We start from the raw sequence: 113744 nt of genomic DNA on the forward strand, positions 1-113744 counted from the left end.
CAACGCGAGCAGACCGGGCAGATCCTGCTCCTGAGCCGGGCGAATGGTCAGCGGCATGAGTCAAGACTACGAAGGACTTGGGCCGAGAAAAACTCGGCGACGCCTGATCGTGTCACTGCTACGTTCGTTGAATGCTGCGGCCCGTCTATCCTCTCCAGACTTCTCGTCTCAACCTTCGGCCCTTCACCCCCAGCGATGTCGCCGACACGCACGCCATTCACTCCCGGCCGGATGTCGTGCGCTATCTGTACTGGGACGTCCGGTCGGAGGACGAGGTCCGCGAGATGGTCGAGCGGCGCATGGACAATGTGCGGATCGAGCAGGAGAACGACGCCCTTGTTCTCGCCGTTGAACGAAAGGACACCGGTCAGCTGATCGGTGACGTGCTCCTGCAGTTGAACAGCCAAGCCAATCAGCAGGGCGAGGTCGGATACGTGTTCCACCCCGACCACCACGGGCAGGGCTTCGCCCGCGAAGCCGCCGTGGAAATGCTGCGCCTGGGCTTCGAGGAGTTGCAGCTGCACCGGATCATCGGCCGTTGCGATGCTCGCAACACGGCATCCTCCGGGCTGCTGAAGCGACTGGGAATGCGCCACGAAGCCACGTTGGTGGAGAACGAGATCGTCAAGGGCGAGTGGTGCAGCGAGGCCGTCTACGCGATGCTGCGTACCGAGTGGGCCAACTCGCGTACCTGAACGTCGAACTCGTGTGCGTGAACTGCAAAGTCGAGCGCCGGAAGTGCAAAGTCAGGTGGGGCGGGGTGGGACGGGGAGGGGGAGGGCTGGGAGGCCGTCGATGCTGGTGCCGTTGTACGGCTTGGTTTCGCAGTAGGCCCTGAACTCCTCGTCGGTCTTGCGGCCGAAGTTGTCGGCGTGCAGCGTGCGCTCCTCGCGGTAGTCCATGAACGGCACCGCGAAACCGCAGGTGTCGCTGATCAGTCCCGCTCGCACCAACACGATCGCGCGCAGGCCAGGACCGTCGGCATCGGCGAAATGGACGATCAGCTCGTTCCAGCGCGGATCGTCGCGGAACACCGCCTCGCCCTGTCCGTGCACTCGGACGATCTTCGGCGGGCCGGTGAAGGCACACCACATCAGCGTGATTCGGCCGTTCTCCCGCAGGTGCGCCAGCGTCTCTGCATGGCTGCCGCCGAAGTCCAGGTATGCCACCGTCTGCTCGTCGAGCACGGCGAGCGTGCCTGCCCTGCCCTTCGGCGAGAGATTGACGTGCCCGTCCGCGCTCAGCGGAGCGCTGGCGACGAAGAAGACCGGCTGTGCCTCGATGAAGCTCCGCAGCCGCCCCTCGATCCGCTCGTAAACTTTCCCCATGCGCGCATTATGCGCGTACGACCAGCAGTCGTACGGGGATGACTGCCCCATCCCTCGGTCAGTCCACTGGGGAGTCGAAGGCTTTACGCAGTTTGACCGGCGCCTTGATTCGCCACGCCTCCTCGAGCAGCTCGCGCAACTGCGCCTCGTCCACCTTCTCCAGGTCCACGAGGATCGCACCGTAGCCGTCGTAGTGAGTGGTTGTGTAGAACGCCGGATCACCCGATTCGAGCAACGCGGCCTTCTCGTCCAGCCCGCACATCAGCACCAGACCTCCTTCGGCCTCGGTGCGCAGCCGGGCGAAACTCCGGCCCGCCACCTTCAGTGACGGCGTGCGGTACGACGTCGACTCCTCGACTTCCGGCAGCTCAGCGGCGATCGCGACCACGTGTTCCCAGGTTGGCATGCTCGGATTCTCCGTCTCCGGAGCACGCCTGTCTTGGCGAAATGGGAAGCCCGGTTCGAGGCGGAAGCCCAGTGGCTGGTCTTCGCGAAATGCCGCAGAAACAACCTCGGCAACAGCAACGCCAGCTCACGGGCCGCCTCGGGGGTGATCGCCTTCCGAGGCGGCCCTGAGCTTGATCATGCGACGACGGTGATCCGCCCCGGGGGTGGGGGCGCAATGCCCGGGTTCGCGCCGAAGTAGGCGATCAGCGCGTCCAGGTCCACCGGACCGCCGGACAGGTTCGTGCCGTTGGTGAGCTCGGTGAACCCGTCTCCACCAGCGGCGAGGAAGTTGTTCACCGAAACCCGGTACTCCGCGGCCGGGTCGACCGGCGTGCCCTCGATGGTCATGTTCGAGACCTTCGACCCGATCGGCGCGGACGCCGAGTAGGTGTAGTTCAGCGTCGAGGAGATCTGCAGGATTCGCGTGGCGTCCGCCTGCCACTGCTGCTCCAGCACCCGCTTCAGCTGCTCGCCGGTGAGGGTGATGGTCTGCATGATGTTCGAGAACGGCTGCACGGCGAACGCCTCGCCGTACGTGACGACGCCGTCGCCCTCCCCATTGGCCGAGGACTCGTAGACGAAGTCGGTGCGGATCCCTCCTGGGTTGGTCATCGCGATCTGTGCGCCGTTGGTGCGTGTCGCTTCCAGCTGCGCGTCGGCGATCACCGAGCCGAGCGGGGACTCGCCGGACTCGCCGCCGGCACGGACGAGGTCGGCGGTGATGGTGCCGATCGGCTCGTTGGCGATCGGCGCGGCCTTCTCGTTGGCCCGGTCGATCAGTTCGAGAACGTCGGCGTCCGCCTCGACATCCCTGGTGACGATCTCGTTGTGCGCCTTGGTCTTGTCCCGGACCACGTCGCGGGTCTTCCGGTCGATGGTGAGGTCGACGACGGACAGCAGCCTACCGAAGGACGCACCCTGGAGCACCGGGCGCGGGTTGCCTGCGGGGTCGTCGATCATGCAGCTGTACTGCTGGTGGGAGTGCCCGGTGAAGAAGGCGTCCACCTGGGGCGCGGCCTTCTCGGCGATCTGCGCCGCGGGACCCGGTGTGACCGTGCAGTCGTTCGGACCGCCACCCTCGGTGTTGTCACCCTCGTGCAGCAGCACGACCTGGGACTTCACGCCGAGCCGATCGAGGAACCGGGAGGACCGGTTGATGGCCTCCACCTCGTCACCGAACTCGAGGCCCTCGATGGCCTCGGGTGTCACCACGGTGGGCAGATCCCGCAGTGTGGCGCCGATGATGCCGATGGGCACTCCGCCGGACATCTCGATGCTGAACGGCAGGACAGCGGGAGCACCGTTGTCGAAGTAGATGTTGGCGCCGAGGAACGGGAAGTCCGCACCCTTGTACTTGCGGTCGAACTGGCACCCGTCCTCCGGGTGGCAGCCGCCGAACTGCATCCTGCGCAGCTCGTCGTAGCCCTCGTCGAGTTCGTGGTTACCGACCACCGACGCCTCGACATCGAGGTCGTTGAGGAACTCCATCGTCGGCTCGTCGTGGAACAGCGCCGAGATGACCGGTGAGGCTCCGAGGCTGTCTCCCGCGGAGAGCACCATCGAATTGCGCACCTCGTCGCGCAGGCGTTGCACGTGTGTGGCGATGTACGCGGCACCCCCCGCGTCCACCGTCGAGCCGTCCGGCAGGCGGACGCGCCCGGAGGACCCGGCGGGCGGCTCCAGGTTGCCGTGCAGGTCGTTGAACGCGATGATCCGCACATCGGTGGTCCGCTCTGGCGCCGCACTCGCGGGGGTACCCGCATACGCGACGGTGGCCAGCGCGGTGGTCGCGATCGCGACAACGGCACGCAGCAGCCGGGGTGATCTGGTCATTGTTCCTCCGCATCAGCGTCCTATCCCCTTGGGGACGCACATGGCGGAGGAGTTTGCCTGGTGAAGTGGCGCAGGAGAAGAGATCCCGCCATTTCGATGGGAAAGTGCCGCACTCGCCCATATCCGGCAACCGGGAGGACACCGTTCGGCCATCGTCCATTCGGCCGACCCGATGGGTCGCGTCCGGCTCTTCGACCGAGGTCGGTGACCCGCTTCGACTCATAACTTCGAGGCATGACGACGGCACAGGCAACGGCTCTGCAGTACGGCTTCCTCGGGTTTCTCGCGGTGTGGGCGACTCTGCTGGTCCCGCAACTCCTGCTGCACCAGGCCCACTACGGCCGAGTCCAGCCTGCCCGCGTAACGCGAACCGCGGTCGTCACGCTCTACGCGTGCCTCGCACTGGCTGTCGTGCTGCTGCCACTGCCGTCCGCCGGAGATCCACACCTGAGCCAGAACGTCCAGCTGGTGCCGCTGCAGTGGATCGCCGACGTCGTCCGCGAGTCCCAGAGTTCGGCAAGTCCGATCACGACACTGGCGTTCGAGCAGCTCGCGATGAACGTGCTCCTGTTCGTCCCACTCGGGGTCTTCGCCAAACTGCTCTGGCGGCGCCGGTTCGCCGGAGCCGTGGGGATCGGCCTCGGGGCGTCCGCATTGATCGAGATCACCCAGCTCACCGCCAACTTCGGCACCGCGCCGTTCGCCTATCGGATCTTCGACGTGGACGATCTGCTGTCGAACACGACGGGAGCGGCGCTCGGCTGGATCCTGGCCGCGCTGTTCGCGCTACTGCGCTCGCTGAGTGCGGTCAGTGCCAGTACTGCGGTGACCGATGTTCTGCCCGCACCGGCAACAGCACCGGGTCCGGCTCGCCCAGTCTCGCCAGCCGTGCCCGTCTACGCAGGACGTCTCGCCGCTGCGCACGCCGGTCCTGGTGCGCGACAGTGGCAGCAGCAGCGATGAGGACGATCAGGACGAGCGCAAGAACCAGGGCGATGTCAGGCATTGTCCGCGCCAGCCCCCTTGCCGCCGTCTTGTGTGACAGGTCACACAGCGTACGCAATCGAGCGCGACTTGGCCACCCCGGCGCGGCACGGCTCAATGTGGCGGCAGGACGCAGAACTCGTTGCCCTCCGGGTCGGCGAGCAACACCCACGGATGACGGGACTCGTCGGAGACCACGGTCGCGCCGAGCCCGACCAGCCGTTCGACCTCGTCGTACTGGCCACCGTCGTCCGGGACGATGTCGAGGTGCAGCCGGTTCTTGACGCGCTTCTCCTCCGGCACCGGCTGCAGTAGCAGCATGGGCCTGCCCGGCGCGCCGAGCTCCACATACGTCCGCCCGTCGGCATCCTGCCAGCGGCGCAGCACCTCGTACCCGAGTGCCGCACACCAGAAGGTGGCCAGTTCCCGACATCGGCGGCAGTCGATGACAACCGCGAGAATTCTGCTCGGCATTCAGCGTTGTTACCCCGGCAAGGGCAGACTCAAAGCCGTGCGACAGGAGAAGCGGCCGACCAAGGACGAACTCGCCGCGGCGTACAACCGGGCGATCCCCGATGTCATCGCCCACGGGCTGCGGGTCCTGTTCTGCGGCATCAACCCCGGCCTGTACTCCGGTGCCACCGGGCTGCACTTCGCCCGGCCGGGCAACCGCTTCTGGCCCGCCCTGTACGCCGGCGGATTCACACCACGTCTCCTGCATCCCAGTGAGGAGATGGAGCTGCCTGCCCTCGGCCTCGGCATCACCAATCTCGTCGCACGGACCACCGCTCGCGCCGACGAGCTGACACCGGAGGAACTCCGCGAGGGCGGCCGGCTGCTGCGGAAGAAGGTCGCCGAGTACCGGCCCGCGTGGCTCGCCGTGGTGGGTATCACGGCATACCGTGCCGCATTCGGCAGGCCGAAGGCCGCCGTGGGCAGGCAGGACGAGCGGATGGGCGAAACGAACATCTGGGTCCTGCCGAATCCGAGCGGCCTCAACGCGCACTGGACTCCCACGACGCTGGCAGCGGAGTTCCGCCGACTTCGACTGGCAACCGACATCTCCGGCATTCGTGACAGCTCAGACAACATCGGTACCGAAAGGTAACGCCGAGTACCCGGCCGATCGCGGTTTCGGCCGTGTGACCCCCCTCTCGGGGGAACCTGCGTCACGGAATCGATGAATGACCATCAAAAGCGTCACGGGCTGCTTCGTCCCGAGTCACACCGGGGAGCAAGGGACGGCTACTCAGGGGAGCACCGCCAGGAGGTGGTGGGCGAACGCACCCTGACCAGGGTGAAGTGGAGATGGAGAGTCAATGGCGCACATCATGGGCACGAACCGAGGCCAGCCGCAGGTGCCCACCCGCGCCACGCGGGGCCTGAGCGTGGCCGCGATCGACCCGATCCCGATCTTCCGGGAGGGCCTCGCCGTATTGATGCAGCGAGCCCAGGGCCTGCAGTGGGCCGGCTACGCCGCGTCCCACCACTCGGCCCTCCAGCTGTGCGAGCAGGTCCGGCCGGACGTACTGCTGCTCGACTCCGGCATGGACCCGCAGTGCCACCTGTTGCGGCTGCTCGTCGCGGGCGACACGTCGATGTCGGTCGTCGTCCTCGTTCGGGAATCGACGCGCACCGCGGAGTACCTGACGTGTGCGATCGCCACCGGAGCCCATGGCGTGGTCCTCCGGTCCGGCGAGCCGAGGCGGGTCGCGGAGGCCATCCACCGAGCACACACCGACCGCCGTTTCGTCGACCCCGCCCTCACGGCGCTCATCGCCCGGCCCAAGCGCCAGCCCGTGCCGGACAACGGGGACGGGTCCGGTCCCGCACGCGGGCAGATGCCGCTGTCCCGCCGGGAGTACCAGGTACTGCAGCTGGTGGCCGAGGGCATGGAGAACTCCGCCATCGCGAAGGTGCTGTACCTGTCGGTGGAGACCGTACGCACACATGTCAAGAGCATCCTGCGCAAGCTGTCCGCCCGGGACCGCACACACGCCGTGACGACAGCCTTCCGGTCCGGCCTGCTGGTGATACATCCGGACGACTCGCTGAAGCAGCCCGTGAACTCCCGGCCCGAGCGCACCTCGAACACGGTCGCCTGACACCTGTCGGTCAGCAGGATTCGTCACAAACAGGCGAATCGGCTTGCCGACGGTTACTCACAGGTAATATGCTGATGTTACCGGCCAGTAGGGCAGCGATGTCCGCGGGAATGACGTGCACTGCCGGCATGCGACCACAACACGGCAACCGGCACCGCAGGGAACACGGAGAGACGAATGGGCCACTACAAGAGCAACGTGCGAGACCTGGAGTTCAACCTCTTCGAGGTACTGGGCGTCCAGGACCGCCTCGGTAAGGGCGTGCTGGAGGAGTCCGACGAGGAGACGGCCCGCGGGGTGCTCTCCGAGTTGAACAACCTGGCGGTCGGCCCCCTGGCCGAGTCGTTCGCCGACGCGGACCGCAACCCGCCGGTCTACGACCCGAAGACGTTCTCGGCCACGCTGCCCGAGTCGTTCAAGAAGAGCTACCAGCAGCTTTGGGACGGCGAGTGGTGGCGGCTCGGCCTGCCCAACCACCTGGGCGGCTTCGGCCTGCCCCCCACGGTGCAGTGGGCCGCGTCCGAGCTGATCCTCGGCGCCAACCCGGCACTGTTCATGTACATGGCCGGCCCGAACTTCGCGATGATCGTCGACAAGAACGGCACCGACGAGCAGAAGCGCTGGGCGCAGCTCATGATCGACCGCGCCTGGGGCGCGACGATGGTCCTCACCGAGCCCGACGCCGGATCCGACGTGGGCGCGGGCCGCACCAAGGCCGTCCAGCAGGAGGACGGCTCCTGGCACATCGACGGCGTGAAGCGGTTCATCACCTCCGCCGACCAGGACATGACCGAGAACATCATGCACCTGGTGCTGGCCCGTCCCGAGGGGCCGGGCATCGAGACCAAGCCGGGCACCAAGGGCCTCTCGCTGTTCCTGGTGCCGAAGTTCCACTTCGACCCGGAGACCGGTGAGCCCGGTGCCCGAAATGGCGCCTTCGTGACCAACGTCGAGCACAAGATGGGGATCAAGGTCTCCACCACGTGTGAGCTGACCTTCGGCCAGCACGGCACCCCGGCCAAGGGCTGGCTGCTCGGCGAGGTGCACGACGGCATCGCGCAGATGTTCCAGGTCATCGAGTACGCCCGGATGATGGTCGGCACCAAGGCCATCGCCACGCTCTCCACCGGCTACCTGAACGCACTGGAGTACGCCAAGGAGCGCGTGCAGGGCGCCGACCTGCCGAACATGCTGAACAAGGCCGCGCCGAGGGTGACGATCACGCACCACCCGGACGTCCGCCGCTCGCTGATGCTGCAGAAGGCCTACGCCGAGGGCCTGCGCGCGGTGTACCTCTACACCGCGTCCTTCCAGGACCAGGTCTGGATTGGCGAAGGCGGCGATGTCTCTGCCGAGTCGCTGAAGCTGGCCGAGCGGGTCAACGACCTGCTGCTGCCGATCGTCAAGGGCGTCGGCTCCGAGCGGGCCACCGAGCAGCTCGTGCAGTCGCTGCAGACGCTGGGCGGCTCCGGCTTCCTGCAGGACTACCCGATCGAGCAGTACCTGCGGGACGCCAAGATCGACTCGCTGTACGAGGGCACAACGGCCATCCAGTCGCTGGACTTCTTCTTCCGCAAGATCGTCCGCGACAAGGGTCAGGCGCTGGCCCACGTCGCGGGGGAGATCACCAAGACCATCGACGCGGAAGCGGGCGGTGCTGCTGCTGGCCGGCTCAAGCAGGAGCGCGGGCTGCTCAAGCAGGCGCTGGACGACACGCAGGGCATGCTCGGCTCGCTGGTCGGCTACCTGACCTCCTCGCAGGAGGACCCGCAGAACGTCAACAAGGTCGGCCAGCACTCGGTGCGGCTGCTGATGTCCGCGGGCGACCTGCTGGTCGGCTGGAAGCTGCTGCAGCAGGCCGAGATCGCACTGGCGAAGCTGGACGCGGGTGCGTCCGGCAAGGACGTACCGTTCTACAACGGCAAGGTCGCCGTGGCGTCGTTCTTCGCCAGGACCGTGCTGCCGGAGCTCACCTCCCGCCGCGCGATCGTCGAGGCCGCCGACAACGACCTGATGGACGTCGACGAGGCCGCGTTCTGATCCACACCTGACCCGCCTCCCGCGGGATACTGGTCATGATGGCCGCTTCGGGCGAGTGTCCGAAGCGGCCATCGTGCTGTCAGGCGTAGGCGGGGGCGACCTCTTCGTAGCGGGTGGACCACAGGGGAATGGGCTCCTCTCCCAGGTGGGCCTCGAGCCGGTCCAGGTAGGCGTGCGTGCCCGGGATGAAGCCCTTCGCGTTGCGCGGCGACAGTCCGGAGTGCGTCAACGTCAGGATCGTCGCCTCGCCGTCAGCGGCCAGCTCGTAACGGACCACGCTGGCCTCGACGATCTGCTGGTTCCACTCGTGCTCGAGCACGGCCGTGCGACTGTCCGACGGAGGCTCCCAGACGAGAATCCGACCGGTCATTCGCTTGACCTCCGGCGGAACGGGCGGCTCGCTCGCCAACATGTCGATCACACCGCCCCTGCGCGGCTCGATCGTGGTCTCACCGAACCAGCTTCCGCGCTGGGCCGGGTCGGTCAGCGCCGCCCACACCGCCTCGACGGGGTACGGAATGCGACGCCGGAACGTCATCGTGGCGCGGTCGCCGTCGATCTCCAGGATTCCGTGCCGGGAGTATTCACTCATGGTTTCTGCACACCTTTCTCCGTTCCGTGCGTATCGGCGAGGTGTCGCTCGATCGCGTCGAGATGCGTGGGCCAGTAGCGCCGGTAGCGGCTGATCCATTCGTCGATCTCGACCAGCCCGTCCGCGCGCAGCGCGTACATGCGCCGTTGCCCGTCGGGCCGCATCTCGACCAGGCCCACCTCACGCAGGATCCGCAGATGCCGCGACACGGCGGGCTGGCTCAGGTCCGGGAGGCAGGCCACCAGCTCACCCGCGGCCCGCTCCCGCTCGACGAGCAGATCGAGCAACGCCCGCCGATGCGGTTCCGCCACTGCTTCGAAAACATCCACGGCAGAAGTATTACACAAGGCTTATATACGCGGAAGTGGATTCTTTGGGGAACCAGTGCTCCGCGTCAAGTTCGCCCCTCGAAGCGTTTGATCTACGAGAAGCGAGGTACCCCTTCGGCACAGACGGGCGGTCACCGGCAGGACCGCTCGAAGATGTCGGCAGAGGAGAAACGATGACCGTCACCGGAATCATCACCGCGATCGTGGTCGGCCTGATCCTGGGCGTACTGGGCAGGGCCATCGCTCCAGGCAAGCAGGGCATTCCGATCTGGCTCACCATCGTCGTGGGCATCGTGGCCGCGTTGATCGGCACCGCGATCGCCCGTGGCATCGGCTACGCCGACACCGATGGCTTCGACTGGCTCGAACTCATCACGCAGATCGTCCTGGCCGCGGTCGGTGTCACCCTCGTCGCGGGCATATACGGGCGAAAGTCGATTTCTCGATAACGCCTGCCGGGTCTGTCACCCGACCCGCGATCGGGTATCACCCGGTCGCGGGTATCCGGAGGCGGTCGGCAGCACTTGGTGCCACGCTTCTACCCCTGACCTGTGCCAACAGGACCTGCAGAAGGAGAAGGCATGCTTGGCGGAATCTGGGGCATCATCACGACAATCCTGGTCGGCCTGATCCTCGGTGTGATCGGGCGAATGCTCGCGAAGGGTGATCAGCGGATCCCGATGTGGCTGACCATCGTGGTCGGCATCATCGCTGCTTTCATCGGCAACTGGCTGGCCGGTGTGTTCGGTGTCGAGAACACACCCGGCATCGACTGGATCCGCCACGCGTTCCAGGTCGGCGCCGCCGTGATCGGCGTGATCGCGGCTGCCGCCGCTTATCCGAAGATCGCGGGCGGCCGGACGGCGCACAGGTCCTAGTAGCCCCGGTACGTTGCCTCGGTGCACAACGGATGGCTGGATCTCACCGGGACCGAACTGACCGAACCACCCGAGGTCGAGCCGGATGAACTCATCCGGCTCGACCTCGACCGCAATCGCCTGACGCGACTTCCCGAACGGCTTTCCGCCGCCTCGGGGCTCGAGCACCTGAGCATCTACGACAACGAGTTCGACACCCTGCCCGGCTGGCTGTGGGAACTTCACGGGCTGCGTGTGCTCAACCTCGCGGACAACCGGTTCACCACCGTCCCGCCGGACATCGGCGGGCTGATCCGCCTGCACACCCTCGATCTCGGCCACAACGCGCTGACCAGCCTGCCCGACGAACTCGGCGAGCTACCCGAACTGACCGAGTACCTCTACCTCGCCGACAACCGCCTGACCGAGCTGCCGGACAGCCTGTGTGCCCTGACCCGGCTGCGCTACCTCGGCGCCACCGACAACGCGTTCACGGAACTTCCGGCAGGCCTCGGCCGGATGCAGGCCCTGCGGGAGCTGCGCCTGCAACACAACAGCCTCGCCACGCTGCCGGAGTCGATCGGCGAACTCGGCGCGCTGCGTGAGCTGCACCTGCGCGGTAATCGGATCAGCCGATTGCCGGCCGCCGTCGCGGGCCTGACGGACCTGCGACTGCTGGACCTGCGGGACAACGGGCTGACCGAGCTGCCGAAGGCGTTGCTGGAACTTCCCTCACTGGACAAGCTCGACCTGCGCTGGAACAAGCACCTGCGTCTGCCGCCCTGGCTGGACGACCTCGAGGAGCGGGGTTGCGTCGTCCTGCGCTGAGCGCGGGCGGGCCCTATCCGCGGAAGGCGGCACAGGCCACCGCCACATAGGACGGCTTGGGAGTACGCCAGGCGACCTCGGCCCAGCGGTTGTCGACGACCTGCTTGCCATCGGCTCCCACGCAGGAGTACTCGCCTCCGGTCAGGAGCGGACCACACGGTGACGCACCCTCGGCGTCGGCCGCGCTGTGCACGCAGGTGGTGTAGTTGTGGCAGGTCAGCGTGGTCAGAATGGAGTGGGTCAGCCCAGGCCCGGAACGGACGTTGAGCTTGCAGGCATTCTGCTCGGTCGCGTGCACGAGCGCGGGCTCGGACTCGGCGGCAGTCGCGGGTGTGCCGACCAACGCACCGGCCAGCACCGCACCACACAGGACACCCCGAACCGACCAGGAACTCAACGAGCGGGACACCGAACCTCCGGATTACGTCAGGTGAGCAACAGCATCACCCAACGTATCGGCGTAGGCGTCCACGGGGCAGCACCCGACCGGATGATCCCGGCGTCGATCCCTATCTGCAGAAGATGGCGGGTTTGGCGGCATAGCGCACGCTGCGAGTCTCCCGACGTACCTCGTTGCCGGTGTCGAGGTCGTAGAAGACACGGGTGTCCGAGATGCTGAATCCCGCTTTGCCCGGTTCCGGTGCGCAGTCGGAGCCGGGCACGATCCGCACTCCCGGTGGCGTGACGTCCGAACGCGGCCCGGTGCTGCTCTCCACGCGGAACCGCTTGGTGCCCCAGATGCGCACGGTGACCGACCCGCCGGAGACCTCGGCCTGGAGCGCGATTCCGGTTTTCCCGTCGTTCGTGAAGGCCAGGTCGACAACCGACCCGTCCTCGGCCAACGACCGTGCGTCCCGCCCGACGGGGTAGCGGTCGAAGTAGTGCACGTGCCCGGTGTGCCCCGCGTCCTTCAGCCCGGCGAAGTACACCGCGTTGTACAGCGTCGTGGTGAACTGGGAGACCCCTCCGCCGATCACTCTCGGCCCGCTGCCGTCCTCGAAAACCGGCGCGGTGACATACCCCTGGGAGGCCGTGCGCGGACCGGTGCGGGCCTCGAGGCTGAAGGTGGCACCCGGTCCGATGATCGCGCCGTCGACCTCCCGGGCGATCGCGGCGACGTTGCGTGCGACGTCGCCGCTGAAGCCGGTAGTGCTGAACTCGCCGATGACCTCCTTGATCCCGAACTTCTCGGCGTCCTCGGTGGTGACCTCCGGCTGCTCCGCGTTGTAGACGACACGCAAACCAGGACGCTCCGGGTTCCTGGCGACGTCGACGAACGGCGCCAGTGTCCTCTCCCAGTTGATCGATCGGCCCGGCTCGGCGGGGCGCACGGTCGGCCTGTTCTCGGCGAACACGATCTCCGCGTTCTTTCCTGGGACCTCGGTGGACGCGAGCTGTGGCTCCAGCGCATCGCGCAGCTCGGACTGGTCGAGCTGGACCTGCAGGCTGCCGTCGTCCTGTGCGGCGAACCGCAGTGCCGCGCTGACCACGTCGGGCTTGAGCACGCCCTTCACACCCTCGCCGAGAACGGGGACAGGGCCGGCGATCATCGGGTTGACCACACTGTCCAGCGCGGTGCGCACCCCGGCTACCGTGGCCTTGGGCGGGGTGACCGTGACGGGTATTTCCACGCCCGCGCCCAGCCAGCCGTCCCGCACCAGCTGGGCGGCGCCGGCGATATCGCGGACCTGCTGCCCCTGCCTCGGCTCGACGGCCACCGCCCGCACGCGGCCGTCAGTGCCGGGCACCTTTTCGAAGCGGATCGTCCCCTCGGTGAGTTCGTGGTCGAGCTGGGAGTCGGCGAGCTCGGCGACGGCCTCGTGAAGGGTGTCCGGATCGGCCGTCGTCACCACGCCCACCTCACGTTCGGCGAAGAAGGACAGCACGCGGGTGACCGGGTTGAGCGGCTGGTTCCCGGCCTGTTCGAGGGTGCCCGGCCAGTCCAGTCCGAGACCGGCCTCGACGGGGTCGAGCTCGGTCTCGACGTCGCCTGCCAGCACCTGCACCGGCTCGACGAGCCGGGGTTCGAGCTGGGTGCGCAGTCTCGACTCGGCCTCGATCCGCTCCATCCCGCCCACGTCCACGCCCACGACGGTCACTCCGCGCGGCACGTCACCGACAGACAGCAGCAGGTCGGCCGTGTAGAGCAACACGAGCAGGGCGATCGTGCCCCCGGTGACCATGAGCACCTTGCCGAGACCGCGGCGGAACCGGCTCGCTGGTGAGGGCGGCGGGATCACAACCGGACCGGAGTCCAGCAACTCCTCGGCGAGATCGTCGTCAGGAAGTTCGACAGCGGTGGTGTCCAGCCGGTCGATGCCGGGAGAGTCCGCCCAGGGATCCACCGGCGGCGCGGTGCTGGCCGGCACCTCGCCCGTCTGGATCACAGGGTCGGGGTCGGGGTCCCAGTCCGGCCAGTAATGCTCGTCCCGCACGCGCCCCTCCGACCTGTGTGGCTACAAATACAGCCCCGTGCCGTGCTCCGTGCGCTCACTCGCCATCGCGTGGATGTCGCGCTCGCGCATCACCAGGTAAGGCTCACCCTGGATCTCGACCTCGTGCTGCTCCTCGGGGTTGAACAGCACGCGGTCACCGACCTTCACGTTCCGTACATTATTGCCTACACCCAGCACATCGCCCCAGTTGAGACGGCGCGCCACCTGCGCTGTTGCGGGAATGACTATGCCGCCGCTACTGCGACGCTCGCCTTCATCACCCGACATCCGGACCAGGACCCGGTCGTGCAGCAGCTGAATCTCGAGCTTCACGTCGGCTCTGGCCGTCCTCTCGTGGTTTGACACAGCGCTAATAGTAACGGTCACGCTTCCGCCGGACCGGCCATGACGAGCTGCAACCTGTGCTCGCCCTGCGCCTCCAGCCGTACCGGAACGCCCCAGTCCTGCCTGGTCACGCGGCATACCGGGTGCTCGGCATCGCTGTCACAGCTGGCAGCCTGCGCGACGACCTGCAGCACGCCCTCGCCGTGGCCTTCGGCGAGGCGGAGGGTGCGGGTGAGATCGGTGCCGACGCCTGCCCCCTCGGCCAGCAGTTCCGGTGGGGACGCGGTCACCTCGAGGCGGGTGGAGGGGCCGTACCTGTCGTCCAGCTTCTCTCCGGGCGGAGGTACGAAGACGACCGTGAACTCCAGCTCGCCAGGCGCGAGAACGGTTGGCGGACGGCGCACGACGTGCGCCTCCCCGCTGACGGTGTTCACGCTTCCGGCGGGCAGGGGCCGCAGGCGGTGCGCGGCCGACTCGACCACGAGCAGGTCCGTGCCGCGGACCAGCAGCCCGGACGGCTCGGCGAAGTCGGCTGCGAGTGTGCTGACCTCGTCGTTCACCGGATCATAGCGGCGGATGGCACCGTTGTAGGTGTCGGCGACGGCGACCGAACCGTCTGGCAGCGCGGCGACGCCGAGCGGATGCTGCAGCAGCGCCTCGGCGGCGGGTCCGTCGGCGTGCCCGAACGAGAAGAGGTCGGTCCCGACCGCCGTGCCGACGACGAAGGAGTCGCCCTCGCGCTCGATCCACCGCAGGGCCGAGGTCTCGGCGTCCGCCAGCCACAACCGCTCCTGCGTGGCGGCGAGCCCCGAGGTCTGCGCGAAGAAGGCTTCGTCCACCGCGCCGTCCCGCAGGCCCTCGACCGTGGTTCCCGCGAACCGCGACATCCGTCCGGTCAGTGGATCGAAAAGACCTAGAGTGTGGTTGCCTGCCATCGCGACGACCACGCCGCCCGCGGGCTCCCACCAGATGAGGTCCCACGGACTGGTCAGATCGACCTCGGGGCCTGCGCCGTCGACCGGCCCGTTCCGCCACTGCTCGCCGGTGCCGGCGACGGTCCGGACGGTGCCGGAATCGAGCTGGAGACCGCGCACCCGGTGCCCTGCGGTGTCGGCGACGAGGACGTCGTAGCCCGCGCGCTCGGCGACCTCCTGCGGTAGGACGGCCAGCCCGGACGGCTCGGCGAAGCTCGCGTCCTGCGCGGTTCCGTCAGCCCCGCCCCGGCTGCCGCTGCCGAAGCGCCGCAGGACCGTCGTGGCGTCCTCGGCCAGTTCGACGATGGCGTGGTTTCCGGTGTCGGCGACGAGCACGGTGCCCGCCGGAGTGAGTACCGCCTTACTGGGAAAGCGCAGGTCACCGGCCTGCTCCTCGGCCGGAACGTAAGGACTGCCACCGCGGCGAAGAGTGCCCTTCACCTCGTGGGTCTCGACCAGGTCCGCGAGCACCCGGCGCAGGGCCTCCGCGTGTCCCTCGCCCGCCGCGACGTGCACGACGTAGCCCTCCGGATCGACGACCACCAGCGTCGGCCATGCCTTGATCGCGTACTGCTGCCAGGTGACCAGGTCCGGGTCGTTGAGCACCGGATGGTGCACTTCGTAGCGGCGCACCGCGGCCTCGATCGCGGCGGCGGTGCCCTCGTGCAGGAACTTCGGGGAGTGCACGCCGATGGTCACCAGCACGTCGGCGAACTCCTCCTCCAGCGGCCGGAGTTCGTCGAGGACGTGCAGGCAGTTGATACACCCCGAGGTCCAGAAATCAAGCAACACGATCCGGCCGCGGAGCTCGGCCAGCCGGATCCGCTCACCACCAGTGTTCAGCCAGATGTCGCCGGTGAGTTCGGGGGCGCGGACGCGCGCCTGTGGTCGTACGGAAGTCACATCCGGAGTCAACAGCACCGGCCGGAAGACTGTTCCTGAGAGGGCGCCCGTGTGGTCCCGCCCTCAGGCCGTCGCTCGTACGCAGGCAAAAGCCGAGGTGGGAGGGCAGCAAAACGGCGCGCAGCCACTCAGGACCGTCGCTATCGTGCTCGCATGCGCGACACATCGGCACGCTACTTCTACGACCAGCTCGCCGCTGATTACCACCGAATTTATCCCGACTGGGAAGCCAGTATGACTCGGCAGGCCCAGGCACTCGACGGTCTGATCCAACAGGAACTCGGCCCCGGACCGCGAACCGTCCTCGACTGCGCCTGCGGCATCGGCACCCAAGCCATTGGCCTCGTGGCACTTGGGCATCGAGTCGTCGGAACCGATCTCAGCCCAGTCGCCGTCACTCGGGCGGTCAGCGAAGCACGCGCTCGTCAGCGGCTATTGCCAGCCGCAGCAGCGGACATGCGCACCTTACCGTTCCGCCCCGCCGCATTCGACGTCATCGTCTGTGCCGACAACTCGCTTCCACACCTGCTCACACCCGAAGCCCTGCGCGCTGCGCTCGGCAATATGCGACGCGTTCTCAAACCCGGTGGCCTGCTGCTGATCACCACGCGCGCCTACGACGAGGTGCGCAAAACACGACAGCGTTCCACACCGCCGCAGGTCCTCGACGCTCCCGCCGGTCGGACGATTACCTTCCAGCTCTGGGACTGGCACGACGACGGGGAGCACTACGATATCGAGCATTTCCAGCTCCTCCCACACGGAAAATCGTGGTCCGTCAGCCTCCGGCGTACGACGTATTGGGCGCTCACGTCGGACGAGCTCACCAGCTTCGCCGTTGCCGCAGGCTTCCGGGAAACCGTGTGGCACGCGCCAGAAAACACCGGCTTCTTCCAGTTGGTCTTAACCGCTCGAGCCCCGAGTACCGGGGAATGCGACGAACGAGCTGGCTCTCTGGACTAGGAAACGCCCGAAGGCCGGTTTTCGAGGAACACCGACCCTGCTCGGCAGGCCCAAGTCCGGGCTCGACTTGCCGGTGATCCGACTGGTGCCTCACGGCGTGTGGCGCACCGCGCCGGTGGCTTCCGGGGTCTTGGTGACCGTATCCGTCGACTGCGTGCTGGTGGCAGGCACTGTCCTGGCCTGCAAGACCTGCTGCTGGCCACAGCCTGTGCCAAGGCCTACCAGGGCGGCGACGAACGCGAGCGCGACGACATGGCGCGTGAAATGCATGAAGAGGCCAAATCCCTACGTGGTTCGAGTCACCGAGCGGTGACAGTACGTAGATCGCGAGCTTCCGGTAAACCGTTACCGACTCGCACTTTCCCGGGAGAGTGCGATACCTCGCGCGTGCAACTACCGCACTTTTGTGGGAAAGTGCGAGCCGCTCAGGCGCCCTCGGCCTTGTCCTTCAGCCTGCGCAGTGTCGTGTCGATGTTGCGCCGGTTCTGCTCGTCCCGGTCGAAGACACCGGTCGCGGTCGAGGTCGGCAACTTCAGCCAGCCCGGCCGCCTGTCCCAGGTGCTCTCGGTGACGACACAGGTGTCGCCCGCCGCTTCGATCTCGTACTGCCAGCGGGAGATCGGCAGCCTGGCCGCGGTGACCTCGAAGGCGAACCGTTCACCCGCGCTCGCGTCGGTGATGGTGGAGAGCGTGCTCCAGCGCCGGAGGCCACGGCGGTTGCCGCCACGGAAGCGGGCGCCGACCGCAGCGGTGGTGGCGCCGTGTAGCCAGCGAAAGGAGGAATACTCCTCAGCCAGTTCCGCGAGCACCCCCGGATCACTGACCAGGGCGTAGACGTCGTCGGCGGAAGCGTTGATCTCGATCCGGCCGGTCGCGTTGGGTTGGTTCACATACCAACAGTATGGAACCCGTCAAGCCCTCAGCCTGTTCAGTTGCGCCGCAACATGCGGGTCATACCGGCGGCGACCGTGGTGGCGAGGATCCAACCCGAGGCCGTGAATCCCGTGGCCACCCACTTGTCCAGGCCGCTCATGTACCACCGGCCCTTGTTGCCGAAGTCGACGATCGGCACCAGCAGGTCGACGGTGTAGAGCACCGGATTCCAGTCGAGGCCGGTGTCATCGGCGTTCACCGCGCAGCGCGTCTCCGTGATCCGCTGCAGATCGGGCACTCCCGCACAGTTGTCGGGGCGCAGCCAGAACCACAGACTGCCCGCGACCAGGAGCAGGAGCAGCCAGCCGAGCGCCCGGACCGAGCGGTAGCCGTAACCGACCATCCACCGCTGCAACAGGCTCCACAGACGCACGGCGGGACCGAGGGTGCGATATCCGCGGGCGAGTGAGTTGTAGCGGAACTGCTGCTTCTTGAACAGCACGGTGGCGGCGTGTTCTTCGTTGCCACTGGTCCGCAGCATCGCGGCCAGTTGGTCGTAGGGGCCGGGCCGGTAGCCGTCCATCGCGTTGCTGAGCAACTCGATCCGCCGCTCGACGACGTCGTCGTCGCCCAGATCGATGGGCTCGGTCAGTGCGTCGTAGCGGAACTCCTCCAGTTCGATGCCGTCACGTGCGTGCCAGAAATGCTCGTTGTCCGCCAGCGAGGCACAGTGCGCGCGGCGCAACATCACCCGGCCTTCGGGGCGGCTCGCGGGATTCATCAGGAACTCGTCGGCACTGACGTCGCTGGCGTCGAGCGCGATCTGATGCTCGGGGGTGGAGTGCAGGGTGGCGCCGGTGATCGCCACTCGCCGCTTGACGGTGGCGCCGTCCATGTTGACTCCGCCCTCGGCCCAGAAACCGCGGTCGGCGTTCGCGGTGAGCATGATGTCCCTGCCCACCTGGACGGTACGAAGATCCACCGAGAAGCTGCTCGACCGCGCTACCGCGGGATTGCTGAACTGCGTGCCGAACAGTTCGATGCTGCCGCCGACGTCGACGCCCTGCAGGCGCAGCGTTCCGGCGACCGTGGAGTCGGTGAGCAGCAGGTTGCCCGCGATTCTGGATCGGCGCGCGGAGACCACGTCCCGTTCGACATGCAGCAGCTTCACGTTCCAGGCGAGGAGGTTGCCGCCGATCTCGACGTCGGCCATGCGCACCTGCCCCTCCGCGCGCAGGCCGGTCGCCTGGATATCGCCGTTGATCTCGCTGCCGTCCAGATGCAACACCCTGTCGTAGTAGGGCTCGGCCTCGCCGCGCTGGATTCGCAGATGGGCGCCAGCCAGCCGCAGGGAGCCACCGATGTGCGCGTTGATCATGCGCAGGGTGCCGGTGCTCTGGAGGCTGTCGCTGAGTTCGACGTTGCCGCTGACCTTGACGCGATCGGCGATGAGCGCGGGACGGGGATCCACGTAGGGATCGGCGGTACGCCAGGCGTCCACCACGATGGGACCGTCCTGGTTGACATCGAGCCTCGCCCCGCGCAGCACGATGTCGCTGTCGATGGTGGCGCTGGGGAGATACACGACTCCCTTGGCGGAGAAGCGTTTGCCCTCTCCCGCGCGGCCGTAGGTGTCGACCTCGCAGAGCAGGCTGCCGCCGATGTGCAGACCGTTTCCGTTGAGCGCGAAGCCGTCGGGGTTACGGAGCGTGGCACCGGAGAAGTTGACGTTACCGCCGGCCCGCATGCCGGGAACGCGAACCTCGCCGTGGGTGTCGAGCCGGTAGGCGAGGAACGCACCGGTGACGACGAGGCGGTCGGCCTGGATCGCCTTGCCGCGCGGATGGTCGATCCGGGTGCGGGTGAGGACGACCGAGCCCTCGATGACGGCGTCGGTGAGGTTGATGGCGGCGTCGGGCACACCGCGATCCCTGTCGTTGGCGCGCCGGACGGTGGTCTCGTTGTCGGCACGGCCGCCGACCTCCACCTCGACCACGCTGCGGATGAGCCGGACATCGTTGCGGCTGCGCAGGTTGCGCGCTTTGAGCCCTGGCAACCAGCACTTGCGGAAAACCAGCCCGAGAATCGTTGCCTCGCGCACGTCGGGCGGATACTCGAAGCGGCAGCGCTCGAAGCGGAAGAGGTACTGGAGTTCGGCGGCCCGAAGTTCGAGGCGGCCGGTGATGTAGGCGTCCTCGACCTGCACGATGGGAGCGTTGCTGGCCTGCCTACGCCAGCGGAGCAGCCCACCGGAGCCTGGTTCGAGGAACGGGCGAAGCAGGTCGTCGGCCCGCACCTCGTACCGCTTGTCCGGGTGTGGATCGAACGGATCGAGCGGCGGCCTCGGCGACTCGGCAGGAGGCGCGACGTAGTCGTCGGGCTCGCCCGACTCCCTCGCTCCTGGGCGGAGAAACGCCATGACAGTCCCCTCAGTTCGGCACAAGTCCCCAGAGAAGCCGATCATGAGCGAGGTTCGCAATCGGCCTAACGGAGTACAGCGGTCGTGTCAGGTGCCGAACTGGGACGCTTAGCGGGTGAGTTCAGTTCCCTGAGTCGGGCCAACCCGACCGCGGGGAGTTGGAGTGACGTGGCCTGATCCGGGCGAACGCTGTGGCACAATCAGGACCCGCGACAGTCGGTGAGGAGCCAGCCACAGACCGTACGGGGGTACGGCCAGCCTCGCCGACTGACCATGCAGGGGAGGGCATGATCGTGGGACAGGAACCCGGCACGGCCGGACCGCAGGGCGTAATCGACACCATCAACAGCCCCGGACCGGCGGCACCGCTACCAGGCGCAGCGCCGATGCCGCTGCCGCCGACCGGCCAGGTGCAGTACAGCCAGGGCGAGACACCGGCTCCGCCACCGGACTACGCCGCCCTCGGCGGCCAGCAGGCCAAGGCCGACTTCGCCGCCGCGTCAGCAGGCGGCGGCTGGGAGTACGACCCGGAGGCGATGCTCGGAGTGATCCAGAGCCTGGATGACGTTGTCAAGGACGACCTTGGCCGGATGGAGAGCGAAGCTGACAAGATCGTCGGGATCGATCCGCCAGGCCACGAGGAGGTCAGCGAAAGCTACGTCAATGCCGCCAACCGGGCAGGGGCGTCGTGGAATGCGCAGTTCAGCAACAACAAAAACTTTCTCATCGCCTATATCGACACGCTGAAAGAGATACACGACGCCTACCAGCGTCAAGACGAGGCCGCGCTGGACGCACTGCGCGGAAAGGACACCTGAATGGGAACCCGCAGTACTTTCACCGCTGCCCTGGCCTGCACCGCCCTCGCCCTCACCAGCGCATGCGACGACGGCAACACCACCGGATCACCCACAACAGCACCACCCACAACGACGGCACAAAGCCCGGCCAACTTCGGAACACCAACCGTCGAAAATCCACTCGACACCAGCAGCATCGATGCCAAACCTTGCGACGTCGCCACGCCGGAACAAATGAATCAGCTCCCCGGAACCGTCAGTGAGTCAAAAACCGAAGACACCGCACTCAAAAGCCAGTCATGTGCCTGGTTCTTTGACGACGAAGACCAGTTTTCTCTCGGAACAGTGCGTGCGGGTACCAACTTGGAAGGCGGAGCCAACGGTCTGCGGACGTACTACAAGGCTCAGGCACAGGGCACGTTGACCGTTTTCAAAGAACTGCCACCGGTCCAGGGGTATCCCGCCGTGGCGTATGAACAGGGCGGAGAGCGCGAAGGAAAGTGCGCCATGGCGGTCGGCGTCCGCGATGACCGCGCCTACACCCTCACCGTCAGCCTGCGAAAAGACCATCCAAACTACTCCGACCCGTGCACCATCGGCACCAAGATTTCGGAGTTCGCGATCGAGTACTTGCAGGGGAAGCAATAATGGCTTACACCGCTGCTGAGATCTTCATGAAGATGAACTCCAACTGCAACACGACTCAGCGGCTGGATGAGGCGCAGCAAGCCTCGCATCGCCTTGAGGTCGTTCACCGCGAAATGGCCAAGGCGCTGTCGAACGGCCAGAAAGACCTGAACGAGTTCTGGAAGGGCAACGCTGCCGAGAGCGCCACCGCCGGCCTGAATCCGCTGATCCAAACGTCGGGAGCTACCGCCGAAAGGTTGCAGGGCGTTCGGGAGTCGATGTACGAGCAGAACTCGGTGTTTCACGAGACTCGGGGTTCGCTTCGGCCGGTCAGCACCGAACGTCCCGACGACTCCGGGTTGTTCGACTACATGTCCATCGGCGCCAGTGATGCCGAGAAGGCCGCTGCTCAGTGGGACAACGACAGTCGACACAACATCGCCCAGTACGACGGCTACGCAAGGATCACCGAAGCGAACCGGTCGAGGGTGGCCGTCGAGCACGCTCCAGTCGACGCGAGTCCGGGCGCGGGTGGCATCACCACACCTCAGTCGACCGGCTCAGTAACCCAGGCGACAGGTAGTGGACCGAGTGTGGGTACCGGTAGTGGTTACAACGGGCCGACAAGTTCCAGTGGTTACAGCGGTGGGACCGGGTCTCCGGTGGCGCCTTCGCCGCAGGTCCAGAATCCGGCTCCGGCGCCTCCGCCGCAGCATCAGGTGCCGCCTGCGGCCAAGTGGCAGCCGCCGGGTGATGGGACGACGCCGTCGCGTGTCGCACCGGCTCCGCCCGGTGGTGGTCAGCGTCCTGGATATATGCCGCCGCGCGGTGGGTATGACGCGAACCGGAATCCGGGGTTCGGTCCTCCCGGCGGTGGTAGCGGTTTCGGGCCGGTAGGTACTGGTGGCGGATCGGGTTCTGCCGGTGGTTTCGGGCCGCGCGGTAGCGGTGGTTCCGGTTATGGCGGTGGGGCTCGTGGGTTCGGGCCGACCGGCGGCGCTCCTGGATCTGGCGCGCAGCCCGGCATGGGCCGAGGCACCGGGGCGGTCATGCCCGGCGAGAACCCCGCCGCCCGTGGGGGCGCGGCCGGATCTGCGGGTGCGACCGGTGGCCGTGGCTCGGGCATGATGGGCGGCCCCATGGGCGCAGGTGGGCGCGGTGGCAAGGGCAGCGAGGACGAGGAACACCAGCGCAAGATCACCCTGCCCGGCGACGACCCCGACTCCCTGTTCGGCGGCCACTACGAACGCACCACACCACCCGTCATCGGCGAACAGAAGAACTAGAGCCCGAGGGGGGCCATGCTGCACGACCACGTCGAGATCAGCCTGCTGTCGTACAAAACGATGCTGGAAGAACACAATCTCGGCGAACCGCACATCACCCTCGTCGGCGGCGAGAAGTGGTACCCCGAGGAGGAGCGCAGGCAGCTGCGGGACATCAGCAACACCGAGCTGGAACGGCTCGGGGTGTCCCGCGGCGGCCGACTCACCCCGGACTTCCTCGACACGGTTCAGGTTTTGCAGCGCCCTGGCACCGAGTTCTACACCTGGGCCAGCATCAACGCCGCACACGTCACCGTCCGCACCGCCGTCAGCGGACGAGAAGCCGTGATCGCGATCTCCAACGCCGACACCCTCTTCCTCTGGCCCGGCCGACCGGAGACGGCGGCACAGGACCTGGTCGCGCAACTGCCCGACACCCCGCCCGCGAACGTCCACTCGATGTCCTGCGCTGAGGCCGATTACGAGGCTGTCGTGCGCGGCAATCCGACGCACGACGGGGGCAGCGCGCGGGACGCCAAGCAGATCGCGCGCTGGCTCAAGGCGCCGCGCATCCACGTCGGCCAGTTCTACGCCGCCATCCGCGACAGCAGCGGAACCCGCAGACGGACCAGCAAACCGCCATTCTGGATCGACACCGACGCGGGCCGGATCACCGCAGGCGTCGACTCCATCGGCTGGCTGAGCCTGTCCGGTGCCGGGCCGCAGGAACTCACGGCCAAGCTGCACCGCCTCGAAGCCGAACTGCGCGGACGGTAGCTCAGCCATACCTGGCCACCAGGCCCGCCGCCAGCTCCTTGGCCTGCGCGGTCAGCTTCTCCTGGCTGACCCGCCCATTCCGGTACCAGACGTCGGCCAGTCCGTTCCGCGTGCGCGTGGTGATCCGGATGTGGTTGATCGCGACCCCATCATCGAGGTCCTCGAACTCGCGAGCCATTGCCGCGTCGTCCGCTCCGGGTATGTCGATCTCGGTGAACTTCTCCCGATCGATCATTCCGTTCTCGAAGAATTTCTTGGCGAGCCCGATCGAAGATCCGTTGAAGGACGTCACGATCTCGGCAGTCACCAGCAGGGTCGGTCCCAGGGGTACTCCACTTTCGAAACTCCAGGTCAGGGTCCGAGCGCTCGTCTTTGGTTCGGTGGCATACCGCGCCTGATCGCCGAGTAGTTCCCGCACCAGCTCCACGGTCACCACCGGCTGGAAGTCCGGCAGCACGTCGAGTTGTCCGGGGTCGCGTGGCGGTCCCGTCGGCGTGGGCCGGGGCTCCGGTGGCGGTGCTCCGCCGGAGCAGCCCGCCAGCGCCAACGCGAGCAACACGCTCACCACGACCACACCTCGCACATCAGTTCCTTCCTCGAATGGCATTCGGAAGCCAGAGTTCGCTCCGAGCGCGTAGCTCCAACGTCGGCGCACCGGGCGCGCCGTGTGGCGGCAGCGCGAGCAGATCGGCGATGACGTCGGCCACCGCACCGCAGCGCTGCCACAGCGGGCCGCGCTCGGTCAGCCCGTAGTCCTCGGCGCGGTAGCGCGCCGCGATCGCCTCGTCCGGCGCACGCACCAAATACGTGTCGACCGCCCCTGCCTGCCACCGCTGACCGTGGATCGCGATCACCTCGCCGCCCTGCCGCAGATGCACGAAGTTGAACCCACGAGCGCGGGTCCGGGTGATCGCGGCCAGGTGTTCGGCCTCTCCGGTCATGCCACGAGAAGTTACACTAGAAATGCAAGTTGCAAGACCAATCGATCGGATGAAGCTACTCCGTCTATAAATGCGACAAGATAGGCGCATGACTGCCAGCGATCCCGGCCCAGTGGTGCAGCGCATCCTGCTCGGCGCAGAACTTCGAGAGGCGCGCGAGGACGCTGGCCTATCCACGGCCGAGGCGACCAAGGCGCTCGGCTGGTACGTCGGCAAGCTCTCGAAGATCGAGCAGGGTGATGCCAAGATCACCGACAAGGACCTGGCGAAAGCCATCAAGGTCTACGGACTCGACACAGACCGCACCGACTCCCTGAGGCGGCTGGCGACCGAAGCCCGCCGCAAGCTGCAACCGGCGAGGGTTGCGGCATGGGCGGTGAAGTACGTGAACCTGCTTGCAGCGGCACGCGAGGTGAAGATCTTCAACTGCGACTCGTTCCCAGGCACGGTCCAGACCCGGGAGTACGCCTACCACCAGATGTCCGAAGCGGTCACAGTCTCGATGGCGGAAGTCCAGCGAATGGCCGAGGAACGCGAGCACCGAGCGCAGCGCTACTTGACTGACCTCGACCCACCGCGTCTCTGGCTCGTGGTCGACGAGGCTGCACTGTACCGGCAGATCGGCGGACCGAAGGTGCTGCGCGGACAGTTGGAGAAGGTACGGAAGTTGGCGGAACGACCGAACGTGACGGTGCAGGTAATCCCGTTCGACGCCGGAGCACATGCCTGCCATGGCACATCGTTCACGATCGTCAACCTGATGGAAGGCCGACCAGGCATCGTGTACGTCGGCGGCCTCACCGCGTCCGACTATCTCGGCCAGGAACACGAGCGCGCGTACAACCTGACCTATGACAAACTACGAGTGACCGCGCTGAGCGAGCGCGGCACGATCGAGTTGATCGATCGGAGGATCGCCGAGTTGTAGGAGGTCGCCACCGATGCCCGTTTCCCAGAGCATCAGGTGGCAAAAGTCCTCCTACAGCGACACCGGCGAAAACTGCGTTGAGATCGGCTTCGCACCCCGGGCCCGCGCGATCCGGGACACGAAGCTCGGCGAAGCGAGCCCGATCCTGCATGTGTCCGACCGCGCGTTCACTGAGTTCGTGCGTCACCTGGTCGGCTGAGGCGCCGCCGCTGTCGAGCCTCGGACCAGCAACTCCGGCGCGAACAGGTACTCGCCGGTCGGCACGGCCGTGCCCGCCGCCTCGTCGAGCAGGGTGCGCACTGCCTCCGTCGCCATGGCCGGGACCGGCTGGCGGATCGTGGTCAACGGCGGGTCGGTGAAGGCGATCAGCGGGGAGTCGTCGAAACCGACCACCGAGAAGTCCTTCGGCACCGCCAGTCCCCGCCTGCGCGCCACCCGGATCGCGCCCAGCGCCATCAGGTCGCTCCCGCACACCACGGCAGTGCAGCCTTCCTCCAGCAACGACCACGCCGCCGAGTGCCCGCCCTCCACCGAGAACAGCGAGTGCACTATCAACTTGTCGACATCGTCCGCGCTGACCACGGGCTCCATCAGCCGGCGGAACTCCGCCGCCTTGCGTTGCGCGGGCACGAAGCGGCTCGGTCCCACAGCGAGCCCGATCCGCTCGTGTCCCAGTTCCCGCAGGTGGCTGATCGCGAGTCCGACCGCGGCGCCGTCGTCAGTGGAGAAAAACGGTGCACGCAGCCCGGGTGCGTAGCCGTTGAGGAATACCACCGGAAGGCCGCGATCGATAAGCCGCGTGTACCGCTCGTGGTTGGCCGTCGTGTCGGCGTGCAGCCCCGACACGAACACGATTCCGGAGACCCCGCGCTCGGACAGCGCCTCGATGAACTCGTCCTCCGTCGCCCCGCCCGGCGTCTGCGTGCACAGCACCGAGGTGTAGCCGTGCATCGCCAGCGTCCGCTCGATGACCTGCGCGAACGCCGGGAAGATCGGGTTGTCCAGTTCCGGAATGATCAGCCCGATGAGCCCGGCACTGCGCTGCCGCGACCGCTGTGGCCGCTCGTAACCCAGCAGATCCACCGCCGTCAGCACCGCCTGCCGGGTGGCGGCCGCGACCCCGGCCTTGCCGTTGAGCACCCGGCTGGCCGTGGCCTCGCTGACCCCGGCCTTCTCGGCGATGTCCGCGAGGCGCACGGTGACCTCGGGAGCCTGGAAGGTCCCCGTGCCTGCGGGCTGGTCGTTCATCGTGAGGTCTCCAGAGTCACGTTCGTCCACCAGGCCGCACTGGCCGGCGGCAACGTCACCGTGTCGGCTGGACCGCTGTGCGCACCGGTGGTTCCGGCGCTGGTCAACACTAGCTGCCCCAGCCCCGGCACCGTGACCGCCGAGGAGCCGAAGTTGACCACGCAGGCGAATCCCGGCGCACGCTCGAACGCCAGCACGTCGGGGCCGAGGTCCAGCTCCAGCCAGCGCAGGGAATCCGTGTGCAGTGCAGGCAGTTCCTTGCGCAACCGCAACGCCTCCCGGTACAGCGACAGCGTCGAGTCCATTGCGGACTCCTGCGCGGTCACGCTGAGGCCGGCCCAGGTCACCGGCTGCGGCAACCAGGGCTGCCCACCCTCGGTGAAGCCGAACGGGGGCGCTTCGCCGGACCACGGGATCGGCACCCGGCACCCGTCCCTGCCCCGGTCGGTGTGCCCGGACCGCTCCCACTTCGGGTCGACCAGCACCTCCTCCGGCAGGTCGGTGACCTCGGGCAAGCCGAGCTCCTCGCCCTGGTAGACGTACGCCGAACCGGGCAACGCCAGGGTGAGCAACGCGGCCGCCCTGGCCCGGCTCAGACCGACCTCGCCGCCGCCGAACCGGGTCACGTGCCGCTCGATGTCGTGGTTGGACAGCACCCAGGTGCTGGGCGCGCCGACCTGTTCCACCGCCTCCAGTGAATCGTCGATCACCTCGCGGAACCCGGCCGCCGACCACTCCGCCTGCGCGTAGTGGAAGTTGAACGCCTGGTGCAGCTCGTCCGAACGCAGGTACAGCGCCAGCCGCTGCGCGTTCGGCGCCCACGCCTCGGCCACCCCGATGCGCTCGCCGGGGTAGGAGTCGAAGATCTTGCGCCACTGCCGGTAGATCTCGTGCACACCGTCCTGGTCGAAGTACGGCAGTTCCGCCGTGCCCAGCAACCCGATCTGCTCGGTCATGCCCGTGTCGGGCAGGCCCGCTGCCTTGATCATCCCGTGTGCCACGTCGATACGGACACCATCGACCCCGAGGTCCAGCCAGAACCGCAGGATGTCCTCGAACTCCCCGCGCACCTCGGAGTTCTCCCAGTTCAGGTCCGGCTGCGCCGCATCGAACAGGTGCAGATACCACTGACCCGGCTTGCCGTCCGGCTCGGTGACGCGCGTCCACGCCGGGCCGCCGAACACCGACTCCCAGTCGTTCGGCGGCTGCTCGCCGTTCTCTCCCTTGCCGTCCCGGAACAGGTACCGGTCTCTGGCCGCGCTGCCGGGTGCGGCGGCGAGCGCCTCGGTGAACCAGGCGTGCCGGTCGCTGGTGTGGTTCGGCACCAGGTCCACGATCACCCGCAGCCCGCGCTCGTGCGCGTCCGCGATCAGCGCCCGCGCGTCCGCGAGGTCACCGAACATCGGGTCCACGGACCGGTAGTCCGCCACGTCGTAGCCGCCGTCGGCCATGGGCGAGGTGTAGAACGGCGTCAGCCACACCGCGTCCACCCCGAGTTCCCGCAGGTAGTCCAGCCGCCGCCGGACGCCCGGCAGATCACCGATCCCGTCGCCGTTTGAATCCGCGAAGCTGCGGACGTAGACCTGGTAGATCACTGCCGTGCGCCACCACTCGGTCGCACCGTTGTTCGTCATGAAGTCCCCTTGTGTCGATATGTGGCCGAATCTGCCTGTGGCTCAGCCCTTGACGCCGCCCGCGGTGAGTCCGGCGACGAGATGCCGCTGGACCAGGAAGAACACGACCGCCGCAGGCACCATGACCAGTACCGAGCTCGCCGTGAGCAGGCCCCACTCCGAGGTGAAGTCGCTGACGAACGTGCTCATCCCGACCGGCAGCGGATAGCGATCCTCGCTCTGCATGAACACGCTGGCGAACGCCACCTCGCCCCATGCGGTGATGAACGAGTAGAACACCGTCACCGCGATTCCCGGCTTGGCCAACGGAACGATCAATCGCCAGAACGTGCCGAACGGACTCAGCCCGTCGATCCGGCCCGCCTCGTCGATGGAGATCGGGATCGTGTCGAAGTAGCCCTTGAGCATCCAGGCGCAGTACGGCACCGCGACGGTGCACTGGGCGAGGATGAGTCCGGCGTAGGAGTTGAGCAGCCCGAGGTCCGACATCACGTTGTACAGCGGCACGATCAGCACGGCGGCCGGGAACATCTGCACCACCAGGAACATCCACATCAGCGGCCGGTGCCCGGGAAAGCGCATACGCGACGCCGCGTACCCGGCCGTCGCCGCGATGAGCACCGCGAGCACGGTCGTCCCGGCCGCCACGATCAGCGAGTTGGCGAACCACGTGGTGAACTGAGTGTCCGCGAGCACCTGCTGGTAGTTGCCGAGCCCGAGAATGCCGAGTTCGTCCGGCCGCGCCCAGGTGTCCCGCTCGGTCTTCAGCGAGGTCAGAAGGACCCACGCCACAGGGAAAACGGCGATGACACTCGCCCCGACCAGCAGTGTGTGCAGGCCGGCCGAACTCCACCGGCTCCGGCTGCCGCGAGTCCGCCTCGCAGACATGACCGTGTTCATCCCTGCACCTCGTTCGTCGTCTTGGCGAGCCAGCGGCGGTAGAAGGAGGCGAACACCACCAGCATCGACGCGATGATGGCGCCGTAGGTGGCCGCCCCCGCGTAGTCCCGGATGCCCTGGAACGCCCGGTCGTATGCCTCGGTGACCAGGATGTCCGTGGCACCGCCCGGCCCGCCCGCGGTGAGCAGCGCGATGACCGGGAACTGGTTGAACGTCCAGATCGTGCCGAGCAGGATCACCGTGCCCGACACCGGCCGCAGGCCCGGCAGCGTCACCGCACGGAACCGCTGCCACGGGGTCGCGCCGTCCATCTCGGCGGCTTCGTAGAGCTCCCTCGGCACGGTCTGCAGGCCGCCGAGCAGTGCCACCATCATGAACGGCACGCCGAGCCAGACGTTGACCATGATGACCGAGACTTTCGCCGCAAGCGGTTCGCCGAGCCAGTCGATACCGTTGATCCCGACCAGTCCGAGCAGCGCGTTGAGCACGCCGCCCTGGTCGTTGAGGATGAGCCGCCAGCCGAAGGCGGCGACGAACGGCGGCACCGCCCACGGCAGGATCAGCAGCATCCGGTACATCGACCGGAACCGCATCGCGCGGTTGAGCAGGACCGCGAGACCGAGACCGAGGCCGTAGTGCAGCGTCACGCAGATGACTGTCCACTGCAGTGTCCACACCAGACGCGAGTAGAACGCGCCGTCGGCACCGGAGAGGATGTCCAGGTAGTTCTGCAGCCCGACGAACTCGTAGGTCGCCGGGATCTCGTTGGCGCCGATGGTGCGGCCGCTGTTCATCTCGTTGGCGTTGGTCAGCGACAGGTAGATGCCCTGGACCAGCGGAAGCAAGACCAGCACGGCGAGCACGATCACGACAGGGGCGACCATTGCCCATGCGTAGGAGTGCCTGCCGAGGAAACTGCCCACCGCGCGGCGCGGCCCGCGCCGGGGCGGCACCGGTGAAGGTGCCGCCCCGGCGTGGGGAGGTGCGGTGGCTGTCGTCATGACTCGAAGCCGGGAACGGCTCCCGAGGCCTTCTGCTGCGCGTCGCCCAGGGCGTCCTCAATGGATGCCTGGCCGCCGAGGATCTTCTGGTAGAACGGCGTCAGCAGGTCGTAGAGGTCACCGGCACCAGGAGCTGCCGGGCGCGGGTTGGCGCTCTCCATCGGCGTCTGGAACGAGGAGATCACCTGGTTCTCCGCGATCGACGGCACCTCGTACACCGACTGTCGCGTTGGCAGCGTGTTGTTCTGCTCCGCGATGTACTGCTGGCTCTCCACGGAGTTCATGAACTCGACGAACAGGTACGAAGCCGCGAGGTCGGGCGAACCGGCGTAGATCACCAGGTTGTGCCCGCCTGCCGGTCCGCCCTGCCCGGCCGGTCCCGCGGGCATCGGGGCGACACCGAGGTTCTCCGCGTCGGCGAAGGCCTTGCCGCTCAGGTAGTCCGACACCGACCACGGTCCGTTGAGGACCATGCTGACGTCGCCGTTCTTGAAGCCGTTCTGCATGTTGGTGTAGCCGTTGGCGCTGGTGTCGGTCGCGCCGACACCCTCGGCGGTGAGTTCCTGTGCCGTGCGGACCGCGCCCGCGACCTTGTCGCTGTTCAGCGTGATTCGCTTGCCTTCCAGGTCGACGTAGTCACCACCCTGGCCGTAGACGAACGGCAGCAGGTAGTAGGAGTCGGCGTGCAGGAAGATCCCGGTGGTGCCGTTCGCCTGCTCCAGCTTCTGCGCGGTGGTCCTCAGCTCGTCCCAGTTCCCCGGCGGCTCGGTGATCCCGGCCTTGGCGAAGTGCGCCTTGTTGTAGAGCAGCGCGAGTGTGTCGGTCACCTCGGGGACGCCGTAGGTCTTGCCGTCGAGTTTGTTGCTCTCGTAGGCGACCGGCAGGTAGTCGTCGTCGTTCGCGAGCGCGGGCGTGCCGTCCAGCGGCTGCAGGTAACCGAGTTTGGCGAAGGTCGGCGTCCAGCCGACATCGGCCCGCATCACGTCCGGCGCGCCGTCCCCGGCCTGCGCCGCGGTCTTGAACTTGTCGTCGGCCCCGTCGAAGGGCACGTTGGCGTAGTCCACCTTGATCTTGGGATACTTCGCCTCGAACCGCTTGACCAGCTCCCGGAAGGCCGGCGCCTCGTTCGTCGCGTCGGACGTGTCCCACCAGGTGACGGTGCCGGAGACCGAGTTCGGGTCCTGCGCCGCCGCCACTGACTGGTCGTTCGCGTCGTCACTGCCACAACCAGCGGTGATGGCACCGACCAGTCCCACCGCGGCGAAGACGGCCGCAGCCCTAGTAGCTCGCTTCATGCGCTCTCCTCATCGAGGGCCATGCCCGGGCCTGTCCCGGAGTCCCACATCCGTGCGGACGCCGGAACAGTAAACCGACTCGAACATCTCTTACAAGTACTTGCAGAAACTTTCAGGCAACTATTCGGTCGCGACATGGATGGCGACCGCGTCCTTGGGCTGCACCGTGATGGTCGCCCGGCCTGAACCGCTCACCTGAACACACTGGCCGTCCGACGCCGCGAGTACGTCGCAGTAGGTGCCCTGCGGAAGCCCTGTGGTGAACTCTCTGGTCAGCGGCGCGCTCGTGTTGTTGATCGCCACGAAACCCGCATCGCCCCTGCTGAACGCAATGGCGTTGTCGCCGTTGGTCCACCAGTTCCGCACCGGTGCGCCGGCGACCGCCGAACGCCAGCCGACCATGCCGCGCACTGCCGGGTCGCGGTGCGTGCAGGTCCACTCACCACTGCCGCAGTCGACCGGGCGCACCGTCCCGTCCGCGTTGGCTGGCGGGGACTCGTCCCGGCCGGAGAACCTGAAGCCGGTGTAGACCTGCGGTGACCCGTAGTCCCAGGCCAGCGTGAACACGGTCGCAAGGCGGTAGGTCGGGCCGTCGCGGTAGGACAGGGTGCTGCCGTCGCGTTCGGTGTCGTGGTTGTCGACGAAGGTGACCGCGTACTCGTCGGGCTGCATCCCCCAGGACTCGCCGATGGTCTCGAGGTGGGCAATGTTGCCGTGGAACTGCTCCTTGAGCTTGCGGGCGAAGGTGAACTCCAGCAGGTCGCCACTGGCCCGATAGGGGTCGAGCCGCACCGCGCCGCCCGGGATGACCTCCTGGTAGACGTCGGCGTCGACCCGGTCCGCGATCGCCCGCAGGTCGTCAGCCGGGATGTGTTTCGCGGCGTCGACCCGGAACCCGTCGACACCGAGGCCGACCAGGTCGTTCAGGTAGGCGACCAGGGTGTCCCGTACATAGTAGAAGTCGGTGCGCAGGTCCGCGAGGCCGAGCAGTTCGCAGTTCTGCACCTCGGCCAGGTTGTCGTAGTCGGCGATCTCGCCGGAGGGGTTCGGGCAGTGCTGCGGGTGGTAGTGGAAGTCGTTGCCGGAGTACAGGCCGGGGTAGACGTGCTTGTCGGTGAAGGTGGACCCGCCGTAGCCCGTGCCGCCGTTGTTCTGGCCGGTCATGTGGTTGAGCACGGCGTCCACGTAGACGTCCACACCCGCCGCGTCGCAGGACCGCACCATGGCGGCGAAGTCCGCGCGGTCGCCGAGACGACTGGTGAGCTGGTAGCTGACCGGTTGGTAGACCTCCCACCAGGGATGATCGGCGCCGGGCAGGCTGATCGACTCCTGTGGCGGGGACACCTGCACCCCGCCGAAGCCCTGCGGGCCGAGCACCTCGGCGCACTCCGCGGCGACGGAGTCCCAGTTCCACTGGAACATGTTGACGATGACGCCACGGTCGTCGGCCTGCGGCTTGGCCGCGGCAGGTGCGGCGGTGACCGAGGTGAGCAGGGCGGTGGCGGGCAGCACGGCCACGATCGCGGCCAGGGCTCGGTTTCTGGTGGACAGGCGGGATCGCACGGGGAACCTCCTACGGCGGCGGTCCGCGAAGGCGGACCGGGGACCGGATTACGGGGAGGAGCCCGGGATCTCCTCGCTGAGAGTGGCCACAAGGAGAGTCGCCGACCTACAGCAATCCTGTCAACATTTGCATGAAACTTTCATGCAATAACCGACGAACGTCTTGCTCCTTCGGGCGAATTCGCTCCGCCGACATGCCGTGGTGGCACTACCGTTTCCTGGTGAACCTCGATCGGACGGACCGACACGGCCCAGCGGAAGTACTCGTGGCGTATCTCAGGACCGCCGGGTTCACCGTCGATGCGGGTGACTCGCCCGGCGAGTACGTGGTCACCGCGTGCCAGAACGACCCGATGCCGCTACGGCCGCGCGTGAGCCTGCCCGATGACCTGATCATGGAGTACCTGGACGAGTTGGAGCGCACCCCTGGCGCCACGGGAGGGCTGACCGCGTTGTCGATCACCGAGGTGCATCTCGAAGAGGCGCTGAGCGCCGGTGTCGAATACCGCCCGACGACCGCCGTCGGCGTGCGCCGTCGGCGTGGGGGCGTGGAGTTTTTCTGGGAACGTCTAGCTGCACCTCCCGCCCCGGAGTACGACGCCCCGCCGGAGGACCTGGAGTGGCGCGCCGATCGGCCGTAGCGCCACCAGGGTTGCCGAGGCCGGAAATTCGTCGACGAGTTTCCTGGCGGGACGTGCTCAGGGGTGCCGGAGCAGGTTGTTCGCCTCGTACCAGTCGGCCACCTGGTCGGCGAGTTCGGTCGTGGTGCGGCCCGCGATCGGGAGTTCGAGCACCGGCAGTGTGCTGCGCGCCGCAGCGCCACGCAGTTGTGCCTGCTCGCGGACGAACACGTCGAGGTCGTCGTACTGCGACGGATTGCCGGAGACCAGCAACCGCTCCGCACGCGCATCGGGGAACGTGGACTCCTCCCGGACACAGACGACGATCGCGAAACCCAGCGGTTTCAGCCGATCCTCCAGCCAACCGAAGTCCTGCCGTCGCCCCGAACGAGCCTGCCAGACCGCTGTGGACAGATGGAAGCGGTCGACGATCCAGGAGTAGTAGCGCTGGAGTTCGAACAGCCGCACCCACGTGCGATAGACCTCCAGAGCCGTGGCCTCCTGCTCCGGCCCGAAGTTGATCAGGCTCGGCCCCCACGCCTCGTTGGTGATCCCGCTCCACTCCGCCGAGACCAGCGGGGAGTGGTAGCGGTACTTGCGCCGGCCGACCATTCGAGGGTGCTCGTTCAGCGCGAACGCCAGATCCGTCTTACCGGTCAGCCGCGTGCCCTCGAGAATTACCTTGGGGCACAGCGGCCGGCCGGTGACGGGCTTCACCCGGTGCTACTCCCCGCTGTGGATCGGGTTGAGCACCCTGGACAGAAACTCCTGTGTGCGGGGCTCCTGCGGGTCGGCGATCACCTGGCTGGGCGGGCCCTGCTCGACCACCACGCCGGCATCCATGAACAGGACCTTGTCGGCGACCTCGCGAGCGAACTGCATCTCGTGGGTCACCACGAGCATGGTCATGCCCTCGTCGGCGAGCCTGCGCATCACGCTGAGCACGTCGCCGACCAGCTCGGGGTCCAGCGCGGAGGTCGGCTCGTCGAAGAGCATGACTTCCGGATCCATCGCCAGCGCCCTGGCGATGGCCGCCCGCTGCTGCTGTCCGCCGGAAAGCTGGGAGGGCATCGCGTGCGCCTTCTCCGAGAGCCCGACCCGTTCCAGGTTGGCCAGGGCGATCTTCTTCGCCTCGTCCTTGTCCCGCTTCAGCACCTTGCGCTGGGCGATGGTCAGGTTGTCCAGCACGCTCAGGTGGGCGAACAGGTTGAAGGACTGGAACACCATGCCGATGCCCCGCCTGGCGAAGTCCAGGTCTACGTCGGGGTCGGTCAGCTCGTGCTCCCCGACGACGACCGTGCCGCCGTTCGGCTCCTCCAGCAGGTTCACACATCGCAGCAGCGTCGACTTGCCCGAACCGGACGGCCCGATGATGCAGACCACCTGTCCGCGCTCGACCTTGAGGTCGATTCCCTTGAGGACCTCCAGCTGCCCGAAGGCCTTGCGCAGGCCCGTCACGTTGACGATCACGTCGCTCATACTTCTTGCCTCACTCGCCGGCGGGCTGCACATCGCTCAGTGCCGTACCCAACTCGCTCACGGTGCCAGTCGCTCATACTTCTTGCCTCACTCGCCGGCGGGCTGCACATCGCTCAGTGCCGTACCCAACTCGCTCACGGTGCCGGCGCTCAAGCCTCGACCTCCAGGCCCTGTTGTTTCTTGCGTCCGGTCCGGCGTTCCAGGTACCGCGACAGGTAACCCAACGGCAGCGTGATGATCAGATAACACAACCCGGCCACCAGGATGGGGGTCAGCGAGCCGGTCGCGTTCAGCCCCTCACGACCGAACTTCGCCAGCTCGTACTCGGTCCGAGCGAGGCCGAGCAGGTAGATCAACGAGGAGTCCTTGGTGAGTAGGATCAGCTCGTTGGTCAGCGGCGGCAGGATGATCCGGAACGCCTGCGGGATGACGATCGTGATCATCGCCCGGCTCGCCGACATACCCAAGGACCTGGCGGCTTCCACCTGGCCTGGCGGAACCGCCTGGATACCTGCCCGCAGCGTCTCCGCGATGTAGGCCGACCCGACCAGACCGAGCGCGATGGCCGCGGTCGAGTAGATGTCGAACCGGAGGTTGAACGCCAGCGGCACTCCGTAGCCGAGCGCGATGAACACCAGCAGCGCCGGGATGCCACGGAAGAACTCGATGTAGACCGTGGCGATCCAGCGGTACGGCCCCACCGAGGACAACTTCATCAGCGCGAAGATCAGCCCGAGCGCCAGCCCGAGCGCGAATCCCAGCACCGTGTAGATCACCGTGTTCACCAGCGCGGTCTGGATGATCGCTGGGAACTGCTGTGCCGCCGCGTCCAGATTGAAGAACGCGTGGGTGATCGTCGCCCAGTCCGCGAAGACAGCCAGCAGCAGGACGACGATCACCAGTACGGCGTACTGCGCACCACGAAAAACCTTGGCGCGTTTGCGCCGTGACATTCCCACTTCGTGAACTCCTCGAGAAGTGACCGACTAGCCGTTTACTTGGACTCCGGCTTCGTCCCGAACCACTTCTCGTAGATCTGGTCGTAGGTGCCGTCGCTCTTGGCCTTGGCCAGTACCTCGTTGATCTTCGCCACAAGCGCGCCGTTACCGGAGCGGACCGCGATGCCGTACTGCTCGCCGGTCTCGAACTCCTCGGCGACCTCCGTGTCCGGATTGTCCTTGGCGAACTCGTACATCACGAAGTTGTCATTGATCCCGCCTTGGACCTGGCCGGTCTTCACCGCGGTCTGCAGCAGGGCGAGGTCCTCGAACTGGCGAGTCGTGTAACCGAACTTCTCCTTGTTCTCCTCGCCGTACTTCTCACCGGTGGTGCCGAGCTGAACACCGAGAGTCTTGCCCTTGAGGTCATCCATGCCGGCGATCCCAGAGTCCTTCTTCACCAGCAGGACCTGGTTGGCGTCGAAGTAGCCGTCGGAGAAGTCCATCACCTTGTCGCGGACGTCGGTGATCGTGATCGCGGCCGCGGCCAGGTCACACTGGCCGGTCTCGAAGGACTGGCCGGACTCGATGCCTTCGAACGAGGTGTCCTCGATCTGCTGCTCGACGCCGAGGTCCTCGGCCACCAGGTCGACGAGGTCGACGTCGAAGCCGACCGTCTCACCGTCCTTGCTGAACTGGAACGGCGGGTACGGCAGGTGCGTGCACGTGGTGAGCGCGCCCTCCTTGATCAGCGCGATCTCGCCACCGGCCTCGGAGTCGCCGCCGGTGTTGACTTGCTCGGCACAGCCCGCCGTGGTGACGGCCAGGGCCAGCGCGGACAGCAGGGCGAATGCCCTGCGGGGGGATCGACGCGCCACGATGTCACTCCTAGTAGTTCTTACTGGTTGAGTTCACGCATCCTGCCATCCATCGGCACGAGAACACAGCATCGGCAAGTTACAGCACCGTTGCGACGCAAGTCCGCGGAAGGAAACCCCAGGTCCGCTGGCTAACCTCCACGCGTGCGCAGGACCTGGGGAGCCCGGGCGCTCTACCTGCTCGCGCTGCTCCCGTTCGCCGGCGCGCTGCTGCCGGCCGCGCGGGCACCGCGGATGCGCCTGCTGCGTCGTCGACGCGACCGGGGTCGTGGTGGGCGGAGCCGTCACCGGCATCGCCCGTCCAGACGCGACAGTCGCGGCAGGAGGCGAGAGTCGCTCGGGCTGGCTCGCGGTTGCCGCACCGGGAGTAACCGAGCCGGCAGTCCTGGTGACCGCCGGGCCGAAGCTCCACCGGATGCACGTGGCAGGGTGAGGCCCATGAACGCCAACTCCGCGCCGAAGCTGCCGCCCTCCGGCCGCAGGGCCCGCCCCACCCGGGCGAGGTCCGCAAGCAGGCCCGGTGCGCAGTTCGACGGTTACCTCGCCCCAGGACGCCCGTATCCCGGTGCCTTCGACGAGATGTTCGGCCCGGACGGCGTCGTCCGGGCGCCCTACCGCTCGCTCTACGAGTCGATCTCCACCCTCGCCGCGACCGACCTCAGTGCCAGGGCGGACGCCCTGGACCGGGCCATGGTGGACCAGGGCATCACCTTCTCCCTCTCCGGCCAGGAACGGCCGTTCCCGCTGGACCTGGTGCCAAGGGTGGTCGCGGCCGCGGAGTGGACCCGACTGGAACGCGGAGTGGCGCAGCGGGTCAGGGCGCTGGAGGCATTCCTCGCCGACGTCTACGGTGACGCGCAGATCCTGGCGGACAATGTGCTGCCCCGCAGGCTGATCACCTCCTGCGCGCATTTCCAACGCGAGGCGTTCGGGGTCAACCCGCCCAACGGCGTCCGGATCCACGTGGCCGGAATCGACCTGGTGCGCGACGAGGAGGGGACGTTCCGGGTGCTGGAGGACAACCTCCGCAACCCCTCCGGTGTGTCCTATGTGATGGAGAACCGGCGGACGATGACACGGGTCTTCCCCGACCTGTTCGCCAAACACCGCGTACGTCCCGTCGGCGACTACGCCGCTCACCTGCTACGCGCGCTGCGAGCCGCTGCCGCACCCAACGTCGCCGATCCGGTCGTGGTCGTGCTGACCCCCGGTGTGCACAACTCGGCCTACTTCGAGCACTCCCTGCTGGCCCGGCTGATGGGCGTCGAACTGGTCGAGGGCAGGGACATGTTCTGCCGAGACAACATCGTCTATCTGCGGACCACCGAGGGCGAGCGCGCCGTGGACGTCATCTACCGCAGGATCGACGACGAGTTCCTCGATCCCGTGCACTACCGGCCGGACTCGGTGCTGGGTGTGGCGGGCGTGCTCAACGCCGCGCGAGCGGGCAACGTCGTGATCGCGAACGCCGTTGGCAACGGCGTCGGAGACGACAAGCTCGTCTACACCTACGTGCCGGAGATGATCAAGTACTACCTGGACGAGAAGCCCATACTGCCCAATGTGGACACTTACCGGTGCTGGCTCTCGGACGAGCACGACTACGTGCTCTCGCATCTGGACGAGCTGGTGATCAAGCCGGTCGAGGGCTCCGGCGGCTACGGGATCGTCTTCGGGCCCGACGCCTCGCCGAAGGAACTCGCGGCGATCCGGCGCAAGATCAAGGCCAACCGGCGTGGCTGGATCGCCCAGCCGGTGGTGCAGCTGTCCACGGTCCCGTCGAAGGTGGACCACCGGCTCGCTCCTCGGCACGTGGACCTGCGGCCGTTCGCCGTCAACGACGGCAAGGAGATCTTCGTGCTGCCCGGCGGGCTCACCAGGGTCGCACTGCCGGAGGGCAGCCTGGTGGTGAACTCCTCGCAGGGCGGGGGCTCGAAGGACACCTGGGTACTGGCCGCCCGTTCCTCGACGGCCGAGCGGGAGCTGGATTCCCCCTCCCTCGCGGAGGCATCTACTGTGGACGGTCTTGTCGCCGAGCAGGGACCCGAACTGACGACGTCACAGCAGCAGCAACAACAGCAGGCATGAGGAGGCGCCGATGCTCGCACGCAATGCCGAATCCCTGTACTGGATAGGCAGATATGTCGAGCGTGCCGACGACACGGCGCGCATCCTCAACGTGTCCGTCCACCAGTTGCTGGAGGACGCCAGCGTCGACTCCGACTTCGCCAGCCGTCAGCTGCTCGCCGTCCTCGGGATTCCGCCGGACGACCAGGGCGAACTGGACGTGTGGAAGCTGACCGAGCTGGTGGCGTACTCGAAGGAGAACGCCAGCTCGATCGTCGGTTCGATCAACTCGGCACGGGAGAACACCAGGGGCGCCCGCGAGGTGGTCTCCACCGAGCTGTGGGAGTGCCTGAACGCCACGTGGAACGCCGTGCCCGAGCGGCAGCGATATGCCCGCAGGGTGGGACCGCACTCGTTCCTGTCCTTTGTGGAGGAACGCGCGGCGATGTTCGCCGGCCTCGCCGACTCCACCATGAGCCGCGACGACGGCTGGCTCTTCCTGGTGCTCGGCCGGTCCGTGGAACGCGCGGACATGGTCGTGCGGCTGCTGCTGTCGCGTGTGCAGGACAAGGCCTCCTCGCCGGGCTGGGTCACGGTGCTGCGCTCCGCGGGCGCCCAGGACACCTACCTGCGGACCTACCGTGGCGCGCTGGACGCCGGCCGAGTGGTGCAGTTCCTGCTGCGCGACACGCTGTTTCCCCGCTCGGTGTTCCACGCGCTGCGCCAGGCCGAGGAGTGCCTCGACCAGCTCGACCCCGAACTGCACTCGCGGACGAACGAGAAGGCCGAGGCGCTGCGCCTGCTCGGGCGTGCTCGCAGCGAGCTGGAGTTCCTCCGGCCCACCGACCTGCTGGAAGAGCTGCCGCGCAGGCTGAACGCGTTGCAAAGCACCATCCGCGACGTCGGCGAGGCGGTCTCCGTGCAGTACTTCCACTCCGCGCCGTGGGTAGCCTGGCGAGGTACGGAGGTGTCGGTGTGACGGTGTCGGAGAACAGCTGGCAGCTGCGGGTGGTGCACAGCACCGGCTACCACTACGCGTCCCCTGCCACCCAGTCCTACAACGAGGCCAGGCTGACGCCGCGGTCCGACCGGACGCAGAACGTGCTGGCGACCAGGATCGAGACCACGCCCGCCACCAGGGCCTACCGCTACACCGACTACTGGGGCACCGAGGTCACCTCGTTCGACCTGCACGCCCCGCACACCGAGTTCACCGTGCTGGCGACCTCCGTGGTCGAGACGGCGGCGGCCGCCGAGCCGATCCGCGAGGCCACCTGGAAGGACCTCCGGTCGGAGGCGGTGATCGACGAGCACACCGAGTACCTGCAGCCCACCAAGTACACGCCGCGCGACCGCGAACTTGCCTCCGTCGCGCAGGCGCTGCGCAAGGGCAGAGGTCCCGCGGACACGGTGCTGGCGATCGCGAAGTGGGTGCACGACCAGCTGACCTACCGGCCGGGAAGCACCGGCGTGCACAGCACCGCGACCGACGCGTGGCGGGCCCGCGAGGGGGTGTGCCAGGACTACGCACACGTCACGCTGGTGATGTTGCGCTCGATCGGCATTCCGGCGAGATACGTGTCCGGATACCTGCACACGCGGCCCTCGGCCGCCCTCGGGGAGACCGTCGCGGGCGAGAGCCATGCGTGGGTGGACGTCTGGACCGGCGGCTGGTGGGCGTACGACCCGACCAACGCGATGCCGGTCGGCCCCAGGCACGTGTGGGTGGCGACCGGCCGCGACTACGCCGACGTCGCCCCGCTCAAGGGCATTTTCACCGGTGGCGCGGGCTCCACCCCAGAGGTGGCGGTGCAGCTCACCCGCCTCGCCTGAACGAGTCGCGCGTCACGACCTGGCCGGCAAACCTGGCCCAACTTCTTAGCGAAGGCTAGCCTTCCTTCGAAGTCCAGCCAAGTTTGCTACTCAGGGAGTTCGAGTGTTCCACGGCATCAGACGACGGGCGCTGGGCGTGATCGCGGTCGCGGCCTTCGCGCTCACCGCATGCGGATCGACCGGCGACAGCGGTAACGCGGACGGCGCTGAGCCGGCCCCCGGCGACGCGAGCGCCTACCCGGTCACGATCAACACGATGTTCGGCGACGTCACGGTGCCCGAGAAGCCGAAGCGGGTGGTGGCGCTCGGCTGGTCGGACGCGGAGACCGCCCTCGCACTCGGGGTGCAACCGGTGGGCGCGAGCGACTGGCTCGGCTTCGGCGGCAACGGCGTCGGCCCGTGGGCGGAGGGCCGGTACGACGAGCCACCCACCATGCTCGGCACGACGGAGATCAACTACGAGCAGGTGGCGGCGCTACAGCCGGATCTCATCCTGAACACCCGCTCGGACGGGAAGAAGGACATCCACGACAAGCTCGCCCAGATCGCCCCGACGGTCGGCCCACCGCAGGACGTCGTGCCCTACGGCACCACCTGGCAGCAGCAGATGACGATGGTCTCCACGGCACTTGGCCTCGTCGACGAGGGCGAACAGCGGATAAAGGAGGTCGAGACCGCGTTCGACGAGGCGGCCGCGGCGCATCCGGAGTTCGACGGCAAGCAGGTCGGTCTCGGCGCCTACTTCGGCAGTCAGTACGGCGCGTACGTGCAGGGAGACTCGCGGGTCGCCTTCATGAGCGAGTTCGGGTTCCGGAACAAGCCGGAGATCGACGCGCTGGCCGAAGGCAACTTCTACGTCGAGGTCTCCGCGGAGCGGCTCGACCTGCTCAGCGCCGACCTGACCGTCGTCTTCCCGATCGGCGACGAGGCCGCGAAGTTGCGTGCCGACCCGTTGCTGAACGGGATCTCCGCTGCGCAGCAGGGGCGGCTGCTGGTGCTGGACGACCAGACCCTCATCTCGGCGTTCTCCGGTGGCTCGACCCTGGCCACCAAGTACGCGATCGACAACGCCGTCCCGCTGTTCGCGCAGACCCTGGCGGGCTGAGCGGCCCGAGCCGCCCAGCCCGTCCGGTCCGGCTCGGCCCCCGAACCGCTCAGCCCCTGGCGTGGGCGTCGAGGATGTGGGCCACGGCCTCGGTGACGCGCTGGGCGTGCTCCACGTGCAGCCACTCGTCGGGCACGTGGGCGTTGGAGTCCGGGCCAAGTACGCCGGTGACCAGGAACTGCGCCTCCGGGTACTTCTCTCCGAGCAACCCCATGAACGGGATCGACCCGCCGAGTCCCACACTGCGCCATGGTTCGCCGAAGACGCCTGCGCTCACCTGCTCCAGCGCACCGGCGAGCCACGGCGCCGACTCGGGAGCGTTCCAGCCGTCGGCGTGCTCGGTGCCACTGAGCTCGACGGTGGCCGAGTACGGCACGTCCGTCGTCAACACGTTCTCGACGGCCTTCAGCGCTGCCGCCGCGTCGGCCGTCGGCGGTAGCCGGAAGCTCAGGGCCAGCGTCGTCTCGGCCCGCAGGACGTTGCCCGCCTCGTCGGGCGCGGGGAGCCCGGCTCCGCCGATGACCGAGAGCGTGGGCCGCCAACTGTTGTTCAGCAGCAGCTCCAGCTCTTCGTCCGCGACCGGCTTCGTGCCACCGTGCAGCGGGAACGCCGACCTGACGGCGCCGGGAGCGACCTCCGCCGTGGCGGCGGCCTCCGCCCGCCGGTTCGCCGGGATCTCCACGTTCAGCTCGTCCAGCAGGATCGCTCCGGTCTCGGAGTTCTCGATCCGTTCCAGCAGCCCGCGCAGCACCCGGAACGAACTCGGCACGACACCGCTGGCCAGCCCCGAGTGTTGCGCCGAGTCGAGCACGCGCACGGTGACGCGCACCTGCGCCATCCCGCGCAGGCTGGTGGTCAGCCACAGCCGCTCGTAGTCGTTGCCGCCGGAATCGAGGCAGACGACGAAGGTGACCCGGCCGAGCCGGTCGCCGAGGTGCTCCAGGTAGGCGGGCAGATCCGGGCTACCGGACTCCTCGCCGGTCTCCAGCAGCACGATGGTGCGGGCATGTGCGCCGCCGCCCGCGCGCACCGCCTCCAGCGCGGCGGTGGCGGCATAGCCCGCGTAGCCGTCATCGGCCGAGCCCCGGCCGTAGAGCCGACCCTCACGCAGGACCGGGGTCCACGGTCCGAGCCCGGAGGACCAGCCCCCGACGGGGGGTTGCTTGTCGAGGTGCCCGTACATCAGCACGGTGCCCCGATCCTCGGCGCCGGGCGTGGCCGGGACGTCGAGCAGCAGCAACGGACTGCGGTCGGCGAGCCGCACCACATCGATGCTCGCCCCGGGGATCTCCCGGGCGGCGAGCCAGGCGCGCACGTGCTCGACGGCGGCATCGAGGTGGCCGGAGCGCTGCCAGTCGGAGTCGAAGCCCGGCGACAGGGCGGGAATCTCCACCAGGCCGGACAGGCTGGGCAGGATGTCGTTCTTCCACAGCCCACGGACGGTTTCGCGTACGGAATTCTGTTCCACGCCGTCATCCTGCCATCCGCGTTCCTGGAGTCATTGGAAAGGGAAAGACGGATTCCGGCCGAAACACGAAAGAAACCGCCTTGATTCGATCGTTGCGCCGGGACCGGTCACAGTTCGGCCCGGCTATTGCCCAGACGCAACCCCGGGGCTACGTTCACAATCTGCGTGATCCACATCACTCCGCTTTGTCCGGTTGTTCGACCAGGAACGGGGACATCGGTATGGGTAATCGCTCTGCGCCTGCTGCTCACGCGGCGACAACTGAGCGGCCGGTACCGACTCCTGCGGCCTTGTCCGTGAACAACGTCGAGGTCGTCTACGAAGACGTGGTGCTCGTGCTGCGCGGGTTGAGCCTGCAGGTCGACGCCGGGTCGATCGTCGCACTGCTCGGCGCCAACGGCGCGGGAAAGACCACCCTGCTCCGCGCCGTCACCGGGCTGCTGTCCCCGCACCGGGGCAAGATCACCAAGGGTTCGGTGCGCCTTGACGAGGAGGACATCACCGGCGCCGATCCCGCCGATGTCGTCCGCAGGGGCATCGCACAGGTGATGGAAGGCAGGCGCATCTTCGCCGAGATCACCGTCGACGAGAACCTGCGCACCGGCGCCTACACCCGCCGGTCACGCGCGGAGGTGCGGGAGTCCTACGCCAGGGTCATGGACCTGTTCCCGGCGCTGGCCGGCAGGCGAAAGTCCGTCGCGGGCTACCTGTCCGGCGGCGAGCAGCAGATGGTCGCGATCGGCCGCGCGCTGATGGCCGCACCACGGCTGCTGCTGCTCGACGAACCGTCGCTGGGCCTCGCCCCGAAGATGGTCGAGCAGGTGCGCGACATCGTCGTGCAGATCAACGCACAGGGCACGAGCGTGCTGCTGGTGGAGCAGAACGCGACCATGGCGTTGTCCATCGCGCACTCGGGCTACGTGCTGGAGACCGGGAAGGTCGTCAAGGACGGCCCCGCGAGCGAACTGCTCGCCGACTCCGACATTCGCGAGTTCTATCTCGGCACCGCCACCGGTGCAGGGGACTCCGTAGGCGAACGCCGGTCCCTGGCCGACGTCAAGAGCTACCGGAGGAAGAAGCGATGGAGCGCGTGACGAATCCGGAGCAACCGCTGCTGGAGGTGCGGGACCTGACGATGCGCTTCGGCGGGGTGACCGCGTTGGACGGTGTCGGCTTCGAAGTGCGGAAGGGTGAACTGTTCGCGGTGATCGGCCCGAACGGCGCGGGCAAGACGTCCATCTTCAACTGCCTCAACGGTGTCTACCGGCCGCAACAGGGCAGTGTTTCGCTGGAAGGACAGCAGATAGTCGGCCGCACTCCTGCGGCGATCGCCTCGCTCGGCGTGGCCAGGACGTTTCAGAATCTCGGTCTCTTCCAGCATCTCTCGTTGATCGACAATCTGCTGCTCGGCCGCCACCATTTGATGCGCACCGGCTTCCTCACCGGAATGTTGTGGTGGGGCAGGGCGAAGCGCGAGGAGATCAGCCATCGGGCCGCGGTCGAGGAGATCGTGGAACTGCTCGAACTCGAGCCCTACCGCTGGACCCCCGCGGGAATGTTGCCCTACGGCGTGGCGAAGCGGGCCGAACTCGGGCGCGCACTGGCGATGCGGCCACGGCTGTTGCTGCTCGACGAGCCGGTGGCGGGCATGAACCTCGAGGAGACCGAGGACATGGCCAGGTACCTGATCGAGGTCCGCGCGGAGCTGGACCTGGCGATGATCCTCGTCGAGCACGACATGCGGCTGGTGATGGACCTCGCGGACCGGGTGCTGGCGCTGGACTTCGGCGTGGTCATCGCCGAGGGCACGCCGGCGCAGGTGCAGAACGACCCACAGGTGATCGAGGCCTACCTTGGGGGAGCGGCATGAGCAAACCCGAGCAACCTGCGTCTGAGGCAGCAGACCGTGAGAAGCGAATGCCTTGCACGCCGAGCGAGGAACGAGCGAGGCCGATAAGACACGGCATGAGCAAACCCGGCATGACCACCACCGTCGATGCACCAACCACTGTGGACACTCTGCCCGCGCGGCTGCTGGAGCTGGCCCGGGAACAGGGCGACGACGTCGCGATCCGGGAGAAGCACCGTGGCTGCTGGCGCGAGTGGACCTGGGCGGGTTACGCCGAGCGGGTCGCGAAGGTCGCGGCCGGTCTGCGCGAACTGGGCGTCGGCCCCGGCACCCGTGTCGCGATCCACTCGGAGAACCGGCCGGAGTGGGTGATCGCCGACCTCGCCGTGCAGGGCCTCGGCGCGCAGAGCATCGGGATCTATCCGACCTCGCCCGCGATGGAGGTGCAGTACCTGCTCGGGCACTCCCGCTGCAGCGTGTTGATCGCCGAGGACGAGGAGCAGCTGGACAAGACACTGGCCGTCCGGGATCAACTGCCCGACCTGCGCCATCTGGTGGTGATGGATCCGCGCGGTGTCCGGATGGACGCCGCGGGGCCGCTGCTCACGTTCGCCGAACTCGAACAGCGCGGTGATACCGGAGACGCGCTGAACTCTTACACGGACTCGGTGTCCCGCCTCGACCCTGCTGACACGGCGATCCTCGTGTACACCTCGGGCACGACCGGGCCGCCCAAGGGCGCGATGATCTCGCACGCGAATCTGGTGGCCTCGGCACGCGTTTTCGTCGAGGCGCTCGGCAGCGGCCAACGCGACGAGGTGCTCAGCTACCTGCCGTTGTGCCATATCGCGGAACGGCTGATCTCCGTGGTGGACGCGGTGTGGGCCGGGTCGGTGGTGAACTTCGGCGAGGGTGGGCCGTCCTTCCAGCACGACCTGCGCGACGTGCAGCCGACGGTGTTCCTCGGCGTGCCCCGGGTTTGGGAGAAGATGCTGGCGGGAGTGGAGATCCGCATGGCGGACGCCTCCCGGCTCAAACGCTGGTCGTACCGCGCGAGCATGCGCCATGGACGACGGATCGCCCCTCGGCGGATGGCCGGGACCGTCACTCTCGCCGACCGGCTGACCTTCGCGGTGTGCGACACGCTCGTCTTCCGGCCGCTGCGCGAAAAGCTGGGCATGGTCCGGGTGCGGACCGCGATCAGCGGCGCGGCACCGATCGCCCCGCAGGTGCTGGAGTACCTGTGGGCCATCGGAATTCCGGTGCGGGAGGGTTACGGGCAGACGGAGAACACGGCCATCTGCACACTCACCCCGGCAGGCGATGTGCGCCTCGGTTCGGTCGGTGTGGCGATGACCGGCGTCGAGGTGAAGATCGCCGAGGACGGCGAGATCCTGACCCGCTCGGCCGGGGTGTTCCAGGGCTATCTGGACAACCCGGAGGCGACGGCGGCCACCGTCGACGCGGACGGCTGGTTGCACACCGGCGACGTGGGCGAGCTCGACGCCGACGGATTTCTGCGGATCACCGACCGGAAGAAGGACGTCATCATCACCGCGGGCGGCAAGAACGTCTCGCCCTCGGAGATCGAGAACCGGCTGAAGGTCTCGCCGTACATTCGCGAGGCCGTCGTGATCGGGGACCGGCGCAGGTACCTGACCGCGCTGATCGGTGTCGAGCGGGACACGGCCGGCGACTGGGCGACCCGGCGCGGGCTGGCCTACACCACCTATGCCGACCTCTCCTCGAAGCCGGAGATCCGCAACCTCGTGCAGAGCGTGATCACCGAGGCCAACCACGACCTCGCCGCTGTCGAGCAGATCAAGAAGTTCACGCTGATCGACAAGGAACTCGACCACGAGGACGGCGAGCTGACCGCGACCCAGAAGGTCAAACGCAGGGCGATCGCCGACCGGTTCGCGGACGAGATCGAGGCGATGTACCGATGACCGCCCAGCACCGCACTTTCCCGGGAAAGTGCCCTCGTTGCGCACGCAAGTACCGCACTTTCCCGGGAAAGTGCGGGTACCCGTCGCTCGCCCGCATCGCACTTTCCCGGAAGAGTGCGACTACCGCGGAGGCGGCGAGATGACCGCATTCCTGCAGAACTGCTTTGCCGGGCTCGCGCTCGGTTCGACCTACGCACTCGTGGCGCTGGGTTTCGTGGTCATCTACAAGTCGACCGGCGTGATCAACTTCGCCCAGGGCGGCCTGCTCGCGCTGGGCGCGTACCTCGGCTACACCTTCTCCAACAATCTCGCGATCGCGTTCACCGTCGCGGTCGTGCTCGGCTGCCTTTCCGCCGCCTTGGTGGGCGCGGGGTTCGAGCGCCTCGTGCTGCGCAGGATGGTCGGGCAGCCACCGTTCTCGGTCATCATGATCACCATCGGACTGTTGTTCGTCCTGGAACCACTGATCACGGCGATCTGGGGGTTCGAGAACAAGCAACTGCGGAACCCGTGGAACATCCGCACGGTCGAGGTCGGCGGGCTGGTGTTCGGCGTCCGTGATCTGTGGACGATCGGCCTCACCGCCGCGGTGGTGGTCGCGTTCTTCGTCTTCTTCCGGTTCAGCTCGCTCGGACTCGCGATGCGGGCGACGGCCTTCGATCCCGAGGCCGCGCTCGCCCAGGGCATCAGCGCGCGCCGGGTGTACGCGGTGTCGTGGGCCATCGCGGCGGCACTCGCCGCGCTGGCCGGAATCACCATGGCAGCCGGCCCCGGCGGGCTCTCGCCTTCGATCGGGTTCATCGCACTGGCCGCATTCCCCGCGATGATCCTCGGCGGCCTCGACTCGCCGGCGGGCGCCGTGCTCGGCGGTCTGATCATCGGCCTGGCGGAGGCACTGACCCGCGGCTACCAGGACCAGCTCTTCTCCTGGGCAGGCGACAACGTCTCGATCATCGTCCCGTACCTGCTGATGATCGTGATCCTGCTGATCCGGCCCTACGGACTGATGGGCACCAAGGAAGTGAGGCGGATCTGATGGCGATCACTTCCCCGCGCCGACGCCAGGCGTCCAGTGCGCACCGCAATCTCACGCGCTCCTACCGCGAGGACGTCCGGCTGTTCGGCACGCCGTGGGGACGGTTCGGTCTCGTCGCCATGGTCGTGGTCTTCCTGGTGCTGCCCGCCGTCGTGCAGGACGACTTCTGGCTGTCGGTGCTGATCTACGTCGGCATCACCGCGGTCGGCGCGATCGGACTGAACCTGCTCACCGGCTACTGCGGCCAGATCTCCCTCGGCCACGCCTTCTTCATCGGCGCGGGCGCGTACGTGACCGCGCGCGTCGGCGGCGACCTCGGGCTGCCCTTGCCGCTCTGGTTGCTCGCGGCCGCACTGGCCGGCGCGGCGCTCGGCGGCCTGATCGGCCCGTTCACCCTGCGACTGCGCGGGCACTACCTCGCGATCGTCACGCTGGGCCTGATCTTCGTCGGCGAGCACCTGTGGCGAAACCTCACAGGCCTGACCGGCGGCAACTCCGGAACCTCGGTGAATGCCGGGGCGAGTTTCGGCCCGGTGGACTTCAGCGCGCTGACCATCGCCGGCGAGACGTACTCCCGCAACCAGGGCTACTTCTGGCTGGTGTGGGGACTGGTCGCCATCGTCGCGCTGCTGGCCAAGAATCTCGTCCGCACGCGGCCCGGCAGGGCACTGCAGGCGGTCCGCGACCGCGACCAGGCGGCCGAGGTGATCGGGGTCAGGGCAGGCAGGTACAAGATCGGTGCCTTCATGATCTCCAGTGCCATCGCGTCGATGGCCGGGGCGTTGTTCGGCTCGTATCAGCAGTTCGTCAGCCCGGACGAGTGGAACCTGCTGCTGTCGATCCAGTACATCGCGATCGTGATCGTCGGCGGACTCGGCACGATCTTCGGCTCGGTCCTCGGCGCGATCTTCGTCGGCGCGCTGCCCGCCCTGATCGACCGCTACAGCGCGGTCATCCCCGGCGTGCGCACGTCGGTCGGGGGCGACGGGTTCATCAGCGTCTTCGCGCTCAACCAGGCCATCTTCGGCGTGCTCATCGTGTTGTTCCTCGTGCTGGAACCACGCGGGCTCGCCGGGATCTGGCTCCGGACGAAAAACTACTTCAAAGCCTGGCCGTTCTCGTACTGATGACAGGAGGCGTCACCATGCAGGTGCATCGAAGGAAACTCACGGCGGTCCTCGCCGGGGCAGCGCTGGCCGTCACGGCCTGTGGTGGCGCGGGCGACGACGGCGGCTCGGGCGAGGGCCAGGCAGGCGAACCAGGTACCACGGCCGGTTTCGACGGCACGACGATCAAGCTCGGCGTGCTCAGCCCGCTATCCGGTCCGATCGCGGTGATCGGACAGCCACTCACCTCCGGGAACAAGGTGTGGTTCGACCACATCAACTCCGAGGGCGGGATCGCGGGCAAGTACAAGGTCGAACTCGTCCAGGAGGACACCCAGTACAAGCCGGACGTCACCGTCCAGCAGTACAACAAGGTCAAGGGCGAGGTCGCGGCGTTCACCCAGGTGCTCGGCACCGCGCCGACACTCGCCGTGCTGCCGCAGCTCAAGTCCGACAAGATCCTGGCCGCACCCGCGTCGCTCGACGCGCTGTGGGTGCGGGAGGACAACCTCCTGCCGGTCGGGGCGCCGTACCAGATCCAGTCGATCAACGCGATGGATCACTACCTGTCGGAGGGCGGCGGGACACCGGATTCGAAGATCTGCACGATGGTGCAGGACGACGTCTACGGCGAGGCCGGCCAGGAGGGAATCGACTTCGCCGCGGAGAAGTACGGCTTCACGGTGACGAACAGTCAGCAGTTCAAGGTCAGCACCGAGAACTACGCGGGGCAGATCGGCGCCCTCGCCGGAGCCGGCTGCGAGATGGTGTTCCTGACCGCGACCCCGACCGACGCGGGCAAGATCTGGGGCACCGCTGCCCAGGCCAAGTTCGCCCCGAAGTGGTACGCCCAGTCACCGAGTTACGTCGGCGCGCTGGCGAAGTCGCCGGTGGCGCCGTACATGCAGCAGTACGTCACGATCGCCGCCGAAGGGACCGAGTGGGGCGACGCGTCCGTGCCTGGCATGAAGGACATGGTGGAGCGCGTCACCAAGTACGCACCGGACCAGGAGCCCGACTTCTACTTCGCCTTCGGCTACAACCAGGGCCGCGCGATGACCGCCGTGCTGGAGAAGGCGGTGGAACTCGGTGACCTGTCCAGGGACGGGATCCTGGAGGCGTCCAAGCAGCTCGGCACGGTGAGCTTCGACGGGCTCACCGGCGACTACGCGTACGGGCCCGCGGAGAGCCGCAACCCACCGCGGTCCACCACACTGTTCAGTGTCGACCCGGCAAAGCCCTTCGGCCTCGCGACCCTGAAGTACAACTTCACCTCGGATGCCGCGAACGAGTTCGAGTTCAAGAAGGCCGACATCTGAGGCGGTGCCTGTCCGGAGTTCGCCGACGAACTACCGCCTGGTGGCGTGGGCGTGCAGGATGTGGGCGACCGCCTCGGTGACTCGGGCGGTGTGTTCCAGGTGCAGCCACTCGTCCGGCACGTGGGCGTTGTTGCCGGGCCCGCGCGGCCCGGTGACGACGAACTGCGCGTCGGGGTAGGCGCGGGCGAACAGGCCGAGGAACGGGATCGTGCCGCCGAGGCCGATCGCCTGCCATTGCCTGCCGAACACGTCCGAACTCACCCGGTCGAGCGCGGCTTCGAGCCAGGGCGCCAGGGCGGGCGAGTTCCAGCCGTCCGCGCCCTCGCCACGCTCGACGACGACCTGTGCGCCGAACGGGACGTCGGTGGTGAGCGCGCGCCTGATGGCGCTCAGTGCGGCGCCCGAGTCGGCGGTGGGTGGCAGCCGGAAGCTGAGCTTCACACCGGTCTGCGGCCGCAGCACGTTGCCCGCGTCCGCGATCGGCGGAAGCCCCTCCGCTCCGGTCACCGAAAGGGTCGTGCGCCACGTGTTGTTCAGGATGAGCTCGGCCGGATCGTCGCTGAGCGGGCGCACCCCCTCGGCCAGCGGCAGCTCCGGCGTCCGATACCCCCGCCCGACGGCGGACTTCACCTCGGCCAACCGTTCCGACGGCACCTCCACCACGAGTTCGGGCAACCCGAACTCGCCGGTTCGGGAGTCCTCGATGCGGTCCAGCAACTCCCGCAACACCCGGAAGGAGCTCACGACGACGCCACTGCCGTGCCCGGAGTGCACACCCGACTCCAGCACCCGCACGGTCAGATCGAGGAACGCGATACCGCGCAGCGAGGTCGCCAGCCACAGGCCCTCGTAGTCCCCACCGGCGGTGTCGAGGCACACCACCAGCCCGACCCGCCCGATCCGTTCCGAGAGGTGTTCGAGATACGCCGCGAGGTCGGGGCTGCCGGACTCCTCGCAGGTCTCCAGCAACACGACCGTGCGCGCGTGGCTGCCGCCCGCCGCGTCCAGCGCCCGCAGCGCGGCCCCCGCCGCATATGCGGCATAGCCGTCGTCGCCCGCCCCACGGCCGTAGAGCCTGCCGTCCTTGAGTACCGGAGTCCACGGCCCGAGCCCCGGCGACCACTCGCCGGCAGGCGGCTGCTTGTCCAGGTGGCCGTAGACGACGACGGTCTCGTCGGTGTCCGCGTGCCTGCCGGGAACATCGAGCAGCAACACCGGCGTGCGGCCGGGCAGCTCCACCACCTCGGTCCGCGCACCGGGGATCTCCCGCGCGTCCAGCCACGCACGCACGAGGTCCACCGCGGCGTGCAGCTGGCCACTTGCCAGCCACCCGCTGTCGAAGGCAGGCGAAAGCGCCGGGATGGTCACGAACTCCGCGAGGCCGTCCAGCGCCTCGCGCTCCCAGATGGTCCGAACCGTGTCCCGTACGAGTCGCTGATCCATGCCTCGATCCTGACACGCACCCCCCGTGGTGCACGTCACACGAAGCTCGGCTTTGCTGAACCGTTGGGTGCGAAGAGTCGCCGCCAGCGTCGCGAACACGCTGCCCGCCCTGGTCCCGGTGTCGAACGCAGTCCCTACCTTCGGCGGCCCCATCATCGGGAGTCCAAGCGTTTGCGCAGCTCACATACCTTTTCCCGGCAACGAATCGGCTTCGGGGACTCACCATCCCTGGCCGGTTCATGTCAGGATGGCCGCGTGAACCGTCACCGCCGACGGTGACCCGAGCGCTCGGACCCGATGCGCAGGTGGCCGCCGGCGAAGTCGTGGTGGCCGCCACAAGCGGCTGCGCGGCACCGAACCGAGGAGACAAGCGCATGTCGTCCCCCGAACAGTGGACGCGCCCGGAGCCTGGCGCCGGACCAGCCGCAACAGCGGCGGAACCGACTCCGGAACAGGTGATAGCGGGTTTGCGAGCAACAAACGAAGGTGGCACTGAGCTGACTCAGCTGCTCACCCCCGAAGGCGAGCGGGTCCCGTCGTCACAGTTCGACCCCTACCTCGCCGACATCGACGCCGAAGCGCTGCGCGGGCTCTACCGCGACATGGTGCTCGTCCGTCGTGGAGATCGCGAAGCCAATCACATGCAGCGCCAGGGCCAGCTCGGCATCTGGGTTCCGCTGCTCGGCCAGGAAGCCGCACAGATCGGCTCCGGCCGCGCGCTCAAGTCGCGCGACATGGCGTTCCCCAGCTACCGCGAGCACGGTGTGGCCTTCACACGGGGCGTGGACTTCAAGGAGTTGCTCGGCATCTTCCGCTGCTCGGACCAGGGCGGCTGGGACTTCAAGAAGCACGGCTTCCACCCGTACACGATCGTCATCGGCAACCAGGTCCTCAACGCCACCGGCTACGCGATGGGGCAGAAGTTCGAAGGCAAGGTCGGGGACGACGACGGCGAAGCCACCATCACCTACTTCGGTGACGGCGCCACGAGCCAGGGCGACGTGGCCGAGGGCTTCGTCTGGGCCGCGGTCTACGACGCGCCGGTGGTGTTCTTCTGTCAGAACAACCAGTGGGCCATCTCGGAGCCGACCGAGCGCCAGTCGCGGTTGCCGCTGTACCAGCGGGCCAGGGGTTACGGCTTCCCCGGCATCCGGGTGGACGGCAACGACGTGCTCGCCTGCCTCGCGGTGACCCGCTGGGCGCTGGAGGAGTGCAGGCACGGCAACGGACCGGTGCTGATCGAGGCCTTCACCTACCGGATGGACGCCCACACCACCACCGACGACCCCACCCGCTACCGGCTCTCCGACGAGCTGGAGGAGTGGAAGCTGAAGGACCCGATCGAGCGCGTCCGCGCCTACCTGGCCCGCGGCGGCGGCGCCGACCAGGACTTCTTCGACCAGGTGCAGACCGAGTCGGACGAGTTCGCCGCCGAGCTGCGCGACTTCTGCTTCAACATGCCGGATCCACCGCCGGAGCGGATCTTCCAGAACGTCTACGCGGAGCCCTCGCCGGTGCTCGACGCCCAGCGCGAGGAGTATCTCGCCTACCTGGACGGCTTCGCGACCGCCGGGGGTGAGCGCTGATGGCTGCCCCGGTGAAGGACAACGTGAGCGCGGCGAGCTCGTCCGTGCAGAACCTGACCATCGGCAAGGCGCTCAACCAGGGCCTGCGGGCGGCGATGGAGGCCGACGACAAGGTCCTGATGATGGGCGAGGACGTCGGCAAGCTCGGCGGCGTCTTCCGGATCACCGACGGCCTGCAGAAGGACTTCGGCGAGCAGCGCGTGCTGGACACCCCGCTGGCCGAGTCCGGGATCATCGGCACCGCGGTCGGGCTGGCCGTGCGCGGCTTCCGCCCGGTGTGCGAGATCCAGTTCGAGGGGTTCATCTTCCCCGGCTTCGACCAGATCGTCAGCCAGCTGGCGAAGCTGCACTACCGCTCGGAGGGCCGGATCAAGGTACCGGTGGTGATCCGGGTGCCGTTCGGCGGCGGGATCGGCGCCGTCGAGCACCACTCGGAGTCCCCGGAGTCGCTGTTCGCGCACGTCGCGGGCCTCAAGGTCGTCTCCTGCTCGAACCCGGTCGATGCCTACTGGATGATCCAGCAGGCCATCGCCTGCGACGACCCGGTGCTGTTCTTCGAGCCGAAGCGGCTGTACCACTCGGGCAACCTGAAGGCCCCCGTGGACACTTCGGCGACACCGGATCCGCTGTTCGCCTCCAGGGTGGCCCGCACCGGCGACGCCGCGACGCTGGTGGGCTACGGCCCCTCGGTGAAGGTCTGCCTCGACGCCGCGACCGCGGCGGCCGAGGAGGGCCGCTCGCTCGAGGTGATCGACCTGCGCACGCTTTCCCCGCTCGACCTCGGTCCGGTGTTCGAGTCGGTGCGCCGCACCGGCAGGCTCATCGCGGTGAGCGAGGCCCCTTCGGAGTCGTCGCTGACCTCGGAGATCGCCACCCGCGTGCAGCAGGAGTGCTTCTACTCGCTGGAAGCGCCGGTGCTGCGGGTGACCGGTTTCGACACCCCGTACCCGCCGACCAAGCTCGAGGAGCACTATCTGCCCGATCTGGACCGGGTGCTACACGCCGTCGACCGTTCGCTGGCCTGGTAAGGGGGTTCGACAGATGCCTGACTACAAGCACTTCCCCCTGTCCGACACCGCGGAGGGGCTGACCGAGGCGGAGATCCTCGACTGGCGCGTCAAGCCGGGCGAAGAGGTGACCGTCAACCAGATCGTCGTCGAGGTGGAGACCGCCAAGGCCGCCGTCGAGCTACCGATCCCGTGGGCCGGTGTGGTCACCGAGCTGCTCGTGGAGCCGGGACAGACCGTGGAGGTCGGCACACCGATCCTCACGGTCGACGTGGACCCGAACGGCGCACCTGCCGAATCCCCGGCCGGTTCCAACGGCTCGGCACCGGCGCCTGCCGAGGAGACCCCCGCCGAGACCGCCCCCGCCGAGGAGGAGATGAAGCCGCTGGTCGGCTACGGCTCCAAAGCGGTGTCGGCCAAACGTCGTCCGCGGAAGTCGGCGGGCGCTCCGGCCACTCCGGCCGCGGCCGGACCAGCGACACCGGCGGCGCCGGCAGCGCCGGTCGGTGCTCCGAAGGGCGGGCACGTGCCGCTGGCCAAGCCGCCGGTGCGCAAGCTCGCCAAGGAACTCGGGGTGGACCTGCACGACCTCAGCGGATCCGCCGACGGTGGCGTGATCACTCGCGAGGACGTCCACCGTGCCGCCAACGGCAGCACCAGGATCAGCGGAGAGCTCCCGGGAGCGGAGGCTCCGGCCGCGCCCGCGATCGACCCGGCCGCGCGCGAGCGCAGGGTGAAGATCAAGGGTGTCCGCAAGGCGACAGCGGCGGCGATGGTGCAGAGCGCGTTCACCGCACCGCACGTGACGGAGTTCCTCACCGTCGACGTGACGCCGATGATGGAGCTGCGGGCGAGGCTGAAGGACAGCCCCGCCTTCGCCGGGGTGAAGCTGACCCCGCTGGCGTTCGCGGCCAAGGCCATGTGCCTCGCCGCGAAGCGGACGCCGGACGTCAACGCGACGTGGGACTCCGAAGCCGGCGAGATCGTCTACAAGGACTACGTGCACCTCGGGGTCGCCGCGGCCACCCCGCGCGGGCTCGTGGTGCCGAAGATCCGCGACGCCGATTCGATGTCACTGCCCGAGCTGGCCGGCGCGCTCGGTGAGCTCACCGCCACCGCGCGGGAGGGCAAGACGACGCCCGCCGACATGGTCAACGGCACGATCACGATCAGCAACGTCGGGGTCTTCGGCGTCGACACCGGCACGCCGATCGTCAATCCCGGCGAGTCCGCGATCCTGGCGTTCGGCGCGATCCGCGACACCCCGTGGGTGGTCGACGGTGAAATCAAGATCCGCAAGGTGCTGCAACTCGCGCTGAGCTTCGACCACCGCGTGGTCGACGGCCAGCAGGGCTCGGAGTTCCTCGCGGACGTGGGTGCGCTGCTGGCGGACCCGTCGATGGCGATCACCTTCTGACAGACGCGAACACCGCTGCCCGCCGCACGGCATCGTCGTGCGGCGGGCAGCGGCGTGTCAGTCCCGGTAACGGACGTGGCGCTCCGGAAGTTCGGTGTCGTGTAGCGTCAGGTCGCGCACGTTCAGCCACTTGACGTCATCTTCCTGCAGCTCGATTTCCTCCTCGAAGCGCACGGCGTGCAGTTCGGTGTCGACCAGCCACAGCAGGTGCTCTCCCTGCACCGCATCCCGTAGGTCGATCGTGCAGTCCGCGAGGACGGACTGCCGGATCGTGCAGTTGACATGCGGCGCGTCGAGGTCACGTGGACCCTTTCCGAGCTCCCGGAACTCGAAGGTGCAGCCGGAGAACTCACAGTCACGGAAGTTGACGGGGCAGTGCCACCGTTGCGTGCCCCTGAACGAGATCGTGACGTCCTGGAACTGGCATCCGATGAGATCGACGGTGTGGTGCTGCACCCGCTCGGCATCGAGGACGACCGTTCCGCCTCGGAACACGGCCCCCAGAAGTTCTGCCTTCCCGAACTCGGTGCGCTCGGCCAGGAACTCGGCCGCACTGAAGGTGGTATTCGACAGCCACCGCAGGTCGAGGATTGTTCGGCCACCCTCGAACCGGGCGCCGTCGAACCGAGCCCAGCCCGAGGTCGCGACCGAGGTGAAGTCCATGTCCGCAAGCACCGCACCACTGAGATCCAGGTCCACATGCGGGCGTGCCCAACCACCGGACAGCCGTTCCCTGAGTACGCCCACCACCGTCTCGCGTACCTTGACGTCGCTGCCGTCGCCCTCCACGGCGGGCAGCCGCAGGTAGCCGCACAGCACGTCCACACAGATCTGCTGGTTCCCGCTCCAGTCGTCCGCCAGACCCGCCATCGCGTACACGCCGGCCAGGCGGACCGCCGGATGCTCGTGAGCAAGCTGTTCCGCGGCGGTGCCGTACCGCTCGTTGAAGCTCTGCTCCTGCTCGCGCTGGTCTCGTGACTGCGCCAGCCTGTGCTCGGCCTCGGTCACCCGCTGTTTACGCAGGTTGACCGCGAGCAGCACCACACCGCCGAGTCCGGCCACGACAGCGAGCGCGATTTTGAGCAGTTCGAGCAGCTGCACCGGGTCGAACGCGGCAGGCGGGGGCATCTCGGGCCAGTTGAACAAGGCGAGCAGGCCGGTGAGCACACCGGCCGCGACCAGCACGGCAAGCAGAAGCCAGCCCAGCACGGACCCCCGGATCCCGACCGGCTCAGGTTCCGTCTGCTGACTCCGGTCAACCGTGAAGGATGTCCGCCGGGCGGCCACACTCCGTACCCGCCTGCCGACGATGACCAGCACCAACAACGCCACTGTCGTCGCCCCCGCGACGAATCTCGGATCACCATGTCCGTACCAGCTCCACACAACGGGTGACGTTATCGGCCGGGTGGGTTACCTCGGGAGCAAATCGGGCACGTCGGGCGTTGAACCGGGTATGGCTGTCGCGTTACTGCTCTACGTGGTTGCCGAGGTGGCCGCCGTCTGGGCGGTGGGCTCGGCGATCGGATTCTTCCCGACGATCGGACTGCTCCTGGCCGGAGCGTTCCTGGGGTCCGCGCTCGCCCGGCGTCAGGGCGCGAAGGCCGCCAAGGCATTCATGGAGACCGCCCGTTCGGGCAAGTCCGCGCATGCCGAGGTCACCGACGGGATGCTGATCGCACTCGGCGGACTGCTGATCCTGCTGCCCGGTTTCGTCAGCGACGTCGCGGGCCTGTTGTTCCTGCTGCCGCCGTCGCGAAGCCTGATTCGCCGGTCATGGCTGCGCAGGCTGGAGCGCCGCGCTCCGATGATGAACCCGCAGTACCCGCAGTACCCGCATCCGGCCCGGCCGCAGGTGATCGTGGTGGACAGCGAGGTCGTCGAGGACGACCGGCCGTCTCGACCCACACAGCAGCCGCGCCCGATCATCGACCCGCAGTAGGTTCGCGGGCTCAGGGCTGCGGCAGATCGAAGTAGCTGCTGAACCGGACGGCGGGGGCGTACTCGCCCTTCACCTTGACCTTCCCGGTGACGAACATGGCCGCGACCGCGACGCTGCCCGTCGCCATCCGGATGAAGTCCTCGACGGACAGGGTGATCGTGGTGTCCGGCGCACGGTCGAGGTCTTCGCCGGATACGCAGATGCCGTCCTCGATCACGGTCTGGAACCGATCAAATCCGTCCGCGCCGTCACCAGGGGTAAATCTCCATGAAACGACGACGTCAATGTTCCTCGCGCGTTCCGGAACGAAATGGTCCGACATTCTGCGGAAAATCTCGTCGATGAAAACATGGCGTAGCTCGTCGTGTTCGCTGATGGCTTTGATCTGTTCCTTCGACGCGCTCCGCACGATGTCGACCAGCACCTCGGTGGACAGCGAACTCAACTCGATGCCCGCGCCGGTTCTGCCCAGCATGTGCAGCGTTTCCAGCAATTGAACGAACTGATCCCGCGTGAGCGCGGTCACATCGACGTGTCGCGCGAAGGCGTCGATCGGATGCTCGGCTTCCCGCCCGCGGGCCGGAGTTTCAGTGGCACGGGAGAAACGGAAACGCTCGCGCCAGGATTTCGGCTCAGCAGGTTTGGGCACGTCGGCGAATTCTACCGGTTCAGTCCGCCCGCGGAAGATCGAAGAATCCGATCAATCCCGCCGCGAATGCCAGGTCACCCTTCACTTTGATCCTGCCCGTGACGAACAGCACGGCCGGGGTCGTCTGGCGGGTGACCAGCTTGACGAAGTCGGCCGGAGCGATGGTGATGGTCACTCTCGGCTGCTCCCGCAACTCCCTGCGCGCCACGCACGCACTGTCCCGGATGACGGTCTCGACGCGGTCGTAGCCGCCGTCGCCGGTCCCACCGGAGAACCGCCAGTGCACCACCGCGACGAGGTCCCGCGCCCGGTCGGGCTTCAGCTGCGCGCTCATCCGGGCGAAGATCTCGTCGAGCACCCTGGCACACAGGGCCGGCTCTGCCAGCACTCGATCCAGCTGCGCCCTGGACGCGCGACCGACAAGCGTGGCGAACCTGCGCGGACCCACGCGGCCCAGCGACAGCGCGGGAGCCGCCGGTTCGAGCCTGGTCAGCACGAGGAGTAACCGGCGAAAACCGTCCTTGCCCAGTGTCGCGAGGTCGACGCTGCCGAGCACGGTGTCCGCGTCGAGCGCAGGGTCGAGTCCAGCGGGGTCGGCGCGCTCGAGCAGATCAAGCTGGGCGACCCCGCGAACCGCGGTCAGGTCCGCCACCGAAACGCCGGTTCTCTCGGCCATCGCCACTCCTCGCTCTACCTACTGACGCGTAGGCTACCCGTGAGTAGGTAGAGCGGCAAGCGTGCCGAATTTCGGTCCTGACCTCGCCAACCTGTAGCGTTCAAGAGAACAGGAGGTACGGGTGTCAGAGCATGTACAGCGTTCGCCTGAACGGGCTAAGCGCTTACCCCGCGCGGTCCGCGAGAGGCAGATCCTCGACGCGGCCGTGCAGGTTTTCTCGCGTTACGGCTACCACTCCGCGTCGATGGACGAGATCTCGGACGTCGCCGGAGTGTCCAAGCCGATGATCTACACGTATCTGGGCTCGAAGGAAGACCTCTTCGCCCAGTGCATCCGCCGGGAGGCCTCCCGGCTACTGGAAGCCGTGGAGTCCGGCATCCAGCCGGACCTGCCGCCCGACATGCAACTCTGGCACGGCCTGCGCTCGTTCTACCGCTTTGTCGCCGACTACCGGGAGTCGTGGACGGTTCTGCACCGCCAGGCACTCGCCGTTGGCGGCTCCTTCGCCGAGGAGATCACCTCGATGCGGAGCAGGGCCATCGAACTCGTCGCCGCACTGGTCGTCTCGGCCGGTAGTCAGAAGGGCCTCGCCGACCAGGTCGAGAAGTCCGGCGAAGGCCTCGCCGCCGCACTGGTCGGAGCTGCCGAGTCGCTGGCGGACTGGTGGCTGGACCACAGCGAGGTCACCGACGGCGTGCTCGCGTCCTGGCTGATGAACCTGGTCTGGCTCGGGTTCAACGACCTGGTCGAGGGACGGGTCTGGACACCCAGCAGCAGCCCTGCTCACAACGAGTGACCGCACTTTCCCGGGAAAGTGCGATACCTCGCGCGCGCAACTACCGCACTCTTCCGGGAAAGTGCGGTTACAGGGCGGTGATGGTGCCTTCCAGGTGCGGCTTCGGTTTGCGCGCGTTCCACAACTCGAATGCCCACCCGTCGCCCGACCGCCACCCCCCACGGAGACGCTCCGCGCCACCCGCTGAACCGTCGCCCGACCCGTCGCCCGACCCTTCGCCCGAACCGTCGGGCGGACCGTCGTGGTTCTTCCACGTCGTGAAGGCGGCTTTCGCGGGGAGCAGGACCGGGAGCTTGAACCGGACGTCGACGGTGTAGGCGTCGGGCAGCCTGCCCTCGAACGCGGCCAGGCTGTGCGCCTTGGTCCACATCCCGTGCGCGATCGCCGAGGGAAAGCCGAACATCCTCGCGGTCAACGGGTGCAGGTGGATCGGGTTCCGGTCGCCGGACACCTCCGCGTAACGGCGGCCGATGTCGCCCGGCACCCGCCAGATGGCGTTCGGTGACGGCGGTGCGAGCTGCTCCCGCTTTCCGCTCTGTTCGCCGCTGCCGCCACCGCGGCGCAGGTAGGTGCTGACGTCCGTCCACACCGGACCGTCCTCCGGCGCCCGGCTCGGGATCACCTCGCTGACGACGTCGAACTGCTGCCCCTTCTCGTGCGGGCGCAGATTCTCCGCCCGTACCCGCAGCGTGAACGACTCGCCGAGGCGGACCGGCCTGCGCTGGGTGATGCGGTTGGCGACGTGCACCATGCCCAGCAGCGGAAACGGGAACGCCTGCTCCGTCATCAGCGCGATCTGCAACGGAAACGCCAGGATGTGCGGATAGGTCGCGGGCAGGTCGTCGGACAACCGGAACCCGCAGACCTCGTTGTAGGCCGCCAGGTGCGCGGGATCGACCACGACGTCGGGGCGCACGTACTCGGTGTCCGGGAGGGCGCCGCCGCCCTTGCCGCCCGGCAGCAGTCCGCCGAGCGCAGCCTTGGGGTACAGCGTCGAAAGACTGGGCGCGGAGTGCAGTTCCTTCACGACCATGGCGTCACGCACCGATCAGCGCTTGGCCGCACACACGCACGACGTTGCCGTTGACAGCGGAGGAAGCAGGGTTGGCGTACCAGGCGATGGTCTCGGCTACGTCCACCGGCAGCCCGCCCTGGGCGAGACTGGCGAGCCTGCGACCCGCCTCGCGGATTACCACGGGCACAGCGGCGGTCATCTTGGTCTCGATGAACCCCGGCGCGACGGCGTTGATCGTGCCACCGTGCTCGGCGAGCCGCGCGGCGCCGTCGTCGACCATGCCGATGACGCCGGCCTTGGTCGTGGCGTAGTTGGTCTGGCCGACGTTGCCCGCGATCCCGGCGATCGAGGAGACGCCGATGATGCGCCCTCCATCGGTCAGCACGTTGTCGCCGAGCAGCTTGTCGTTGACGGCGAGCTGGGCGTTGAGGTTGACCGCGAGCACGGCGTCCCAGCCGCCTTCGGTCATGTTGCCCAGCGTCTTGTCCCTGGTGATTCCGGCGTTGTGCACGACGATGTCCACACCGCCGTGGCGTTCGCTGAGGTACGTCGCGAGCTTCTCCGGCGCGTCGGCAGCGGTGATGTCGAGCTGCAGCGCCGAGCCGCCGACCCGGTTGGCGACCTGCGAAAGGTCACCGCCCTGGGCGGGAATGTCCAGCGCGACCACGTGCGCGCCGTCCCGGGCGAGCACGTCGGCGATGGCGGCGCCGATCCCCCTGGAGGCGCCGGTCACCAACGCGATCTTGCCGTCGAGGGGCTTCTCCCAGTTGGCCGGAGCAGCAGCCTGCGGCTTGCCCTTCGTGCCGGAGGTGACCGTGCCGACCCGGATGACCTGACCGTCGACGAACGCGGACTTGGCCGAGAGCAGGAAGCGCAGCGTGGACTCGGTCGCCTCTTCGGCACCCTCGGCCACGTAGACGAGCTGCGCGGTCGCCCCGCGCTTGAGCTCCTTGCCGACGGAGCGGGTGAAGCCCTCAAGCGCGCGCTGGGCGATTCGTTCCCCGCCCTCGGTGAGTTCCGGGGGCGTACCGAGCACGACGACCCGCCCGCAGGCGCCCACCTTGCGGATCACCGGGTGGAAGAACCTGTAGACCTCGCGCAGGTCCTTGGGGTCCTTGATGCCGGTGGCGTCGAAGACCAGCGCTCCGTATTTCGTGCCCTCCGCGGCCTCGGTACGCACCTCGATCCCGGCGTCGGCGAGCTGACTGGTCAGCGTCTTCTCCAGCCGTCCGTTCGGCGCGGCGCCCACAAGCGCGGGACCATCGAGTGCGGGCTGTCCCGGCGTGTAGCGGCGCAGCGGGGTCGGGTTGGGCAGGCCCAGCTTGGGCACCACGAACCTGCCGATCGGGGACTTGGTGAACTGCTGGTACCTGTCAGCCATCGACTGCCTCCGTTGTTGCCGCCTGCGTCACGGCCCAGCTTAACCTACTCGCGGGTAGGTTACACGGTCAGTCATTCTGACCGGAGCGGATCCGCGGCACTGGCGCCCCTCGAGCGCCCGGCCGGGTCGAACGCCAACTCCACCGCCGCACCCACCGGCCATCGGACGACGTTTTCGCAGGTGACGCCGACCGGCCGCAGATGGCCTCCGCCACGACCTGGGAATCTCCGGAACCGGCCGCGAACCTCATGGGTACCTCCCGCACAACGAGTCGAAACTGTGAGGATTGGTCCAGATGGTGATCCAGCATGCAAACTCTTCCGAGTATCTCGCAGCCGTTCGAACGGCAATGGACGAGTTCGAGGAAGCCCTCAGGAACCGCTATACAGATAGCTTCAAAAATTGGAAAACCGGGGGAAACGGCGCTCAATGGACGCTAGGCGGCGCCTTACAACCCCAACTCGATCCGGCGATGTCTGACGACGAAGCGGACCGCATATTCCAGGAAGCCACGAGCCACGTTCCAAAATGGGCCGCCGAAATTCGCGCCGATGCGGAATCAGCAATTCCGGTGTACGACAGTCAGGAGCTGAATGAACTGAACTCAGCGGTCGAGCAAATGAACCACATAGCTCAACTGCTCGAGTTCAACGGACCCGCATTGAGGGACAAAGGCGAGATTTCAGATATCACGAATGAGATCAGCAGCGCGGGCGGCGAATGGCAGGGCGTTTCCGCCGACAAGTTCGGCGAAGACTTCGGCAAATCAGCAGAACCAACCAAGGAAAATCAGCGGGATATTGCCGTGAGTCTCGCCAAACTGTATTCCGCACGCGCGGCCGTCATTTCGTCTATTCGCGGACACACGCTTACCTCGATACGACAGGCAACAGAGCAGTTAGGCGCTACCGTCGATTCCGGCGCAGAAAGCGTGCGATGGACGATGGCTAGCGTATTCGCCATCATTGTCGGATTTGCCGGCCCGGTGGCGGCTGTCGCAACATCGGTGGCAGCCATAGTGGGTAGTATCGTCGACCCCGCGGACCCCGACCAGAAATTCGAGAATGACATCGGCAGCGTAGTTGCCGAACTCAAGACGGCGCTCGAGGACGGAAAGAACAAAGCCGTAGAAAACGAGACGGAATATTCCGCCAAGGTGACAGAACTCCAAGATGCGATCACGGAAAAACAAAACGCGGAGCCAAGGAATCTGGAACTGTACGATTTCACCAGCAGTGGCGAAAGCGTGGGGCAAGCCGAGGCCGGGGGATACACCTATGTACGAGCTACCATCGAGCGGCTCGCGAAGGCCTGCTACCTCGCCTCCGAGAAGTACGAGCCATTGATCAACCATGCCATCGCGACAGACGACGCGGACCCACAGTTGAAGGGGATCAACAATACGGAACAGTCGGGTGATGTATACCTGAAGGACACTCGTGACACTTTCGTCTCCTTCTTGCAAACCACGTGCGCACGATATCGCGAAGCAGGTGATCGACTCATGGACGCCGCCCGCGAGTACGACAACGCCGAAACAAACGACGAGGATATCCTCACCGCAATAGGGAAAGAGTTGGACTTCAACGGCGACGAGTCGGGCACCGAGACGGTGACACAGCACGTCGGAGCAACCCCTGGCATCGAGAAGCACTGGAATCAGTGAGGATCCGCGTTGGCCGCCGGGCGAGGATGGCCAGCCAGGCCTGATTCTGGACGAAGCCGGTTAGGTGACAGCCGTTCGCGGTGTTCCTGGTCAACCACAAACCTACTCACGGGTAGGTTACACTGTGGCCGGGTTGGAATCACCGACACATTCGGGCGCTGGAGGAATCATGAGCTCAGCTGAGAAGCCGGCGAGCGGGCGGGCTCGCACGACGCGCAGCACTGCCAAGGGGGCCGCCGCGAAGAGCGGCGGGGCCAAGGGCGGCACCGCGAAGAGTGCGGCACCCAAGGGCGGCACGGACTCCGGCGTGCGCAGGGTGGCCGTCATCGGAGCGAACCGGATTCCGTTCGCGCGCTCGAACGGCCCCTACGCCAACGCGTCCAATCAGGACATGCTCACCGCGGCCCTGGACGGACTCATCAGTCGGTTCTCGCTGCAGGGCGAGCGAATCGGCGAGGTGGCCGCTGGCGCGGTACTCAAGCACTCGCGTGACTTCAACCTCGCCAGGGAGTGTGTGCTGGGCAGCGCGCTCTCGCCCGAGACTCCGGCGGCCGACGTGCAGATGGCCTGCGGCACCGGGCTGCAGGCGATCGTCAACGTCGCCAACAAGATCGCCCTCGGCCAGATCGACTCGGCGATCGCGGGCGGCGTGGACACCACCAGCGACGCCCCGCTGGCCGTGAACGACAAGCTGCGCAAGCTGCTCGTCCAGCTCAACGCCGCGAAGAGCGCGGGGGACCGGCTCAAACTGCTGGCGAAGATCCGCCCCGGCCACATCGTGCCGGAGATCCCCCGCAACTCCGAGCCACGCACCGGCCTGTCGATGGGCGAGCACGCCTCGGTCACGGCGAAGGAATGGGACATCTCGCGCGCCGCTCAGGACGAGCTGGCCGCGACCAGTCACCAGCGTCTCGCCGCCGCGTACGAGCGCGGTTTCTTCGATGACCTGCTGACGCCGTTCCTGAAGCTGTCGAAGGACCAGAACCTGCGGGCGGACTCGACGGCCGAGAAGCTGGGCAAGCTCAAGCCGGCGTTCGGCGGTCCCGAAGGCACCATGACGGCGGGCAACTCCACGCCGCTGTCCGACGGCGCGTCGACGGTGCTGCTGGCCACCGAGGAGTGGGCGAAGGAGCGCAACCTGCCGGTGCTGGCGTACCTGACGTTCTCGCAGACCGCTGCGGTCGACTACGTACACGGGGACGAGGGCCTGCTGATGGCACCCGCGTACGCCGTGCCGCGCATGCTCGCCCGCGCCGGACTGTCCCTCCAGGACTTCGACTACTACGAGATCCACGAGGCATTCGCCTCACAGGTGCTGGCCACGCTGAAGGCTTGGGAGGACCCGGCCTTCGCGAAGGAGAAGCTCGGACAGGACGCGCCGCTCGGCTCGATCGATCGCGCCAAGCTGAACGTCAACGGCTCCTCGCTCGCGGCAGGTCACCCGTTCGCCGCGACCGGCGGACGCATCGTGGCGACGCTGGCGAAGCTGCTCGACGAGAAGGGCTCGGGTCGTGGCCTGATTTCCATCTGTGCCGCCGGCGGCCAGGGAATCACCGCCATCCTGGAGAAATAGCGTTACCTGCGCCATGGCCACTTCGAGGCACCGCACGCCGTCGGAGTGGCCATGGTGACTTCTTTCGCCGTCGGCGGAATTGGCGCGACTTTTGTCGGTGGTCACTCCTAGCATCGGAGTCCTAATCCGAACAGGGGAGTGTCATGTCTCAACCCGACCACCGTGTCGCTGTGCGCGCACAGGCACTGGTGAAGACGTATGGGTCAACGCGCGCACTCGACGGAGTCGATCTGGAGATTCGATCCGGCAAGGTACTGGGGCTACTGGGGCCGAACGGAGCGGGCAAGACCACGACGGTCCGCATCCTGACGACGTTGCTGCAGCCGGACTCCGGACAGGCCTGGGTCGCCGGGCACGATGTGCTCGCCGACCCGGATGCGGTCCGCCGCTCGATCGGCCTCTCCGGGCAGTACGCGGCCGTGGACGAGAACCTCACCGGCTTCGAGAACCTGTACATGGTCGGCAGGCTCTACGGCAAGAACAAGACCGCGGCGAAGGCGCGGGCCAGGGAGCTGCTCGCCCGGTTCCGCCTGGAGGAAGCGGCCGACCGCCCCTCGAAGGGGTACTCCGGGGGTATGCGCCGCAGGCTCGACCTGGCGGGTGCGCTCGTCGCCGAGCCCACCGTGGTCGTCCTCGACGAGCCGACCACCGGTCTCGACCCGCGGGGGCGGCTCGAGACCTGGGCCGTCATCAAGGAACTGGTCGCCGACGGCACCACGGTGCTGCTCACGACGCAGTACCTGGAGGAGGCGGACCAGCTCGCCGACGACATCATGGTGATCGACAAGGGGAAGGTGATCGCCCAGGGGACCGCCGACGAGCTGAAGGGGCAGATCGGCGGCGAACGTCTGGAGCTCGTGGTCGCCGCACCCGAGGACCTCGACGCGACAGCTTCGGTGCTGGCCGACATCGGCATCGGGGAGCCCGCCGTCGACCGGCACACACGCAAGGCCGACGTGCTGGTGGACACCGGCCCGAAGGCACTGATCGAGGCGCTGCGCAGGCTCGACGCGGACAACATCGTGGTGCAGGACGTCGCACTGCACCGGCCGACGCTGGACGACGTGTTCCTGTCGCTCACCGGCCATGCCAGCACCGAGGAAGGACAGGAGGCACCGGCGTGAACACCTTCATGAAGGGCCTGTCCGACAGTGGGGTCATCACGTGGCGGAACCTGATGAACGTGCGGCGCAACCCGGAGTGGCTGCTCGGGGCGACGGCGTTCCCGATCATGTTCGTGCTGATGTTCGCCTACGTGTTCGGCGGCGCGATCGGTGGTCCGGGCAGCGACAGCAGTGAGTACCGCGAGTTCCTGATCGCCGGCATCTTCGCGCAGACCGTGGCGTTCAACTCCTCCTACACGGTCATCGGGTTCGCGAGTGACCTGCAGAAGGGCATCATCGACCGGTTCCGTTCGCTGCCGATGTCGCGGTTCGCGGTCATCGTCGGCCGGACCACCGCGGACCAGGTGCTGAGCCTGGTCGTGCTGGTCGTGATGTCGGTGTGCGGTCTGCTGATCGGCTGGCGGATCCGGGGCAGCGTGCTCGACGCCGTGCTCGGCTACCTGGTGATCCTGATGTTCGCGTTCGCCATGTCCTGGATCGGCGCCTACATCGGCCTGCTGGCCAAGAGCGTGGAGGTCGCCAACAGCGCCGGGCTGATCTGGATGTTCCCGCTGACGTTCGTCTCATCGGCGTTCGTCCCGCAGGAGAGTCTGCCCGGCGTACTCGGCACGATCGCCGACTGGAACCCGTTCACCGCAGCGGTAAACGCGACCAGGGATCTGTTCGGCAATCCGCCGCCGAGCGGCTATCCCGAACCGAGCGGCTGGGCCGCGGACAACGCCGCGTTGTACGCCGTCGTCAGCTGCGTGGTGATCATCGCGATCTTCGCGCCGCTGGCCACGGCCCGCTACCGCAAGGTCGCCAGCAAGTAACCGCGCAGTCGTGGCCGCCGCGGGACTTCACGCGGTGGCCACGACTGAATGTGCACAGGTCAGCGGGGGATGGCGGACTCCACCGCCTTGGAGGCCTTGCCTGCCAGCTTGTGCGTCCTCGTCTGGACGCTCCGGACGCCGTCCAGCGCGTCCTCACCAACGTCGTGCACCTGCTTGCCGGCCACCTTCGCCGTGGTTCCCGCCACCTTCGCGGCCTTGCGGGCCCGCCAGCCGACCGAGGGCCTGCCCTCGGTGTCGGCCGCGGCGAGCAGCAGCCCGCCCGCCAGGCCACAGTTCTTGAGGAATTGGATCTGCTGCTGCTGTTTCTCGCCGGGGTCCTCGATCTCCCAGAACCGATGGGCTGCGGCGGTGGACGGCACAAGGGTGCCGAGCAGGAGCAGCGACGCCACTCGCGGGAGCTTGCCCAGTGCCAGCGCTACTCCCGCGCCGACCTTCACCGCGCCGTCAATCTTCACCAGGGTGACCGGATCCGTTGGCACCTGCTCCGGCAGTGAGCCGGCCTGTGCCTCCACGGTGTCCAGGACGGGCTTGGCCGCCTGCGCGTGCCCCTCGGGCTGGCGCAGCGCGTTCACCCCTCCGGCAATGAAAATCGATGCGAGTAGCGGCCTCGCGACTCGACGGAGAATCACCTTGTCTCGCCCTCCTAGCTAGAAGTCCCTCTCCGCCTAGCTACCCGTTCCCCCCGCACTTCACTCATCGGGCTGTATTCCAATATCTAGCCCTGCAACTAGATTGTCTTAGACAGTACTAGCCTGCCGGGTACTGCCGAGGGAGGCGGAACCCGCGTTCGGCCGCCACCGCACGCAATCGGTCCGGGTAGTCGGTGATAATCCCGTCGACCCCGTCGTCGATCAGCTTGTGCATCGTGGCCGGATCGTTGACGGTCCACGGCACCACCTTGATGCCCGCCCGATGCGCTTCCCGGACCAGCGCCTTCGTCGTGAACGGCTGGTACCCGGGGTCGGTGACCTTGCCACCCTGCGGATTGCCGTGCACGGGAGAGAGCGCGTCGGCGCCGAACGTCTTGACCGCCCGTACCGGACTGCCACCGAAGTCGTCGATGTCCAGACCGCCCAGCCACGGCGACTTCCCCGGCTGCCCCACCTGCAGGAACTCGGGCTGAGTCAGCGCCACCGTCTTCAGCCACGGCGCGGTCCGACGCATCAGCATCAGCGAGCCCCAGTCGAAACTCTGGATGGTGGTGTTGTGCGCGAACCCGGAACGGGTCACCTCCAGCGCCGCCCGCCGGACGAACTGCTCGCGCGGCGCGGTTTCCTCGGGCGCGGCGGCCTCCACCTTGGTCTCGATGTTGAAGCGGATCTTCCACGCGCGCTGCTGCCTCGCCAGCCGGAACACCTCGGCAAGGGTGGGCATCTTCGCGCCGGGCGCGAGCTCCTGGTCCGGGTGGTTCGGCTGCCGCTGCGAACCGCAGTCGAGCGTTCGCACCTGGGCGAACGTCAGGTTCCTGATGTACTTGCCCGCATAGGGGAAGTCCGGATCGCCCTCGGTCACCGGCGCGGTGTCGGCGCACTTGGCGGGATTGATCCGGCGATCGTGAGTCACCACCTCCCGCCCGTCCCGGGTGATCTGGATGTCGAGTTCCAGTGTGGTGACCCCGAGAGCCATCGCCTTGGCGAACGCGGGCAGGGTGCCTTCGACGGTCAGCCCGAGGCCGCCGCGGTGCGCCTGGATGTCGAAGTGGTTGCGCGAGGTTCCCGGTGCCGCGTGTGCAGCGGCCACACCGCTGCCCAGCAAAGCGGTGACGACGGCAGCCGTCGTCACGGATCGGCCCCAGGTCCTTGGTCTGCGAAAGGTCACGTCTTCCTTCTTCCGTTGTCGGGAATCCGAAGACTTTCACTCGATATCCACCAACGGGTGAAGTCGAGACGACAAACGCTTGACCTTGACGCAGCGTCAACTTCTACCGTGGTCATCACCGAACGAGATCAGGGGAGGCCGCGGATGGAGTGGTCCATCCAGGAACTCGCTCGCTCGGCGGGCACCACGAGCCGCACGTTGCGCCACTACGGCGACATCGGGCTGCTCACGCCGAGCCGGGTGGGACGCAACGGGTACCGCTACTACGACCAGGAGTCACTGGTCCGGCTGCAGCGGATCCTGCTGCTGCGGGAGCTCGGGCTCGGCCTTCCGGCCATCGCCGAGGTGCTCGAAGGGCAGCGGGACACGACGTCCGCGCTGCGCACCCACCTCGAACTGCTGGAGCAGGAGCAACGGCGGATCGGGCGGCAGATCGAGTCGGTACGCACGACACTGCGCAAGACGGAGGGAGGTGAACAACTGATGGCAGAAGAAGTTTTCGACGGTTTCGACCACACGCAGTACGAGCAGGAGGTCACCGAGCGATGGGGCCGGGAGGCCTACGAGCGGGGTGACCGCTGGTGGCGCTCGCTCGGCGACGCTGAGAAGAAGGAGTTCCAGCAGCGCCAGCTCGACATCGCGGCGGACTACGGCAGGGCGAAGGCCGAGGGCCGCGGCGCGGACAGCGTGGAGGTCCAGGCGATCACCCAGCGCCTGTGCGACTGGCTGGCGATCACCACGACGCCGACCAAGGAGTACTTCATCGGACTCGGTCAGCTCTATGTCGACGATCCCCGCTTCACGGTCAACTACGACCGGCACGGCGAGGGGACCGCTGAGCTGGTCCGCGACGCGATGACGGTGTACGCCGAGCGGAACCTCTAACTCGCTCCGGTCATCGGTGGGCAGGGCTGCAGACCTGTTCACCGAGCGGCGCGAGTCCCCGCTAGGAACTTCAGCGGGGTTGTTCCGGTTTTCTGTCAGCGCCGTTGCTGGTTTCCCGGCATGGAGGCGGGACGCTGTTCGCGGTCGTAATCGGCCCGACTCCCTACGACATCGACGGGAAAGGCGACACGGAGCGCGGACGGGTCCAGACCCTCGCGAAGCAGCACATCGGCGAGCTCGGTACCGCTGTTGGTCAGAATCGCGTAGTACTTTCCATCCCGAGTCACGACCTCGACGGCGGGCCCGGGCTTACCGTTCGTCAAGTTGCCGAACTTGCTGAACCGCAGTGCGTTGCGCCTGGTGAGACGGACCTGCCCGAAGTATCCGATCGATGAGATCGGGAGTTTCACCGTCCTATAACCGGCGGAGACGTAGAGGGCGCCCGGCTGTACCACGACGGTAACCTGGGTGAGGACCATGCCGACGCCGAACAACACCGCTGCAATGATCACGCCGACGATGGCCACCCACCAGGGTGCGTTTTCGTCGACGATCGCGACGATGATCCCGAAGACGCCGAAGGCAACCGCGAGCAACGACATCACGACTTTGCTGATGTAGGACGTGTGGACTCGCGACCGGTGGATCGGCGTGCCCTTGTCCATCTCCGAACTGATACTCATCGACATCCCATTCTCTGTGTTGACGGCTTCCTCACTGGCTTCAGACCGACAGTCTGTCGACAGCCTCGGCGGTACCGTTTGCAGCGTCCGTGCGCTTCGTGCCGGCCGTTCGGCTTCAGGTGCGCAGGTCAAGCGCGGTTCGCCACTGGCCGGGCTGGAAGGTAAGGATTCGCTACGGAAACCGAGACGGGCGCACCTGCTCTTGATGTCCGAGGTCATGTCCCGCTAGGAATTTCTCTGGACGTATCGCGTGCACACTAGAAAACCCAATACATTGACATGATGGATCCGGTCCGTAACCCGTTCGCCCCTGGCGCCGGGCAGCGCCCGCCCGAACTCGCAGGTCGCGAACGTGAACTCAAGGCGTTCGAGGTCGTCCTGGAACGGGTGGCCCGCGGACGACCGGAACGCAGCCTGGTCCTGACCGGGCTGCGCGGAGTCGGCAAGACGGTGCTTCTCGGCGAACTGCGCTCGATGGCGGGCCGCAGGGGCTGGGGAGCGGGCAAGATCGAGGCGCGGCCGGACGCCGAGCTCCGCAGGCCCCTCTCGGCGGCACTGCACCGGGCCATTCGCGATCTCGCGGTGCGCCATCGCGCCCCGGACCGCGTTGACGACGTGCTCGCCGTGCTGAAGGCATTCGCACTCAGGGCCAACAAGGCCGACGCCAAGCTGCGAGACCGCTGGCAACCGGGCATCGACGTGCCTGCCGCCACCGGAAGGGCCGACTCGGGGGACATCGAGATTGACCTGGTGGAACTGTTCACCGACGTCGCCGAACTTGCCGCCGACGTCGGCACGGGGGTGGCGCTGCTGATCGACGAGATCCAGGACCTCGGCCCGGACGACGTCTCCGCACTGTGCGCGGCGTGCCACGAGCTGTCCCAGTCCGGCTCGCCACTCGTCGTGGTCGGCGCGGGTCTGCCGCATGTGCCCGCGGTGCTGTCCGCGTCGAAGTCCTACTCCGAACGCCTTTTCCGCTACACCCGGATCGATCGGCTCGACCGTGACGACGCGGACCACGCGGTGCTCGCCCCGATCGAACGGGAGGAAGCCGGCATCACCCCGGACGCCATGGATGCCCTGTTCGAGTCCTCCGGCGGCTATCCGTACTTCATCCAGGCCTACGGCAAGGCGGCCTGGGATGCCGCGCCCGCGGATCCGATCACCGTGGAGGACGTGCGCGTCGCCGCGCCCGAAGCCGAGGCCGAGCTGGCCGTCGGCTTCTTCGGCTCACGGTACGAGCGGGCGACACCAGCCGAACGCGAGTACCTGCTGGCGATGGCGGAGCTCACCCAGGGGAAGGACGAGAGCGCGGGCACCTCAGACGTCGCGGTCTACCTGGGCCGCAAGCCGTCGTCGCTGTCGCCCGCCAGGGACAGTCTGATGAAGAAGGGCCTCGTCTACTCCGCGGAACGAGGGCACATCGCCTTCACCGTGCCGCACTTCGGCAACTACCTGCTGACCCGCGGCCTGGACTGACCTACCGCTCTCTAACGCCATCTGGCTGTTGCCGAAGAATCGACCGAACAACGTTCGGCGTTACCTCTTCGTGACCGACGTCACGGACTTTACCCGGAATCTTGCGCCTCTGGCCGATGATTCGTCGGCCCGTGTGCCATATCACCGGATATTCGGTGGAGAGTTTGTGAAAAAAGGTGCATACTTGGGTTATCCGGTCGACAGCCCACGAAGACCGTCAAGACTGCCAAGGGGATGCAGACACTATGAGCAACATCGCCGCCAAACTCCGTGCCCGCCGCGCCGAGGCCCGCACCCGCAGGGCCCTCAGCCGCGCGATCGACACCGCCTCCTCCGCCACCGTGCGTCAGGAGCTGCTCGCCATCGCCCAGGCTCGCCACACCCACATGCGCTGAGCTGCAACGGAACGTACGAATAAACCGTCCACGCTCACCCAAAAGAGTGACGTAGGACACAATTGAGTCAGGGTGTAACGCCACAGCAGGTGGCGTCGATACCCCCTATGACCCCGTGATGCTGGCGGACCCCCGACCTGGCAGCATCACGGGGTTTCCATATGTCCACGGCCCGGATCAGGGCACCCGGCGCGGGCGGGACGACGACCCAGGGTCGTTCGACCGACTCACCTTGCGGCCGATGTAGGAAAATTACTGACGCTACTACTCCCTTTCCCGGCAATATGGAACGATCCTGGCAATTCGTCCATCGATGGATTGGGAGATGCCAGCAGATGATGGTGCCACCGCTCGACAACGGACAGTACCGGCTGCATGCGACTTGCCTGCGCTTCGAGGATCCCAAAAACCCCGTTCCGCGGATCCACCACAATTCCTCCCATATCACGGCTGGGATCGACAAAATCGAGGTTCGCGATGACGGCGACCTTCGGATCTACCTGACGAACTATCCTGACGGCACCACGGGAGCGATCCTGTCAGGTGTTATCAACCCCGACGAGACGTTTTCCATGTCGGGATGGTCCGTCGGATTCAGTGGGGGAGTCGGGCACGCCGATCTGCGTTTCTCGAAGAACGGGAAGCGGTACAAATGCACTCATCCGAACTTCTATTCGAAGTACTGCAACCTCTGGGTATCGTTCTACACGACCCATCGCGACCATGCTGCGAGTCTCGACTACTGCTGCTGAGACCTCAACAGGACACAGATCCCCGAAGATCCCGACCCATGCCGTAGAACTCCGGGTTCGGTGCCAGCGCCGTCAAGTGAGCCAGCCGGTTCGACATCGCGAACAGTGCGGTGATGGCCCCGACGTCCCAGATCTCGTCCTCGCTCAGCCCGGCTTCGCGGGCGGCGGCCAGGTTGTCCTCGCCGAACCCCGCGGAGTCGTGCGCGAGGGCGAGTGCCAAATCGACGATCGCGCGACCACGCTCGTCCAGCTCCACCTGCCACGGATTGCTGGACACCCGATCGGCCAGTTCGGGGTCCTTGGCCCTGATCCGCAGGATGGCGCCATGGGCGACCACGCAATACGTGCAGTGGTTGGCGCCCGATGTGGCGACGCCGACGAGTTCGCGCTCGGCCTTGCTCAGTCCTTCGGAGCTGTCCATCAGCGCGTCGTGGTAGTCAAGGAACGCCCGGAGTTCGGCGGGCCGATGGCCCAGTGCACGAAAGATGTTCGGCACGAAGCCGGACTTCTCCGCGATCGCGCCGACCCGCTCACGCAGGTCCTCGGGCAGTTCCTCAAGTTCGACCGTGGCGAATCTGCTCACTTTGTCAGCCATGGGTGTCACGCTAGTTCGTGTCCATTCCGTCCGTGCTCGTTCGTCTAGGTCATGTCCGAAACGAGGAGGAGACATGCCCAGCTACGTAGGATTTCTTCGCGGCACCGAACAGGACGACCGCAACCTGAGCCCGGACGAGGCGCAACGCCTGCTCGAGCGCTACCTGGCCTGGAACGCCGAGCTCACGGCGGCCGGTAACCCGGTCGGCGGCGGCGGCCTCTCCCGCGGTGGGCGGGTGCTGCGGGGCAGCGGCGAGGAACTCGTCGCAACCGACGGTCCGCACACCGAGGCCACCGAGGTGGTCGGTGGATTCCTGGTGATCGAGGCCGCCGACCTCGACGAGGCGGAGAAGCTGTTCGGCACCCACCCACACCTGGAGTTCGGCCCGATCGAGGTGCGCAAGATCGGCGAGAACGGTTGCGAACCGTAAAGATGAACACCCACGCCGGCGTGGTGGAGCATCTGTTCCGACACAGCGCGGGGCAGATCACCGCCACGCTGGCGCGCACCCTCGGCACCGCAGGACTCGACCTCGCGGAAGAAGCGGTGTCCGACGCGCTGGAACAGGCCCTGCGCACCTGGCCGCACACCGGGGTGCCGGACAACGCTCGCGGCTGGCTGTTCCGCGCGGCTCGGAACCGCGCCGTGGACCTGCTGCGCAGGGAGGCCGTGCTCCAGGCCAAGCTCCCCGCGCTCGTCGAACTCGAAGCCTGTCCGGAGTCCGGTGCCCAGGACGCCGAGCTCGCACTCATGCTGCTGTGCTGCCACCCGGACCTGCCGATGACCTCACAGGTGGCGTTGACCCTGAAGACGGTGGGCGGGCTCGGGGTTCCGGAGATCGCCTCCGCGCTGCTGACCTCGCCCGCAACCGTCGCGAAGCGGATCACCAGGGCCAAGAGCAGCCTGCGGACCGCTGCCGACGCCGTCGAGCTGCCGTCGCCCGAGGCCGTGCCCGACAGGGTGGACAGCGTGCTGGCGGTGCTGTACCTGCTCTTCAACGAGGGGTACGGCGCGAGCTCCGGCGACGCCGCGGTGCGCGGCGAACTGTGTGCGGAGGCGATACGGCTGGCACGGCTGCTGCTCTCGGACCCGAGCACGGACCTGCCGAAGGCGCGTGCCCTGCTCGCGCTGATGCAGCTGCAGGCCAGCAGGCTTCCCGCCAGAGTGGACGAGTCCGGAGACCTGCTGCTGCTCGACGAACAGGACCGGGACCGCTGGGACCACACCCTCATCGCCGAGGGCACCGCCATGTTCGCGGTGGCGTGCACCGGGCCGGAATTGTCGGCCTATCACGTGGAGGCGGCGATCGCCCTCTGTCATGCGGCTGCCGGCGAACCCGGGCAGACCGACTGGCAGCGGGTGCTCGAGCTCTACGAGCAGCTGCTGCGGTTACGGCCGTCGCCGGTCATCCGACTGAACCGGGCCATCGCGGTGGCGATGGTGCACGGCCCGGATGCGGGGATCGCCGAGTTGCGGCTGCTGGAGGGTGACGTCCGGTTGCGCGACTACCCGCCACTGCCCGCCGCTCTTGGCGCATTGTCACTGCGTGCGGGCAGACCGGACGAGGCCGCGAGGTACTACGACCGGGCGCTGGGGCTGCCGGGCTCGGAGCCCCAGCGCCGGTTCCTGCGCAAACGCCTCGCCGAGTGCGCAGCACGCAGTGAATAGGCACCACCTCACTGCGCGCCGATCGGCCGCAGGTTCTCGTCGTGCTCGTCCACCCTGCCAACGCGCCTCCCTCGTTCCTCGCTCGGCGGGCATCCCGTGAACGAGCACCACCTCACTGCGCGCCGATCGGCCGCAGGTTCTCGTCGTGCTCGTCCACGTGATAATCCGGTCCGTTCGTCGAGTCCGTTCCGTTGAAGATCTTCAGCCGCCGGGCGACCACCGTGACCAGGACGGCCACCAGCAGGTTCGCCACCAGCGCCACGATCCCGACGTAGATCTGCACCTGCGACCCCGCGAACGGCTGCCAGCCGAACAGGTTCAGCTTGTCCAGTGCCAGCGCGGAACCGCCGAAGTGTTCCTTGCCTGCGGCCGGGTTCGGGATGCCGTAGAGCAGGATCAGCCCCCAGCCGAGGCCGACGATCCAGCCCGCGACCAGGCCCCACCGGTGCAACCATCTGGTGTAGAGCGCGATCGCCACCGCGGGCAGCGTCTGCAGGATGATCACCCCGCCGATCAGCTGGAGGTCGATCGCGTACTGCGGGTCGATGCCGACGATGAACAGCACGGCACCGAACTTGACCACCAGCGAGGCGAGCTTCGCCTGCTTGGCCTCCTGCTTCGGCGTCGCGCCCCGCCGGAGGAACTCCTTGTAGACGTTGCGCGTCCAGAGGTTCGCCGCCGCGATCGACATTATCGCGGCCGGGACCAGCGCCCCGATTCCGATCGCGGCATACGCGACACCGGTGAACCATGAGGGGAACATGTCGCTGAACAGCTGCGGCACGATCGTGTTTCCGTCCGGGCGGCCCGTGGCGTTGTTGGTGATCGGTTTCGTGCCTGCCGCGATCGCGGCGAAACCGAGCAGCGCGAGCAGTCCGAGCACCACCGAGTAGGCGGGCAGCGCCGACATGTTCCGCTTGAGCACGTCGCGGCCCCGGGACGCGAGCACCCCGGTCGCGGCATGCGGGTAGAGGAACAGCGCGAGCGCGGACCCGAACGCCAGCGTCGCGTACTGCAGCTGGTTGTGCCCGCCGAGCAACACGCCGTCGTTCGGCGACGGTGTGGCTTCGAACTTCGCCTCGGCCGCCCCGAAGATCTCGCTCCAGCCACCGAGCTTCGCGGGCAGGTAGATCACCGCGACCACGATGACGACGTAGATGAGGATGTCCTTGACGAACGCGATCAGCGCAGGCGCGCGCAGGCCGGACTGGTAGGTGTAGAGCGCCAGCACGACGAACGCGATCAGCAGCGGCAGATGGCCGAGGAAGCCCGCACCGTTGAAGCCCATCGAGCGCAGCACGGCCTCGAGGCCGACCAACTGCAGCGCGATGTAGGGCATCGTCGCGACGATGCCGGTGATCGCCACCAGCAGCGCCAGGACCGGGGACCCGTAGCGGCCGCGGACGAAGTCTGCGGGAGTGACGTAACCGCGGGCCCTGGAAACCGACCAGAGCCGCAGCAGCGGCAGGAACACCAGCGGGTAGGCGATGATTGTGTAGGGCATCGCGAAGAAGCCCATCGCGCCCGCACCGAAGAGCAGCGCGGGCACCGCGACGAACGTGTAGGCCGTGTAGAGGTCACCGCCGATCAGGAACCAGGTGATCCACGAGCCGAACTTGCGGCCACCGAGGCCCCACTCGTCGAGATGGTCGAGCGTCGCTGCCGCCCGCCAGCGCGATGCGACGAACCCAAGCACCGTGACCAGCAGGAACAGTGCGCCGAAGACGATCATTTCCACCCACTGCATCAGGGGGCGCTCCCCTCATCCAGGTCGTCCACGTCCTTGGGCTCGGTACGCGCGGGCACGGCCGGCTTCTTCCGGGTCATCCGATAGACCGTCACCGTGCAGACCACACCGACCGCGATGCCGAGGAACTGCGACCAGTAGAAGAACGGCATACCGAACAGGACCGGCCCCTCCCTGTTGTAGAGCGGGGTGAGCAGGATGACGAACGGGACGACCAGCAGGAGGTTCCACGGACTGAACTGCAGCCCGCTCGGCCTTGTGCCGTTTCGCTGGGGTGACATGTGGCCTCTCTGGACGCTCGTGTGGGCAGAGTCAGAGCGCGTTGACCTTAAATGTTCCGCCCGCTTCCGTCACGTCCCGACCAATGGACGGTTGCCCGCGGCGGGTCCGCCGGATATCAATAACCGTCGCCGGTCGGGGCTGAAAAGGACTTACGCGACACCGAGGACGAATAGAACAAGGGGCATCTACATGAAGAAACTGCGCCTCGCCGTGGTCATCCCGGCGATGGCGGGCAGCCTCCTGGCCGGAGTCACTCCGGCCATGGCGGTCACCCCGGATGCGGAGGACGCCGCGGCACTGCCGCTGAACTCCACCGACATTCCCGCCCGTTACGCGAACCAGGTGCTGGACTGGCACGGTTGCACGGCCGACGAACTGCCGAGCGCACCTCCGCCTGGCGCAGAAGACATCGAATGCGCGACCTTCACGACACCACGCAACTGGGACCGGATCGGCGAGAACGTCGACCTTTCGATCGCGGTCAGCCGGCTCAAGGCGACCGACGGCGAGGCGAAGGCCAGCGTCGTCACCAATCCCGGCGGCCCCGGCGCCCCCGGCCGCAGCTTCCCCGCCCGCCTGCGTAACCAGGACAAGCTGCGTGCGCAGCAGGAGATCGTCGGGTTCGATCCGCGCGGAACCGGCAAGAGCACGAACATCACCTGCGGCGGCGCGATCGGCACCGGAAGCTCCCTCGACCCGCGGGACCGCGACCGGCGCAATCTCAATCTGATCCTGGACGCGACCCGGTATGCGGCCCGCTCCTGCCAGGTGAAGTCCGGTGAGCTCGGCCCGCTGATCAACACCCGGCAGACCGTCCGCGACATCGACCTGCTGCGGGTGCTGCTCGGCCGCGACAAGATCAACTGGGTCGGCTACTCCGCGGGCACCTGGATGGGCGCCCACTACGCCACCGCCTTCCCCGAGCGGACCGGCCGGTTCGTGCTGGACTCGGCCACCGAGTTCACCACCAACTGGCAGAAGTCGTTCGACTGGCAGCCGCTGGGCTTCGAACGCAGGTGGCGCCAGGACTTCCTGCCGTGGATGGCGAAGTACGACTCGATCTATCACTTCGGCACCACCGGCGAGGCCGCACGGCAGACCTATGAGGACCTGCGAGCGGCGCTGGCCAACGAACCGATCGAGCTCGACGGCGAGACCGTCGGCCCGAACGAACTCGACTCGACGATCGCGGGCTCGCTCTACAACAAGCGGGCCTTCATCGGACTGGCCGAGCACATGGTGAACCTGCGCACCCTCACCGGGGACGCCTCGACCGCGCAGAAGGCCGAGGCCGCCGAGGAGGTCCGCGTGAAGGTGGCCGCCGAGCCGGACGTGTTCGGCCCCCAGCCGCTGATGGTGCCCGTCGACTACTCCGACGCCTACGACGCGAGCTTCTGGACCATCCCGTGCAACGAGGGCCACTGGCGTGGCAACCGCGCGAGCGTGATCAGGCAGTCGCAGCACCTCATCGACCAGGACCTGCCGCTGCTCGGTGCGGGCTGGCTGATCCAGCCGTGCATCTTCTGGAAGAACAAGCCGATCGCCCTGCCCGACGTCGACGGTGAAGGTGTGCCGCCGGTGCTCATCGTGCAGTCGGTGCACGATCCGGCGACGCCGCTGGAAGGTGCGCAGCGCGCGCACCGGGCGTTCGAGAACTCGCGGATGCTGACCATCACCGACGAGGGCGACCACGGCATCTACGCGGGTGGTAACGCCTGCGCCGACGACGTGGTGGAGAAGTACCTGGTGGACGGGATCGTGCCCAACGACTCCAGCTGCCCGGGCATGCCGCTGCCGGTCCCCTCCGGCGACTGATTCGAGTTGCCACCATGGCCCCTTCGGGAACCGCACTTTCCCGAAGGGGCCATTGTGGTTTTCAGCTCCGGGCGGCTTCGAACAGCCGTTCCGCGGCAGTCACCGCCTGCGTCAGGACTTCGGGTTCCGACCGCATTCCGGCGATGATCTCGTCGACGCCGCGCGCCGCCAGTACCGCATGCGCGGTCTGCGTCGCCGCGGTGGCCACCGCTCCGGCGACCTCTGTGGACTGACCGCGCCCGACGTACGCGCCCTTTGCGTACCGGCGGGTTGACGCCGCGCGATCACGCCACACCGAGGCTCCACCGTTGAAGACGCCGCCGTCCCAGCCGCCGATCTCGGCGTCCTCGCCATCCCAGCCCACCGCACGGAGGTCGGCCGGTTGGAAGTCGCCGCGGTAGTGCAGGGCCAGGTCCCAGTCGCTGTCCTGGGTATGCGTGTCTCGTCCACAGCCTGTGCACAGAGTTATCCACAGGCTGTGGACGCTGGGGAGAGTTTGTGGCGGGACCGGGCACCCGAGGCAGTAGGATCGGTTCCGTGGTCCGAGTCCCCCTGACAGATGCCGAGCGCGCCCGCGGTGAGCGGCTGGGCGCCGTCCTGCGTGCGGCCCGTGGTGCGCGCAGCATGGCCGAGGTTGCCACCGAAGCGGGAATCTCGGTGGAAACCCTGCGCAAGATCGAGACCGGGCGCATCCCCACCCCGGCCTTCTTCACGGTGGCCGCGGTGGCCGAGGCTGTGGATCTGCCTCTGGACAACTTGCAGACGGCTGTGGACAGCGCTGTGGGCAAGCCGCGGGCCGACCGTGTCCGAGCCGTTTCCTAAGGGACGGTAAAGAACCCGCGCGACCGCTTCCGCTTCCGTTGTGAGCGGCGTTACTTTGCGTGCCATGTCGAACGAAGTTGGCCACGACGCGGTGGCCACACCCCCTGTCGGATGGCGTGCCCGCTTGCGCCAGGTCGGTCCCGGAATCATGGCCGCGGCCACCGGTGTCGGAGCGGGCGACCTGGTGGCCACGATGGTCGCCGGATCCAAGTACGGCTACACCCTGCTCTGGGCGGTGCTGGTCGGCACCGTCTTCAAACTGGCGCTGGCCGAGGCGGTGGGCAGATTCCACCTGACGTCCGGTCGCACCATCCTGTCCGGCTGGCGCACGCTGGGCCGCTGGGCGCTGGTGTACTTCGGCGCCTACGCACTCGTCTGGGGCTTCGTCTACGGAGCCACCGCGATGTCGAGTTCCGGACTGCCGCTGAACGCGCTGTTCCCCGCCGTATCGGTGCGCTACTGGGCGATCCTGTGTGGCCTGATCGGGCTGGCACTGGTCTGGTTCGGCCGCTACTCCGTGATCGAGAAGATCATGACCGTGCTGGTCGGCGTCATGTTCGTGACGGTGGTCGGCACCGCGATCATGGTGGCGCCGAACCTGGCCGACATGGGCTCTGGGCTCGTGCCCCGGCTGCCCGACGGGTCGCTGGTCTACGTGCTCGGACTCGTCGGCGGCGTCGGGGGAACGATCACGATGGCCGCCTACGGCTACTGGACGCTGGCGAAGGGCTGGCGGTCCTCCGGGTGGCTGTCGATGATGCGGATGGACAACGCCGTCGGCTACATCACCACCGGCATCTTCGTCATCGCGATGCTGGTCGTCGGCGCGGAGCTCCTGGCGGGCCAGCAGGTCGTCGCGGGCGACACCGGTCTGCTCTTCCTCGGCGACAAGCTCGCCGCGGACTACGGCCAGTGGGCGAGGATCCCGTTCCTGATCGGGTTCTTCGCGGTCTCCTTCACCTCACTGATCGGTGTCTGGAACGGTGTCAGCCTGTTGTTCGGCGACTGGTGGCGCACGTGGCAGCTGCCGTCCTCCGCGCCAGAGCAGACCACAGAGGACTACGAGCGGACCGCGGGCCAGCGCAGTCCGGCCTTCCGTGGCTACCTGCTGTGGCTGACGTTCCCGCCGATGGCCCTGCTGTTCCTGGACAAACCGTTCCAGCTCACCGTGATCTACGGCGCGCTGGGCGCGATGTTCATGCCGTTCCTGGCAGGGACCCTGTTGTACCTGCTGAACTCACGGCGGATGCCCGCCGAAGGACGGTCGCACTGGGTGTCGAACTTCCTGCTCGGGCTGTGTCTCGCGCTGTTCGCCTACCTCGCGGTGAACGAGTTCGTCGGGTTGTTCGACTGACGACCCGGCCTCGGCGACCTCAGCGCAGCAGTTCGATCACCGGGGCGAACTTCTCCAGGTTGTCCTCCAGCACGGTGACGTAGCTGAAGCCGAACCGCTCACGGCGTTCGCGGAGCTGCTCGGCCAGCTGGGCAGGGGTACCGGCCAGGATGGTCGGTACCTCGCCCAGCTGTTCGGCGGTCAGATCCGGAGCCTCCTCGGCCAGCTTTTCCAGTGTCCTGCGCCGGTCGGTGGTCACGGCTACCCGCTGGACAAGGATGTTCAGCTCGACGTCGTCGGCTCGGTCGCCGAGTTGCTTCCTGGCGAAGGCGACCCGTTCGTCCACGCCCTCGGCGGTGTCCAGCCGGGGAAACCGGCCGTCGCCCGCCGCGGCGCCGGTGAAGCCGATGATCTTGGCGTGCCGCGCGGCCAGGGTGAGCAGGCGGTCCCCGCGCCCGGCGAGGAGCAGGGGCGGCCCGGACGGTTGCGCGGGCCGGGGCTGATACTCCGGGTCGGCGAAGAGCCGCTCGAGTTCGGTGACCGTGCGCGCGAGATGGTCGATCCGGCGGCCCGGCCGCTCGAACGGGATGCCCGCGGTCTCGAACTCCTGCTGCACGTATCCCGCGCCGAGCCCGAGTTCGAGCCTGCCCTCGGTGAACTGGTCGGTGCCCGCGACCTCACGCGCCAGCAACGCGGGGTTGTAGAACGCGGCGTTGAGCACGAAGGTGTTCAGCCGCACGCGCTCGGTGGCCTCGGCGGCCAGCACCAGCGCGGGGAAGGGCGCGGGCATGCCCAGGTGATCGGCCACACCGACGACGTCGTATCCGAATTCCTCGGCCTTCCGGCACTTCTCCACCCAACCCGACCGGTCGGTGGGGACGAGCATGTTGACGCCGAAACGAAAGGGATGCGGGGAAGTCATGGTCCACACCTACACCCGAGGACATGGCGCCCGCACGTGATTTCCGCACAGCGTGACAAGGCCGTCCCGACCAACGTCGAAAACGCGATCGGGACGGCCCCGCAACTAGTCTGATCAGCCCAGTCGCTGCTTGAGTGACTCCAGCTCGTCACGCATGGTCGACGGAACCTTGTCGCCGATCTTGGCGAACCACTCCTCGATCAGCGGGATCTCCTGGCGCCACTCGTCGACGTTCACCTCGAGTGCGGCGTCAACGTCCTCGCGCGGCTCCTTGATGCCGTCGATGTCGAGGTCATCGGCGGTGGGCACGAGCCCGACCGGGGTCTCGGTGGCGTTCGCCTTGCCCTCGATCCGCTCGACGACCCACTTCAGCACCCGCGAGTTCTCGCCGAACCCGGGCCACAGGAAGCGCTTGTCGTCGCCCCTGCGGAACCAGTTGACATAGAAGATCTTCGGCAGCTTGTTGTCCGCGGCGTTCTTGCCGACCTCGACCCAGTGGTTCAGGTAGTCGCCGACGTGGTAGCCCATGAACGGCAGCATCGCCATCGGGTCGCGCCGCACCTCGCCGACCTTGCCGGCCGCGGCTGCGGTCTTCTCCGAGGACATCGTGGCGCCCATGAAGACACCGTGCTGCCAGTCGCGCGCCTCGTTGACCAGCGGAACGGTGGTGGCACGGCGGCCGCCGAACAGGATCGCCGAGATCGGCACACCCTGCGGGTCGTCCCACTCCGGCGCCAGAATCGGGCACTGCGACATCGGCGTGCAGTACCGCGAGTTCGGGTGCGCGGCGGGCTCGTCGGAGTCCGGCGTCCAGTCCTGCTTCTTCCAGGACGTGGCGTGCTCCGGCTTGCCCTCCATGCCTTCCCACCACACGTCGCCGTCATCGGTGAGCGCGACGTTGGTGAAGACCGAGTTGCCCTGATCGATGGTCCGCATCGCGTTCGGGTTGGTGTGCCAGTTGGTTCCCGGCGCGACGCCGAAGAAGCCGTACTCGGGGTTGACCGCGTAGAGCCTGCCGTCCTTGCCGAACCGCATCCACGCGATGTCGTCGCCGAGGGTCTCCACCCGCCAGCCGGGGATCGTCGGCTGCAGCATCGCGAGGTTGGTCTTGCCGCACGCACTGGGGAACGCGGCGGCCATGTAGTAGACCTTGTCCTCGGGCGAGATGAGCTTGAGGATCAGCATGTGCTCGGCGAGCCAGCCCTCGTCCCTTGCCATCACCGAGGCGATTCGCAGCGAGTAGCACTTCTTGCCGAGCAGCGAGTTGCCGCCGTAGCCAGAGCCGTAGCTCCAGATCATCCGCTCCTCGGGGAAGTGGGTGATGTACTTGGTTTCGTTGCAGGGCCATGGGACGTCGGCCTGGCCCGGCTCGAGCGGCGCGCCGACCGAGTGCAGGGCGGGCACGAACTCGCGCTCGGTGCCGTCGGCGGTGACGAACTTCTCGAGTGCCTTGCTCCCCATCCGGGTCATCACGCGCATCGAGGCGACGACGTAGGCGAAGTCGGTGATCTCGATACCGAGCTTCGGGTTGTCGTCCCCGAGCGGCCCCATGCAGAACGGGATGACGTACATCGTCCGGCCTCGCATGCAGCCCCGGTAGAGCTCCTGCATGGTGGCCTTCATCTCGTCCGGGTGCATCCAGTTGTTCGTCGGACCCGCGTCGGACTCGTTCTGCGAGCAGATGTAGGTGCGCTCCTCCACACGCGCGACGTCATCGGGATCGGAGGCTGCCCAGTACGAGTTGGGCTTCGACTTCAGCGGCACGAACGTGCCGGCTTCGACGAGTTCGGCGTTGATCCGAGCGGCTTCTTCGTCGGAGCCGTCCACCCACACCACTCGGTCCGGGTTGGTCAGCTCAGCGACCTCCCGCACCCAGGACAGCACTCGACTGTGCGAGGTCGGCGCGCTGTCCAGCCCGGGGATGGCAACTGCAGTCATCTCTTCTCCTGACTCCGACGACAGAAGCCCACACCGAACGACGAGTCCGGGGCGGGCTCCCTTGCCGGCGACCGAATGGCTATCGCACACCGGGCCGGCCGGTGTGCTGGATTTTTGGGGATTTCCCGAGAGTAGCCGGGTGACCGGCAGGTAACCGAGACCTAGCCTGTCGGTTCTCTCACAAGAACGATCAGGGAATCGATTCAGTTGTCGCTGGATCGGTGCAACGCCTCAGATCTTCCGGCGGCCGAGGAGGACTTTTCACCCGAACAGGAAAAGCCCGGCGCGCGCAACTCGCACCGGGCTTGCTGACCTTCTGGTTGTCACGTGCAGCTTTCTGCTCAGGAGCCGCAGTGAGCGCTGCTCAGTTCTGGCTGATCCACTGGCCGGTCGCCGAGTCGATTCGCGCCACGCCTTCGACCTGTTCGGTGCCCGACTGCTCCGCGCCCCAGGCCGCGTCGCTCGCCCCCGCGGCGACGCCGGTGACCCCGACGGCGTTGCTCGTCGTGTCCAGTTCGGTCCACTCGCCGTCGCCGGTGTGCTCGTAGCTGGTCGAACCGCCGTTCTGGTCGATGATCACCGCGACATCGGCCTCGCCGTCGGAGTCCACATCGGTGAAGGCGGTGGTGGTACCGGTCTCGTCCTGCACGACCGCGGTGTCGTTGATCCCGTCGTCGTTGGTGTCCACGGTGGCCGGACCGACCTCGACCTGCCCGTCGGGCAGATCCGCGGTCATCGGACCCGAGGACCCGGTCTGGGTGTCACCCGAGTCGCCGGAGCCGGGCTCGACCGAGACCCAGTCGCCACTGGCCTCGTCGTACTCCGCGTGCGTGAGGACGTCGCCCTGTGCGTCGAGCTGGATGTACTCGTCGGCCTGGCCGTCGCCGTCGACGTCGACGAACGCCTGCCCGGTACCGTCGGCGTGCTCGATGATCGCCGTGTCGTCGACGCCGTCCTCGTCGATGTCGAAGTTGATCTCTGCGACGTACTCCTCGCCCTCGACGGTGACGGTGATCTCGTCCGAGCTACCGGTGGTGCCGGTGGTGTCCGTAGCGCCACTCTCGTCGACCCACACTGGGAACTCCCCCTCGGGTTACCGGCTACCGCCGGAGTATTCGGGCCTGCGTCGTTCGGTTGTCAGCTGATATGACTCACCGTATGCCGCTTCGGTTCCACCACACAACTGCTCGACAGAGACGCCCTGTCAGCCGTCGCGCAGGCTGCGGATCCTGGTCAGGAAGCTCTCCGCCCGATCTCGGGCCTCGCTGACGTCCTTGATCCGCCTGGTCACGGCCGACAGGTTCTTCGAGCGCTCCTGGGCGTCCATCTTGATCGTTTTGTCGACATCCTTCAACTCGGCCTCGATGCCCTCGATCCGCCTGCCCAGTGCCTCGTCCAGGGCGAGCGACAGCTGCTGCTCGGCCTCGATCAGCTGCTCGGCAACCAGTTGGTCCAGTGTGGAGCGGGCATCGGCGATGGACTCCACCAGCCACTGCTTCATGTGCTGCTTGTCCGCGGCGTGCCTGCGCGTCCGCGCCATCCACCAGCCCGCCCCGAGCCCGATGACGATCGTCGCGGGCAGGATCACCGGATTCAGCAATGCCACCCCGGCCAGCGGCGCGGCGGCCAGCTTGCCCGCACCGACACCACCGGACACGCCCATGAAGACCAGCAGTTTGTCCTCGGCGCTCGGCGGCCGCCGGTCCGGTGGCCGCAGCACGACCGGCGGCCCGCCCGCCCTGGCGAACTGGGCCCGGATCACGTCGAGCTCCTCCGGGGAGAACAGTTCGGCCAGCGCGATGTCGGTCACGCGGTTGAGCCGGTAGGCGAGCATGGTGGACACCCGCTGCGAGATGGACTGCAACGCCGCGTCCACCTGCTGCGGCATGGCGGCCAGTTGCTCCCGCTTCGCCGCGTCGATCCGCTGCCGGAACCACGACTGGGCGTCCCGCATCTGCCTGCTGCCCTCGTGCCCGATCTCCACGCGGGTCCGCTGCACCTCGCCGCGTAGCCGCAGCTGCCAGCCCCGGGTCGAGGAACGCCGTTCGGCGGCGAGCTGGTCCCTCCGCTCGCGCAGCGCCTCGGCCTCCGACTCACCGGCGGACAACGCCCTGCGCTCGGCCTGCAGCCGGGAATGCTGCTCGCCGAGCGCGCTGGACAACGCCCGCAGTGTGTTCGCCTCCCCGAGCATCGCCGAGCGCCCGACCAGCAGCTCCTGCACCGCTGTCTGCAGCTCGGCCACCCCGGACTTCTCCCGCAGCATGGCCGCGGCCTGCTCGTTCGGCGCTTTGCCCGCCATCTCGAACATCCGCGCCGACACCGCGTGGATAGGCGCGTTCGCGAATCTCGGTGCGTGTTCGGCGAGCAGTTCGCGATCGGCGTCGAGTACCTGCCGCCAGCCCCGGAACTGATCGGTCTTCGACAGCGCGAAGACCACCGTCTCGACCCGGTCGCCCATGTCGCGCAGAAACCGCAGCTCACTGGAGGTGAACGGAGAGGAAGCGTCCACCACGAACAGCAGCGCCGTGGCGTTGGCCGCGGCTTCCATGGCGAGCTCTGCGTGCGCGGCATCGAGGCCACCGACACCGGGCGTGTCGACCACGGTCACCCGTTCCAGCAGCGGAACCGGCCCGGCCACCTCGACATAGCGCGGCGGGAGCTGCCCCTCGGGCAGGTCGTGGTTCACCGAGACCCAGCGGACCAGGTCGACGGGTTCGATCGCCACCGGGGCCAGTTGGCCGGGATAGCAGGCCTGCGCCGTCCACTGGTCGTCGTGGTCGAAGACCAGGTATGTGGATGTGGCCACCTCGGCGTCAACCGGCGACAGTCCCGGTTGCGCCAACAAGGCGTTGACCAGCGAGCTCTTCCCTCTGTTCGTCTCGCCGACGACCACGACGGACGGCTTCCTCGGCCGGGCGCGGCGCAGGTCGTCGACCCACTTCGCGGCCTGCGGGTCGAGATCCCGAAGCAGCGCCAGCAGGGCTTCGCGCGCCTGCTTCACCTGAGCGGGCAGCGTGGGTTTACCGGGCGAAGGCGCCGTCACCGCTCACCGCCTGGTGTAGACGGTGACGACGGGAGCCCGCAGCAGCCTGCCACGGTCGGCGAACCCGACGACCTCGGTCTCCGCGACGGTCCCCTCCAGGGCGACGTCCCCGGTCGGCACCGCACCGCCCGCTTCGTGCAGCGCCGGGTCGAACCGCTGGCCGTCGGGGCGCATGGCGGTCACCCCGATCGCGGCGAGCCCCTGTTCCAGCCGTTCCGCGACCCCGCCGCTACGCGCCCGGTCCATCGCATACAGACAGAGCTGGATCAGCGCCTTGCGATCGGCAAGCGCCTGGTCCAGGTCAACGGCGGTGTCGGGGACGGCGAGTCCTACAGGCTGCACATCCGGTTCCGACGCTTCGGCCTGCGACCCGGTTCCGTCCGCCTCCTCGATGATCTTGGACAGGCGGGCCCCGGGGATCTGGCCGGTCGGGGCGTCGAGTGCCTCCTCGCCCTCGGGTTCTGGTGCGTCACCCGAACCGTCGGAATCGGCGCCGGTCTTGCGGAACCACGCGGCCATCATCGGCCTCCTGCCGGATCGCGAAGCTGCTGCCAGATGAGGAAGTACGCCCTGTGCACCACGTGCGCCACGCGGCTCTGGGCGGGGGTGGCGCCGAACGACGCGAACGAGCGCCACCAGCCCGCCCGTTCCAGTGCGTGCGCGGCCAGCTCGGGCCTGCCTGCTCCCGGCATCCCGAGCTGGGCACCGATGTCGGCGTTGCTGCCCACCCGCAGCACCTCCTCGGCCAGGTCCTCGGGCATGTCGACCGCACCGGCGGCGACCAGTGTCAACGCCTCCAGCAGCCGGAGCTGGTGGGCCTCGGGTTTGGCCAGCAGAACCTCGATCGCGTCATGCACCCGCTGACGCTCAGCCGGGTCGCCGGACGCCTGCGCGAGCGCGGTCACCGAGGCCAGCGCCGCTGCGGCCTTGATGCCGTCCGCACGGGCGGCGAACACGACGCCGAGCCGCGCGCGGACCTCGGCAAGGCCGGAGGCGTCGAGCAGTGTGCGACGCAGGGCGCCCGCCGTGATCTCCGAGTCGGTGCGGATCGCCTCGACCGCTCGCCGGATGCCGTAGAGGTCGAGCTTCTCCAGCAGGCGCAGGCGGGTGCCGGAGGGCACATCGCACTCCCAGGTCGTGAAGATGTCCGCGGAGATCAGCATGGTCTCCAGCACGTCGTCCTCGAGGGTCGCAACCTGGCGCAGGGCTTCGGCGTCGGCCGAGGTGAACGCGCCCGACTCCGCCGACTCGGCGAGCAGCCCGATCACCGGCAGCACGTCGGCGACCCTCGGCTTGAGCATCGCGGCCTGCTTCTCCGCGAGCATGGTCGCCGCGGCCCAGACCGGATCCGCCGCCTTGTCGGCCCCGGCCACCGACTCGGGCGCGATCGTGTCGGCCTTGTTCAGCACGGCGATGGCGTTCACCGGCCCCGCCTCCCGGCTGGCCGTTGCGGCGGTGAAGGCCGCGAGCGCCTGCTCGTCGTCGGCGCGGATGCCCTGGGTCACCACGTAGAGCACGGCCTCGGCACCGGCGACGGCATTACGGGAGGTGTCGTCGAGTTCGTCGGATCCGTCCTCGTCGCTGTCGTCGCTGTTGTCGCGGGCGCCGAGCAGTTGTTCGGTCCTGGACACGGAAGCGGCATCGAGGGATCCGAGGCCGGGAGTGTCGATCACGGTCATGTTCTGCAGCACCGCGTTGGTCAGGTAGGCCTCGATGTGCGAGACGGTGCTTATGTCGACACCCAGTTCCGCGGGGATCACGCCGTCCGCCGCGAACGGCAGCACCTGCTTGCGGCCGTCGGTGAAGACCACCTCGATCCGGTCCACCGTGCCGTACTGGAAGCGGGTGACGAGACGCGTGCACTCACCCACGTCCGTGGGCGCGACCCTGCGTCCGATCAACGCGTTGACCAGCGTGGACTTACCTGACTTGATGCGTCCAGCGACGGCGACCTGCAGTGGCCCACCGAGTCGGCGCAGCACCTCGGCGAATCCGGCAGCCGTGCGCGCCGACACCTGCGGCTGCAACCGTTGACACAGGTTGGCCACCGAGGTCGAGAGCGGGCCGGCGACGCGACCCTGCTCCGTTCTCGCTGCCGTCACGCCGTCCTCCCCGTCACGTCGTCCGCGAGCAGAATCGTGCCACGAGCTCATCCTCCGGTCGCATCGACCGTGCTACCGCCGTCTGACGCGCGGGCACCGGTGGACAACCTAGTGTGACTGGATGCGGCGGCTGAGTATGTGGATGCGGGCGCACCCCATGGTCGGCGACAGCCTGATCGCGGGGCTGCTCCTGCTCATCGATCTGGCGATTCTGCTGCTGTCGCGGCTCGGTCCTCCGGAAGACCAGTTCGGCCCCTGGCAGCTGGCACTGCCGCTGGACCTGCTGATGGTGCTTCCGCTGGTCTTCCGCCGCAAACACCCGCTGCTCGTCGCGTACCTGGTGCTGGTGATCAGCATCCCGCACGCGGCATTCGAACTCGGTCTCGCCCCGCTGACGGCAGGAGCGGTCAGCGTCTACAGCGTGGTGGTCTACAGCGGACGCAAGCAGGGCGCGATCTACCTGGTCGCCACGCTCGCGGTGTCCGAGGTGCAGACGTTCATCCAGTACCCCGAACAGTGGCTGATCAACTCGATCATCCTCGTGCTGATCCTCGCGTTCTGCTGGACACTCGGCGAGTTCGCCGGGGCCCGCCGGGCGTACCAGGCGGAGCTCGAGGCGCGGTTGCACCTGCTGGAGACCGAACGCGACCAGGCGAGCCGGATCGCGGTCGCCGAGGAACGCAGCCGTATCGCTCGTGAGCTGCACGACGTGGTGGCACACGCGGTGAGTGTGATGGTGGTGCAGGCCGACGGGGCCTCGTACGCGATCAGATCCGATCCCGCGCTGGCGGAACGGGCGGTCCGCACGATCTCCGGGACCGGGCGCGGGGCCCTCGCGGAACTGCGCAGGCTGCTCGACGTACTCCGCAACGAGGACGCGAACGGTGAACCGAGGGTGCCGCAGCCGGGTACGGAGGCCCTCGGCGAGCTGGCTGAGCGCATCCGGACGGCCGGTGTTCCGGTACGGCTGGACCTGGGCGAAGAACTCGCCGAGCTGCCGACCGGTGTCGCACTGGGGGTGTACCGGATCGTGCAGGAGTCGCTGACGAACACGCTGAAGCACGCGGGGCAAGGGGCGACCGCCGAGGTGCGGGTGTGGCGCAGCGGTGACGCGGTGCGGGTCGAGGTGACCGACGACGGCGCAGGCAAGGCACGAGCGCTGGTATCCGACGACGACACGTCCGCGGTCGCGGGAGGCAACGGCCTGATCGGCATGCGAGAGCGGGCGAACGTGTTCGGTGGCACTCTCGAGGTCGGACCGAACCCCGGCGGGGGGTGGCGGGTGCGGGCCACACTGCCGACACCGTGATGTCCACCGACGTAATTTTCACCGCGGAGGCGGCAATGATCTCCGCCGACGTACTTTTCACCGCGGAGGCGGCAATGATCTCGGTAGTTGTGGTCGACGACCAGGAACTGATGCGGGCGGGCTTCCGGATGGTCCTCGGCGCGCATCCCGACGTGGAGATCGTGGGGGAGGCCGGTGACGGCGCACAGGCCGTGGAGCTGGCCGAACGACTGCGGCCGGACGTGGTGCTGATGGATGTCCGGATGCCGGTGCTGGACGGAGTCGAGGCCACGAAGCGCATTGTCGACGCAGGCACGTCCCGGGTACTGGTGATGACGACGTTCGATCTCGACGAGTACGTGTACTCGGCATTGCAGGGTGGGGCGAGCGGGTTCCTGCTCAAGGACACACCGCCCGATCACCTGGTGTCGGCGCTGCGAGCGGTGGCGAGCGGGGACGCGGTGGTCTCGCCGAGTGTCACGCGCAGGTTGCTGGACCGCTTCATCGGCAAGGGCGGCTCGCCGATCCGGGACAGCACGACGCTGGACGTGCTCACCGAACGGGAACGAGAGGTGCTGTTGTTGATCGCGAAGGGACTGTCGAACACCGAGATCGCGGCGACGCTCTTCCTTTCCGAGGCGACGGTGAAGACGCACGTGGGCCGGATACTGTCCAAACTGGACCTGCGGGACCGGGTGCAGGCGGTCGTCCTGGCCTACGAGACCGGTCTGACCCGCCCCGGCCTGGCCTGAGCCCCGGCGCGCCCTCATCACTCCTACCTCCTACGAAAGTACGAGGGCGGTTCATCCTAAAGGACCACAACACCGTCCTCTCGAGTGATGTGTGAAATTCTCCTACCTTATAATCTCGGGTTCGTGACATGGTTCAAGAATCAACCTAAAGCAATCCTTTTGCTCAGGATCGTTGTTTCTGCGATTTTCCTTGCCTACGGCTCCGTGAAGCTCTCGGGAGGCCAGTACTACTACGGCGATTGGACAATGGACAAGGAAACGGCGAACGGCCCCTCGCTGGTGTGGGCGTTCTACGGATATTCGCCCATTTACGGCCGAATCACCGGCCTCTTCGAATTCATTCCCGCCATCATGCTGCTCTTCCGCAGGACATCACTCGTCGGAGCGGCGGCGTTGTTCGCCGTCAGCCTGAACATCACTTTGATGGACTTCGCGTTCGGCTTCCCGTCGGTCAAGTACTTCATACTGGGATGCACCGTGGCGTGTACGGTGCTGATCCTGCACGAGAAGGACAAGCTGACGGCACTGTTCGCCGGTGCTCCCCGCGAACGAGAAGGCCAGGTCAGCAACTAGTGGCCAAGGCAGTCGTCGTCGGTGCCGGCCCCAACGGCCTGGCCGCGGCCATCACGTTGGCGCGCAGCGGGCTCGAGGTCACCGTTCTGGAAGCGGCGACCAGAATCGGCGGAGGCACGAAAACCACGGAGAGGTTCTTTCCCGGCCTGTTGCACGACGACTGCTCCGCGGTGCACCCCACCGCGATGGCCTCGCCATTCTTCCGATCACTCGATCTCGAGCGGCACGGCCTGCGGTGGTGCCATCCGGAGATCATGCTGGCGCATCCGCTCGACGACGGCTCCTCCGGAGCACTGCACAGATCGATGTCCAGGACGGTTCAGGCCCTGGGACGTCCCGACGGCGCGAGGTGGCGAGCGCTCTTCGGAGCGCTCGCCACGGATCTGGAGAATTCGGCCACGGATGTACTGGGACCGGTGCTCACGGTTCCCGACCACCCGATCCGGTTCGCGCGTTTCGGTCTGCGTGCGGCCATGCCCGCGGCACTGATGAGTCGTATGTGGAAGGGCGCCCAGGCGAAGGCGCTGTTCGCCGGAGTGGCAGCGCACTTGATGTACCCACTCAGCGCTCCGCTCAGTTCGTCGGTCGCGGCCCTGCTCATCGCGGCCGGGCATCGATTCGGCTGGCCGGTGGCACAAGGCGGTTCGCGGTCGATCACCGATGCCCTCGCGCGCGAGCTCGCCGAGTACGGCGGGATTGTCGAGACAGGGGTGCGGGTAAGCCGACTCCGCGATCTGCCTGTCGCCGATGTCGTGGTGTTCGACCTGATGCCCGGCGCCGTGGCGGACCTGATGGGCGATCGGCTACCGGCTCGCGTGTCGCGGAGCTACCGTCGATGGGCACACGGTTCGGGAGCCTTCAAAGTGGACTTCGCCGTCGAGGGCGGCGTGCCGTGGTCATCCGCCGAGTGCCGGGCCGCCGGGACGGTTCACGCCGGCGGAACGGCGCGGGAGGTCGGCCGCACCCTGCGCGCCGTACGAAACGGGGTTCTGCCCGACCAACCGTTCGTCCTGGTCGGACAACAGTACCTGGCGGACCCGACCCGCTCGGTGAACAACATCCACCCAGTGTGGGCCTACGCACATGTGCCGAACGGATTCCACGGTGATGCCACCGACCTGGTCGTGCGACAGATCGAACGGTTCGCTCCCGGGTTCCGAGACCGGATTCTCGCGCACGCGGGCAGGTCGTGCGCCGACCTGGAGTCAGACAACGCGAACTACGTGGACGGCGACATCATCGGTGGCGCCGGTTCGCCATGGCAACTCGTCGCTCGCCCCCGCTTGTCGTTCAACCCCTACTTCACCGGAGTCCCGGGGTTCTACCTGTGCTCAGCAGCGACGCCGCCAGGAGCGGGAGTGCACGGTATGAATGGTCATCACGCCGCACGTGCGGCCCTGAAGGCACTGCGGGTCTGACGACCGCGGCTCGCTCCGCCACCTCACCACACGGCGCGGGCGAAGCCGGCCCCGAACTGGCCCTGGCCCCTGGAGAAGTGAGGGTGGGGTTCAGGGTGGAGTCAGGGTCATCACTGATCGCGCTGCGCGCCGGGATCCGCCAAGCTACGTCTGAAGGCGGGGAGGAAGTTCGGCCCACAGGATGACGCGGCCGGGCCCGATCGTCCGAGAGGATGTTGTCGTCGCGATAAGTCGATGCGGGCGACGCAGCACAGATTTCGAAACAGCGAGCGTTACTGCGGGGGCAGGCGCATCCGAGGAGGAATGATGATCGAGGCACGAGGCCTCACCAAGCGGTATGGCAAGACACTGGCGGTGGACGACCTGTCCTTCAGTGTCGAGACCGGCCGTGTCACCGGGTTCCTCGGGCCGAACGGCGCGGGAAAGTCGACCACGATGCGGATGATCCTGGGGTTGGACAATCCGACGGCCGGCCACGTCACGATCGGCGGCAAGAAGTACCACGACCTGCACCATCCACTCCGGACCGTCGGCGCCCTGCTCGACGCGAAGTGGGTGCACCCGAACCGCTCCGCCAGGGCGCACCTCGCCTGGATGGCCAAGTCCAACAAACTGCCCGCCCGCAGGGTGGACGAGGTGCTCGACATCGTCGGCCTCACCTCAGTGGCGAACAAGCGGGCGGGCGGCTTCTCGCTCGGTATGTCGCAGCGACTCGGCATCGCCGCCGCCCTGCTCGGTGATCCCGAGGTGCTGTTGTTCGACGAGCCGGTGAACGGCCTCGACCCCGAGGGCATCCTCTGGATCCGCAAGTTCATGCACCGGCTGGCGGACGAGGGCCGTACCGTTTTCGTCTCCAGCCACCTGCTCTCGGAGATGGCGCTCACCGCCAGCGAACTCGTGGTGATCGGCAAGGGGAAGCTGATCTCGCAGAGCAGCACCAAGGAGTTCGTGGCCAAGGCTACGGAGAACACCGTCAAGGTACGCAGCCCGCAGCTCGCGCAACTGCGCGAAGCGCTGCAGCAGGCCAGTGCCGAGCTCACCGACGCCGAGGACGGCGTCCTCGTGTCCGGAATGGACAGCGAGAAGATCGGCGAACTGGCCGCCAGCAACGCGGTCGTGCTGCACGAACTGAGCCCGCAGCAAGGCTCGCTGGAGCAGGCCTTCATGCAGATCACCGGGGACTCCGTCGAGTACCACACGGGACTGGAAGCCGAAGTCCAGCAGGTCGTCGGCGCTACTCCCGCCGCGAAGTGACCACCAGTACAGCAACTTTCGAGGATTAGAGAAGATCATGACTCTGCTCGCAGTGGAACGCATCAAGTTGTTCACCACGCGATCCCCGTGGTGGTGTGCACTGATCACCCTGGTGGTCACGGTGGGCTTCGCCGCACTGGTGGTGGGCAACGCCGACGCGCAGTTCCCGGCCACCGTCGCGACGACCCAGTTCGGCTACAGCTTCGGCCTCGCGGTCGTCATGGTGCTCGCCGCGCTCTCGGTGACGACCGAATACCGCTTCGGCACCATCCGCACCACCTTCCAGGCGGTTCCGCACCGCAGTTCGGCGCTGCTCGCGAAAACCGGCGTGGTCGCGCTGCTCGCGCTGGTCATCGGCGAAATCGCCGCGTTCGGCTCGTGGGGACTTTCGGTGCTCATGCAGCCGAACTTCGACCTCTCGCTCAACAGCGCCGCCGACTGGATCAACGTCGCTGGAGTCGGCCCTGTCTACGCGCTGTCGGCGGTGATCGCGATCGCGGTCGGCGTCCTGGTCCGGCACAGCGCAGGCGCCATCTCACTGCTGCTGATCTACAACCTCGCGGTGGAGAGCCTGGTGCAGCTGATTCCGAGCATCGGTGACGACATCTACAAGTGGATGCCGTTCAACGCCGCGAACAAGTTCCTCACCGGTGACGGTGCATCCAATGCGGGCCGGGACGTGGCGGCAGGTGCGCCACTGTCGAGCACTCCGCTGAGCCCGGGGTGGGCGCTGGCCTACTTCGCCGGTATCGCACTGGTCGTGCTGGCCATCGCGCTGACCACGGCGAACAAGCGGGACGCGTGACCGGCTGCACAACCCACACAAGCCACCACAGGAAACTCCGGTAATCGTCGCGGATATTCGGGGCGCGACAGCTTTCGGGGTAAGGGGAAAACAGGCCCGGGTCGCCTTCGGGGGGCGACCCGGGCCTTCCTCGTCACCCGGTTCGCAGGGCCACCGGACAACTGGCAGGATCTGCGGCGACGGGGGCCACATTCGCCGACGTTCCGGGGGTAACTGATGATCGAAGCCAGGGGCCTGACGAAGCGATACGGTTCCACGCTCGCCGTGGACGACCTTTCGTTCACCGTCAATGCCGGCCGGATCACCGGTTTCCTCGGACCGAATGGTGCGGGCAAATCGACCACCATGCGGATGATGCTCGGCCTGGACAACCCGACCTCGGGACAGGTCCGCTTCGACGGCAGGTACTACCGCGACCTCGAGCAGCCGCTGCACACGGTCGGGGCACTGCTCGAGGCGGGCTGGCGGCATCCGGGCCGCTCGGCGCGCAACCACCTGCGCTGGATCGCGGCCTCGAACGGCATTCCCGACAGCAGGGTGGACGAGGTGCTCGACGTCGTGGGACTGACGTCGGTCGCGACAAAGCGGGCAGGCGGTTTCTCCCTCGGCATGCTCCAGCGACTCGGCATCGCGAGCGCACTGCTCGGTGATCCACAGGTGTTGCTGTTCGACGAGCCGGTGAACGGCCTCGACCCCGAGGGCATTCACTGGATTCGCCAGCTCATGCACGCGCTGGCCGAGCAGGGCCGCACCGTGTTCGTCTCCAGCCACCTGCTCTCCGAAATGGCACAGACCGCGCAGGATCTGGTGGTGATCGGCAAGGGAAAGCTGATCTACCAGGGCACCACCGAGGACTTCGTCGAGCGGGCGACCGAGGACAGGGTGCGGGTGCGCAGCCCCCATCTACCCGTGCTGCGGGAGGCGCTTGAACGCGCGGGGACCGTGTTCACCGCCATCGAGGACGACAGTGCACTCGACGTCTCCGGGATGAGCAGCGACCAACTCGGCGAACTCGCGTTCACCGAGGGCGCGACGCTGCACGAACTGAGCCCGCACCGCGGCTCGCTCGAGCAGGCCTTCATGCAGCTCACCGGCGATTCGGTGGAGTACGCGGCACATGATCCGGGAACAGCCACAGCTGCTGCCAACGAAGCGCAGGCGCAGTCATGACCCTGCTCAGGGTCGAGCGGATCAAGCTCTTCAGCACCCGCGCGCCGTGGTGGTGTTCGGCGATCGCGGTGGCCTCCTCGCTCGGGTTCGCCGCCCTGTTCGTGGGCCTCGCCGGGGACCAGATCAACCTGACGGTCTCCACTTCGCAGACGGGTACAGCCTTCGGCCGCGTGGTGATTCTGGTGCTCGCGGTGATCGCGGCGGCCAGCGAGTACAACTGGGGCACCATTCGTACGACGTTCCAGGCAGTCCCGAAGCGAGCCCCCGCCCTGTTGGCGAAGGCCGTGGTGGTGGGCGGCTGGTGTGCCCTGCTCGGCCTGCTGATCGGGTTCGTGTCGTGGGCGATGGCAGTGGCTATCCGCCCGGAGGCTGATCTCGCGCTGGACTCCGCCGCGGACTGGCGGGCGGTCGCAGGCCAGGCCGCGGTCTATCTCATGACGGCCGCCGCCGGTGTCGGGCTCGGGCTGCTGTTGCGCAGCACCGCGCTCGCCCTCGGGGTGGCGCTGGTGTGGACGCAGTTGGTCGAAGGGCTTGTCGTGCTGATCCCCGGTGTGGGCGACGACATCTACCAGTGGATGCCGTTCTTCGCCGCTGACCAGTTCATCGGCGCGGAGTTCACGCGGAGTGCGCTGGGGTTGGGCGATATGCCGATGGGGCCGGTGGCCTACGGCGGCTACTTCGCCGCGATCTGCCTCGCCCTGCTCGCGGCCGGTGTCGCGGCCGCGACGAAGAAGGACGCCTGACCCACCGTGTCCCTGCGTCACCCCGGCCTTGCATGAAGTAACGAAATGGCATCGGCCGCCGATATGTCCAGTGCACTACCGCAAGCCGGGGCATTAAGACCACGTTAAGTGGCTGTGGTCTGTCCCACTCGGAGCAGACGGCGTGCCATTGACCAGGTCCTATGGAAACAGGTGACATGGCAGAAGACCCGTCACGGACTCTACGGAGGTGACCCTTGACGGTGGTTGATCTCGGAGAACGTGCCAGACGTCCAGCGCCCGCAGAAGCCGCTCGCCCACCGCGGCTCGAACCCATGCTCGCCCTCGAATGGTCGCAGGCGATCGAACTTCCGCGTGTCGCCGCTTCCGCCACACGACCAGCGGAGATTCGCAAGGCCTGGATACATCGCGCACCTCAGGAGCATGTGCTGAGCCTGTTCAGGGCGGCCTGCGCGGGCGGGGAACCCGTGCCCGCACCATGGTGGCTCCGCGCCCTCGCCGCGGGAAGAATCGAGTCGCGCAGTGATGGTTTCCGTATCGAGGACCGGATAGCGCAACTGCTCGGCAGGCGGCCGGGCTGGGAGTACGTGCCGTGGGCTTCGGACGGCGAGTCCGGCTATTGGGAGTTCATGCCTTCGGAGCACGGTGCCGCCGGGCACGCGATTCCCACGACGGTGCTCAACACCGACAGCCACTCCGGCTGGATCGACGTACTTCCCGCGCACAGCGGCCGCACACCGGAACCGGTCGCGGTCGCGGGTCTCGCCGGACTGCGCGCCCGGCTGGGGGAGTTCGAAGCAGTGCGCTGAGGCCCGGATATCGTCGCCGGGTGGATAACGACGAAGCCCCGCTATCGAGGCGGCCGGAGTCCACGCTGCCGCGGATGCGCAGCGTGGTCAGCTACGTGCAACGCGGTGGCCGGATGACGGTCGGCCAGGAGCGTGCCTGGAAAGAGCTGTGGCCGACGATGGGCCGAGCGGTATCCGAGCTGGGTGACATCGACTCCGAGCCGACCGACTTCGACGCCTGGTTCGGCCGGTCCGCGCCACTGCTGCTGGAGATCGGCTCCGGCATGGGGGAGACCACTTCGCAGCTGGCCGCTGCCGCCCCGGAGCTCAACTACCTCGCCGTCGAGGTCTACCACGCGGGGCTGGGACAGCTGATGCTGCGCGCGGACAAGCTCGGGGCACGGAACCTGCGGCTGCTGCACGGTGACGCCGTCATTCTGCTGACCAGGCACATTCCGCCCGAAACCCTCTCCGGGGTGCGGATCTTCTTCCCGGATCCGTGGCCGAAGAAGCGGCACCACAAGCGCAGGCTCGTGCAGCCGGACTTCGTCGCGCTGGTCACCTCCCGGCTCGCTCCCGGCGGGACGCTGCACCTGGCCACCGACTGGGAGCACTACGCCGAGCAGATGCTCGAGGTGTGCTCGGCCGAACCGGGTCTGCGCAACACCAGCACCACGGAACCGGGCTGGGCGCCGAGGCCGGACTGGCGACCGGTGACCAAGTTCGAGCAGCGGGCTCGCGAGGAGGGTCGCGTCAGCCGGGACCTGATCTTCGAGAAGGTCGTTCAGGCCGAAGCCTGAGCACGGCCTGACCCCCAGGCCGGAGCCGGGACGGGTTCCGGTCGTGCACTCGACTCCAGCGGCAGCCTGTCGTTGAGTTCCACCAGCAGCGGTGCGAGCGCCATCAGCACCAGCACGAACAGCCCCGCCGCGATCCCGATCGTCTCGATCGCACCCATGATTGCTCTCCCTCGGTCCACGCGGGCCCTTCGCGCCCGCTGACTCCAGAATCCGCCGTTGGCCCTGGTCAGCGGATCGGCCGGGCGGCCATGAGCGATGGCCATACGGCCGAACCCCGGGTTGGCCGATCGGCCGAGGTGCACGACGACGCGCCTGCCGTCCTCCCCCCGACGGAAGGCGGCAGGCGCGTCACTCGTGGACGAGCGGTCGCCCCTACTCGTCGGCCAGCGGCTCGGCCCTGACCCGCTTCAACGCCGGAGTGCAGACCGACGCCGCCAGTGCCGCCACACCGGCGCCGAGCACGATCGGCGCGAGGATCCACGGCGTGAGGACCGGTGCCCCCTCCTCGATGAGGATCAGCAGACCCGTCCCGACGAACACACCGACCGCTCCGGCACAGATCGTCGCCACCATCGCGGGCAGTGCGGCCTCCATCCGCAGAGCCCGTGCCAACGTCCTGACCGGCGTTCCCGCGGCGATGAGCGCACCGAACGTGCGCCTGCGGTCCATCACCGAACCGGCCGTCGCGATCGCCGCGCTGCACCCCGCGAGCACCGCGGCCGCGATCAGGCCGATGACCGTGACCCTGCGCAGGTCGGCAAGCTGGATCTGCTCCCGGTCCAGCATCAGCTCACGACTCATCACCGGTGCCCCGTTCGCCGCGCCCACCAGCGCGGTGCGCACCACCTCCCGGTTCTCCTTCGTGGTCGGCACGGCGACGGTGACCGTCCCCGCCGTCAGGGAGTCGGGGACCACCGCGGGGTCGACCACGACGGAGCTGTACATGTCGTCCGAACTGGCGATCGGCCGCCATGGCGTGTCCTTCGCCAGCGGAACGCCTGCGCTGTCGTAGTCCGCCCGCACCTCGAGGCCCTCGGTCTCGATGCGGTACTCGCTGTAGACACCGGGCGCGCCCGCGCAGGACCCCCGCATGTCCAGCCGGAGGAGGTTCTCCGCGTCCGCGCAGTTCAGCAGCAGCGCGGACTGCCCGCTTCCCTCGCCGTTGACCAGCACCACATCGCCGACAGGAGTCGCACGTTCCTGCTGGCCGTAGCGCTCGAGGTCGGCGTTGGCGGCACGCACGATCTGTTCCGCCTGTTCCGTGCCGGCGTTCAGGTAGAGCACGTGGTCCTGGAACTCGCGACCCCCGCCCGCCTTCGACTCGAAGGTCGGCATCAGGGTCAGAGCCATCGAACCGGCGAACACCGCGAGGACCACACCCGCGGACGCCCGGTAGGCACCCCTCGGGTCGTCGCGCAGCCTGCGCCCGGCCAGCAGGCCCGCCGGTTTGCGCCACACCCGGACGAAGATCCCGCCGATCACCGAGGTGACCCACGGCCCGACCACGGCGGCGGAGCCAACGAGGCAACCCAGTGCAACGAACACCACCAGCACGTCAGCGCTACTTTCCGCCGTGTTGACCATGACGAAGAAGAACAGGCCGGCGACGGGTACCGCGAGCAGGCGCCACCAGTGCAGTGGTTTGGGCGAGTGCGCCGCAGCGGCACCGAGCGGGGTGGACATCACCCGCCGCAGTGCGATCACGGCGGCGGCAAGGACCAGCAGCGGCATGGCCACGACGATCAGCGCGATCAGCGGCAACGGCAGGATGAAGTCCCCCGTCTGCCAGGTGCCGCCGTCCCACGGAACGAAGCTGGCGAGTTTGCCGAACACGGGACTGATCGCGAGTCCGAGCAACGCTCCTCCGGCTGCCGCGACGGCGGTCTCGGCGGCGACCATGGAGGTCACCTGACCCGGAGTCGCACCGGCCAGTCGCAGGGCGGCGAGCCTGCGCTCCCTGCGCGCCGCGGTCAACCGGGCCGCCGAGCCGACCAGCACCAGGCTGGGCACCACCAGCACGACCACGCCGACCCCGGCGAGCACCGTCAGCAGCGGGTCCGGCTCACCGTCGTGGATGGCGAAGCCGGCCAGCGGCTGGGCGTACTCCGACATGTCGTCCGCCGACTGACCGACCAGCGCGACCAGTTGGCCCGGATAGCTCAGCGCGTCCTCGCCGAGGGTGCCGACGACCTTGTCACCGAAGCGGTCCCCGAGTTGCGCTGCGGGCAGGTCGGCCACCTTCGCCGCGAGGGCGGGGGAGAGCAGTGCCTCGCCCGGGGCGGGAAACTCCGGCACGCCAGGCGGAAGCTCCGGCACGGTGTGCCAGGTCAGGGCGACGTCCGCCCGCGAGATCCGCTCGGAGCCGATGTAATCCGTGCTGGCGTCCATTCTCAGCACCGGCGCGCCGGTGCTCTGCCCCGACCTCATCGCGAAGTACGGGTCCTGCCAGGACGCGCGGTCGGCCCTGGCCTGTGTCGCGAAGGGCAGTGCGACCAACAGCAGCACCAGCGCCGTCGCCACCGCCACCCCCACAGTGGTGAGGATCGCGGACGTCCTGGTTCGGCGATCGACACGCAGCACGCGTAGCGCGAGACGGAAACTGTTCATCGAGCAACACCAGCGCTCGTGTCGATGAGCCCATCCCGGATGGCGACAGTGCGCGGCACCGACTCCGCCAGCTCCCGGTCGTGGGTCACGATGACCACGGCGGCGCCGGTCTCGGCTGCCGCGTCGAGCAGTGCGTTCATGGTGTCCCGCCCGGTTCGGGTGTCCAGCGCGCCGGTCGGTTCGTCGGCGAAGATCACCTTTGGCCGGTGGGCCAGCGCCCTGGCGATCGCGACCCGCTGTGCCTCACCACCGGACAGCTCACCCGGCCTGCGCTGCTCCTTGCCGGAGAGCCCGAGCCGGGACAACCATTCCCGCGCGGCAGGCAGGGCCGCACCCCGGCTCCTGCCGCCGAGCAGCAGCGGGAGTGCGGCGTTCTCCTCCGCGGTCAGCTCGGCGACGAGCATCCCGGACTGGAACACGAAACCGAACTCGGTCCGGCGCAACTCGCTGCGCTTCGTCTCACTGAACTGGTCGATCCGGGTACCGGCCAGGAGAATCTCGCCGGAGTCGGCGCGCAGGATGCCGGCCAGCACGTGCAGCAGCGACGTCTTGCCCGAACCGGAGGGTCCGACGATCGCCACCGCCTCGCCGGGCTGGATGTCGATATCTACCCCGGCCAGCGCGTGCTGGTTTCCGTAGCGCTTGACCAGTCCGCGCCCCGAAAGCGCGGGAGCGGCGGAAACCGTCCCTGGTGGACGGTGATCGGTGGTCTGCGGGTGCACGAGTGTTCTCCCTCTCGGATTCGACGGCGTCTGCGAACGCAGGACGTCTTGCTCCCGGAGAACACTGGCGGAAGTACCGGGCGGGCCACTTCGGACGGACGGCCAGCATTCGGCGTCCACACATCGGCCGATCGGCCGAGGCAAGGGTGGCTACCTGGCCAAGGTGCGGTGCCGCCGCAATCCTCTACCGTCGCTGTGTGCCCCCCGAAACTCCTGTGCGCACGGTCGGTGACTGGCTGCAGCGACTCGGCCTGCCCGGAGTCGTCCTGCTGGCCGCACTGCTGTGCGATCTCGCCATAGTCGGAATGGCGAGCTTCGACGATGTCGGCCCTGTCGGCAGCGACCTGGCCCTGTTGCCAGGGGTACTGGCGATGGCTGCCTGTGCGCGCTGGGCACCGCGCAGACCCGCCATGGCCGCCTTTGCCGGCGCTGGCGTACTGGTGGGGGCCAGCGTGCTGATCCGGGCCAGCACAGCGACGCCGTACTCGGCGATCCTGTCGAACGTCTCGTTCACCGAAACTGTCGCCGGATTCGAACTCGTCTACTTCGCGGTGCGCGGACTGCACGCCGGAATCGCGTTCATCGCGACCAGTTCACTCGTGGTCGGCGGGCTGATCGCGGTCGGCACGAGGACCGGCTACATCGACCCCGGCGGCGCGGACTTCTTCCAGTCCATGTTCTTCGGGTCGCTGCTGCTGGTCGCAGCCGTGCTGACCGGCCTGCAGAACAGGAAGCCCCGGCAGCGGCCCAAGGACCGGCTGCTCGGCGAGTTGCTGCGGAACCAGTGGCCGGTGATCGGGGTCCTGGCGCTCGCGCTGTTCCTGGAACTGGCTTCGGCCTCCAACGCCGGCCTGCGCGCCGGTCCCACGGTCCTCTGTTCACTGGTGGCCGCGCTGGTCGCGATAACGGCGGCACGCTACCCGGTGCAGGCCGGAATCGCGCTGGCCGCGGTCATGTCCGTCTCCGGCATGGCCACCAATGTGTTCCTGCGGTCCGACAACAGCTATCTGATGGTCGGCGCGGTGCCGAGCACGCAGATCGCCGCGGCACTGGCGGTGGTGGTGTTCCTGATCCGGTTCGCCGACCCACGGCGCGTGTGGCCGGTGATCGGGCTGCTGTCGGTGGTGGTCGCCCTGACCGCGCTCGCCGCGGAGGGCAGCAGGGGAACGTTCAGCGGAGCTTCGGTGCGCCAGCTGTTCGTTTCGGCCGTGCTGCTGCTGGGCATCGCCGTGGCCTTCGGCATGTTCCTGCGGTCCAGGGACATCCAGCGGACCCAGGCCGTGCAGACAGCGGTCAACGACGCCCAGACCTCGGAGCGGATGGCGCTGGCCAGGGAGCTGCACGACGTCGTCGCGCACCACGTCACCGGGATCGTGGTGCAGGCACAGGCGGCCAAAATGGTCGCCGGGCAGGACCCGCGGATCGCGGCCGAGGCGATGGACCGGATCGAGAAGGCGGGCACGGAAGCGCTGACCGCCATGCGCAGGCTGGTCCGCAGCATGCGCGGAGACACCTCTGCGGGCACCACCGAGTTCAGTGAGCAGGCCACCACCGACCTCGCCGCCGACCTGCGCAGACTCGTCGAATCCGCGAACCACGGAGTGCCCACCGAAATCGATCTCGACCTGCCGAGCGGCCTGCCGCAGGAGGTGGCCCGGTCGACGCTGCGCCTGGTACAGGAGTCGCTGACCAACGTCGGCAAGCACGCGACCGGCGCCACGAAGGCGGTCGTGTCGGTCCGGGTCGCCGACGGGGAGCTGCACGTCCGGGTGAGCGACGACGGCAATCACGCCGCCACCCGCCCGGACCGAGCCGCAGCACTCGGATCGGGGGGCTACGGTTTGGTCGGCATGCGTGAGCGGGTCGAACTGCTGCACGGCAGACTCTCCGCGGGGCCGGGTCCGGACGGGGGCTGGCTGGTCGAGGTGTGGCTGCCACTGGAAGGCGGAGAAGAGTGACGATCCGGGCGTTGATCGCCGACGATCAGGACATGGTCAGGATCGGGTTCAGGATGATCCTGGACGCGCAGGAGGACATGGAGGTCGTTGCCGACGTCGGCAACGGTGTGGACGCGGTGCGCAAGGCCCGCGAGCTACGACCGGACGTGTGCCTGCTGGACATCCGGATGCCGGGGCTCGACGGGCTCGAGGTGACGAGGCAACTGGCCGGTCCCGACGTGGCGGACCCCATCAAGGTCGTCGTGGTGACCACCTTCGACCTGGACGAGTACGTGCACACGGCGTTGCGCAACGGCGCGAGCGGCTTCCTCTTGAAGGACGCCGGTCCACCGCTGCTGCTGGAGGCCGTCCGCGCGGCGGTCCGGGGCGACGCGCTGGTGTCACCGCAGATCACCGTGCGGTTGTTGCAGCACTTCAACGGCAGCGCGGCGAAACAGGAGTTCGAACAGCCCGACGAGCCGCTCACCTCCCGCGAGACCGATGTCGTCAAGGCCACGGCACGCGGACTGACGAACACCGAGATCGGCGCGGAACTGTTCCTCTCGCTGTCCACGGTGAAAACGCACCTGGCCTCCGTCCAGGGCAAGATCGGGGCGCGCAACCGGGTCGAGATCGCGGCGTGGGCGTGGCGCAGCGGGCTGATGTCCTAGGGGCTCCCTCCGTAGGATCGCGCCATGACCATCCGCCGACTCCGTGCTCCTGTCGTCCTGCCTGCCGATGCCGCCTGTTCCGTGCTGCGGGACGCCGTCGTCGACATCGACGAACAGGGCCGGATCACCTACTGCGGGCCCTCGGCCACGGCACCCGCACCCGACGACGCACTCGTCACCGACCTGCCGGGCATCCTGCTGCCCGGGCTGATCAACACCCACGCGCACAGCCCGATGGTGCTGCTGCGCGGGATGGGTGGGGAACTGCCGCTGCTGCGCTGGTTGCGCGAGATCATCTGGCCCGCGGAGGCACGGCTGCGCCCGGAGGACATCCGCACCGGGATGCTGCTGGCTTCGGTGGAAATGCTCCGGCACGGGGTGACGACGAGCGCGGAAATGTACTTCCACGGCGAGCAGGTGGCCGACGCGGTGCTGACCACGGGCGCGCGCTCGGTGATCGGCGGACCGATCATCGACCTGCCGGGAATGGACTGGCGCGCGATGACCGACGCGACCGGCCGGTGGATCGACGCCGAAGGGCTGCGGTTCGGGCCGGGTGAGCGGATCGAGCTGAGCTACGCTCCGCACTCGGCGTACATGCTGCCGCGCGAGGCATTGGAGAACGTGGCCGAGCAGGCCGCGGCCCGCGGAGCGCTGGTGCAGATCCACGTCGCGGAGGCCGCCGACGAGGACGAGCGGCAACGGGCCGAGCACGGCTCCGTTCCGCGCCTGTTGGACAAGGTGGGCCTGCTGGGCGGCAGGCTCATCGCCGCACACGCCGTGCATCTGTCCGATGAGGACATAGCGCTGCTGGCGGCACGCGGCGCGGCCGTGGCGCACTGCCCTGGGTCGAACGCCAAACTCGCCTCCGGCATCGCCAGGCTGAGCGAGCTACGGGCGGCCTCCGTACCGGTCGGGCTCGGCACGGACGGACCGGCCAGCAACGACGACCTCGACCTGTGGGAGGAGATCCAGCTCTCCGCGATGCTGACCCGTCTGTCCACAGGGGACTCCACGGCGCTGGGCGCCGCTCAGGCGTTGCTGCTGGCGACTCGCGAGGGCGCCCGCGCGCTCGGCCGCGACGACATCGGGGTGCTGGAGGCCGGGCGCTGGGCCGACATCGTGCACATCGACCTGGACGACCCCGCGTTCGCCACGGGGACCGACGTTCCGGACGACCAACTGCTGTCGAACCTGGTGTGGGCGGCGGGCTCGCGCCGGGTGTGCGATGTCTGGGTGGCAGGCGAGCAGGTGGTGGGCGGCGGGGAGTCCACCCGGGTGGACCGCGCCGCGGCCCAGGCCGCGGTAGCCACGACCGCCAGCCGCATCCGCGGCTGACCCCGAACTCGTTGCGGGCGCGTCAGCGGGTGGGGCGGGGGCGGATGACGAGGTCGGTCAGGTGGGCGTCGGGGGTGGCGGACACGGCCGCGAGCACCGCTGTCGCCACCGAGTCGGGCCGCAGGAATCGCTCGGGGACGTACTCACCGCCCTCCTCGGCGACGAGCGCCTGCTGCATCTCGGTGTCGGTACGCCCGGGATGCACCGAGGTCACCCGGATCCCGTTCGGCTCCTCCTCGGCACGCAGCACCTCGGTGAAGGCCCTGGCCGCGAACTTGCTCGCCGCGTAGGGCCCCCACCCCGCTCGTGCGTTGAGGCCCGCGCCGGAGTTGAGCACCACGACATGCCCCTTGGCGGCCCGCAGGGCAGGCAGCAGGAGCCGGGTCAGCTCGGCGACCGCCACGACGTTGACCTCGAAGTTGCGCCGCCAGTCGGCGGGCGAGGCCTGCTCGACGCTGCCCAGCGTCGCCACTCCGGCGGAGTGCACCAGCACGTCGAGCCGATCGATGTCCTGGATCGCCGCCCGCAGTGCGTCCGGCTCGGTGAGGTCCACCGGCCACGGCGTCGAGCCAGGGATCTCGGCAGCGCGTTCGGCGAGCGCGTCACCATCCCGGCCGCCGAGCAGGACGCGATGGGTGGGTGCGAGCGCGTGGGCGACGGCGGCGCCGATACCCCTGGATGCGCCGGTGACCAGTGCGAGCGGTTCCTGAGCCATGGCTCCACCGTAAGAGCCGGGCGTCCGGCCCGCGCGGGGACCCGGGTACGACTGGCGCGCCGTACCCGGGTGCCCGGCCTCAGCGGTTCAGCCGTCAGCGGGTACCGATGTCACCGGGCAGTCCGAACCGCCCCTGCCGCCAGACGGACACGATGGCCGGGCGCGGAATCGACCTTCCTCCGTCCGGCCAGTGCGACGTCGGGGCGCCGGAGTTGGGCGCGTCCTCACCCGGGTGCTGTACGGCGACCAGCACCAGGTTGTCGGTCACCACGGGGCCGCAGGCCTCCGCGGCGTAGGGCACGGTGAGGAACTGCTTGACGTAGCCGCGTTCCGGACCGTCCACCGGCACGGAGAAGAGGCCGTCGTTCGAGCCGAGAGCGTTGCCGTCGGTGGAGATCCACAGGTTCCCGTGCCGGTCGAACGCGACGTTGTCCGGACAGGAGATCGGCGAGACCTTGCTCTTGTCGAATCCACCGAAGTAGGTGTCGGCGGTCTCCGGGTCGCCGCAGACCAGCAGCAGCCGCCAGGAGAACCTGGTGGCGCCGGCGTCCCCGCCCTGCTCCTCCCACTCCAGCACGTGACCGTTGCGGTTGCCGACCCGCGGGTTCGCCTCGTCCACCCCCGCCTTGCCCGCCTTGCCACGGTCGGAGTTGTTCGTGAGCGCGGCGTAGATGCGGCCGTTCACCGGGTTCGGCTCGATGTCCTCCGGCCGGTCCATCTTGGTCGGACCGACCTTGTCGGCCGCGAGGCGGGTGAAGATGTACACCTCTTCGGCGGTGAAACCGTCCACGAAGGACTTGTTACCACTGGCCAGTTTGATCCACTCGCCGACACCGTCGAACTCACCGTCCGCTGGCAGCTTTCCGGACCCGTCGATCTCGCCTGCCGGGCTGTCGCCGGTGAACCTGGCGACGTACAGGGTGCCGTCGTCGAGCAGGCCCATGTTGTGCCTGCGGGCGTGCGCGCTCCTGCCCCGCTTGTACTTGCCCTTCGAGACGAACTTGTAGATGTAGTCGAACCGCTCGTCGTCGCCGGAGTAGACCGCGACCCGGTTGTCCTTGGTGATCTTCACCGCGGCGCCCTCGTGCTTGAAGCGGCCGAGCGCGGTGTGCTTCACCGGGGTGGAGTTCGGGTCGTTCGGGTCGATCTCCACCACCCAGCCGAACCGGTTGACCTCGTTCGGCTCCTTGGCGACGTCCCAGCGCTTGTCGTAGCGCTCCCACTTCCGCCTGCTCTCGCCACCGCCGAGCCCGTAGCGGTCCAGCCGCTCCCGCTCCGCGGGATCGGTGACCGTTCCCGCGTTCGCGAAGTACTGGTTGAAGTTCTCCTCGCCGGAAAGGACGGTGCCCCACGGCGTGACGCTGCCCGCGCAGTTGTTCTGCGTACCGAAGACCTTCTTCCCCGTCTTGTCCACAGAGGTCTTCAGATACTTCGATCCCGCGGCAGGCCCACGCAGCTCGAACTCGGTGTTGATCGTGATCCGCCGGTTGTATCGGCTCGGCAGCACACGGAGTCCACCCTGGACCGGGTCGCGGTAAGCCTGCACCACGCTCAGACCGTGTGCGGCCCAGGCGATGCGCACCTGCTCCTCGGTCGGGTTCGCCGGGTCGTACTGGTCGACCGGGAACATGTGCGTTTCGGTCGTGTACTCGTGGTTGGCCACGAGCAGGTTGCGGATACCCAGCGGGTCCTGCGGGATCAGGCCGACGAAGTCGTTGTTGTAGCCGAACTGCTGCGCCTGCGCTTCCGCCGTCTGGTTTCGGAAGTCGAACTTGGGCGCGCCGGGCACCACCGGGTCGCCCCAGCCGATGACGACGTTCTGGGCGTACCCGTCAGGGACGACGACCGCGTCGTCGATGTTCGGCGCGACGGCCTCGAAATCGGTGCCGGGCACAGGGCGCTCCGGCCTGCCCGGCCTGCCGTGCCCACGGCCGGGCGCACCATGTGCGGGAGCGGCGGCGGCAGTGCCGGACAGCGCGGCGAATCCGCCCGCTGCCGCGGCCATCACGGCGCCTGCCTTCAGTGCGCCACGGCGCGACACGACATCGGAGACGACGTCGCCGAAGTACTCGTTGGCGGACGTGTTGGGTGCCGGGTGGGCACACGCGTTGCCGCACCGGTACTCACAGGTGACCGCGGATCGGCCACCTGGGTGGGAGGTCGACAGCGGGAGCAGCCGGGGTTGGAAGGACACAGGGGCCTCCGTGGTGGATCACTCGGTCAGGGGAACGCGGCAAACGTTAGGTCGGCTAAACGATGCGCTCCGAAAGTCCAGGTGAACACCTCGCGAACGCGCCGAACCCGGCTCGGCCGATCGGTCGAGCCGGGTCGCGGTTCGCGCGGATCAGCCGATGGACGCCAGGCCGTGCCTGCCGGGCTTCCACACCGCCACGACGGAAGGTCGCGGCCGGTTGTCGCCGCCGTCGGGCCAGTTGGAGGCGGGGTTGTCGGCGCTGGCGCCGTCCACCTCGCCAGGGTGCTGCACGCACACGGTGACGACCTTGTCCCCGATCACCGGACCGCAGGTCTCGCCACCACGGGGAACCGTGAGAAAGAGTTTCAGGTCACCCCGGCGGCTGCCTTCCAGTGGCACCGCGTAGAGGCCGTCGTTGATCCCGAGCGCGCCCGCGGAGTCGGTGGAGACCCACAGGTTGCCGTGGTGGTCGAAGGCCACGTTGTCCGGACTGGAGATCGGACTGACCTGATCCTTCGGGAAGCCGGCGAAGTACGTGTCCGGCGAGTTCGGGTCCCCGCACACCAGGAGCAGCCGCCAGTGGAACGTCGTGGCCAGCGCGTTGCCCCGCTCCTCCTCCAGCTCCACCACCTGCCCGTGCTTGTTGCCGGTCCGCGGGTTCGCCTCGTCGGCGGCGGGGAAGCCCTCCTTGCCCCTGGCCGAGTTCTTGGTGAGGGCGAAGTAGACCCGGCCGGTGCGCGGGTGCGGCTGGATGTCCTCCGGCCGGTCCATCTTGGTGCCGCCGACGCGGTCTGCGGCCTCCCTGGTGAAGACGTAGACCTCCTCGGCGGTCATCCCAGGCACGAACGAGCGGTCGCCGCTGGCCAGCGGCAGCCACTCACCGGTGCCGTCGAACTCCCCGTCGGCGGGCAGGGTGCCGGAACCGTCGATCTCGCCCGGGCTGTCGCCGGTGAACCGGCCGACGTACAGCGTGCCCTCGTCGAGCAGGGTCATGTTGTGCCGTCGCGCGGACCTGCTGGCGCCCTTCTTCATCTTGCGGCTGGAGATGAACTTGTAGACGTACTCGAAAGCCTCGTCGTCACCGGAATACGCCACCACCCGGCCGTCGTCCGCGACCCGGATGGTCGCGCCCTCGTGCTTGAACCGGCCGAGCGCCGTGTGCTTGATCGGCGAACTGCGCGGATCCCGCGGATCGACCTCGATGATCCAGCCGAACCTGTTCGCCTCGTTGGGCTGTTCGGTGAGATCGAAACGGGAGTCGAAACGCTCCCACTTGCGACCGGTCTCGGTGCCGGACATGCCGTAGCGCGCGAGACGGGCACGCACCTCGGGGTCGGCCACCTGGTCGGCGTTCGCGAAGTACTGGTTGAAGTTCTCCTCGCCGGACAGGATGGTGCCCCACGGCGTGACCCCGCCCGCGCAGTTGTTCAGCGTCCCGAGGACTCGGGTGCCGGTCGGGTCGTCCGGGGTCTTGAGCAGGTCACTGCCCGCGGCGGGGCCGGCGACGACGAACGGAGTGCGGGCGGTGATGCGCCGATTGAACCCGGACGTCCTCGGCCGGTAGGCGCCGGAGTTCCAGTTCCGGGTGACCAGGAGTACCGAGAGTCCGTGTGCGGCCCAGGCGATCCGGACCTGCTCCTCGGTCGGGTTCGCCTCGTCGTAGCCGCGGAACATGAACTCTTCCGTGGTGTACTCGTGGTTGGTCACCAGCAGCGCGGCCAGGCCGAGGTGATCGATCGGCAGCAGGGCGGCGAAATCGTTGTTGAAGCCGAACTGCCGCTCCTGCGCGGCGGCCGTCTGGTTGTCGAAGTCGAAGTCCGGAGCGCCAGGCAACACCGGATCGCCCCAGCGGATGACGACCGCCTGCTCGTAACCCTTCGGCACCACGACGGCGTCGAGCGTGTTCGGCTCCACCCGCTGGAAGTTGGTCCCCGGTGCGGGCCCGTCCGGCGGCGCGGTCGCAGCGGCGGCCCCGGCAGGCCGGGCGAGGCCGCCTGCACCGAGGGCACCCGCGGCGAATGTCACCACTGCCGCCGCGCGCAGTGCGCCACGGCGGCTCATCACCTGATCGACGACCTCGCCGAAGTACGGGTTCCCGGTGGGGTTCGACGGCTCATGGAAACAGGCGTCCCCGCAGCGGTACTTGCAGGTGACGGCGGCTCGCCCCCCTGCATGCACGGGCTGGATGGGGAGCAGATGCTGCGGGAGTGGTGGCAACGCGACCTCCGGGTGCTCAGTTCGGGCCCCGACGTTAAGCCACTTTCCACCTGGATGGAATCCACCATTCGTCAGTTCTTCACAAAAACATGGATCAACTCACCGGTACCTTGGCTGGCGTGGACGCGGTGATATTCGATCTTGACGGAGTACTGGTCGACTCGGAGCAGACCTGGGACGAGGTCCGCAGGGCGATGGTCGCCGAGCAGGGAGGTCAGTGGCGGGAGGAGGCCACCAGGGCGCTGCAGGGGATGAGCACCCCGGAATGGTCGCGATACCTGGTGGCGGAGCTGGGCGTGCCGCTGACCGCGGAGGAGGCCGCCGACCTGGTGATCGGCCGGATGGCGCAGCGCTACGAGCAGGGGCCGCCGGTCCTGCCCGGCGCGGAGCAGGCGGTGCGGGCCGTGGGCGAGCAGTGCCCGGTCGCGATCGCCAGTTCGTCACCCCCCGTGCTGATCACGGCGTTCCTGGAGGCCACGAACCTGACCGGGCTCGTCCGGATCGCGCTGTCGAGCGAACAGGTGAGGGCGGGCAAACCAGCCCCGGACGTCTACCTGGAAGCGGCCGCCCGGCTCGGCGTGGCCGCGGATGCCTGTATCGCCGTCGAAGATTCGACCAACGGGCTCCGGTCGGCGCTCGCGGCCGGGATGACGGTGATCGGGGTGCCGAACCCGCACTTCCCGCCGGACCCCGACGTGCTCGCCGAGGTGCCCGTGGTGCTGGCGGACCTGGCCGAACTGCCGGACACCGTCCGCCGACTGCTCAACTGAGCGATCCCCAGAACCACGATGGCCACCTTGGGGAGCGTCAGGCGCCCCAAGGTGGCCACGGTGACACGACTGGAACCTAGCGGTCGAGCTCGCCGGCGATGAACTTCTCCACGGCGTCGTAGGCCTCGGAGTCGCGGTACTGCTCCGGCGGCGACTTCATGAAGTACGAGGACGCCGAGAGGATCGGGCCACCGATGCCGCGGTCCATCGCGATCTTCGCCGCGCGCACCGCGTCGATGATGATGCCCGCCGAGTTCGGCGAGTCCCACACCTCGAGCTTGTACTCCATGTTCAACGGCACGTCACCGAAGGCGCGGCCCTCGAGCCGGACGTAGGCCCACTTGCGGTCGTCCAGCCACTGCACGTAGTCCGAAGGGCCGATGTGGACGTTGCCCTTGCCGAGCTCGCGGTCGACCTGTGAAGTGACGGACTGGGTCTTGGAGACCTTCTTGGACTCCAGCCGCTCCAGCTCCTTCATGTTCAGGAAGTCCATGTTCCCGCCCACGTTGAGCTGCATCGTGCGGTCGAGCTGCACGCCGCGGTCCTCGAACAGCTTCGCCAGCACACGGTGCGTTATGGTCGCACCGACCTGGGACTTGATGTCGTCACCGACGATCGGCACACCGGCCTCGGTGAACTTCGCCGCCCACTCCGGGTCGGAGGCGATGAACACCGGCAGCGCGTTGACGAAGCCGACCTTCGCGTCGATCGCGGCCTGCGCGTAGAACTTGTCTG

111 protein-coding genes (2 of these 111 cut by a window edge) are annotated in these 113744 nt (G+C 67.7%); 58 read left to right on the top strand and 53 right to left on the bottom strand.

The genetic code is table 11. The annotated features are described in order from the left end of the window. Nucleotides 1-57, bottom strand: partial view of a GNAT family N-acetyltransferase gene (locus tag BM199_RS01970; RefSeq protein ID WP_091668499.1) — the 5' end (the start) only. The gene continues 387 nt to the left of window position 1, outside the view; the window shows 57 of its 444 coding nt (coding positions 1-57); its start codon is at nt 55-57; the stop codon falls past the left edge of the window. 74 nt (nt 58-131) lie between these two features. On the opposite strand from BM199_RS01970, the gene BM199_RS01975 reads away from it, so the two are divergent. Beyond that, entirely contained in the window at nt 132-695 is a 564-nt protein-coding gene (locus BM199_RS01975; RefSeq protein ID WP_091668502.1) for a GNAT family N-acetyltransferase, read from the top strand. Between the two features lie 51 nt (nt 696-746). On the opposite strand, the gene BM199_RS01980 is transcribed toward BM199_RS01975, so the two are convergent. The 3 genes from BM199_RS01980 to BM199_RS01990 all read right to left on the bottom strand — a co-directional run bounded on the left by BM199_RS01980 (nt 747) and on the right by BM199_RS01990 (nt 3608). Further along, nucleotides 747-1328 (bottom strand): pyridoxamine 5'-phosphate oxidase family protein, encoded by a 582-nt coding sequence (locus BM199_RS01980; RefSeq protein ID WP_091668505.1) that lies wholly within the window; start codon nt 1326-1328, stop codon nt 747-749. A 58-nt stretch (nt 1329-1386) separates the two neighbouring features. Next, nucleotides 1387-1734 carry an MmcQ/YjbR family DNA-binding protein gene (locus BM199_RS01985; RefSeq protein WP_091668508.1) on the bottom strand — a complete coding sequence of 116 codons (348 nt, stop codon included), beginning with the start codon at nt 1732-1734 and terminating at the stop codon, nt 1387-1389. A 176-nt stretch (nt 1735-1910) separates the two neighbouring features. Beyond that, nucleotides 1911-3608: a bifunctional metallophosphatase/5'-nucleotidase gene (locus BM199_RS01990; RefSeq protein ID WP_091668510.1), complete on the bottom strand. Its 1698-nt coding sequence runs from the start codon at nt 3606-3608 to the stop codon at nt 1911-1913. A 234-nt stretch (nt 3609-3842) separates the two neighbouring features. Between BM199_RS01990 and BM199_RS01995 the strand changes: the two genes are divergently transcribed. Further along, nucleotides 3843-4571, top strand: a complete 729-nt coding sequence (locus BM199_RS01995; RefSeq protein ID WP_245788075.1) for a VanZ family protein — start codon at nt 3843-3845, stop codon at nt 4569-4571. A 135-nt stretch (nt 4572-4706) separates the two neighbouring features. On the opposite strand, the gene BM199_RS02005 is transcribed toward BM199_RS01995, so the two are convergent. Further along, the gene (locus BM199_RS02005; RefSeq protein ID WP_091669644.1) at nt 4707-5066 is read right to left on the bottom strand and encodes a VOC family protein; all 360 of its coding nucleotides are present in this window, start codon (nt 5064-5066) and stop codon (nt 4707-4709) included. A gap of 37 nt (nt 5067-5103) precedes the next feature. Between BM199_RS02005 and mug the strand changes: the two genes are divergently transcribed. From mug to BM199_RS02020, 3 genes are all read left to right on the top strand, one after another. Continuing rightward, a complete protein-coding gene (mug, locus tag BM199_RS02010) occupies nt 5104-5700 on the top strand; it encodes a G/U mismatch-specific DNA glycosylase (protein WP_245788076.1) in 597 nt (198 codons plus the stop codon). 211 nt (nt 5701-5911) lie between these two features. After that, nucleotides 5912-6697: a LuxR C-terminal-related transcriptional regulator gene (locus BM199_RS02015; RefSeq protein WP_245788077.1), complete on the top strand. Its 786-nt coding sequence runs from the start codon at nt 5912-5914 to the stop codon at nt 6695-6697. 177 nt (nt 6698-6874) lie between these two features. Next, complete coding sequence (locus BM199_RS02020) at nt 6875-8737, top strand: acyl-CoA dehydrogenase (protein WP_091668517.1); 1863 nt, start codon at nt 6875-6877, stop codon at nt 8735-8737. Nucleotides 8738-8816: 79 nt separating this feature from the next. Here the strand turns inward: BM199_RS02020 and BM199_RS02025 are convergent, their stop codons facing one another. Continuing rightward, entirely contained in the window at nt 8817-9329 is a 513-nt protein-coding gene (locus BM199_RS02025) for an SRPBCC family protein (RefSeq protein ID WP_091668520.1), read from the bottom strand. After that, nucleotides 9326-9658 (bottom strand): ArsR/SmtB family transcription factor, encoded by a 333-nt coding sequence (locus BM199_RS02030; RefSeq protein WP_091668523.1) that lies wholly within the window; start codon nt 9656-9658, stop codon nt 9326-9328. The genes BM199_RS02025 and BM199_RS02030 overlap by 4 nt, the downstream gene beginning before the upstream one ends. A gap of 173 nt (nt 9659-9831) precedes the next feature. Here BM199_RS02030 and BM199_RS02035 point away from each other — a divergent pair, with 173 nt between their 5' ends. From BM199_RS02035 to BM199_RS02045, 3 genes are all read left to right on the top strand, one after another. Beyond that, a complete protein-coding gene (locus BM199_RS02035; RefSeq protein WP_091668527.1) occupies nt 9832-10107 on the top strand; it encodes a GlsB/YeaQ/YmgE family stress response membrane protein in 276 nt (91 codons plus the stop codon). A 132-nt stretch (nt 10108-10239) separates the two neighbouring features. After that, entirely contained in the window at nt 10240-10536 is a 297-nt protein-coding gene (locus BM199_RS02040; protein WP_091668530.1) for a GlsB/YeaQ/YmgE family stress response membrane protein, read from the top strand. A 57-nt stretch (nt 10537-10593) separates the two neighbouring features. Next, complete coding sequence (locus BM199_RS02045) at nt 10594-11343, top strand: leucine-rich repeat domain-containing protein (protein WP_425425489.1); 750 nt, start codon at nt 10594-10596, stop codon at nt 11341-11343. A gap of 13 nt (nt 11344-11356) precedes the next feature. Here BM199_RS02045 and BM199_RS02050 read toward each other — a convergent pair whose 3' ends face one another. From BM199_RS02050 to BM199_RS02065, 4 genes are all read right to left on the bottom strand, one after another. Then, nucleotides 11357-11752 (bottom strand): hypothetical protein, encoded by a 396-nt coding sequence (locus tag BM199_RS02050; protein ID WP_245788078.1) that lies wholly within the window; start codon nt 11750-11752, stop codon nt 11357-11359. 100 nt (nt 11753-11852) lie between these two features. Then, on the bottom strand, nt 11853-13778 hold the full coding sequence (locus BM199_RS02055) for a VanW family protein (protein WP_091668535.1): 1926 nt from the start codon (nt 13776-13778) through the stop codon (nt 11853-11855). A gap of 21 nt (nt 13779-13799) precedes the next feature. Next, nucleotides 13800-14111 (bottom strand): GroES family chaperonin, encoded by a 312-nt coding sequence (locus BM199_RS34385; RefSeq protein ID WP_281245647.1) that lies wholly within the window; start codon nt 14109-14111, stop codon nt 13800-13802. A gap of 50 nt (nt 14112-14161) precedes the next feature. Continuing rightward, the gene (locus BM199_RS02065; RefSeq protein WP_091669652.1) at nt 14162-16000 is read right to left on the bottom strand and encodes an NHL domain-containing thioredoxin family protein; all 1839 of its coding nucleotides are present in this window, start codon (nt 15998-16000) and stop codon (nt 14162-14164) included. A gap of 153 nt (nt 16001-16153) precedes the next feature. Here BM199_RS02065 and BM199_RS02070 point away from each other — a divergent pair, with 153 nt between their 5' ends. Continuing rightward, complete coding sequence (locus BM199_RS02070; RefSeq protein ID WP_091668540.1) at nt 16154-16963, top strand: class I SAM-dependent methyltransferase; 810 nt, start codon at nt 16154-16156, stop codon at nt 16961-16963. Between the two features lie 90 nt (nt 16964-17053). On the opposite strand, the gene BM199_RS02075 is transcribed toward BM199_RS02070, so the two are convergent. From BM199_RS02075 to BM199_RS02085, 3 genes are all read right to left on the bottom strand, one after another. Beyond that, complete coding sequence (locus BM199_RS02075; protein ID WP_091668542.1) at nt 17054-17233, bottom strand: hypothetical protein; 180 nt, start codon at nt 17231-17233, stop codon at nt 17054-17056. Nucleotides 17234-17388: 155 nt separating this feature from the next. After that, nucleotides 17389-17853, bottom strand: a complete 465-nt coding sequence (locus BM199_RS02080) for an SRPBCC family protein (RefSeq protein ID WP_091668545.1) — start codon at nt 17851-17853, stop codon at nt 17389-17391. 38 nt (nt 17854-17891) lie between these two features. Beyond that, nucleotides 17892-20255 carry a translocation/assembly module TamB domain-containing protein gene (locus BM199_RS02085; protein ID WP_091668548.1) on the bottom strand — a complete coding sequence of 788 codons (2364 nt, stop codon included), beginning with the start codon at nt 20253-20255 and terminating at the stop codon, nt 17892-17894. Nucleotides 20256-20542: 287 nt separating this feature from the next. Here BM199_RS02085 and BM199_RS02090 point away from each other — a divergent pair, with 287 nt between their 5' ends. Genes BM199_RS02090 through BM199_RS02105 form a run of 4 tightly spaced genes read left to right on the top strand, consistent with a single transcriptional unit; the run spans nt 20543 to nt 23724 of the window. Further along, a complete protein-coding gene (locus tag BM199_RS02090; RefSeq protein WP_091668550.1) occupies nt 20543-21073 on the top strand; it encodes a hypothetical protein in 531 nt (176 codons plus the stop codon). Further along, nucleotides 21074-21703: a DUF3558 domain-containing protein gene (locus BM199_RS02095; RefSeq protein ID WP_091668553.1), complete on the top strand. Its 630-nt coding sequence runs from the start codon at nt 21074-21076 to the stop codon at nt 21701-21703. Next, nucleotides 21703-22968, top strand: a complete 1266-nt coding sequence (locus tag BM199_RS02100) for a hypothetical protein (protein ID WP_091668555.1) — start codon at nt 21703-21705, stop codon at nt 22966-22968. Before BM199_RS02095 ends, BM199_RS02100 begins: the two co-directional genes overlap by 1 nt. Before the next feature lie 15 nt (nt 22969-22983). Further along, nucleotides 22984-23724: an ESX secretion-associated protein EspG gene (locus tag BM199_RS02105; RefSeq protein WP_091668558.1), complete on the top strand. Its 741-nt coding sequence runs from the start codon at nt 22984-22986 to the stop codon at nt 23722-23724. Between the two features lies 1 nt (nt 23725). On the opposite strand, the gene BM199_RS02110 is transcribed toward BM199_RS02105, so the two are convergent. Beyond that, entirely contained in the window at nt 23726-24289 is a 564-nt protein-coding gene (locus tag BM199_RS02110; RefSeq protein ID WP_143101743.1) for a hypothetical protein, read from the bottom strand. 19 nt (nt 24290-24308) lie between these two features. After that, nucleotides 24309-24665, bottom strand: a complete 357-nt coding sequence (locus BM199_RS02115; RefSeq protein ID WP_245788079.1) for a hypothetical protein — start codon at nt 24663-24665, stop codon at nt 24309-24311. Nucleotides 24666-24753: 88 nt separating this feature from the next. Between BM199_RS02115 and BM199_RS02120 the strand changes: the two genes are divergently transcribed. Both BM199_RS02120 and BM199_RS02125 read left to right on the top strand, forming a co-directional pair. Then, the gene (locus BM199_RS02120; protein ID WP_177242435.1) at nt 24754-25593 is read left to right on the top strand and encodes a helix-turn-helix domain-containing protein; all 840 of its coding nucleotides are present in this window, start codon (nt 24754-24756) and stop codon (nt 25591-25593) included. A gap of 13 nt (nt 25594-25606) precedes the next feature. Further along, on the top strand, nt 25607-25792 hold the full coding sequence (locus BM199_RS02125) for a DUF397 domain-containing protein (RefSeq protein WP_091668566.1): 186 nt from the start codon (nt 25607-25609) through the stop codon (nt 25790-25792). Here the strand turns inward: BM199_RS02125 and BM199_RS02130 are convergent. The 6 genes from BM199_RS02130 to BM199_RS02155 all read right to left on the bottom strand — a co-directional run bounded on the left by BM199_RS02130 (nt 25777) and on the right by BM199_RS02155 (nt 33234). Continuing rightward, a complete protein-coding gene (locus BM199_RS02130; RefSeq protein ID WP_091668569.1) occupies nt 25777-26841 on the bottom strand; it encodes a LacI family DNA-binding transcriptional regulator in 1065 nt (354 codons plus the stop codon). The genes BM199_RS02125 and BM199_RS02130 overlap by 16 nt on opposite strands. Further along, on the bottom strand, nt 26838-28475 hold the full coding sequence (locus BM199_RS02135) for a glycoside hydrolase family 13 protein (protein ID WP_091668570.1): 1638 nt from the start codon (nt 28473-28475) through the stop codon (nt 26838-26840). Before BM199_RS02135 ends, BM199_RS02130 begins: the two co-directional genes overlap by 4 nt. 42 nt (nt 28476-28517) lie before the next feature. Next, the gene (locus BM199_RS02140) at nt 28518-29363 is read right to left on the bottom strand and encodes a sugar ABC transporter permease (protein ID WP_425425482.1); all 846 of its coding nucleotides are present in this window, start codon (nt 29361-29363) and stop codon (nt 28518-28520) included. 8 nt (nt 29364-29371) lie between these two features. Then, a complete protein-coding gene (locus BM199_RS02145; RefSeq protein WP_091668575.1) occupies nt 29372-30376 on the bottom strand; it encodes a carbohydrate ABC transporter permease in 1005 nt (334 codons plus the stop codon). Further along, nucleotides 30373-31671 carry an extracellular solute-binding protein gene (locus BM199_RS02150; protein ID WP_091668578.1) on the bottom strand — a complete coding sequence of 433 codons (1299 nt, stop codon included), beginning with the start codon at nt 31669-31671 and terminating at the stop codon, nt 30373-30375. Before BM199_RS02150 ends, BM199_RS02145 begins: the two co-directional genes overlap by 4 nt. Nucleotides 31672-31791: 120 nt before the next feature. Further along, nucleotides 31792-33234, bottom strand: coding sequence for an alpha-amylase (locus tag BM199_RS02155; RefSeq protein ID WP_091668581.1), 1443 nt, complete (start codon nt 33232-33234; stop codon nt 31792-31794). A gap of 221 nt (nt 33235-33455) precedes the next feature. On the opposite strand from BM199_RS02155, the gene BM199_RS02160 reads away from it, so the two are divergent. After that, complete coding sequence (locus BM199_RS02160) at nt 33456-33875, top strand: hypothetical protein (protein WP_143101745.1); 420 nt, start codon at nt 33456-33458, stop codon at nt 33873-33875. A gap of 57 nt (nt 33876-33932) precedes the next feature. Here the strand turns inward: BM199_RS02160 and BM199_RS02165 are convergent, their stop codons facing one another. The 4 genes from BM199_RS02165 to BM199_RS02180 form a co-directional block, all read right to left on the bottom strand. Further along, on the bottom strand, nt 33933-34571 hold the full coding sequence (locus tag BM199_RS02165; RefSeq protein ID WP_091668586.1) for a hypothetical protein: 639 nt from the start codon (nt 34569-34571) through the stop codon (nt 33933-33935). A gap of 6 nt (nt 34572-34577) precedes the next feature. Then, the gene (locus BM199_RS02170) at nt 34578-35333 is read right to left on the bottom strand and encodes an amino acid ABC transporter ATP-binding protein (protein WP_091668588.1); all 756 of its coding nucleotides are present in this window, start codon (nt 35331-35333) and stop codon (nt 34578-34580) included. A gap of 149 nt (nt 35334-35482) precedes the next feature. Then, nucleotides 35483-36292 (bottom strand): amino acid ABC transporter permease, encoded by an 810-nt coding sequence (locus BM199_RS02175; protein WP_091668591.1) that lies wholly within the window; start codon nt 36290-36292, stop codon nt 35483-35485. A gap of 35 nt (nt 36293-36327) precedes the next feature. After that, nucleotides 36328-37149 (bottom strand): transporter substrate-binding domain-containing protein, encoded by an 822-nt coding sequence (locus BM199_RS02180; protein WP_091668593.1) that lies wholly within the window; start codon nt 37147-37149, stop codon nt 36328-36330. 438 nt (nt 37150-37587) lie between these two features. Between BM199_RS02180 and BM199_RS02185 the strand changes: the two genes are divergently transcribed. The 4 genes from BM199_RS02185 (at nt 37588) to BM199_RS02200 (ending at nt 42154) form a co-directional block, all read left to right on the top strand. Beyond that, complete coding sequence (locus tag BM199_RS02185) at nt 37588-39237, top strand: circularly permuted type 2 ATP-grasp protein (RefSeq protein ID WP_177242436.1); 1650 nt, start codon at nt 37588-37590, stop codon at nt 39235-39237. 10 nt (nt 39238-39247) lie between these two features. Further along, a complete protein-coding gene (locus tag BM199_RS02190; RefSeq protein WP_091668599.1) occupies nt 39248-40195 on the top strand; it encodes an alpha-E domain-containing protein in 948 nt (315 codons plus the stop codon). Further along, complete coding sequence (locus tag BM199_RS02195) at nt 40192-41049, top strand: transglutaminase family protein (RefSeq protein WP_245788080.1); 858 nt, start codon at nt 40192-40194, stop codon at nt 41047-41049. Before BM199_RS02190 ends, BM199_RS02195 begins: the two co-directional genes overlap by 4 nt. 103 nt (nt 41050-41152) lie before the next feature. Further along, complete coding sequence (locus BM199_RS02200) at nt 41153-42154, top strand: iron-siderophore ABC transporter substrate-binding protein (RefSeq protein ID WP_245788081.1); 1002 nt, start codon at nt 41153-41155, stop codon at nt 42152-42154. 49 nt (nt 42155-42203) lie between these two features. On the opposite strand, the gene BM199_RS02205 is transcribed toward BM199_RS02200, so the two are convergent. Next, the gene (locus BM199_RS02205) at nt 42204-43622 is read right to left on the bottom strand and encodes a M20/M25/M40 family metallo-hydrolase (protein WP_091668603.1); all 1419 of its coding nucleotides are present in this window, start codon (nt 43620-43622) and stop codon (nt 42204-42206) included. A 221-nt stretch (nt 43623-43843) separates the two neighbouring features. Between BM199_RS02205 and BM199_RS02210 the strand changes: the two genes are divergently transcribed. From BM199_RS02210 to BM199_RS02235, 6 genes are all read left to right on the top strand, one after another. Continuing rightward, complete coding sequence (locus BM199_RS02210) at nt 43844-44716, top strand: ABC transporter ATP-binding protein (protein WP_091668606.1); 873 nt, start codon at nt 43844-43846, stop codon at nt 44714-44716. Next, nucleotides 44704-45492 carry an ABC transporter ATP-binding protein gene (locus tag BM199_RS02215; RefSeq protein ID WP_091668609.1) on the top strand — a complete coding sequence of 263 codons (789 nt, stop codon included), beginning with the start codon at nt 44704-44706 and terminating at the stop codon, nt 45490-45492. Before BM199_RS02210 ends, BM199_RS02215 begins: the two co-directional genes overlap by 13 nt. A gap of 110 nt (nt 45493-45602) precedes the next feature. After that, on the top strand, nt 45603-47420 hold the full coding sequence (locus tag BM199_RS02220) for an AMP-dependent synthetase/ligase (RefSeq protein ID WP_091669662.1): 1818 nt from the start codon (nt 45603-45605) through the stop codon (nt 47418-47420). A gap of 139 nt (nt 47421-47559) precedes the next feature. After that, nucleotides 47560-48456, top strand: coding sequence for a branched-chain amino acid ABC transporter permease (locus tag BM199_RS02225; RefSeq protein WP_091668612.1), 897 nt, complete (start codon nt 47560-47562; stop codon nt 48454-48456). After that, entirely contained in the window at nt 48456-49583 is a 1128-nt protein-coding gene (locus BM199_RS02230; RefSeq protein WP_091668614.1) for a branched-chain amino acid ABC transporter permease, read from the top strand. The genes BM199_RS02225 and BM199_RS02230 overlap by 1 nt, the downstream gene beginning before the upstream one ends. Before the next feature lie 17 nt (nt 49584-49600). Continuing rightward, on the top strand, nt 49601-50881 hold the full coding sequence (locus BM199_RS02235) for an ABC transporter substrate-binding protein (protein WP_245788082.1): 1281 nt from the start codon (nt 49601-49603) through the stop codon (nt 50879-50881). 30 nt (nt 50882-50911) lie between these two features. Here BM199_RS02235 and BM199_RS02240 read toward each other — a convergent pair whose 3' ends face one another. Continuing rightward, nucleotides 50912-52324 carry a M20/M25/M40 family metallo-hydrolase gene (locus tag BM199_RS02240; RefSeq protein WP_091668617.1) on the bottom strand — a complete coding sequence of 471 codons (1413 nt, stop codon included), beginning with the start codon at nt 52322-52324 and terminating at the stop codon, nt 50912-50914. Nucleotides 52325-52698: 374 nt separating this feature from the next. Between BM199_RS02240 and pdhA the strand changes: the two genes are divergently transcribed. Genes pdhA through BM199_RS02255 form a run of 3 tightly spaced genes read left to right on the top strand, consistent with a single transcriptional unit; the run spans nt 52699 to nt 56334 of the window. Continuing rightward, nucleotides 52699-53910 (top strand): pyruvate dehydrogenase (acetyl-transferring) E1 component subunit alpha, encoded by a 1212-nt coding sequence (gene pdhA, locus BM199_RS02245; protein WP_091669667.1) that lies wholly within the window; start codon nt 52699-52701, stop codon nt 53908-53910. Next, on the top strand, nt 53910-54938 hold the full coding sequence (locus BM199_RS02250; protein WP_091668620.1) for an alpha-ketoacid dehydrogenase subunit beta: 1029 nt from the start codon (nt 53910-53912) through the stop codon (nt 54936-54938). Before pdhA ends, BM199_RS02250 begins: the two co-directional genes overlap by 1 nt. 13 nt (nt 54939-54951) lie before the next feature. Then, nucleotides 54952-56334: a dihydrolipoamide acetyltransferase family protein gene (locus tag BM199_RS02255; RefSeq protein WP_091668622.1), complete on the top strand. Its 1383-nt coding sequence runs from the start codon at nt 54952-54954 to the stop codon at nt 56332-56334. A 57-nt stretch (nt 56335-56391) separates the two neighbouring features. Here the strand turns inward: BM199_RS02255 and BM199_RS02260 are convergent, their stop codons facing one another. Beyond that, nucleotides 56392-57720: a pentapeptide repeat-containing protein gene (locus BM199_RS02260; protein ID WP_143101746.1), complete on the bottom strand. Its 1329-nt coding sequence runs from the start codon at nt 57718-57720 to the stop codon at nt 56392-56394. A 70-nt stretch (nt 57721-57790) separates the two neighbouring features. On the opposite strand from BM199_RS02260, the gene BM199_RS02265 reads away from it, so the two are divergent. Then, nucleotides 57791-58276, top strand: coding sequence for an FxsA family protein (locus BM199_RS02265; RefSeq protein WP_091668628.1), 486 nt, complete (start codon nt 57791-57793; stop codon nt 58274-58276). Nucleotides 58277-58286: 10 nt separating this feature from the next. Here BM199_RS02265 and BM199_RS02270 read toward each other — a convergent pair whose 3' ends face one another. Both BM199_RS02270 and BM199_RS02275 read right to left on the bottom strand, forming a co-directional pair. Then, nucleotides 58287-58829, bottom strand: a complete 543-nt coding sequence (locus BM199_RS02270; RefSeq protein WP_245788135.1) for an SCP2 sterol-binding domain-containing protein — start codon at nt 58827-58829, stop codon at nt 58287-58289. A gap of 115 nt (nt 58830-58944) precedes the next feature. After that, nucleotides 58945-59601, bottom strand: a complete 657-nt coding sequence (locus BM199_RS02275) for an SCP2 sterol-binding domain-containing protein (protein ID WP_091668629.1) — start codon at nt 59599-59601, stop codon at nt 58945-58947. 121 nt (nt 59602-59722) lie between these two features. Here BM199_RS02275 and BM199_RS02280 point away from each other — a divergent pair, with 121 nt between their 5' ends. Then, nucleotides 59723-60397 carry a TetR/AcrR family transcriptional regulator gene (locus BM199_RS02280; protein WP_091668631.1) on the top strand — a complete coding sequence of 225 codons (675 nt, stop codon included), beginning with the start codon at nt 59723-59725 and terminating at the stop codon, nt 60395-60397. Between the two features lie 67 nt (nt 60398-60464). Here BM199_RS02280 and BM199_RS02285 read toward each other — a convergent pair whose 3' ends face one another. Then, nucleotides 60465-61430, bottom strand: a complete 966-nt coding sequence (locus BM199_RS02285) for a MaoC/PaaZ C-terminal domain-containing protein (RefSeq protein WP_091669672.1) — start codon at nt 61428-61430, stop codon at nt 60465-60467. A gap of 4 nt (nt 61431-61434) precedes the next feature. Then, nucleotides 61435-62793: a 3-oxoacyl-ACP reductase gene (locus tag BM199_RS02290; protein ID WP_091668633.1), complete on the bottom strand. Its 1359-nt coding sequence runs from the start codon at nt 62791-62793 to the stop codon at nt 61435-61437. Nucleotides 62794-63088: 295 nt separating this feature from the next. On the opposite strand from BM199_RS02290, the gene BM199_RS02295 reads away from it, so the two are divergent. From BM199_RS02295 to BM199_RS02310, 4 genes are all read left to right on the top strand, one after another. Next, nucleotides 63089-64459 (top strand): hypothetical protein, encoded by a 1371-nt coding sequence (locus BM199_RS02295; RefSeq protein ID WP_091668640.1) that lies wholly within the window; start codon nt 63089-63091, stop codon nt 64457-64459. A 307-nt stretch (nt 64460-64766) separates the two neighbouring features. Further along, entirely contained in the window at nt 64767-66032 is a 1266-nt protein-coding gene (locus BM199_RS02300) for an acetyl-CoA C-acetyltransferase (protein ID WP_245788136.1), read from the top strand. 143 nt (nt 66033-66175) lie between these two features. After that, nucleotides 66176-67156: an ATP-binding cassette domain-containing protein gene (locus BM199_RS02305; RefSeq protein WP_177242437.1), complete on the top strand. Its 981-nt coding sequence runs from the start codon at nt 66176-66178 to the stop codon at nt 67154-67156. Nucleotides 67157-67164: 8 nt separating this feature from the next. Continuing rightward, complete coding sequence (locus tag BM199_RS02310; RefSeq protein WP_091669677.1) at nt 67165-67968, top strand: ABC transporter permease; 804 nt, start codon at nt 67165-67167, stop codon at nt 67966-67968. 59 nt (nt 67969-68027) lie between these two features. Here BM199_RS02310 and BM199_RS02315 read toward each other — a convergent pair whose 3' ends face one another. Together BM199_RS02315 and BM199_RS02320 are read right to left on the bottom strand one after the other, a co-directional pair. Then, nucleotides 68028-68618 carry a DoxX family protein gene (locus tag BM199_RS02315; RefSeq protein WP_091668648.1) on the bottom strand — a complete coding sequence of 197 codons (591 nt, stop codon included), beginning with the start codon at nt 68616-68618 and terminating at the stop codon, nt 68028-68030. A 118-nt stretch (nt 68619-68736) separates the two neighbouring features. Then, nucleotides 68737-69771 carry a glycerophosphodiester phosphodiesterase gene (locus BM199_RS02320; RefSeq protein ID WP_091668652.1) on the bottom strand — a complete coding sequence of 345 codons (1035 nt, stop codon included), beginning with the start codon at nt 69769-69771 and terminating at the stop codon, nt 68737-68739. A 180-nt stretch (nt 69772-69951) separates the two neighbouring features. Between BM199_RS02320 and BM199_RS02325 the strand changes: the two genes are divergently transcribed. Further along, nucleotides 69952-70692: a MerR family transcriptional regulator gene (locus tag BM199_RS02325; RefSeq protein ID WP_091668659.1), complete on the top strand. Its 741-nt coding sequence runs from the start codon at nt 69952-69954 to the stop codon at nt 70690-70692. Between the two features lie 95 nt (nt 70693-70787). Here BM199_RS02325 and BM199_RS02330 read toward each other — a convergent pair whose 3' ends face one another. Next, a complete protein-coding gene (locus BM199_RS02330) occupies nt 70788-71375 on the bottom strand; it encodes a hypothetical protein (protein ID WP_143101747.1) in 588 nt (195 codons plus the stop codon). 282 nt (nt 71376-71657) lie between these two features. Here BM199_RS02330 and BM199_RS02335 point away from each other — a divergent pair, with 282 nt between their 5' ends. The 3 genes from BM199_RS02335 (at nt 71658) to BM199_RS02340 (ending at nt 74001) form a co-directional block, all read left to right on the top strand. Further along, a complete protein-coding gene (locus BM199_RS02335; protein WP_091669679.1) occupies nt 71658-72854 on the top strand; it encodes an ATP-binding protein in 1197 nt (398 codons plus the stop codon). Between the two features lie 245 nt (nt 72855-73099). Next, entirely contained in the window at nt 73100-73249 is a 150-nt protein-coding gene (locus BM199_RS33695) for a hypothetical protein (RefSeq protein WP_177242438.1), read from the top strand. 335 nt (nt 73250-73584) lie between these two features. Next, nucleotides 73585-74001 (top strand): hypothetical protein, encoded by a 417-nt coding sequence (locus BM199_RS02340; protein WP_091668669.1) that lies wholly within the window; start codon nt 73585-73587, stop codon nt 73999-74001. A gap of 4 nt (nt 74002-74005) precedes the next feature. Here the strand turns inward: BM199_RS02340 and BM199_RS02345 are convergent, their stop codons facing one another. Beyond that, nucleotides 74006-74596, bottom strand: a complete 591-nt coding sequence (locus tag BM199_RS02345) for a peroxidase-related enzyme (protein WP_091668674.1) — start codon at nt 74594-74596, stop codon at nt 74006-74008. Between the two features lie 73 nt (nt 74597-74669). Here BM199_RS02345 and BM199_RS02350 point away from each other — a divergent pair, with 73 nt between their 5' ends. Both BM199_RS02350 and BM199_RS02355 read left to right on the top strand, forming a co-directional pair. Beyond that, nucleotides 74670-75026, top strand: coding sequence for a YciI family protein (locus BM199_RS02350; RefSeq protein ID WP_091668679.1), 357 nt, complete (start codon nt 74670-74672; stop codon nt 75024-75026). A gap of 2 nt (nt 75027-75028) precedes the next feature. Then, nucleotides 75029-76264, top strand: coding sequence for an RNA polymerase sigma factor (locus BM199_RS02355; protein WP_091668684.1), 1236 nt, complete (start codon nt 75029-75031; stop codon nt 76262-76264). A 112-nt stretch (nt 76265-76376) separates the two neighbouring features. Here the strand turns inward: BM199_RS02355 and mctP are convergent, their stop codons facing one another. Continuing rightward, the gene (gene mctP / locus BM199_RS02360; RefSeq protein WP_091668689.1) at nt 76377-78011 is read right to left on the bottom strand and encodes a monocarboxylate uptake permease MctP; all 1635 of its coding nucleotides are present in this window, start codon (nt 78009-78011) and stop codon (nt 76377-76379) included. After that, a complete protein-coding gene (locus BM199_RS02365; protein WP_091668693.1) occupies nt 78011-78292 on the bottom strand; it encodes a DUF3311 domain-containing protein in 282 nt (93 codons plus the stop codon). Before BM199_RS02365 ends, mctP begins: the two co-directional genes overlap by 1 nt. 190 nt (nt 78293-78482) lie before the next feature. Here BM199_RS02365 and BM199_RS02370 point away from each other — a divergent pair, with 190 nt between their 5' ends. Next, nucleotides 78483-80108 (top strand): alpha/beta hydrolase, encoded by a 1626-nt coding sequence (locus tag BM199_RS02370; RefSeq protein ID WP_091668696.1) that lies wholly within the window; start codon nt 78483-78485, stop codon nt 80106-80108. A gap of 61 nt (nt 80109-80169) precedes the next feature. Here the strand turns inward: BM199_RS02370 and BM199_RS02375 are convergent, their stop codons facing one another. Further along, on the bottom strand, nt 80170-80472 hold the full coding sequence (locus tag BM199_RS02375; RefSeq protein ID WP_218160276.1) for a hypothetical protein: 303 nt from the start codon (nt 80470-80472) through the stop codon (nt 80170-80172). Between the two features lie 173 nt (nt 80473-80645). Between BM199_RS02375 and BM199_RS02380 the strand changes: the two genes are divergently transcribed. Next, the gene (locus BM199_RS02380) at nt 80646-80930 is read left to right on the top strand and encodes a helix-turn-helix domain-containing protein (protein WP_091669682.1); all 285 of its coding nucleotides are present in this window, start codon (nt 80646-80648) and stop codon (nt 80928-80930) included. 64 nt (nt 80931-80994) lie between these two features. Beyond that, entirely contained in the window at nt 80995-82284 is a 1290-nt protein-coding gene (locus BM199_RS02385; RefSeq protein ID WP_091668699.1) for an Nramp family divalent metal transporter, read from the top strand. A gap of 19 nt (nt 82285-82303) precedes the next feature. Here the strand turns inward: BM199_RS02385 and BM199_RS02390 are convergent, their stop codons facing one another. The 6 genes from BM199_RS02390 to BM199_RS02415 all read right to left on the bottom strand — a co-directional run bounded on the left by BM199_RS02390 (nt 82304) and on the right by BM199_RS02415 (nt 90319). Next, complete coding sequence (locus BM199_RS02390) at nt 82304-83185, bottom strand: LLM class F420-dependent oxidoreductase (protein ID WP_091668701.1); 882 nt, start codon at nt 83183-83185, stop codon at nt 82304-82306. 114 nt (nt 83186-83299) lie between these two features. Continuing rightward, complete coding sequence (locus BM199_RS02395) at nt 83300-85123, bottom strand: phosphoenolpyruvate carboxykinase (GTP) (RefSeq protein WP_091668704.1); 1824 nt, start codon at nt 85121-85123, stop codon at nt 83300-83302. 364 nt (nt 85124-85487) lie between these two features. After that, nucleotides 85488-86198 carry a DUF6802 family protein gene (locus BM199_RS02400; protein ID WP_091668707.1) on the bottom strand — a complete coding sequence of 237 codons (711 nt, stop codon included), beginning with the start codon at nt 86196-86198 and terminating at the stop codon, nt 85488-85490. A 129-nt stretch (nt 86199-86327) separates the two neighbouring features. After that, nucleotides 86328-88166 carry a dynamin family protein gene (locus BM199_RS02405; RefSeq protein ID WP_091668709.1) on the bottom strand — a complete coding sequence of 613 codons (1839 nt, stop codon included), beginning with the start codon at nt 88164-88166 and terminating at the stop codon, nt 86328-86330. 3 nt (nt 88167-88169) lie between these two features. After that, nucleotides 88170-88685 (bottom strand): nucleotide exchange factor GrpE, encoded by a 516-nt coding sequence (gene grpE, locus BM199_RS02410; RefSeq protein ID WP_091668711.1) that lies wholly within the window; start codon nt 88683-88685, stop codon nt 88170-88172. Further along, the gene (locus BM199_RS02415) at nt 88685-90319 is read right to left on the bottom strand and encodes a dynamin family protein (protein WP_091668713.1); all 1635 of its coding nucleotides are present in this window, start codon (nt 90317-90319) and stop codon (nt 88685-88687) included. The genes grpE and BM199_RS02415 overlap by 1 nt, the downstream gene beginning before the upstream one ends. Nucleotides 90320-90389: 70 nt before the next feature. On the opposite strand from BM199_RS02415, the gene BM199_RS02420 reads away from it, so the two are divergent. From BM199_RS02420 to trmB, 10 genes are all read left to right on the top strand, one after another. Further along, complete coding sequence (locus tag BM199_RS02420; protein WP_425425483.1) at nt 90390-91577, top strand: sensor histidine kinase; 1188 nt, start codon at nt 90390-90392, stop codon at nt 91575-91577. Nucleotides 91578-91651: 74 nt separating this feature from the next. Continuing rightward, entirely contained in the window at nt 91652-92308 is a 657-nt protein-coding gene (locus BM199_RS02425; protein WP_091669685.1) for a response regulator, read from the top strand. A 123-nt stretch (nt 92309-92431) separates the two neighbouring features. Continuing rightward, entirely contained in the window at nt 92432-92881 is a 450-nt protein-coding gene (locus tag BM199_RS02430; protein ID WP_143101748.1) for a hypothetical protein, read from the top strand. Next, nucleotides 92881-94299: a phytoene desaturase family protein gene (locus BM199_RS02435; RefSeq protein WP_091668721.1), complete on the top strand. Its 1419-nt coding sequence runs from the start codon at nt 92881-92883 to the stop codon at nt 94297-94299. Before BM199_RS02430 ends, BM199_RS02435 begins: the two co-directional genes overlap by 1 nt. A 306-nt stretch (nt 94300-94605) precedes the next feature. Beyond that, the gene (locus BM199_RS02440) at nt 94606-95553 is read left to right on the top strand and encodes an ABC transporter ATP-binding protein (RefSeq protein WP_091669687.1); all 948 of its coding nucleotides are present in this window, start codon (nt 94606-94608) and stop codon (nt 95551-95553) included. 37 nt (nt 95554-95590) lie between these two features. After that, complete coding sequence (locus BM199_RS02445) at nt 95591-96358, top strand: ABC transporter permease (protein WP_091668724.1); 768 nt, start codon at nt 95591-95593, stop codon at nt 96356-96358. A 216-nt stretch (nt 96359-96574) separates the two neighbouring features. Beyond that, the gene (locus tag BM199_RS02450; protein WP_091668727.1) at nt 96575-97528 is read left to right on the top strand and encodes an ABC transporter ATP-binding protein; all 954 of its coding nucleotides are present in this window, start codon (nt 96575-96577) and stop codon (nt 97526-97528) included. Next, complete coding sequence (locus BM199_RS02455) at nt 97525-98271, top strand: hypothetical protein (protein WP_091668730.1); 747 nt, start codon at nt 97525-97527, stop codon at nt 98269-98271. The genes BM199_RS02450 and BM199_RS02455 overlap by 4 nt, the downstream gene beginning before the upstream one ends. 293 nt (nt 98272-98564) lie before the next feature. Continuing rightward, nucleotides 98565-99059 (top strand): hypothetical protein, encoded by a 495-nt coding sequence (locus tag BM199_RS02460; protein WP_091668733.1) that lies wholly within the window; start codon nt 98565-98567, stop codon nt 99057-99059. A gap of 74 nt (nt 99060-99133) precedes the next feature. Further along, nucleotides 99134-99838, top strand: a complete 705-nt coding sequence (gene trmB, locus BM199_RS02465; RefSeq protein WP_091668736.1) for a tRNA (guanosine(46)-N7)-methyltransferase TrmB — start codon at nt 99134-99136, stop codon at nt 99836-99838. Here trmB and BM199_RS33700 read toward each other — a convergent pair. The 3 genes from BM199_RS33700 to BM199_RS02475 all read right to left on the bottom strand — a co-directional run bounded on the left by BM199_RS33700 (nt 99823) and on the right by BM199_RS02475 (nt 103167). Beyond that, nucleotides 99823-99996: a hypothetical protein gene (locus tag BM199_RS33700; RefSeq protein ID WP_177242439.1), complete on the bottom strand. Its 174-nt coding sequence runs from the start codon at nt 99994-99996 to the stop codon at nt 99823-99825. The two genes, trmB and BM199_RS33700, sit on opposite strands and share 16 nt — an antisense overlap. 214 nt (nt 99997-100210) lie before the next feature. Next, nucleotides 100211-102445, bottom strand: coding sequence for an FtsX-like permease family protein (locus BM199_RS02470; RefSeq protein WP_091668739.1), 2235 nt, complete (start codon nt 102443-102445; stop codon nt 100211-100213). Further along, a complete protein-coding gene (locus BM199_RS02475) occupies nt 102442-103167 on the bottom strand; it encodes an ABC transporter ATP-binding protein (protein ID WP_091668741.1) in 726 nt (241 codons plus the stop codon). The genes BM199_RS02470 and BM199_RS02475 overlap by 4 nt, the downstream gene beginning before the upstream one ends. A 197-nt stretch (nt 103168-103364) precedes the next feature. Between BM199_RS02475 and BM199_RS02480 the strand changes: the two genes are divergently transcribed. Genes BM199_RS02480 through BM199_RS02490 form a run of 3 tightly spaced genes read left to right on the top strand, consistent with a single transcriptional unit; the run spans nt 103365 to nt 107113 of the window. Beyond that, the gene (locus tag BM199_RS02480) at nt 103365-105125 is read left to right on the top strand and encodes a sensor histidine kinase (protein ID WP_342741687.1); all 1761 of its coding nucleotides are present in this window, start codon (nt 103365-103367) and stop codon (nt 105123-105125) included. Continuing rightward, nucleotides 105122-105775: a response regulator gene (locus BM199_RS02485; RefSeq protein WP_177242440.1), complete on the top strand. Its 654-nt coding sequence runs from the start codon at nt 105122-105124 to the stop codon at nt 105773-105775. The genes BM199_RS02480 and BM199_RS02485 overlap by 4 nt, the downstream gene beginning before the upstream one ends. Nucleotides 105776-105799: 24 nt before the next feature. After that, complete coding sequence (locus BM199_RS02490; RefSeq protein ID WP_091668747.1) at nt 105800-107113, top strand: amidohydrolase family protein; 1314 nt, start codon at nt 105800-105802, stop codon at nt 107111-107113. A 22-nt stretch (nt 107114-107135) separates the two neighbouring features. Here the strand turns inward: BM199_RS02490 and BM199_RS02495 are convergent, their stop codons facing one another. The 3 genes from BM199_RS02495 to BM199_RS02505 all read right to left on the bottom strand — a co-directional run bounded on the left by BM199_RS02495 (nt 107136) and on the right by BM199_RS02505 (nt 112200). Continuing rightward, nucleotides 107136-107828, bottom strand: coding sequence for an SDR family oxidoreductase (locus BM199_RS02495; RefSeq protein WP_091668750.1), 693 nt, complete (start codon nt 107826-107828; stop codon nt 107136-107138). 94 nt (nt 107829-107922) lie between these two features. Next, nucleotides 107923-110022 carry a PhoX family protein gene (locus tag BM199_RS02500; RefSeq protein ID WP_091668753.1) on the bottom strand — a complete coding sequence of 700 codons (2100 nt, stop codon included), beginning with the start codon at nt 110020-110022 and terminating at the stop codon, nt 107923-107925. 150 nt (nt 110023-110172) lie between these two features. Beyond that, nucleotides 110173-112200 carry a PhoX family protein gene (locus tag BM199_RS02505; protein WP_245788084.1) on the bottom strand — a complete coding sequence of 676 codons (2028 nt, stop codon included), beginning with the start codon at nt 112198-112200 and terminating at the stop codon, nt 110173-110175. A gap of 158 nt (nt 112201-112358) precedes the next feature. Here BM199_RS02505 and BM199_RS02510 point away from each other — a divergent pair, with 158 nt between their 5' ends. Next, nucleotides 112359-113009 carry an HAD family hydrolase gene (locus tag BM199_RS02510; RefSeq protein ID WP_091669700.1) on the top strand — a complete coding sequence of 217 codons (651 nt, stop codon included), beginning with the start codon at nt 112359-112361 and terminating at the stop codon, nt 113007-113009. Nucleotides 113010-113085: 76 nt separating this feature from the next. Here the strand turns inward: BM199_RS02510 and BM199_RS02515 are convergent, their stop codons facing one another. Continuing rightward, nucleotides 113086-113744 carry the 3' portion of an inositol-3-phosphate synthase gene (locus BM199_RS02515; RefSeq protein WP_091668757.1) on the bottom strand. Its footprint extends 433 nt past the window's final position, so 659 of the gene's 1092 nt are visible here — the last part of the coding sequence; its start codon lies off the right edge, out of view; its stop codon occupies nt 113086-113088.

The organism is Amycolatopsis marina (assembly GCF_900111885.1).
GTDB lineage: Bacteria > Actinomycetota > Actinomycetes > Mycobacteriales > Pseudonocardiaceae > Amycolatopsis > Amycolatopsis marina.

Excerpts from the sequence above, each read along its gene's own strand:
- BM199_RS01990 (WP_091668510.1), bottom strand. The coding sequence starts at position 3,608 with ATGACCAGATCACCCCGGCTGCTGCGTGCCGTTGTCGCGATCGCGACC.
- BM199_RS02295 (WP_091668640.1), top strand. The coding sequence starts at position 63,089 with ATGGTGATCCAGCATGCAAACTCTTCCGAGTATCTCGCAGCCGTTCGA.
- BM199_RS02235 (WP_245788082.1), top strand. The coding sequence starts at position 49,601 with ATGCAGGTGCATCGAAGGAAACTCACGGCGGTCCTCGCCGGGGCAGCG.
- BM199_RS33700 (WP_177242439.1), bottom strand. The coding sequence starts at position 99,996 with ATGGGTGCGATCGAGACGATCGGGATCGCGGCGGGGCTGTTCGTGCTG.
- BM199_RS02120 (WP_177242435.1), top strand. The coding sequence starts at position 24,754 with ATGACTGCCAGCGATCCCGGCCCAGTGGTGCAGCGCATCCTGCTCGGC.
- BM199_RS02440 (WP_091669687.1), top strand. The coding sequence starts at position 94,606 with ATGATCGAGGCACGAGGCCTCACCAAGCGGTATGGCAAGACACTGGCG.
- BM199_RS02495 (WP_091668750.1), bottom strand. The coding sequence starts at position 107,828 with ATGGCTCAGGAACCGCTCGCACTGGTCACCGGCGCATCCAGGGGTATC.
- BM199_RS02020 (WP_091668517.1), top strand. The coding sequence starts at position 6,875 with ATGGGCCACTACAAGAGCAACGTGCGAGACCTGGAGTTCAACCTCTTC.
- BM199_RS02135 (WP_091668570.1), bottom strand. The coding sequence starts at position 28,475 with ATGACGAACAACGGTGCGACCGAGTGGTGGCGCACGGCAGTGATCTAC.
- BM199_RS02190 (WP_091668599.1), top strand. The coding sequence starts at position 39,248 with ATGCTCGCACGCAATGCCGAATCCCTGTACTGGATAGGCAGATATGTC.
- BM199_RS01995 (WP_245788075.1), top strand. The coding sequence starts at position 3,843 with ATGACGACGGCACAGGCAACGGCTCTGCAGTACGGCTTCCTCGGGTTT.
- BM199_RS02470 (WP_091668739.1), bottom strand. The coding sequence starts at position 102,445 with ATGAACAGTTTCCGTCTCGCGCTACGCGTGCTGCGTGTCGATCGCCGA.
- BM199_RS02285 (WP_091669672.1), bottom strand. The coding sequence starts at position 61,430 with ATGGTCGTGAAGGAACTGCACTCCGCGCCCAGTCTTTCGACGCTGTAC.
- BM199_RS02240 (WP_091668617.1), bottom strand. The coding sequence starts at position 52,324 with ATGGATCAGCGACTCGTACGGGACACGGTTCGGACCATCTGGGAGCGC.
- BM199_RS02265 (WP_091668628.1), top strand. The coding sequence starts at position 57,791 with ATGGCTGTCGCGTTACTGCTCTACGTGGTTGCCGAGGTGGCCGCCGTC.
- BM199_RS02365 (WP_091668693.1), bottom strand. The coding sequence starts at position 78,292 with ATGTCACCCCAGCGAAACGGCACAAGGCCGAGCGGGCTGCAGTTCAGT.
- BM199_RS02455 (WP_091668730.1), top strand. The coding sequence starts at position 97,525 with ATGACCCTGCTCAGGGTCGAGCGGATCAAGCTCTTCAGCACCCGCGCG.
- BM199_RS02170 (WP_091668588.1), bottom strand. The coding sequence starts at position 35,333 with ATGAGCGACGTGATCGTCAACGTGACGGGCCTGCGCAAGGCCTTCGGG.
- BM199_RS02085 (WP_091668548.1), bottom strand. The coding sequence starts at position 20,255 with ATGGCGTTTCTCCGCCCAGGAGCGAGGGAGTCGGGCGAGCCCGACGAC.
- BM199_RS02390 (WP_091668701.1), bottom strand. The coding sequence starts at position 83,185 with ATGACTTCCCCGCATCCCTTTCGTTTCGGCGTCAACATGCTCGTCCCC.
- BM199_RS02145 (WP_091668575.1), bottom strand. The coding sequence starts at position 30,376 with ATGACGACAGCCACCGCACCTCCCCACGCCGGGGCGGCACCTTCACCG.
- BM199_RS02490 (WP_091668747.1), top strand. The coding sequence starts at position 105,800 with ATGACCATCCGCCGACTCCGTGCTCCTGTCGTCCTGCCTGCCGATGCC.
- BM199_RS02230 (WP_091668614.1), top strand. The coding sequence starts at position 48,456 with ATGGCGATCACTTCCCCGCGCCGACGCCAGGCGTCCAGTGCGCACCGC.
- BM199_RS02290 (WP_091668633.1), bottom strand. The coding sequence starts at position 62,793 with ATGGCTGACAGGTACCAGCAGTTCACCAAGTCCCCGATCGGCAGGTTC.
- BM199_RS02330 (WP_143101747.1), bottom strand. The coding sequence starts at position 71,375 with ATGAGTATCAGTTCGGAGATGGACAAGGGCACGCCGATCCACCGGTCG.
- BM199_RS02340 (WP_091668669.1), top strand. The coding sequence starts at position 73,585 with ATGATGGTGCCACCGCTCGACAACGGACAGTACCGGCTGCATGCGACT.
- BM199_RS01985 (WP_091668508.1), bottom strand. The coding sequence starts at position 1,734 with ATGCCAACCTGGGAACACGTGGTCGCGATCGCCGCTGAGCTGCCGGAA.
- mctP (WP_091668689.1), bottom strand. The coding sequence starts at position 78,011 with ATGCAGTGGGTGGAAATGATCGTCTTCGGCGCACTGTTCCTGCTGGTC.
- BM199_RS33695 (WP_177242438.1), top strand. The coding sequence starts at position 73,100 with ATGAGCAACATCGCCGCCAAACTCCGTGCCCGCCGCGCCGAGGCCCGC.
- BM199_RS02220 (WP_091669662.1), top strand. The coding sequence starts at position 45,603 with ATGACCACCACCGTCGATGCACCAACCACTGTGGACACTCTGCCCGCG.
- BM199_RS02140 (WP_425425482.1), bottom strand. The coding sequence starts at position 29,363 with ATGTCTGCGAGGCGGACTCGCGGCAGCCGGAGCCGGTGGAGTTCGGCC.
- BM199_RS02015 (WP_245788077.1), top strand. The coding sequence starts at position 5,912 with ATGGCGCACATCATGGGCACGAACCGAGGCCAGCCGCAGGTGCCCACC.
- BM199_RS02305 (WP_177242437.1), top strand. The coding sequence starts at position 66,176 with ATGTCTCAACCCGACCACCGTGTCGCTGTGCGCGCACAGGCACTGGTG.
- BM199_RS02225 (WP_091668612.1), top strand. The coding sequence starts at position 47,560 with ATGACCGCATTCCTGCAGAACTGCTTTGCCGGGCTCGCGCTCGGTTCG.
- BM199_RS02130 (WP_091668569.1), bottom strand. The coding sequence starts at position 26,841 with ATGAACGACCAGCCCGCAGGCACGGGGACCTTCCAGGCTCCCGAGGTC.
- BM199_RS02125 (WP_091668566.1), top strand. The coding sequence starts at position 25,607 with ATGCCCGTTTCCCAGAGCATCAGGTGGCAAAAGTCCTCCTACAGCGAC.
- BM199_RS02150 (WP_091668578.1), bottom strand. The coding sequence starts at position 31,671 with ATGAAGCGAGCTACTAGGGCTGCGGCCGTCTTCGCCGCGGTGGGACTG.
- BM199_RS02385 (WP_091668699.1), top strand. The coding sequence starts at position 80,995 with ATGTCGAACGAAGTTGGCCACGACGCGGTGGCCACACCCCCTGTCGGA.
- BM199_RS02275 (WP_091668629.1), bottom strand. The coding sequence starts at position 59,601 with ATGGCCGAGAGAACCGGCGTTTCGGTGGCGGACCTGACCGCGGTTCGC.
- BM199_RS02345 (WP_091668674.1), bottom strand. The coding sequence starts at position 74,596 with ATGGCTGACAAAGTGAGCAGATTCGCCACGGTCGAACTTGAGGAACTG.
- BM199_RS02005 (WP_091669644.1), bottom strand. The coding sequence starts at position 5,066 with ATGCCGAGCAGAATTCTCGCGGTTGTCATCGACTGCCGCCGATGTCGG.
- trmB (WP_091668736.1), top strand. The coding sequence starts at position 99,134 with ATGCGCAGCGTGGTCAGCTACGTGCAACGCGGTGGCCGGATGACGGTC.
- BM199_RS01975 (WP_091668502.1), top strand. The coding sequence starts at position 132 with ATGCTGCGGCCCGTCTATCCTCTCCAGACTTCTCGTCTCAACCTTCGG.
- BM199_RS02185 (WP_177242436.1), top strand. The coding sequence starts at position 37,588 with ATGAACGCCAACTCCGCGCCGAAGCTGCCGCCCTCCGGCCGCAGGGCC.
- BM199_RS02025 (WP_091668520.1), bottom strand. The coding sequence starts at position 9,329 with ATGAGTGAATACTCCCGGCACGGAATCCTGGAGATCGACGGCGACCGC.
- BM199_RS02250 (WP_091668620.1), top strand. The coding sequence starts at position 53,910 with ATGGCTGCCCCGGTGAAGGACAACGTGAGCGCGGCGAGCTCGTCCGTG.
- pdhA (WP_091669667.1), top strand. The coding sequence starts at position 52,699 with ATGTCGTCCCCCGAACAGTGGACGCGCCCGGAGCCTGGCGCCGGACCA.
- BM199_RS01980 (WP_091668505.1), bottom strand. The coding sequence starts at position 1,328 with ATGGGGAAAGTTTACGAGCGGATCGAGGGGCGGCTGCGGAGCTTCATC.
- BM199_RS02415 (WP_091668713.1), bottom strand. The coding sequence starts at position 90,319 with ATGAGCTCGTGGCACGATTCTGCTCGCGGACGACGTGACGGGGAGGAC.
- BM199_RS02395 (WP_091668704.1), bottom strand. The coding sequence starts at position 85,123 with ATGACTGCAGTTGCCATCCCCGGGCTGGACAGCGCGCCGACCTCGCAC.
- BM199_RS02445 (WP_091668724.1), top strand. The coding sequence starts at position 95,591 with ATGACTCTGCTCGCAGTGGAACGCATCAAGTTGTTCACCACGCGATCC.
- grpE (WP_091668711.1), bottom strand. The coding sequence starts at position 88,685 with ATGGCCGCGTGGTTCCGCAAGACCGGCGCCGATTCCGACGGTTCGGGT.
- BM199_RS02255 (WP_091668622.1), top strand. The coding sequence starts at position 54,952 with ATGCCTGACTACAAGCACTTCCCCCTGTCCGACACCGCGGAGGGGCTG.
- BM199_RS02450 (WP_091668727.1), top strand. The coding sequence starts at position 96,575 with ATGATCGAAGCCAGGGGCCTGACGAAGCGATACGGTTCCACGCTCGCC.
- BM199_RS02075 (WP_091668542.1), bottom strand. The coding sequence starts at position 17,233 with ATGCATTTCACGCGCCATGTCGTCGCGCTCGCGTTCGTCGCCGCCCTG.
- BM199_RS02335 (WP_091669679.1), top strand. The coding sequence starts at position 71,658 with ATGGATCCGGTCCGTAACCCGTTCGCCCCTGGCGCCGGGCAGCGCCCG.
- BM199_RS02105 (WP_091668558.1), top strand. The coding sequence starts at position 22,984 with ATGCTGCACGACCACGTCGAGATCAGCCTGCTGTCGTACAAAACGATG.
- BM199_RS02310 (WP_091669677.1), top strand. The coding sequence starts at position 67,165 with ATGAAGGGCCTGTCCGACAGTGGGGTCATCACGTGGCGGAACCTGATG.
- BM199_RS02215 (WP_091668609.1), top strand. The coding sequence starts at position 44,704 with ATGGAGCGCGTGACGAATCCGGAGCAACCGCTGCTGGAGGTGCGGGAC.
- BM199_RS02355 (WP_091668684.1), top strand. The coding sequence starts at position 75,029 with ATGAACACCCACGCCGGCGTGGTGGAGCATCTGTTCCGACACAGCGCG.
- BM199_RS02090 (WP_091668550.1), top strand. The coding sequence starts at position 20,543 with ATGATCGTGGGACAGGAACCCGGCACGGCCGGACCGCAGGGCGTAATC.
- BM199_RS02035 (WP_091668527.1), top strand. The coding sequence starts at position 9,832 with ATGACCGTCACCGGAATCATCACCGCGATCGTGGTCGGCCTGATCCTG.
- BM199_RS02425 (WP_091669685.1), top strand. The coding sequence starts at position 91,652 with ATGATCTCGGTAGTTGTGGTCGACGACCAGGAACTGATGCGGGCGGGC.
- BM199_RS02100 (WP_091668555.1), top strand. The coding sequence starts at position 21,703 with ATGGCTTACACCGCTGCTGAGATCTTCATGAAGATGAACTCCAACTGC.
- BM199_RS02115 (WP_245788079.1), bottom strand. The coding sequence starts at position 24,665 with ATGACCGGAGAGGCCGAACACCTGGCCGCGATCACCCGGACCCGCGCT.
- BM199_RS02070 (WP_091668540.1), top strand. The coding sequence starts at position 16,154 with ATGCGCGACACATCGGCACGCTACTTCTACGACCAGCTCGCCGCTGAT.
- BM199_RS02420 (WP_425425483.1), top strand. The coding sequence starts at position 90,390 with ATGCGGCGGCTGAGTATGTGGATGCGGGCGCACCCCATGGTCGGCGAC.
- BM199_RS02325 (WP_091668659.1), top strand. The coding sequence starts at position 69,952 with ATGGAGTGGTCCATCCAGGAACTCGCTCGCTCGGCGGGCACCACGAGC.
- BM199_RS02460 (WP_091668733.1), top strand. The coding sequence starts at position 98,565 with ATGCTCGCCCTCGAATGGTCGCAGGCGATCGAACTTCCGCGTGTCGCC.
- BM199_RS02370 (WP_091668696.1), top strand. The coding sequence starts at position 78,483 with ATGAAGAAACTGCGCCTCGCCGTGGTCATCCCGGCGATGGCGGGCAGC.
- BM199_RS02040 (WP_091668530.1), top strand. The coding sequence starts at position 10,240 with ATGCTTGGCGGAATCTGGGGCATCATCACGACAATCCTGGTCGGCCTG.
- BM199_RS02350 (WP_091668679.1), top strand. The coding sequence starts at position 74,670 with ATGCCCAGCTACGTAGGATTTCTTCGCGGCACCGAACAGGACGACCGC.
- BM199_RS02210 (WP_091668606.1), top strand. The coding sequence starts at position 43,844 with ATGGGTAATCGCTCTGCGCCTGCTGCTCACGCGGCGACAACTGAGCGG.
- BM199_RS02095 (WP_091668553.1), top strand. The coding sequence starts at position 21,074 with ATGGGAACCCGCAGTACTTTCACCGCTGCCCTGGCCTGCACCGCCCTC.